The 89,713-nt window shown below is 61.3% G+C and carries 75 protein-coding genes and 2 tRNA genes; 49 read left to right on the forward strand and 28 right to left on the reverse strand.

Translation table 11 applies throughout. From position 1 onward, the window contains the following. Positions 1 to 40: 40 nt before the first annotated feature. Complete coding sequence (locus GOB82_RS04530) at positions 41 to 448, reverse strand: hypothetical protein (RefSeq protein WP_166120230.1); 408 nt, start codon at positions 446 to 448, stop codon at positions 41 to 43. 175 nt (positions 449 to 623) lie between these two features. Here GOB82_RS04530 and GOB82_RS04535 point away from each other — a divergent pair, with 175 nt between their 5' ends. Next, positions 624 to 893, forward strand: a complete 270-nt coding sequence (locus tag GOB82_RS04535) for a hypothetical protein (RefSeq protein WP_166119752.1) — start codon at positions 624 to 626, stop codon at positions 891 to 893. Between the two features lie 21 nt (positions 894 to 914). On the opposite strand, the gene GOB82_RS04540 is transcribed toward GOB82_RS04535, so the two are convergent. The 5 genes from GOB82_RS04540 to GOB82_RS04560 all read right to left on the reverse strand — a co-directional run bounded on the left by GOB82_RS04540 (position 915) and on the right by GOB82_RS04560 (position 7,297). Beyond that, a complete protein-coding gene (locus GOB82_RS04540) occupies positions 915 to 1,664 on the reverse strand; it encodes a 2OG-Fe dioxygenase family protein (RefSeq protein ID WP_166120232.1) in 750 nt (249 codons plus the stop codon). Further along, the gene (locus tag GOB82_RS04545; protein ID WP_166120234.1) at positions 1,657 to 4,242 is read right to left on the reverse strand and encodes a mechanosensitive ion channel family protein; all 2,586 of its coding nucleotides are present in this window, start codon (positions 4,240 to 4,242) and stop codon (positions 1,657 to 1,659) included. The genes GOB82_RS04540 and GOB82_RS04545 overlap by 8 nt, the downstream gene beginning before the upstream one ends. Before the next feature lie 125 nt (positions 4,243 to 4,367). Continuing rightward, positions 4,368 to 4,997 carry an RDD family protein gene (locus GOB82_RS04550; protein WP_166120235.1) on the reverse strand — a complete coding sequence of 210 codons (630 nt, stop codon included), beginning with the start codon at positions 4,995 to 4,997 and terminating at the stop codon, positions 4,368 to 4,370. Between the two features lie 51 nt (positions 4,998 to 5,048). Then, the gene (gene argJ / locus GOB82_RS04555) at positions 5,049 to 6,293 is read right to left on the reverse strand and encodes a bifunctional glutamate N-acetyltransferase/amino-acid acetyltransferase ArgJ (protein ID WP_166120237.1); all 1,245 of its coding nucleotides are present in this window, start codon (positions 6,291 to 6,293) and stop codon (positions 5,049 to 5,051) included. 68 nt (positions 6,294 to 6,361) lie between these two features. After that, complete coding sequence (locus tag GOB82_RS04560; RefSeq protein WP_166120239.1) at positions 6,362 to 7,297, reverse strand: peptidylprolyl isomerase; 936 nt, start codon at positions 7,295 to 7,297, stop codon at positions 6,362 to 6,364. A gap of 256 nt (positions 7,298 to 7,553) precedes the next feature. Here GOB82_RS04560 and secA point away from each other — a divergent pair, with 256 nt between their 5' ends. The 17 genes from secA (at position 7,554) to thiD (ending at position 26,556) form a co-directional block, all read left to right on the forward strand. Then, entirely contained in the window at positions 7,554 to 10,277 is a 2,724-nt protein-coding gene (gene secA, locus GOB82_RS04565) for a preprotein translocase subunit SecA (protein ID WP_166120241.1), read from the forward strand. Between the two features lie 35 nt (positions 10,278 to 10,312). Beyond that, complete coding sequence (locus tag GOB82_RS04570) at positions 10,313 to 11,062, forward strand: YebC/PmpR family DNA-binding transcriptional regulator (protein WP_166120242.1); 750 nt, start codon at positions 10,313 to 10,315, stop codon at positions 11,060 to 11,062. A gap of 2 nt (positions 11,063 to 11,064) precedes the next feature. Beyond that, positions 11,065 to 11,571: a crossover junction endodeoxyribonuclease RuvC gene (gene ruvC, locus GOB82_RS04575; RefSeq protein ID WP_166120244.1), complete on the forward strand. Its 507-nt coding sequence runs from the start codon at positions 11,065 to 11,067 to the stop codon at positions 11,569 to 11,571. Next, entirely contained in the window at positions 11,568 to 12,176 is a 609-nt protein-coding gene (gene ruvA, locus GOB82_RS04580) for a Holliday junction branch migration protein RuvA (RefSeq protein WP_166120246.1), read from the forward strand. The genes ruvC and ruvA overlap by 4 nt, the downstream gene beginning before the upstream one ends. 5 nt (positions 12,177 to 12,181) lie before the next feature. Then, positions 12,182 to 13,276: a Holliday junction branch migration DNA helicase RuvB gene (ruvB, locus tag GOB82_RS04585; protein ID WP_166120248.1), complete on the forward strand. Its 1,095-nt coding sequence runs from the start codon at positions 12,182 to 12,184 to the stop codon at positions 13,274 to 13,276. After that, positions 13,273 to 13,686 carry a YbgC/FadM family acyl-CoA thioesterase gene (locus GOB82_RS04590; protein ID WP_166120249.1) on the forward strand — a complete coding sequence of 138 codons (414 nt, stop codon included), beginning with the start codon at positions 13,273 to 13,275 and terminating at the stop codon, positions 13,684 to 13,686. The genes ruvB and GOB82_RS04590 overlap by 4 nt, the downstream gene beginning before the upstream one ends. Positions 13,687 to 13,802: 116 nt before the next feature. Beyond that, positions 13,803 to 14,522 carry a protein TolQ gene (tolQ, locus tag GOB82_RS04595; protein ID WP_166120251.1) on the forward strand — a complete coding sequence of 240 codons (720 nt, stop codon included), beginning with the start codon at positions 13,803 to 13,805 and terminating at the stop codon, positions 14,520 to 14,522. Between the two features lie 3 nt (positions 14,523 to 14,525). Continuing rightward, positions 14,526 to 14,957 (forward strand): protein TolR, encoded by a 432-nt coding sequence (gene tolR, locus GOB82_RS04600; protein WP_166120253.1) that lies wholly within the window; start codon positions 14,526 to 14,528, stop codon positions 14,955 to 14,957. Between the two features lie 35 nt (positions 14,958 to 14,992). Then, positions 14,993 to 15,985 (forward strand): energy transducer TonB, encoded by a 993-nt coding sequence (locus GOB82_RS04605; protein WP_166120254.1) that lies wholly within the window; start codon positions 14,993 to 14,995, stop codon positions 15,983 to 15,985. Between the two features lie 24 nt (positions 15,986 to 16,009). Beyond that, complete coding sequence (gene tolB, locus GOB82_RS04610; protein WP_166120256.1) at positions 16,010 to 17,374, forward strand: Tol-Pal system beta propeller repeat protein TolB; 1,365 nt, start codon at positions 16,010 to 16,012, stop codon at positions 17,372 to 17,374. A gap of 730 nt (positions 17,375 to 18,104) precedes the next feature. Then, positions 18,105 to 18,584 carry a peptidoglycan-associated lipoprotein Pal gene (gene pal / locus GOB82_RS04615; RefSeq protein ID WP_166120258.1) on the forward strand — a complete coding sequence of 160 codons (480 nt, stop codon included), beginning with the start codon at positions 18,105 to 18,107 and terminating at the stop codon, positions 18,582 to 18,584. A gap of 288 nt (positions 18,585 to 18,872) precedes the next feature. Continuing rightward, the gene (locus GOB82_RS04620; RefSeq protein ID WP_377792267.1) at positions 18,873 to 19,595 is read left to right on the forward strand and encodes a tol-pal system YbgF family protein; all 723 of its coding nucleotides are present in this window, start codon (positions 18,873 to 18,875) and stop codon (positions 19,593 to 19,595) included. Then, positions 19,555 to 20,970, forward strand: a complete 1,416-nt coding sequence (gene tilS / locus GOB82_RS04625; protein WP_242007190.1) for a tRNA lysidine(34) synthetase TilS — start codon at positions 19,555 to 19,557, stop codon at positions 20,968 to 20,970. Before GOB82_RS04620 ends, tilS begins: the two co-directional genes overlap by 41 nt. Positions 20,971 to 21,132: 162 nt before the next feature. Next, positions 21,133 to 23,082: an ATP-dependent zinc metalloprotease FtsH gene (gene ftsH, locus GOB82_RS04630; protein WP_166120261.1), complete on the forward strand. Its 1,950-nt coding sequence runs from the start codon at positions 21,133 to 21,135 to the stop codon at positions 23,080 to 23,082. A gap of 84 nt (positions 23,083 to 23,166) precedes the next feature. Continuing rightward, a complete protein-coding gene (gene folP / locus GOB82_RS04635; RefSeq protein ID WP_166120263.1) occupies positions 23,167 to 24,201 on the forward strand; it encodes a dihydropteroate synthase in 1,035 nt (344 codons plus the stop codon). A gap of 150 nt (positions 24,202 to 24,351) precedes the next feature. Next, positions 24,352 to 25,701: a phosphoglucosamine mutase gene (gene glmM, locus GOB82_RS04640; protein ID WP_194300361.1), complete on the forward strand. Its 1,350-nt coding sequence runs from the start codon at positions 24,352 to 24,354 to the stop codon at positions 25,699 to 25,701. A 30-nt stretch (positions 25,702 to 25,731) separates the two neighbouring features. Next, complete coding sequence (gene thiD / locus GOB82_RS04645; protein WP_166120264.1) at positions 25,732 to 26,556, forward strand: bifunctional hydroxymethylpyrimidine kinase/phosphomethylpyrimidine kinase; 825 nt, start codon at positions 25,732 to 25,734, stop codon at positions 26,554 to 26,556. A gap of 22 nt (positions 26,557 to 26,578) precedes the next feature. On the opposite strand, the gene GOB82_RS04650 is transcribed toward thiD, so the two are convergent. Next, positions 26,579 to 27,337 carry a response regulator transcription factor gene (locus tag GOB82_RS04650; protein WP_166120266.1) on the reverse strand — a complete coding sequence of 253 codons (759 nt, stop codon included), beginning with the start codon at positions 27,335 to 27,337 and terminating at the stop codon, positions 26,579 to 26,581. 771 nt (positions 27,338 to 28,108) lie between these two features. On the opposite strand from GOB82_RS04650, the gene tsaE reads away from it, so the two are divergent. From tsaE to GOB82_RS04680, 6 genes are all read left to right on the forward strand, one after another. After that, positions 28,109 to 28,579, forward strand: a complete 471-nt coding sequence (gene tsaE / locus GOB82_RS04655; protein ID WP_166120267.1) for a tRNA (adenosine(37)-N6)-threonylcarbamoyltransferase complex ATPase subunit type 1 TsaE — start codon at positions 28,109 to 28,111, stop codon at positions 28,577 to 28,579. Positions 28,580 to 28,594: 15 nt separating this feature from the next. Then, on the forward strand, positions 28,595 to 31,672 hold the full coding sequence (gene addB / locus GOB82_RS04660) for a double-strand break repair protein AddB (protein WP_166120269.1): 3,078 nt from the start codon (positions 28,595 to 28,597) through the stop codon (positions 31,670 to 31,672). Then, complete coding sequence (gene addA / locus GOB82_RS04665) at positions 31,669 to 35,250, forward strand: double-strand break repair helicase AddA (protein ID WP_166120270.1); 3,582 nt, start codon at positions 31,669 to 31,671, stop codon at positions 35,248 to 35,250. The genes addB and addA overlap by 4 nt, the downstream gene beginning before the upstream one ends. A gap of 151 nt (positions 35,251 to 35,401) precedes the next feature. After that, on the forward strand, positions 35,402 to 35,728 hold the full coding sequence (gene trxA / locus GOB82_RS04670) for a thioredoxin TrxA (protein WP_166120273.1): 327 nt from the start codon (positions 35,402 to 35,404) through the stop codon (positions 35,726 to 35,728). A 130-nt stretch (positions 35,729 to 35,858) separates the two neighbouring features. Continuing rightward, positions 35,859 to 36,779, forward strand: a complete 921-nt coding sequence (gene accD, locus GOB82_RS04675) for an acetyl-CoA carboxylase, carboxyltransferase subunit beta (protein WP_166120275.1) — start codon at positions 35,859 to 35,861, stop codon at positions 36,777 to 36,779. Positions 36,780 to 36,820: 41 nt separating this feature from the next. Then, on the forward strand, positions 36,821 to 38,155 hold the full coding sequence (locus GOB82_RS04680) for a bifunctional folylpolyglutamate synthase/dihydrofolate synthase (RefSeq protein ID WP_166120278.1): 1,335 nt from the start codon (positions 36,821 to 36,823) through the stop codon (positions 38,153 to 38,155). 65 nt (positions 38,156 to 38,220) lie between these two features. On the opposite strand, the gene GOB82_RS04685 is transcribed toward GOB82_RS04680, so the two are convergent. Next, positions 38,221 to 38,295, reverse strand: a tRNA-Thr gene (locus GOB82_RS04685). Positions 38,296 to 38,429: 134 nt separating this feature from the next. Here GOB82_RS04685 and cysS point away from each other — a divergent pair. Together cysS and GOB82_RS04695 are read left to right on the forward strand one after the other, a co-directional pair. Beyond that, a complete protein-coding gene (gene cysS, locus GOB82_RS04690) occupies positions 38,430 to 39,824 on the forward strand; it encodes a cysteine--tRNA ligase (protein WP_166120280.1) in 1,395 nt (464 codons plus the stop codon). Continuing rightward, positions 39,821 to 40,588, forward strand: a complete 768-nt coding sequence (locus tag GOB82_RS04695) for an RNA methyltransferase (RefSeq protein ID WP_166120283.1) — start codon at positions 39,821 to 39,823, stop codon at positions 40,586 to 40,588. Before cysS ends, GOB82_RS04695 begins: the two co-directional genes overlap by 4 nt. A 104-nt stretch (positions 40,589 to 40,692) precedes the next feature. Here the strand turns inward: GOB82_RS04695 and GOB82_RS04700 are convergent, their stop codons facing one another. Next, positions 40,693 to 41,358 carry an alpha/beta hydrolase gene (locus tag GOB82_RS04700; RefSeq protein WP_166120286.1) on the reverse strand — a complete coding sequence of 222 codons (666 nt, stop codon included), beginning with the start codon at positions 41,356 to 41,358 and terminating at the stop codon, positions 40,693 to 40,695. Next, entirely contained in the window at positions 41,351 to 41,491 is a 141-nt protein-coding gene (locus GOB82_RS04705; protein ID WP_166120288.1) for a hypothetical protein, read from the reverse strand. The genes GOB82_RS04700 and GOB82_RS04705 overlap by 8 nt, the downstream gene beginning before the upstream one ends. Before the next feature lie 370 nt (positions 41,492 to 41,861). On the opposite strand from GOB82_RS04705, the gene GOB82_RS04710 reads away from it, so the two are divergent. The 6 genes from GOB82_RS04710 to GOB82_RS04735 are packed head-to-tail and all read left to right on the forward strand — an operon-like array spanning position 41,862 to position 47,604. Further along, the gene (locus tag GOB82_RS04710) at positions 41,862 to 43,025 is read left to right on the forward strand and encodes a cysteine desulfurase family protein (RefSeq protein ID WP_166120446.1); all 1,164 of its coding nucleotides are present in this window, start codon (positions 41,862 to 41,864) and stop codon (positions 43,023 to 43,025) included. A 13-nt stretch (positions 43,026 to 43,038) separates the two neighbouring features. Next, the gene (locus GOB82_RS04715; protein WP_166120291.1) at positions 43,039 to 44,229 is read left to right on the forward strand and encodes a cysteine desulfurase family protein; all 1,191 of its coding nucleotides are present in this window, start codon (positions 43,039 to 43,041) and stop codon (positions 44,227 to 44,229) included. Positions 44,230 to 44,270: 41 nt separating this feature from the next. Continuing rightward, positions 44,271 to 44,585, forward strand: coding sequence for a ferredoxin family 2Fe-2S iron-sulfur cluster binding protein (locus tag GOB82_RS04720; protein WP_166120294.1), 315 nt, complete (start codon positions 44,271 to 44,273; stop codon positions 44,583 to 44,585). A gap of 40 nt (positions 44,586 to 44,625) precedes the next feature. Further along, on the forward strand, positions 44,626 to 45,708 hold the full coding sequence (gene mnmA / locus GOB82_RS04725; RefSeq protein WP_166120297.1) for a tRNA 2-thiouridine(34) synthase MnmA: 1,083 nt from the start codon (positions 44,626 to 44,628) through the stop codon (positions 45,706 to 45,708). A gap of 12 nt (positions 45,709 to 45,720) precedes the next feature. Beyond that, positions 45,721 to 46,392: a glutathione S-transferase gene (locus tag GOB82_RS04730; protein WP_166120300.1), complete on the forward strand. Its 672-nt coding sequence runs from the start codon at positions 45,721 to 45,723 to the stop codon at positions 46,390 to 46,392. Between the two features lie 33 nt (positions 46,393 to 46,425). Beyond that, positions 46,426 to 47,604, forward strand: a complete 1,179-nt coding sequence (locus GOB82_RS04735) for a glycosyltransferase family 4 protein (protein ID WP_242007191.1) — start codon at positions 46,426 to 46,428, stop codon at positions 47,602 to 47,604. A 32-nt stretch (positions 47,605 to 47,636) separates the two neighbouring features. Here GOB82_RS04735 and GOB82_RS04740 read toward each other — a convergent pair whose 3' ends face one another. The 7 genes from GOB82_RS04740 to rfbB form a co-directional block, all read right to left on the reverse strand. Next, the gene (locus tag GOB82_RS04740) at positions 47,637 to 48,308 is read right to left on the reverse strand and encodes an RluA family pseudouridine synthase (RefSeq protein ID WP_166120303.1); all 672 of its coding nucleotides are present in this window, start codon (positions 48,306 to 48,308) and stop codon (positions 47,637 to 47,639) included. After that, the gene (locus tag GOB82_RS04745; protein ID WP_166120305.1) at positions 48,305 to 50,902 is read right to left on the reverse strand and encodes an FtsK/SpoIIIE family DNA translocase; all 2,598 of its coding nucleotides are present in this window, start codon (positions 50,900 to 50,902) and stop codon (positions 48,305 to 48,307) included. The genes GOB82_RS04740 and GOB82_RS04745 overlap by 4 nt, the downstream gene beginning before the upstream one ends. Positions 50,903 to 51,080: 178 nt before the next feature. After that, the gene (locus GOB82_RS04750; RefSeq protein ID WP_265794141.1) at positions 51,081 to 52,085 is read right to left on the reverse strand and encodes a glycosyltransferase; all 1,005 of its coding nucleotides are present in this window, start codon (positions 52,083 to 52,085) and stop codon (positions 51,081 to 51,083) included. Between the two features lie 68 nt (positions 52,086 to 52,153). Beyond that, positions 52,154 to 53,059 carry a dTDP-4-dehydrorhamnose reductase gene (gene rfbD / locus GOB82_RS04755; RefSeq protein WP_166120308.1) on the reverse strand — a complete coding sequence of 302 codons (906 nt, stop codon included), beginning with the start codon at positions 53,057 to 53,059 and terminating at the stop codon, positions 52,154 to 52,156. Between the two features lie 15 nt (positions 53,060 to 53,074). Continuing rightward, positions 53,075 to 53,632: a dTDP-4-dehydrorhamnose 3,5-epimerase gene (rfbC, locus tag GOB82_RS04760; protein WP_166120311.1), complete on the reverse strand. Its 558-nt coding sequence runs from the start codon at positions 53,630 to 53,632 to the stop codon at positions 53,075 to 53,077. A gap of 49 nt (positions 53,633 to 53,681) precedes the next feature. Continuing rightward, positions 53,682 to 54,593, reverse strand: coding sequence for a glucose-1-phosphate thymidylyltransferase RfbA (gene rfbA / locus GOB82_RS04765; RefSeq protein ID WP_166120314.1), 912 nt, complete (start codon positions 54,591 to 54,593; stop codon positions 53,682 to 53,684). Beyond that, a complete protein-coding gene (gene rfbB / locus GOB82_RS04770; protein ID WP_166120318.1) occupies positions 54,590 to 55,648 on the reverse strand; it encodes a dTDP-glucose 4,6-dehydratase in 1,059 nt (352 codons plus the stop codon). The genes rfbA and rfbB overlap by 4 nt, the downstream gene beginning before the upstream one ends. 183 nt (positions 55,649 to 55,831) lie before the next feature. Here rfbB and GOB82_RS04775 point away from each other — a divergent pair, with 183 nt between their 5' ends. Both GOB82_RS04775 and GOB82_RS04780 read left to right on the forward strand, forming a co-directional pair. After that, positions 55,832 to 58,003, forward strand: a complete 2,172-nt coding sequence (locus tag GOB82_RS04775) for a hypothetical protein (RefSeq protein WP_242007192.1) — start codon at positions 55,832 to 55,834, stop codon at positions 58,001 to 58,003. Between the two features lie 16 nt (positions 58,004 to 58,019). Then, on the forward strand, positions 58,020 to 58,715 hold the full coding sequence (locus GOB82_RS04780) for a histidine phosphatase family protein (protein ID WP_166120320.1): 696 nt from the start codon (positions 58,020 to 58,022) through the stop codon (positions 58,713 to 58,715). A gap of 73 nt (positions 58,716 to 58,788) precedes the next feature. On the opposite strand, the gene treF is transcribed toward GOB82_RS04780, so the two are convergent. Further along, entirely contained in the window at positions 58,789 to 61,086 is a 2,298-nt protein-coding gene (gene treF / locus GOB82_RS04785) for an alpha,alpha-trehalase TreF (RefSeq protein ID WP_166120323.1), read from the reverse strand. 228 nt (positions 61,087 to 61,314) lie between these two features. Between treF and tldD the strand changes: the two genes are divergently transcribed. The 3 genes from tldD (at position 61,315) to GOB82_RS04800 (ending at position 64,608) form a co-directional block, all read left to right on the forward strand. Beyond that, positions 61,315 to 62,772 (forward strand): metalloprotease TldD, encoded by a 1,458-nt coding sequence (gene tldD / locus GOB82_RS04790; RefSeq protein ID WP_166120326.1) that lies wholly within the window; start codon positions 61,315 to 61,317, stop codon positions 62,770 to 62,772. A gap of 165 nt (positions 62,773 to 62,937) precedes the next feature. Continuing rightward, positions 62,938 to 64,197: a tyrosine--tRNA ligase gene (gene tyrS, locus GOB82_RS04795; RefSeq protein WP_166120329.1), complete on the forward strand. Its 1,260-nt coding sequence runs from the start codon at positions 62,938 to 62,940 to the stop codon at positions 64,195 to 64,197. A 42-nt stretch (positions 64,198 to 64,239) separates the two neighbouring features. After that, complete coding sequence (locus GOB82_RS04800; protein WP_166120331.1) at positions 64,240 to 64,608, forward strand: hypothetical protein; 369 nt, start codon at positions 64,240 to 64,242, stop codon at positions 64,606 to 64,608. Between the two features lie 565 nt (positions 64,609 to 65,173). Here GOB82_RS04800 and GOB82_RS04805 read toward each other — a convergent pair. From GOB82_RS04805 to GOB82_RS13510, 8 genes are all read right to left on the reverse strand, one after another. Continuing rightward, positions 65,174 to 65,248: transfer RNA gene (locus GOB82_RS04805), tRNA-Thr, on the reverse strand. A 65-nt stretch (positions 65,249 to 65,313) separates the two neighbouring features. Then, positions 65,314 to 65,727: an RNA polymerase-binding protein DksA gene (dksA, locus tag GOB82_RS04810; RefSeq protein WP_166120333.1), complete on the reverse strand. Its 414-nt coding sequence runs from the start codon at positions 65,725 to 65,727 to the stop codon at positions 65,314 to 65,316. A gap of 201 nt (positions 65,728 to 65,928) precedes the next feature. Further along, on the reverse strand, positions 65,929 to 67,230 hold the full coding sequence (locus tag GOB82_RS04815; RefSeq protein WP_166120336.1) for an O-antigen ligase family protein: 1,302 nt from the start codon (positions 67,228 to 67,230) through the stop codon (positions 65,929 to 65,931). Between the two features lie 81 nt (positions 67,231 to 67,311). Further along, entirely contained in the window at positions 67,312 to 67,917 is a 606-nt protein-coding gene (gene ssb, locus GOB82_RS04820; protein WP_166120339.1) for a single-stranded DNA-binding protein, read from the reverse strand. 157 nt (positions 67,918 to 68,074) lie between these two features. Next, positions 68,075 to 68,707 carry a 16S rRNA (guanine(966)-N(2))-methyltransferase RsmD gene (gene rsmD / locus GOB82_RS04825; protein WP_166120342.1) on the reverse strand — a complete coding sequence of 211 codons (633 nt, stop codon included), beginning with the start codon at positions 68,705 to 68,707 and terminating at the stop codon, positions 68,075 to 68,077. 2 nt (positions 68,708 to 68,709) lie between these two features. After that, positions 68,710 to 69,495: a pseudouridine synthase gene (locus GOB82_RS04830; RefSeq protein ID WP_166120345.1), complete on the reverse strand. Its 786-nt coding sequence runs from the start codon at positions 69,493 to 69,495 to the stop codon at positions 68,710 to 68,712. Further along, entirely contained in the window at positions 69,492 to 70,220 is a 729-nt protein-coding gene (locus GOB82_RS04835) for a gamma-glutamyl-gamma-aminobutyrate hydrolase family protein (protein WP_166120348.1), read from the reverse strand. The genes GOB82_RS04830 and GOB82_RS04835 overlap by 4 nt, the downstream gene beginning before the upstream one ends. 130 nt (positions 70,221 to 70,350) lie before the next feature. Next, positions 70,351 to 70,479, reverse strand: a complete 129-nt coding sequence (locus tag GOB82_RS13510) for a hypothetical protein (protein ID WP_265794131.1) — start codon at positions 70,477 to 70,479, stop codon at positions 70,351 to 70,353. Positions 70,480 to 70,773: 294 nt separating this feature from the next. Between GOB82_RS13510 and GOB82_RS04840 the strand changes: the two genes are divergently transcribed. The 5 genes from GOB82_RS04840 to GOB82_RS04860 all read left to right on the forward strand — a co-directional run bounded on the left by GOB82_RS04840 (position 70,774) and on the right by GOB82_RS04860 (position 79,151). Next, positions 70,774 to 71,253: a nucleoside deaminase gene (locus tag GOB82_RS04840; RefSeq protein ID WP_166120455.1), complete on the forward strand. Its 480-nt coding sequence runs from the start codon at positions 70,774 to 70,776 to the stop codon at positions 71,251 to 71,253. A 185-nt stretch (positions 71,254 to 71,438) separates the two neighbouring features. Next, on the forward strand, positions 71,439 to 73,031 hold the full coding sequence (locus tag GOB82_RS04845; RefSeq protein WP_166120350.1) for a Do family serine endopeptidase: 1,593 nt from the start codon (positions 71,439 to 71,441) through the stop codon (positions 73,029 to 73,031). A 378-nt stretch (positions 73,032 to 73,409) separates the two neighbouring features. Then, the gene (locus GOB82_RS04850) at positions 73,410 to 74,534 is read left to right on the forward strand and encodes an efflux RND transporter periplasmic adaptor subunit (protein ID WP_166120353.1); all 1,125 of its coding nucleotides are present in this window, start codon (positions 73,410 to 73,412) and stop codon (positions 74,532 to 74,534) included. Further along, positions 74,527 to 77,616, forward strand: a complete 3,090-nt coding sequence (locus GOB82_RS04855; RefSeq protein ID WP_166120356.1) for an efflux RND transporter permease subunit — start codon at positions 74,527 to 74,529, stop codon at positions 77,614 to 77,616. Before GOB82_RS04850 ends, GOB82_RS04855 begins: the two co-directional genes overlap by 8 nt. Then, on the forward strand, positions 77,613 to 79,151 hold the full coding sequence (locus GOB82_RS04860) for an efflux transporter outer membrane subunit (RefSeq protein WP_166120359.1): 1,539 nt from the start codon (positions 77,613 to 77,615) through the stop codon (positions 79,149 to 79,151). Before GOB82_RS04855 ends, GOB82_RS04860 begins: the two co-directional genes overlap by 4 nt. Here the strand turns inward: GOB82_RS04860 and GOB82_RS04865 are convergent. After that, positions 79,131 to 79,841 (reverse strand): Crp/Fnr family transcriptional regulator, encoded by a 711-nt coding sequence (locus tag GOB82_RS04865; protein ID WP_242007193.1) that lies wholly within the window; start codon positions 79,839 to 79,841, stop codon positions 79,131 to 79,133. The genes GOB82_RS04860 and GOB82_RS04865 overlap by 21 nt on opposite strands. Before the next feature lie 368 nt (positions 79,842 to 80,209). Between GOB82_RS04865 and GOB82_RS04870 the strand changes: the two genes are divergently transcribed. From GOB82_RS04870 to GOB82_RS04895, 6 genes are all read left to right on the forward strand, one after another. Further along, positions 80,210 to 81,007: an OmpW/AlkL family protein gene (locus GOB82_RS04870; RefSeq protein WP_166120365.1), complete on the forward strand. Its 798-nt coding sequence runs from the start codon at positions 80,210 to 80,212 to the stop codon at positions 81,005 to 81,007. 4 nt (positions 81,008 to 81,011) lie between these two features. Continuing rightward, the gene (gene hemN / locus GOB82_RS04875) at positions 81,012 to 82,391 is read left to right on the forward strand and encodes an oxygen-independent coproporphyrinogen III oxidase (protein WP_166120458.1); all 1,380 of its coding nucleotides are present in this window, start codon (positions 81,012 to 81,014) and stop codon (positions 82,389 to 82,391) included. A gap of 164 nt (positions 82,392 to 82,555) precedes the next feature. After that, the gene (locus GOB82_RS04880) at positions 82,556 to 83,215 is read left to right on the forward strand and encodes a 2OG-Fe(II) oxygenase (protein WP_242007194.1); all 660 of its coding nucleotides are present in this window, start codon (positions 82,556 to 82,558) and stop codon (positions 83,213 to 83,215) included. Between the two features lie 129 nt (positions 83,216 to 83,344). Continuing rightward, positions 83,345 to 84,982, forward strand: coding sequence for an electron transfer flavoprotein-ubiquinone oxidoreductase (locus GOB82_RS04885; protein ID WP_166120368.1), 1,638 nt, complete (start codon positions 83,345 to 83,347; stop codon positions 84,980 to 84,982). Between the two features lie 62 nt (positions 84,983 to 85,044). Further along, positions 85,045 to 85,794: an electron transfer flavoprotein subunit beta/FixA family protein gene (locus GOB82_RS04890; RefSeq protein WP_166120371.1), complete on the forward strand. Its 750-nt coding sequence runs from the start codon at positions 85,045 to 85,047 to the stop codon at positions 85,792 to 85,794. 2 nt (positions 85,795 to 85,796) lie between these two features. Beyond that, complete coding sequence (locus GOB82_RS04895; RefSeq protein ID WP_166120374.1) at positions 85,797 to 86,720, forward strand: FAD-binding protein; 924 nt, start codon at positions 85,797 to 85,799, stop codon at positions 86,718 to 86,720. Between the two features lie 105 nt (positions 86,721 to 86,825). Here GOB82_RS04895 and GOB82_RS04900 read toward each other — a convergent pair whose 3' ends face one another. Further along, positions 86,826 to 87,497 (reverse strand): TetR/AcrR family transcriptional regulator, encoded by a 672-nt coding sequence (locus GOB82_RS04900; protein WP_338078192.1) that lies wholly within the window; start codon positions 87,495 to 87,497, stop codon positions 86,826 to 86,828. Positions 87,498 to 87,622: 125 nt separating this feature from the next. Here GOB82_RS04900 and GOB82_RS04905 point away from each other — a divergent pair, with 125 nt between their 5' ends. Next, positions 87,623 to 89,176 carry an efflux transporter outer membrane subunit gene (locus tag GOB82_RS04905; protein WP_166120377.1) on the forward strand — a complete coding sequence of 518 codons (1,554 nt, stop codon included), beginning with the start codon at positions 87,623 to 87,625 and terminating at the stop codon, positions 89,174 to 89,176. The last annotated feature ends 537 nt before the right edge of the window (positions 89,177 to 89,713 follow it).

An 89,713-nucleotide genomic window follows, 5' to 3' on the forward strand; every position in this document is an offset into this window, starting at 1 on the left:
GAAGCGTTCCCGAGCCTGATGTCCCAGGGTTAGTTCAGGGTCAGTCGTTTCGATACAGGGGGAGGTCCAGCTTGTGTGCGCCTTCTCCCTTGATCTGAAGTCTGGCGCTGTTTTCTGAAACCAGAGAGAAGATTACAGCCAGATCAGCCTGCTTGCCGGTCCATTCCGTGCCGGAGCTGCGGGCAAGGCTGAAATGGTCCTGCCCGACAATTTTCTTCAGGGATTCCGGCAGCGTGACAAGCAGTCGCTCGGCCGGGCCGGTCGCCTTGTTCGCCACAACCGTGATCGGGTCCATGGCCATAATGGCCCACTGCCCGGCAAAAACCGGAGTGGCGTAATGGGCCGGGGCGGGGGCTGCGTGCGGGGCGGGTTTTGCCGCCTGTGCGGGCAGCGTTCCGGCAAAGGCCAGACCGAGCGGAAGAAGGGTAGCGGCAAAAAGCGGTTTCATGGCGAGCACTCCTGAAAGCAGACATCTTCCATGTGCCTGCCTGCTGGCGTGGCGTCCAGCCTGACAGGAGAATGTGATCAGGATTATTCGGGAACCTGCCTTGACGAATAGTGGGTTGAGACCCAGATGAGTAGGGGCTACAAACCTGCATTGCAAAAATGGAAGGGGTAAAGCCATGCTTGAGACAGATTCATCGCAAGATGCATCCGTAACTGCGCAGACTGGCCCCTCTGAGCCTGTTCTGTCCGCCACAGAGCAGGCCGTGGTCCGTCAGGAAACGGATGCGACCATGGCGGCCCCGGTGGTATCGGCTCCCGTGCCCGTAGACTCTTCTGCCGCAGACGCGGTCACGATCAAGGAAGTCTTCCAGATGGTCGGGGCCATGGTGTTCGTGTTCGGGTTTGCAGCCCTTGGCTTTAACGCCATGTATTACGCGGGCTACTGAAGGCCGTTTGCGCCCGCCCGCCTATTCGTGCCGCAGGGTGACAACCAGAACATCACGATAGGCTGGCCGGAGCGGGTCTACCGGCTCAACCGGTGTTACGCCATGGTACACGCGGCTGTCATTCACCAGCGCGGTATCCATGGGGTCTGTCAGGGTGAAGCCCCCCACAGGCGTGCGGTTGAGATCATGAATGGTGGTTTCACCACGGGCAATGTTTTCCCGGCGCACCATCATCACACACACCCAGTCCACGCCATCCCGATGCAGGCCTTCAGGGGTGGGGCGTCCGGCTGAGTCCGGGCTGGCTTCAATCCGGAACTGATGCACTTCCGCATGCCACGCCACAGGGCGCTGGGCCTGCGGGGTCAGATCATCCGCAACGTGCTGCGTCATGCGGAGCACGGCGCGCAGGGCGGGATGATCCCCCATGGCGGGGGTAATGGGCTTGAACCAGCGTTCAATGCCACCATTGAGGGTATTGTAATCCCGGCTCTGGTAATGGGGCTGATGCGGCTTGCGGAGACTCTGCTCGCCCGCCAGCGTGAAGGTGGCGTGGCGGCGGCGGCGATACCGCCCGCCATCTGCCATGTAGCGGTCTACCCCCAGATGGTTCCAGCTTTCCGCAAATTCCTCCCATCGCTCCATCCCGAAAAGCTCCAGAAGCTGGCGCACGGTGGCGGCCTGCTCATAGGCAAACCCGTTTTGGGCAAGCGGGGCTTCAAGCGCGTTCAGCAGCGTTGAAGGGAGCGTGTGCGGAAGTGTGTCAGGCATGGGGTGGACCTTCTCCAAAGGCGGCGTCCGGGGAGTCTTCATCTTCAGGCTTTTGCAGGCCCGTCTCGGATTTTTCCGCAAGGGCGGCATTCTTTTGCCTTCCGTGGGAAGGCTGGGAGACAGGATGCTGCATGGCAGGCGGTGTCGGGGTGTCCGTGTGCTCGTTCACAGAGAGATGCATGACGGAACCGGGGGGCGTGGTGGAATAAGATGTCGCAGTGTAGAATTTCACCTCGGCATCGGTCAGCACGGTGGTCAGGCGGCGGTAGAATTCACGCTGCACTTTCCACTTCATCATCGGCGCGGTTTTGATAGCCCCGACCAGAACGGCGCCGTTGCCGTCTGTCTTGTCCACGCCCAGATCCGCATAATCGGAGAAGATGATGTGGCGGAAGGCTTCCTCGGTGCGCATCTGTGCGACCACGCCGGCCATCAGTTTGGCGACTTTCACCGTGTCTTCAGTCAGGTCCAGCACCTGTTTGACAATAATCTGGTTAAAGCCTCTGCCCGTGTTGGCAATGGTGGAGACTGAAGAGAAGGGGATGATATTCAGGTCACCATCAATGGAGCGCACGCGCAGGGTGCGGATGGACAGATGCTCCACCGTGCCGGACACGCCGCCGGTGGTCACCCAGTCCCCAACCTGAATGGCATCTTCCGCCAGCATGAAGAAGCCGGTGATCACGTCCTTCACCAGACTTTGCGAACCGAAGGAAAGTCCCACGCCCATGATCCCGGCACCCGTCAGCAACGGTGTGACGTTGATCCCGATCTGGGAGAGTGTGGTGACGGAGACGATAATGATGATGATTGTCAGCAGTACGGTGCGGATAATGGGCAGCACCGTGCGGAGCCGCGTTGCGCGGGAGGCCTGGGAGGAAGACGTATACCGGTCGATCTGCTTGTTCAGCAGGCCATTGATGAGTTCCCACGCAAGGGCGGCAATGGTGGCCCCGATGGCCAGACTGAGGGCCGCGCCAACCAGCCGCTGCCCCAGCGCGGAGTGGAAGAAGAACTGGAAGCTGGGCAGGCCCCATATCTGGGCAATGACCACGCAGGTCGTGAACACGATGAGAAACGTCAGGGCGCGGCGTACGAACGGGTAATAATAATCGGCCCGCTGCTGCAGGCCGGGATATTCCGCTTCCATCGCGTCACTGACTCTGAACAGTCGGTCCTGCAGCCCATAGGCCAGCACGGCCAGCAGGCGGGAGAGAACCAGAATGGCAAATGTCATGCCGGTTCCGTGCAGGATCCACTGGTAGCCCCCTTTGAGGTGGGCCGCCCAGACAAACCACAGCGCGATATCCAGAAACATGACCGGAATCCACCACACACGCGCCAAGGCGCCAACAAAGGCCCAGAAGGCTTTCTTGCGCATGTTGGCGGAGGGTTGCAGCGCATTGGCCACAATATGGCGCACCCGCCAGATAAAGGCGGCAATAATCAGGTGCTGGACCAGCACCACAGCGCGCATTATGGCTTCCGTGCCGCGTGGTGCCAGATCGAATTCACTCCCCAGAGAGGACAGGCAGATAATCAGGGAGGGGGCCGCCACCAGCACGTTCCACCAGCGTGTCAGCATCCGGGCGGTGCTGTTCCGTGCAGGAGCAAGCCGGATGGCGGGGGAACGCGGGGCCAGAGCCGTTTCAACCAGCAGATACAGGCCGCGGGCAATCGCATAGGCGTTGGTCAGCGTGATGGTGACCATGCTGGCCTGCTGGGTGGTGGTCAGGAATTTCGCGCCCAGATACCCAAGCGCCAGAAAAATGGCGACAGGAATCAGCTTGAGCAGGAAATGCATCGCACTGTACGGGACCCGGATGAGATAGCGCATGATCTCATTCCGGCGGCGCTGGTCATCTGCCCGGGTTTGGGTGCTGGTTTCGCTCGGGATGGAGGATGTGGCGTCCTGCACGCTTTCAACCGCCATGGCGGCATCCTGCTTCCGCTCACGGGCTTCGGCGTGCGCCGTCACGGCGGCCAGCGGCTTTTTGAGCAGAAGGCTGGCGGCCCGTTCCAGCGCCAGCGCAACCAGCAGGATAATCAGCGCACGGCTGAACGCATCAATCAGTGTCTGGCGTGACTGCTGCGTGCTGATCTGCTGATGAAACCATGAGCCAACCGAGCGCAGATCCTTGAACAGGCCGGTAAAGTTGCGGGTATAGTCACGCAGGGAGGTGGTCAGGCTGTCCAGTTCGGAATGGACATCACTGTCAATCACGGCTGTGGGGGTGGCAGGCGCGTTCGCGGCCGGAGCCGCGGGCTGGGCAACGGGAAGCCCCTTGGCCATGAGAGAAAGGGTGTTGGTGAAGTCCTGCCGCTTCTTGGGGTCATTCAGAATGCTGAGAAGCTGTTCCGCGTCCTGACGGCTCAGGGGGGCGGCGGTGGTGGCTGCGGCGGCCGCAGGGGCCGTGGCCTGTGCGGTATCGGCCCGGGCCTGAGGGCTGAAACGGGAGGTTCCTCCCAGCACCAGAAGGCAGAAGGCGCAAAGCCCGAAGAGAAATCTGGCCAGAAAATGGGGTAGGGAAGCCGTTATGGCTCTGGTCGTGCTTCGGTGCAGGCTTTCTGCCGCCATAGCGTGCCGTATCCTTCTGAAAGTGCAAATCAGGAGCAGGGCCTGTGCGGCCCCGTTATATCGCAGAGGGTAGGGGGCAAATCTGGCGGTATCAAGGTGCCGCCCTGCGGGGCGGGGCGGAGGAATTATCTCCGCGGCGCGAAGGTTACGAGCTGGCTGCTTTCCGCACGAATGACCAGCGTTCCGGCAATCAGGTCATGCAGCCCCTGCTTTCGCTGTGTGAAGGCCACCATCAGCACCCCGATATAAAAGAAGGGGAAGGAGATAAGAGCCTTGATCACAAACCGCACGAACGCCTGCCCAATGGAAATACGGCCGCCTTGCAGGGTGGTGACTTCCAGCCTGCACAGGCGCTTGCCGGGTGTGGCGCGAAAGCGGGAGGACTCAAAGAGGATGAAATACAGCGCGGGGAGCGCGGCCAGAATCAATCCCGGCAGGTACCAGTTTCCTGCATGAATGTGCGGAATAAGAACGGAAATGGTTTGCGGGGACACACTCTGCGCGTGGTTCACCACATCCACCACATCCATGATCTGGCCGGAGGCATCAGGCACAGGGAGTTCATCCCACTGGATTTTGAAATCCGGGAGGAGGAACACGCCGAGAAGGGTATTGAGCGTGGTGAGAATAAAGCCATCCAGCACAAACGCCCACACGCGCCACCAGAACCCGGCGTAAATCCAGACAGGGCGGTCTGGCGTGCCCTGTGGCTCGGAGGGCTCCCCCCAGCCGGGGGGAAGATCGGAATAGGACATCAGGCGGTTCTTTCAAGCACAGGCTTCCGGCGTTCCGGCCGGAGAGCATGGTCAGCTCCGGTAGGATCCGTTGATATCAATATAGCCGTGGGTCAGGTCACAGCTCCAGGCGCGGGCGGTGCCGCGCCCAAGGCCGAGATCCACCGCGATGTCGATCTCATGCCCCTTCATGTGTGCCACAACCGGCGTTTCATCATACCCCGGGACCACCGTGCCTTCATGGGCAATAAGGACACCGCCGATGGAAACGGAGAGCGTATCGCGGTTTGCAGGTTCGCCACATTTCCCAACGGCCATCACAATGCGGCCCCAGTTGGCATCTTCCCCCGCCACAGCGGTTTTCACGAGGGGAGAGTTGCCGATAGCCATGGCGACACGCCAGGCGGAATCGTCAGAAACCGCGCCCGTTACCGTAATGCTCATGAGCTTGGTGGCGCCCTCCCCATCACGGATAACAAGCTGGGCCAGATCATGCAGCACACCCTGAAGGGCTTCACGGAACTCAGCCAGAGCCGGGCTGTCACTCCGCGTATCGGCGGGAAGTTCGGCATTGCCAGCGGCACCGGTGGCAAAGAGCAGGACCATGTCCGAGGTTGAGGTATCGGAATCAACTGTAATGCAGTTGAAGGTGGTTTTGACCCCGGCAGAAAGCATTGTCTGCAGGACAGAGGCGGGCAGGGCGGCGTCTGTCGCGACAAAGGCCAGCATGGTGGCCATGTCCGGTGCAACCATGCCGCTGCCTTTGGCAATTCCCTGAATGACCACATCCGTGCCGTTCAGGCGGGCGGTGCGGATAGCGGCCTTGGGGAAGGTATCCGTGGTCATGATTCCGCGGGCGGCGGCTTCCCACCCGGTGGTGGAAAGAGCCGCATGCAGGGCCGGAAGGGCCGCGGTAATCCGCTCATGCGGCAGAATTTCACCAATCACGCCGGTGGAGGCGAGATAAACGGCCTGCGCAGGGCAGCCTGCAAGCTGTGCGGCGGCTTCCGCCGTGACCTGGCAGGTTTCGCGGCCAGCGCGCCCGGTAAAGACGTTTGCGTTCCCGGCATTCACCACAAGGGCGCGTGCCGTGCCCTGCGGCAGGATATCGCGGCACCAGTCAACCGGTGCGCCGGGGCATTTGGAGCGCGTGAACACACCGGCCACCGTGGTGCCGGGTGCAAATTCGGCCAGAACCAGATCTGTCCGGCCTTTGTATCGGATGCCAGCTTCAGCCGCGCCAAGACGAACCCCGCGCACTTCTTTCAGGTCAGGCAAGGGGAGAGCAAGCGGGGAGACGGGAAGAGCGTGTGCCATAACGCGGAGTCCTTGAAGCGGCAAACCCCGCCAGAAGGCTGGCGGGGCAGGTCAGGAGGAGGAAGAAATTATTTTTTCGCAGGTGCGGCGGCAGCGGGTGCGGGTGCATCCGGCAGCGGCTTGCCTGTGGTGGGGTCAAAACGCACGATCTTCACGCCCGCCGTTGCCTTGTTAACGGCTTCACGCACGTATTTCTGGATCAGGGCCTGACGGATCTTGCCTTTGACGGAGTCCAGAGACGGGATCGGGTCGGTCCGGGTGTCGAGCACCTGAATGACATGGAAACCATACTGGCTCTTGACCGGTGTGCTGCTGATTTCGCCCTTTTTCATGGCGAAGGCGGCATCGGAGAAAGCCGGGATCATGTCGCCTTTCTTGAACCAGCCGAGATCACCGCCATTCTGCTTGGCGCTGCCCGTATCGGTGGAAACCTGAGCGGCCAGCTTGGCAAAGTCTTCGCCAGCTTTCAGCTTCTTGATAACGTCCTGCGCTTCTGCTTCCGTTTTCACCAGAATATGGCGGGCATGCACTTCCTGCTCCGCCGGCTTGCCTGCGTAGTTCTGCTGATAATAGGCCTGAATTTCGGCGTCTGTCAGGTGCGGCGTGACTTCACGGGAAAGCCAGGCGTTCTGCAGGGCATTGGCCGCAGCCGCGTCCATCATTTTCTTGACGTCGGGAGACTTCTCCAGGCCGTCCTTGTGAGCGGCGATCTGGATAGCCTTCTGGTCCGCCAGCTGGTTGATCAGCATCGGGTAGATCATGTTGGGCGGAAGCTGGCGCATCTGCTCGGGCATGTTGCCCACGGCGTCCTGCACGTCACCCACCGTGATTTTTTCACCGTTGACTGTTGCCACAACCGCATTCGGATCTGCCGGCGGGGCTGCGGGAGCCGCGGCCTTCGGGGCCGGAGCTGCAGCCGGAGCCGCAGAAGAGGGCGCGGAAACAAGGGTAGAGGCAATCAGGGCTGTGGCTGCAAGAGCTGAAGCCTTGGTGGAAAAGCGCATGGGGACAAACCTTTAACAAAGGAGAAATGCACGTTCATCTATGAAGGAGCCTATTCTGCGCCGCAAGCCCTGAGGCATTCAGGAGAGAAGAAACAAGGGCAGGACAAGAAGAAACAAGGGTGCTTGGTTGACCAGAGCGGGTCCGGGTCCTATTTTGCTGCCGAGCCACTCCATGCTGATGTTCTGCTCATGTTTTCGCCGGTCTGGTTCCGGATGCAAAGCAGGAGGGGTCACGCATTGTTCCGGAAAGGTTTTCATGCTCGCAAGCTTCGTCCGCGCCCTGTTCGGCACAGCCAATGACCGGACGCTCAAGATGTTCCAGCGCCGCGTGCCGGAAATCAACGCCCTGGAACCCCGGATGCAGGCGCTGGACGACGCTGCTCTGGCCGCCAAAACCGTAGAATTCCGGGAAAGGCTGGCCAAGGGCGCCACTCTGGATGACCTTCTGCCGGAAGCCTTTGCCGTCACGCGGGAGGCCTCCCGCCGTGTGCTGGGCATGCGCCACTTTGATGTGCAGCTTATTGGCGGCATGGTCATGCATTCCGGCCGGATTGCAGAAATGCGCACCGGTGAGGGCAAGACGCTGGTGGCCACACTGGCTGTCTATCTCAGCGCACTGGCCGGCAAGGGTGTGCATGTGGTGACGGTGAATGACTATCTTGCCGCGCGTGATGCGGCGGAGATGGGGCGGCTTTACAGTTTCCTGGGGATGACCACGGGCACAATCGTGCCCAACATGCCCGATGAGGCCCGGCGTGAAGCCTACGCTGCGGATATCACGTACGGCACCAACAACGAATTCGGCTTCGATTACCTGCGCGATAACATGAAATATCGCCTGGAAGAGATGGTCCAGCGCCCCTTCTGGCATGCCATTGTCGATGAGGTGGACTCCATCCTGATCGATGAAGCCCGCACACCGCTGATCATCTCCGGCCCGGCTGAAGACAGTTCAGACCTGTACCGCGCGGTGGATGAAGTGGTGGTGCAACTGGTGCGCGACCCGGAAGCCTTTGAAAAGGATGAGAAATTCCGCAGTGTCGTGCTGACGGATGCCGGGTCCGACAAGGTTGAGGATCTGCTGCGCAGCGCTGGCGTGCTGGATGAAGGCGGGCTGTATGACCTGCATCATGTGGCGGTGGTGCACCATGTGCAGCAGTCCCTGCGGGCGCATACGCTGTTCGCGCGGGATGTGGATTACATCGTGCGCGATGGCAAGGTGATCATCATTGATGAATTCACTGGCCGTATGATGGATGGCCGCCGGTATTCCGATGGCCTGCATCAGGCGCTGGAAGCCAAGGAGCATGTGGAGGTTCAGCAGGAGAACCAGACCCTCGCCTCCATCACCTTCCAGAACTTCTTCCGCCTTTACCCCAAGTTGTCCGGCATGACCGGCACGGCCATGACCGAGGCCGATGAGTTTGCCGAGATCTACAAGCTGGATGTGGTGGAAATTCCCACCAACCGTCCGGTGGCGCGCAAGGATGAGGATGACGAGATCTATCTGACGGAAGCCGAAAAATTCGCGGCTGTCGTCAAGCTGATCCACACGGTGCATGAACGCGGCCAGCCTATTCTGGTCGGCACGACATCCATTGAAAAAAGTGAGGCGCTCTCTGAACTGCTCAAGCAGGAAGGGATCCCCCATAATGTGCTGAACGCCCGTTTCCATGAACTGGAAGCGAAGATTGTCGCACAGGCCGGTTCCCCCGGGGCCATCACCATTGCCACCAACATGGCGGGCCGTGGGACGGACATCAAACTCGGCGGGAATGTGGATATGCTGATCAGCCAGGAGCTGGGCGGCATGGAAGAAGGGCCGGAACGCGAGGCGGCAGAGCAGGCTATTCGTGAGCGCGTTGCGCAGCATCACGAGATTGTCAAAGCGGCCGGTGGCCTGTTTGTGATCGGCACGGAGCGGCATGAAAGCCGCCGTATTGATAACCAGCTGCGTGGCCGTGCAGGCCGCCAGGGTGATCCGGGCAACTCGCACTTCTTTATCTCCCTGCAAGATGACCTGATGCGGATTTTCGGGTCTGACCGCATGGGCGGCATGTTCCAGAAAATGGGCATGAAAGAAGGGGAAGCCATTGTTCACCCCTGGCTGAGCAAGGCCCTGGAGCGTGCGCAGAAAAAGGTTGAAGCCCGCAACTTCGACATGCGCAAGAACACGCTCAAATATGATGACGTGATGAATGACCAGCGCAAGGAAGTGTACGCACAGCGCCGGGAATACATGGCGACGGAAGACGTATCCGGCATCATCAATGAAGCGCGGGAAGATGTGGTGGATGCCATGGTGGCCCGCCATATTCCCGAGAAGGCTTTTGCCGAGCAGTGGAATGTCGAAGGGCTGACCAAGGCCGTGCAGGACGTTCTGGCGCTGGATCTGCCGATTGCGGACTGGGCGAAAGAAGACGGGATGGACGCTGAGGAAGTGGCCAACCGGATCAGCCAGGCGGCCTTGCAGGCTCAGGCCGCACGCGCGGCGAACCTTGGCCCGGACCTGATGCGCTTTATTGAGAAACAGGTGCTGATGACCACGTATGACGGGGTCTGGAAAGAGCATCTGCATGCGCTTGACCAGCTCCGTCAGGGCATTGGCCTGCGGGCGTATGGGCAGAAAGACCCTCTGAACGAGTACAAGCACGAAGCCTTCCAGCTTTTCACCATCATGCTGGAGGAAATGCGCGAACGTGTTGTGTCTCTGATGGCGCGGGTGGAAGTGGCGCCGCATGAAACGGTAGACCCGTTTGCCAACACGGCTGAAATTCATGCCAACCCCGAAATTCCGGGATTTGCCTCAGAACCCGGCCCCGGCCTTTCCCCCGGAGCCGCTCCGGAAATGGCAACGCCTATCGGTGGCAGTGCCATCATGCCGGATGATCCCTCAAGCTGGGGGGAAACGCCGCGCAACGCACTGTGCCCGTGCGGCTCAGGGAAAAAATTCAAGCATTGCCACGGCCGTCTGGTTTAAAGACGCGCCGGGGCCGACGGACAGGGTAAGGAAATATGGCTGGTCATTCCCAGTTTAAGAACATCATGCACCGCAAGGGTGCGCAGGATGCCAAGCGTGCCAAGCAGTTCGCCAAGATTATCCGCGAACTGACTGTTGCGACGCGCTCCGGTCTGCCTGAGCCGGGGTCCAACCCGCGCCTGCGTTCCGCCATTACCGCGGCGCGTGAAGTGAACATGCCCAAGGACACCATTGACCGCGCCATTAAAAAAGCCTCCGGCGCGGCGGGTGGTGAAGACTATATTGAAGTCCGTTACGAGGGGTATGGCCCGGCGGGCGTTGCGGTGATTGTTGAAGGCCTGACAGATAACCGGAACCGCACGGCGTCTGACGTGCGGGCGGCGTTCTCCAAATATGGCGGGTCCATGGGGGAAGCCAATTCCGTTTCCTTCATGTTCCGGCGTCTGGGGGTTATCACCTATCCGATTTCCGTGGCGTCTGAAGACGACATGCTGGAAGCCGCGATTGAAGCCGGGGCGGACAATGTCGTGTCTTCCGGCACCACGCACGAAATCACCTGTGAGATTGAAGCCTTCTTCACGGTGCGCGATTCTCTGGAAACGCGCTTTGGTGAACCGGAAAACGCCAAGCTGGACTGGCGCCCGGAAAACACCATCAGCCTTGATGAAGACAATGCCCGCACCCTGTTCAAGCTGCTGGACGTGCTGGAAGATCATGATGACGTGCAGAACGTCTATGCCAACTTTGATCTTTCGGACGAACTTGCCGAAAAACTGTCAGCCTGACGGTGGTACGCCTGCTCGGCATTGACCCCGGCCTGCGCTTTACAGGCTGGGGCGTGATTGATGTCGAAGGGAACCGGTTGCGGCACGTTGAAAACGGCGTGATCGCAACCAACAGTGCGGACAGCGTGCCAGACCGGCTGAAAGTCCTGCATGAAAATCTGACCCTCCTGATTGACCGTCTCAACCCGGCGGAAGCCGCGGTGGAAGAGACCTATGTCAACCGGAACGGCACCGCCACGCTCAAGCTGGGCTATGCGCGTGGTGTGGCCTTGCTGGCACCGGCGATGGCCGGCCTGTATGTTGCGGAATATGGCGCGCTGGCGGTCAAGAAGGCTGTGGTCGGGACAGGCTCCGCAGATAAGGATCAGGTTGAAATGATGGTGCGCCGCCTTCTGCCGGGGGTTAAGGTGGCACGAGCCGATGCGTCTGATGCGCTGGCAATCGCTATTTGCCACGCACACCATCGGGCCAGCGCGCGCCATATTGCGGCCGGAGTACGAATGGCATGATTGCGTTTCTGAGTGGGCTGGTCATTCAGGTCGAGTTGGGGAGCTGCGTGATCGACGTGAATGGCGTTGGTTATCTGGTAGCGGCCTCAACCCGCACTCTGGCGGCCTTGCCGCATCCGCCGGAAAAAGCCCGCGTACTGGTTGAAACCGTGGTGCGGGAAGATGCGATTCTGCTGTACGGCTTTGTGGAAAGTGCGGAGCGCGAATGGTTTCGCCTGCTGACCAGCGTGCAGGGCGTGGGCGCGAAAGTCGCGCTGGGCATGCTCTCCACCCTGTCTCCGGGGGAACTGGTGGCGGCGCTGACCACATCGGACAAGGCAACCCTGACCCGCGCCCCCGGCGTTGGCGGGCGGCTGGCCGAGCGGATTCTGACAGAGCTGCGTGACCGTGCCGGGAAAATGCCCGGCGGGGGCGGAGGCATGATGGTGCCGGCCGGTGCCACGCCCGGAGGCGGTATTGAAGCGGATGCCCTGCTGGCTCTGGCGGGCCTTGGCTTCCGTCGGGCCGAGGCGGCTCCAGTGGTCATGCGCCTGCTGGAGGAGGAGGGAGCAGCGGCTTCTCTGGATACGGTGCTCCGTGAAAGCCTGAAGGCGCTGGCGCGGTGAGCGGCATGGGGAGTGGCCCGGGCTTTTCTCCTGACCGGGAGATTGACCCCTCCCGCCGGGATGAGGATGGGGGGGAGGCGTCTCTTCGCCCCCAGACACTGGCTGATTTTACCGGCCAGAAAGCCAGCCGTGAAAATCTTTCGATTTTTATCGCCGCCGCCCGGCAGCGTGGTGAGGCGCTGGACCATGTCCTGCTGCACGGCCCGCCGGGGCTGGGCAAGACCACGCTGGCCCAGATTGTCTCACGGGAACTCGGGGTGGGCTTTCGTGCAACGTCCGGGCCGGTCATCCAGCGAGCGGGCGATCTTGCCGCCATTCTCACCAATCTTCAGCCGCGGGATGTGCTGTTTATTGATGAGATCCATCGCCTTCAGCCGGCCATTGAGGAAATTCTCTATCCCGCGATGGAGGACTTCCAGCTCGATCTGATTATCGGTGAAGGTCCGGCGGCGCGCTCCGTGCGGATTGATCTCCCACCCTTTACCCTTGTGGCCGCCACCACGCGCGCCGGGCTGCTGGCAACGCCGCTGCGGGACCGGTTTGGCATTCCTCTGCGGCTGGTGTTTTACACGCCGGACGAATTGCGGGCCATTGTGGCGCGGGGTGCGGAAAAGCTTGGCTTCATCCTGACAGAGGCGGGAGCGGAAGAAATTGCCCGGCGCTCACGCGGAACACCGCGTATCGCCGGGCGGCTGCTGCGCCGCGTGCGGGACTTTGCGGTGGTGATTGCCCCCGGCGGAGCACCTGTCAGCCGGGAGGTGGCGGATGCTGCCCTCAGCCGCCTTGAAGTGGATGCGCTGGGGCTGGACGCTATGGACAGGCGCTATCTACGCCGCATTGCGGAGTATCACCACGGGGGGCCGGTCGGGGTGGAAACGCTCGCGGCGGCTCTGGCGGAAGCGCGGGATACGCTGGAAGATGTGATTGAACCCTACCTGATTCAGGAAGGGCTGGTTCTGCGTACCAGCCGGGGGCGTGTGCTGGGGGAGCGAGGCTGGCGGCACCTTGGTCTGTCCCCCCCGGCCCGACCGGATGAACCGCAGGGCGGGGCGTATTGTGCCCAGATGGATCTTTTGCCTGACGACGAGGATGGCGCATGACCACGCATTCCATTGATTTCCGCATTTATTATGAAGACACGGATGCCGGGGGTATTGTCTATCATGCCCGCTATCTGGCGTTTGCCGAGCGGGCGCGCACAGAGGCCATCCGCAGCCTTGGCATGCCGGCGGCGTCCCTCCTGAGTGACTTCGGGCTGGTGTTTGTCGTGCATGATGCCACCCTCAATTACCGCGTGCCGCTGAAGCTGGATGATGTGACAACCATCACCACGCGTTTGCTGGAACAGGGGGCGGCCAGTTGCAGGCTGGAGCAGGTTTTTACCCGTGATGGTGTTTTTTGCGCACGCGTGGATGTAAAGCTGGCCTGCGTGCGTGCTGAAGATGGCCGTCCTGCCCGATTTCCGCCGTTATGGCGTGATCTTTTGCGCGGACTTGCAGAAGAGGCCTAGCAGGCCTCTTCTGCTTTTGCACGGAAGACAGTAAATACGGCACGACCGGGACGCATTGAGCAAAGCCCGAGTCGCAGACAGGTTGCCCGTGACGGGCGCAGAGGCAGGAGGCGTTTTTGGATCGTGCGGTTGACGCGGCAAATCTCGGCGTAGCAGCGGCGGGAGACCTGTCGGTGTGGGGGCTGTTTATGAATGCCTCCCTGATGGTCAAACTGGTCATGCTCGGACTGGTGCTCTGTAGCGTGATGGTCTGGGCCATTATTTTCGATAAAATTGTCACGCTCCGGCGGATCAACAAACAGGCCTCAGCCTTTGAAGACCGTTTCTGGTCCGGCGGCAGCCTGGATGATCTGTATGAGAGCGATGGCGCGAAGCCGGTGCACCCGCTGGCGGCCGTTTTTGGCGCGGCCATGGGTGAATGGCGTCGCTCTGCCCGGATTCCGGGCGTGGATCTGGTGCGCGGAGGCGTGAAGGAACGTGTGGACCGTGCCATTGGCATTACGGTCACGCGGGAGATGGACCGCCTGCGTCGCTGGGTTGTGTTTCTGGCCACCGTTGGCCCGGTTGCGCCGTTTGTCGGGCTGTTTGGCACCGTGTGGGGTATCATGCACTCCTTCAGCGCCATTGCCGCCATGCACAACACCAACCTGAGTGTTGTGGCTCCGGGTATTTCAGAAGCCCTGTTCGCCACAGCCATCGGCCTGCTGACAGCGGTGCCGTCCTATGTGGCCTATAACGTTATCAGCAACAGTCTGGACCTGTTCCAGGACCGGCTGGAGGGCTTTGGCACCGAGTTTGCTGCCATTCTGTCCCGCCAGTCCGAAGAAAGGGCCTGAACCATGGGCATGCCGTCGGGAGGGAGCGGGCGCCGTCGCAGGCGTCCGATGGCTGAAATCAACGTGACGCCGATGGTCGACGTCATGCTGGTGCTGCTGATTATCTTCATGGTCACATCCCCCATGCTGACCAGCGGCGTTAATGTTGATCTGCCCAAGACAGACGCAAAGCCTATCAATTCCGATACCAAGCCCATCACTGTCTCCATCCGGGCGGATGGCAGCCTGTATCTTGGGGATTCCGAAGTGTCGCCCGAGCAGCTGGTTGCCCAGCTGAAGGCTGCCTCGAACAATGACCCGTCACACCGCATTTTCGTGCGGGGTGATGCCCATATTGATTATGGGCGCGTGATGCAGGTTATGGGGCAGATAACGGAAGGCGGCTTTACTCATGTGGCTCTGCTGGCGCAACAACCCGCCAGCAGCGGCCATTAATTCATTCTCTCCTGCGCAGAGAGGCGGAGAAGATCATGGTGCGGCAACGCCGTTCCGAACCGAATGTGTTGAGGCGGTGCCTGTACCTGTCCGGCGGGGCGCATATTGCGCTTCTGCTGGCCCTTCTGGTTTCCCTGCCTGCCCCTAAACCGGAGGAAGAACCTCCTCCGGTGGTGGAAATGCAGTTTGAGGCTCCTGATTCTGGCGGCTCTCCGGCCAAAGCCAGCCAGCCCTCACCCACGCCTGCTCCACCCCCGGCCCCTGTGCCCAATGATGCGCCGCCTTCGCCGGAACCCCCCAAGGATGTTCCGAACGAGGAAGCGCCTCCACCGCCTCCGCCGCCCCAGCCGGTGCCGCCTCCGCCTGCCCCGCAGGAGGACAAGCTGCCGGACACGCCGGTGCCGCCCAAAGCGGAAGAGCCTTCTCCGGATGTGGTGAAAACGCCGCCCTCTCCGCCCACACCGCCGAAGACGACGCCCAGCGTGGCGCCGCCTTCTCCGGTTACGGAGCCGACGGATACCCTGCCGGATACACCCACGCCGTCTCACATCACGCAGCCCAACAAGGCGAAGAAAACGCAGGAGGATTCGCATTCCCTGCTGGAGACGCTGGATGCCTTCCGGTCTGACACCAAGCAGACGCATGCTCCCAAGGCAAAGGCGAATCCTGTGCAGGGTGGTGCGCCCAACGGCGGCGGTTCACCCACAGGGGATATTACCCGCAGCCTTTCCGCCGGAGATCAGAAGGCCATCGGCGGGTCTGTGCGCCGCTGCTATACGGAAGATACGGCCGCCAAAAATTATGCCACGTTTGTCGCGCACCTTATTGTGACGGTGGATGCCACGGGTGAGGCTCGTATTGTGCAGTTTGCTCCGCAGACTCAGGCTCAGATGAATGCAGATCCCTCATACCGGGCACTGGCGGAGCGGGCCCGGGCGGCTGTTCTCAGCCCCACCTGTTCAAAACTGCCCATTCCCAAAAATCTTCTGGGGCAGACCCGGCAGTTGAAATTTGTGTTCAGGCCTTGATCAGGCCACCTGGAGGAAGAATTGATGCTTACGAGTACAAGACCGCTTATTTCTGATCAGGAAGCCGAGACACTGGTTGCAGCACTCGGTCGTCGCACGCTGATGGGGGCCAGTGTTGCCGCCGGTGGCCTGTTGATGACCCCTCTTCCCGGCATGGCGGCCCCTGCTGCGGCTCCGGAGGCGGAAATTACGGTTGATCAGGCCCGCACGGCCCCGATCCCGATTATCCTGCCGACATTTGGCGGCGGCCTTGGCGCACAGATTACCGAAGTGCTGACCAACGATCTGACGAACACCGGCCTGTTCAAGGTTATTCCCGGAGGGGCCAGCTCCGGCGCTCCGGATTTTGCAACGGCCAAATCCATGGGCGCGCATGCGCTGGTGACGGGAAGCGTGTCCGGCAGCGGGTCCGTCCGTGTTGAAATGCGCCTGTGGGATGTGCTGACCCAGCAGCAGATTCAGGGCACAGCCTACACCACCATCGCGGCCAACTGGCGCCGCATTGCCCATATTGTGGGCGATGTGATTTATGAGCGGATGCTGGGCGAGAAGGGGTATTTTGATACCCGTATCGCGTTTATCGCCCGTTCTGGCGTGCGTGCGCATCAGACCACGCGCCTGGCCATTATGGATCAGGACGGCGCCAACAGCCGGATGCTGACAGCAGGCAAATGGCTGACCCTGACACCGCGTTTCAGCCCGGTGAAGGATCAGGTGGCGTTCATGTCCTACGCCAACAACCGCCCGCGTGTGTATCTGTTTGATCTGGGCAGCGGGCGGCAGCAGATTCTGGGTGAATTCGCGGGCATTTCGTTTGCTCCGCGCTTCGCGCCGGATGGCCGTTCCGTGGTGCTGTCCGTTACGCGTAATGGTGGGTCGGACCTGTTTGTGGTGGATCTGGGTTCAGGGTCACGGCGGCAGATCACGTCTTCCGGCGCGATTGACACCAGCCCGTGCTTCAGCCCGGATGGGTCCCAGATTGTGTTCAACTCTGACCGTGGCGGCAGCCCGCAGCTTTACATCATGAGCGCATCTGGTGGCGGGGCGAGGCGGATCTCCTATGGTCATGGCACCTATGGATCTCCGGTCTGGTCTCCGCGCGGGGATCTGATTGCCTTTACCCGTATTGCCAATGGCAGCTTCTCCCTTGGGGTGATGGCGCCTGATGGCACGGGTGAGCGTATCATGACGGAAGGCTTCACGGTGGAAAGCCCGAGCTTCTGCCCGAACGGACGCGTGCTGGCCTATTGCCGCCAGAGCCGTGCCGGAGCAGGGGGCGCTGGCTTCAGCTCCTCTATCGGGATGGTGGATATCACCGGGTTTAATGACCGTGTTCTGCCGACACCGGGGCAGGCGTCTGACCCGGCATGGTCTCCGCTCAACGCGTAATGCGACCTTCATAAAGAAGGAGCAGGCCCCGGGAGCAATCCCGGGGCTTTTTTTTACACTTTTGAGAATACTTTGGTTTGATTTTTCACAGAATCCTCAAGGGCTTCTGTGGCGGCCAGTTGTTGTTCCGCATTCAGAGCAAATTTATTTTTGTTCTTTCAGGCTCAACGAGACGGTGCGCTTTGGAAAGATACAACCATTGGTATGCACCCGCATGCCCGGACATTCAAAAGGAGAATTTTCCCGATTCGCAAAGGGAACGGGCACCGTAAAACTGCAACAAAACGCGCCATTTGTGGCTTTTTGAGGAAACGATGTGTGAGCGGGCTTCAAAAAACAAAAACGGCCTTGCTTCGAAAAGTGCTGCGAAAGGCGTGTTTTCCGGTAAAGAAAAAGTATCGAAATAGAACAGGAACCATCTGCAAAAGGTCTTGTTAGTATTAAAAATGCACCTTGGCGGATTTTCTGCTAATATTTGGTTGAATGCCAGAGTGGGTCTGTGAACAAGGCGCTGTGTCTATTCAGCATCGGTTTTGCAAGGGCTGCTATGCGGCAATCAGATCATGCTTGACCGGAAGGAAGAGCTATGGCTTACGGCAAGGTAGTCTCCACAGTTCGTCGGCTCTTCGATGGTTTCGGAGGGGAGCGGAGGAATGCGCGGGGATATAGGCATAAATTGTTTTTTCTCTCCGAATAGTTCCGGTTGGAACTAGTTCTCAGGATCCGACACATGAGACTGAAATATATTGCTGCGCTTAGCATGGTTGCTCTTCTTTCTGCCTGTGCGCACGAGAAGGCCAACACGGGTGACTCCAGCGGTGCAGCGACGGCTATGCAGCCGAGCGGCCCCGTTCCTGGCAGCGAAGCCGATCTGGTTGCCACAGCTGGTGACCGCGTGCTCTTCGCCCTGAACAAAAGCGGCCTGACCTCTGAAGCACAGGCAACGCTGGACAAGCAGGCTGCATGGCTGGCGCAGTATCCGCAGGTCAACGTTGAAATCGCCGGTAACTGCGATGACCGTGGCACGGAAGAATACAACATTGCTCTGGGCCAGCGCCGCGCTAACGCAGCACGTGACTATCTGGTTGCCAAGGGTGTTGCCTCTTCCCGCATCTCCACCATCTCCTACGGTAAGGACCGTCCGACCCAGGAAGGTGATGATGAAAGCGCATGGGCCCAGAACCGTAACGCGATCACTGCCGTTCACTAAGGTCTGGCGCGTTTCGCGAGCGAGTCTACAGGGCAGGCCGGGTGAATCTCACCCGGCCTGTTTTTGTATTTCCTGTCTTGTTTTTCGGGAAGGAATGATGAAATCCTTGCCCGCTTTTAATGGAAGGGTGAGGTCTTGATGAAACGCGGGTTGATGACGTCTGTTTCCGCATCGTGGCGTGCTCTGGCCGTGTGTCTGCCTGTTGCAACCGTTCTGGTCGCCGCGGCACCAGTGGCGCATGCACAGGATGTGACCAGCCGGGAAGGGTTGGCTCTTCAAAACCAGATTATGGCGCTCCGGGATGCCGTGAGCCAGCTTCAGGCTTCGGGTGGTGGCGCCATGCCTCCGCCTTCCGCAACCGCAGCACCTGCAACGGCTTCCGCAAATGGAGATCTGACGGCCCAGCTGCTCGACCGCGTGAATACGCTGGAACAGCAGCAGCGCGACATGCGCGGGGAAATTGATCAGCTGACCAATGACCTGCAGCAGAAGACAGCCGCGCTCTCCAAACAGATTGCGGATAATCAGTTTGCAGCCCAGAACGGTGGCGGTGGTGCCGCCGCTGCGGCTCCTGCTGCCGCAGACGCTGCTGGTGCAGCGGCAGAGGCCGCGCCGCGTGCTGCCCCCACCACACCGGATGCCCTTCTGGCCAGCGGAAAAGCCGCCCTGCAGAAGAAGGATTACGCCACTGCGCATCAGAACGCAGAGGCTGCTCTTCAGAATGCAAAAGGCAGCTTCAAGGTTGATGCACAGTTTCTGCTGGCTCAGTCTCTGGCGGGGGAAAAGCAGTACCGCCAGTCTGCCGTGGCGTATTACGATGCCTATCGTCAGTCGCCCAAAAGCGCGCGCGCGCCGGATGCCCTGCTCGGTGTGAGTGCCTCCCTGCTGGCGCTGGGGGACAAGAAGGCCGCCTGTCAGGCTCTTGGCAAACTGAAAGCTGAATTCCCGTCTCCGACCCAGCGCGTGTCTCATGCGGCAGAAATTTATGCCGGACGAGGCGGCTGCCAGTAACGGCTGCCAGGAGCGGTTGCCCTTAAACCCGGTGCAGGGTTCCGGCAGGGGGAGCAGGAGTGGCGGTCTACTTCTGGCCGCCCTGTCGGACGCACCTTTTTCTGAAGCTCCGGTGTCACCGGAGTTTTTCGTGGCCCGGATGCAGGCACTGGGGCCATGGCTGCCGGATGACCCGGCCTTGCCGCCCGTGGCTCTGGCCGTCTCCGGCGGGGGTGATAGCCTGTGCCTCGCCTGGCTGGCACGGCATTGGCGTAAAAATCTTCTGGCTTTTGTGGTGGACCACGGGTTGCGGGCTGAGTCCGCACAGGAAGCACGGCTGACTGTGCAGCGGCTGGCCGATATGGGTGTGCCCGCCCGCCTTCTTACGCTCACAACCCTGACCAAAGGCCCGGGCGTGGCCGAGCGGGCGCGGCAGGCGCGCTATGCTGTTCTGGCACAGGCATGCCGGGAGGCCGGGTGCCTTGATCTCCTGCTTGGCCATCAGGCGGATGATCAGGCAGAAACACTCCAGATGCGCCATCAGGCGGGCAGCGGGCCGGAGGGTCTGGCCGGGATGGCGTGGATGAGCGCCCTGCCGGATGTGCGGGTCGTAAGGCCTCTGCTGGATGTCTCGCGTCAGGCTTTGCGGAACACGCTGCGGGGTGCCGGGCTGGCTTGGGTGGATGACCCTTCCAATCAGGATATGCAGGCCGGGCGTGTCCGCGTGCGGCACAGCCTGCGGGAGCAGGATGAGCGTGAGGCGCTGTGGCGTGCAGGTCTTCAGGCCGGTGCGGCACGGATGCGGCGGGATGACTCTCGGACCATGTCCTTTGCCAGACAGGGCACATTCAGGCCGGAAGGCTGGGTGTGCCTCGGGCCGGTTCTTCCGGAGCCAGAGGATCTTTCCGTGCTGATCCGGTGTGTGGGGGGCCAGATTTATCCTCCCGCTCCGGCAGCGGTGCGGCGGCTACAGGCCGCAGGGCAGGAGGCCACGCTGGCGGGTGTGCAACTGGTGCGCTGGCGGTCTGGCTGGGTTCTGGTGCGCGAAGCCGCAGCTATGGACGCGTATGGTCCGGCATATGCCGGTGCGCGGTGGGATGGCCGATTTGAACTCTTTCTGCCGTCATCCGTTTCACGGGAGAGTTTGCAGGTTGGCCCGGCGGGGTTCGGGCTTGACCGGACGGTGCGGGGAGGGTGGCCAGCCCGGTTCTGCGCCACGCTGCCAGCCTTATGGCGGCATGGGCAGCGCGTTGGCATCCCGCATCTGGGGTGGTGGGCGGAAGAGGCACTTCAGGGGGCCGGTTTTCTGTTCCAGCCCCCGGTTCCTGCAACAGGCGGCGGCGTGTATGGCTGGCCGGAGGCACGGGGCGCATGGTTTGCAGCGCATCACATATGATCATAAATCATAAGAATGAGTGATAATAAATGTCATGTGCGGGGTGGGAATATCGGCCCAGCATCCCATTTATGATGGGAGAGGTTGCATTTTCGGGCGTCTGCCGCTCAGATTGGGGTTCTCCGGCGCTCCGGCACGACTAGGTATGGAAACACAGGCAAGATGAACAATTTAGGCCGCAATTTGGCGCTTTGGGTCAGCATCATCGTGCTGCTGCTGTTGCTTGTAGATGTTTTCCAGCCGGGGAACACACAGCATGCTGCGCAGCAACTGGCGTATTCTGATTTCATTACAGACGTTGATACCGGGCATGTCCGGTCCGTTGTGATGCAGAACCAGAATATTTCCGGCACGCTGACTGATGGCACGGCTTTTGAAACATTTGCGCCGCAGGACCCGTCCCTTGTTTCCCGCCTGACGGGTAAGGGCGTTGAGGTTGTGGCCAAGCCGCTTGATCAGGAAGGTAGCCCGCTGCTGCGTTATTTCCTGAATGCCCTGCCCATTATCCTGATGGTTGGTGTCTGGGTGTTCATGATGCGCCAGATGCAGGGTGGAGGTGGCCGGGCCATGGGCTTTGGCAAGTCCCGCGCCAAGATGCTGACAGAAAAGCAGGGGCGCGTGACCTTTGATGATGTCGCGGGGATTGATGAAGCCAAGGGCGAGCTTCAGGAAATTGTCGACTTCCTGAAAGACCCGCAGAAATTTACCCGTCTGGGTGGCAAGATCCCCAAGGGCGTGCTGCTGGTTGGCCCGCCGGGCACAGGGAAAACCCTGCTGGCACGCGCCATTGCAGGGGAAGCCAATGTCCCGTTCTTCACCATTTCCGGCTCTGATTTTGTGGAAATGTTCGTGGGTGTAGGTGCATCCCGCGTGCGTGACATGTTCGAGCAGGGGAAGAAGGCTGCCCCGTGCATTATCTTTATTGATGAAATTGATGCCGTGGGCCGCCATCGTGGCGCGGGCCTTGGTGGCGGGAATGATGAGCGTGAGCAGACCCTGAACCAGATGCTGGTCGAGATGGACGGGTTTGAAAGCAATGAGGGTGTGATCCTGATTGCCGCCACCAACCGCCCCGATGTGCTGGACCCCGCCCTGCTGCGCCCCGGCCGGTTTGACCGGCAGGTTGTGGTGTCGAACCCGGATGTGGCGGGCCGTGAGAAAATCCTGCGCGTGCATATGCGCAAGGTGCCGCTGGCGTCTGATGTGGACCCGCGCATTATTGCCCGCGGCACGCCGGGCTTCTCGGGCGCGGACCTTGCCAATCTGGTGAACGAGGCCGCTCTGGCCGCGGCCCGTCTGGGCAAGCGCACCGTGTCCATGCGTGAGTTTGAAGATGCGAAGGACAAGGTTCTGATGGGGGCCGAGCGCCGGTCTCTTGTCATGAATGATGAGGAAAAGAAGCGCACGGCGTATCACGAAGCCGGTCACGCCATTACGGCGGTGCTGGTGCCGGAGAGTGAGCCCATCCATAAGGCCACCATCATCCCCCGTGGCCGGGCGCTGGGCATGGTCATGCGTCTGCCTGAGGGTGACCGCCTGTCCATGAGCAAGAAGAACTGCATTGCTCATCTGGTGGTTGCCATGGGCGGCCGCGTGGCGGAGGAAGTTGTCTACGGGAAAGACAATATCTGCAATGGCGCCATGGGCGACATCCAGATGGCAACCCGCGTGGCCCGCAGCATGGTGACTGAATGGGGTATGAGCGAAAAGGTTGGCATGATTGCCTACGCCAATGATGATCAGGGCGGTGGCGGCATGTTCTTCGGCGGTGCTGCGAAGAATTTCTCCGAGCACACGGCCAAGGAAATTGATTCTGAAATCAAGCGTCTGATTGATGAGGCGTATGATCAGGCCCGCACCTATCTGCATGACCATGTGGATGAACTGCACCGTCTGGCGGAAGCCCTGCTGGAATATGAGACTCTGAGCGGGGAAGATATTCGCCAGATCATGCGTGGCCAGCCGATTGAGCGGGTTGAAACGGATGAGAGCACGCCGGTCAACCGCCGTTCATCCGTGCCGCAGGTTTCCGGTCCGGAAATCGGCCAGCAGGGTGACAAACCCGAGGGTGGTGAAGGCAGCGGGATGAACCCGGTCCCGCAGCTGGGCTGAGGCCCACGCCAACAGGACGAGCGGAAAGAAACAGGAGGGGCGGCAGCAATGCCGCCTCTTTTGCATTGCGGGAGAGAGGCAGGAATGGATTTTTGGCGTCTCGCAGAGCCTGCGGGCCTGCTGTATGGCCGTGCGGCGGAGGATGCTGTCAGGCGCGGCCATGCTCTCCCGCTGGCGGGCGGCCCTGCGGCCTTTACCTGTGTGGACCTGATAGAGGGCGCGACCCATACCGGCTTCATGCCTGTCTCGGCGGTTCCGGCGGACTGGCAGGAGTGTCTGGCGCGTCTTGTCCGGAAACCGCCTTCCGCCGGAATGCCGGAAGGCGCGCAGGTGATGGGAATTCTGAACGTTACCCCGGACAGCTTCAGTGATGGCGGGCTGCATCTGGACACCGCACGGGCCGTGCAAGCGGGGCTTGATCTGCATGCCGCCGGTGCGGGCATTCTGGATATTGGCGGTGAGAGCACACGCCCCGGTGCTGCGGTTGTCACGCCGGAGGAGGAGTGGGCGCGTATCGGGCCGGTGGTGCGGGCGCTGAAACAGGTAGCGCCGGGCGCAACCCTTTCCATTGATACCCGGAACAGTGCTGTTATGGCGCAGGCTCTGGCGGCCGGTGCCGATGTGATTAACGATGTCTCCGCCCTGACGCATGATCCGCAGGCGCTGCCCCTTCTGGCCCGGGAGCACTGCGGTGTTGTGCTGATGCACATGCGTGGCACGCCTGCCACCATGATGGACCATGCTGTTTATGACGATGTAGCGTGCGAGGTGGTGCGCGAGCTGGGAGTCCGGCTGAATGCGGCCATACAGGCGGGCATTGCGCCAGAGCGCCTGAGTGTGGACCCCGGGATCGGGTTTGCAAAAAATACGGCCCAGAATACGGCTCTGCTCAGCCGTTTGCCGTTGCTGGCCAATCTGGGGTGCCGGGTGGTGCTGGGGCTTTCCCGCAAGCGGATGATTGGCGAGATAACAGGCATTACGGACCCCGCCGGGCGGGATGCGGGCACACAGGCGGCCTCTCTTGAGGCCATGGCTCTTGGCCAGAGCGTGTTGCGTGTGCATGCGGTGGAGGGAATGGTGCAGGCTCTGCGGGTCTGGCAGCACGTTCATGCGGCCTGAAAAAAGCGCCTGAGACCGAACCTTACGGTTCCTTCAGGTGGGAAACCGTTTTAGTGAAGAGAAAACAGACATGCGTCAGCACTGCGGGCTCTGGGGAGCAGAAGGGCGGAGAGGGCGCAGACGTCACAAAACAAGATTGGAATAGGCAGGATGAGACGTCTTTTCGGGACAGATGGAATTCGCGGAACCGCAAACATCGCGCCTATGACAGTCGATATCGCCCTGAAACTGGGGCAGGCCGCAGGGCTGCATTTTACACGCGGAGCGCACCGGCACCGTGTTCTGCTCGGGAAGGACACACGCCTTTCCGGCTATATGATCGAGAGTGCTCTGGTGGCGGGGTTTCTGTCCGCCGGGATGGATGTCACGCTTGTGGGGCCTCTGCCCACCCCCGCCATTGCCATGCTGACACGCTCCCTGCGGGCGGATCTGGGCGTGATGATTTCAGCTTCGCACAATCCGTTTGGTGATAACGGGATCAAGCTGTTTGGTCCGGACGGGTTCAAGCTGTCTGACCAGAATGAAATTGATATCGAAACCCTGATGGACATGGACCTGACGGACCGTCTGGCGAAACCCCGCCAGATTGGCCGGGCCTCGCGCCTGAATGATGCCGCCGGGCGCTATGTGGAAAGTGCAAAGGCGTCTTTCCCGCGCAAGCTGCGTCTGGACGGCATGAAAATCGTGCTCGACTGTGCCAATGGCTCGGCATACCGCGTTGCCCCCACGGCTCTGTGGGAACTGGGCGCGGAGGTGATCCGCATTGGCTGTGAGCCTGATGGTGTCAACATCAATGAAAAATGTGGGTCCACGCACCCTGAAGCCCTGTGTCAGGCAGTTGTGCAGCATGGCGCGCATCTGGGGATTGCGCTGGATGGTGATGCGGACCGCGTCCTGATTGCGGATGAAACCGGAAATCTGATTGATGGAGACCAGATTCTCGCTCTTATCGCCCACTCCTGGGCGCGTGACGGGCGTCTGGTGGGGCAATCTGTTGTGGCAACGGTGATGTCCAACATGGGGCTGGAGCGTTTTTTGAATACGCTCGATGTGGGTCTGGAGCGGACCGCGGTGGGGGACCGCTACGTGGTGGAGCGGATGCGCGAGCTGGGCTGCAATGTCGGGGGTGAGCAGTCCGGCCATATGGTGCTGACAGATTTTGCCACAACGGGGGATGGCCTGATTGCCGCCCTGCAGATTCTGGCCGTGCTGGTGGAAGATGGCCGCCCGGCCAGCGAAGTCTGCCGCCTGTTCACGCCGTTCCCGCAGAAACTGCAGAATGTACGCTTCAGCGGTGTCTCTCCGCTGGAAGCGGAAAGCGTGCAGGCCCGGCAGAGAGAGGTGGAGCAGATGCTTGCCGGCCGCGGGCGCCTGCTGCTGCGTAAAAGTGGTACGGAACCGCTGGTGCGGGTGATGGCGGAAGCGGAAGATGCTGCTCTGGTGGATGAAGCCGTCAGGCAGATGTGTGAGGCGCTTCAGGCCGTTAACGTTCCGGCCTGAAGCACTGAGGGGTACCGCCAGAAAATGGACATGAAACAGGAAAAACCCGCGCGTGTTCTGTCCATTGCGGGAAGCGACTCGGGCGGCGGGGCGGGCATTCAGGCCGATATCAAGACCATCACGGCGCTGGGTGGCTATGCCATGACAGCCATCACGGCGCTGACCGCGCAGAACACGCAAGGGGTGCGGGATATCCTACCTGTGCCAACCGCCTTCCTGCGCGAGCAGATACGCTGTGTGCTGGAGGATCTGGGGGCGGATGCCATCAAGACCGGAATGCTGGGCGGGGGTGATGAAATCCAGTGTGTTTGTGAAGAAATTTCCCGCTACCGCACTATGTATGGTGCGTGCCCTGTTGTTGTAGATCCGGTAATGGTTGCAAAGGGGGGCGCCAGTCTTCTGGCCGAAGCCGCGTTGTCCGGCCTGAAAACCCGGCTTTTTCCTCTGGCAACAGTGCTGACTCCCAATCTGCCGGAAGCGGAAAAACTGACAGGTATGACAGTCACATCTGTTGAACACATGCGCCTTGCCGCGCAGACGCTGCGTGCGGAAAGTGGTGCTGCCGTTCTGGTTAAAGGCGGACATCTTGCCGGGGAAACGCTGGTGGATGTTTTGCTGGATGATTGTGGCTTCAAAGAGTTTTACGACACGCGTATCGCCACGCGCCACACGCATGGTACAGGGTGCACGCTGGCCAGTGCACTGGCCACCGGGCTGGCGCAAAAACTCCCGCTGCGCCGGGCGGTCGAGCAGGCCCGTCTTTATGTGCGGCAGGCAATTCTGGCTGCGCCCGGACTCGGGGGGGGAGCCGGGCCATTATGGCATGCGCACAGATGGTATGAAAAACCTGTTTAAATCAGAGTATTTTTCTAAAAAATCAGTCTCCTACAGCCTGAAACTGCTGGTGTTCAATCATGGCGGGCATCGGGATTATCTGTCCTGCTGGAAGAGACGCCTTTCTGGCTTTTGGGTCATGCAGGATATAGCCTCGGCCCCATACGGTTGAAATCAGGTTATCAGCGCCAGCAGCCTGAAGTTTTTTCCGAAGCTTGCAGATGAAAACATCAATGATCTTGATGTCCGGTTCATCGCGCCCTCCGTACAGATGGTTGAGGAATGTTTCCTTGGTCTGCGCGACACCTTTGCGCAGAACCAGCAGCTCAAGGATGGAAAATTCCTTGCCTGTCAGATGTACGGGCTGGTCGTGCACGGTTACGGTATGGCTGTTCAGGTCCAGCCGGAGGTCTCCCACCTGGGTAACGGGGTGCGCAAAGCCGCTGGAACGGCGCAGAATGGCCTGAATCCGGGCAACAAGTTCGGCTGGGTCAAACGGTTTGATCAGATAATCATCCGCCCCCATGGAAAAAGCCCGGATTTTTGCATCCGGCTGGTCCAATGCCGAAAGGATGATGATAGGCGTTGAAATTTTCAGTAAACGCAGAGAACTGATGACTTGATAGCCATCCATATCCGGCAGATTCAGATCAATAACGGCAAGGCCGTAATCATAGTTCCGCAGCATTTCGATGGCGTTTCTGCCAGAACGCGCCAAATCAGCAGAAAGTCCGGCTTTTTTCAGTGTTGGCAAAAGCAGGCGAGCAGACGCTGCTTTGTCTTCAGCAAACAGGATACGCATCGGGTTCCCTCCCCCTTGGGAAGCGCGTGACACCTTATAGTTGTATCCGCGCATAGAAATCTATTTTTACGTGCCTTCTTGGAAAGATAAACAGAAATTAACCATTTTTTAACCCCAAAGATGATTGGCGTCTGGTGATTACGTTTTCTGGTTGTGTGCTCAGAAAAAAGCAATCACTGGTTGAAAATAATAACGGCTGATTTTCATTTTGCTATCGGGAATGAATAAATTTTTTATGAAAATGAGACAAAAAAGTGGTGTATTTATAAAAATAACATAATTATTTCCCAATCATTAAAATAATATCATCAATGCAAATTCTAGAAGAGTTTCAATATAAAATAGTAATGTAATGCGTATTAGGTTCATAAAGAAAATAGGAAATAAAATTCTTCTATAAATTACAAGAATTTAACAAACTTAAACCTTAACAAATTTTGGTGACATCAAGGCTATTATGCATATTACTGAATTATAATTTCTCTTTTGTGCTGCCGTGCATGTGTAATTATGCAGATCATAAATATTTTTTCATACTGAAATCCTTACGGATATCAGTTTTATTTCAAAATCTGCGTGACCTAAAAAAGCATATGTCTATTACTATAAAATATAAATATGGGTTATAAATTCATTATTATCATAAATGGAAAAATAATTCTCGTTCTTCGCTGCTCAGGATGTAGTGTTCCGGTGTGTCTGGTCATCGCCTCCTGTTTCCAACTGCAGTAATATGTGAAGAAGGAAGCAGGGGTTCTTGCAGGAGGCTGGATGACACACATCACACGGGTTCTGGAGAGTGAAGAAGGAACCGTGCAACTGGCGCGTGTGCTGGCGGTGCTGGCACGGTCGGGCGATGCCCTGTTGCTTTCCGGCCCGTTGGGAGCGGGAAAAAGTGTTTTTGCACGCGCTTTTCTGCGCTGCTTTTGCGGGAACGATGCGCTGGAAGTGCCCAGCCCGACCTATACACTTGTACAAACCTATGAAGCACCTGCCTATACTGTGTCACATTTTGACCTCTGGCGGCTGGGCGGCCCGGAGGAACTGGAAGAACTGGGATGGGATGACGCGCGGGAAGGTATTGTGCTGGTGGAATGGCCGGAGCGGCTGGATGACCTGACACCGCCTGATGCCTTACATCTGGTGCTGAGTGTGGATGCGCAGGGCGTGCGCACGGTTCGCCTGCAGGGCTGGGCGGACAGGCTGGATGAGCAGAGTCTGTCCCCCCGCTTTCCGGCCTGAAGGACATCGTGTGACATGACCATCGCGACGATTCCCGCACATCTGCCGTTTCTGGATCAGCTTGCGGCCCGCTGGCTGGCTGCTGCCGGGCATGACCCGGAGCGTATTGGAGAGGGGACAATCATTCTGCCCGGGCGGCGGGCCGCACGAGGGCTGACGGAAGCGTTCCTGCGGCAGATGGAAGGCCGTGCGATGCTGCTGCCTCGCATTTTGCCCGTCAGCGCGCTGGATGAGGCTGAACTGGGCCTCTCTTCGGACATGGGCGGGGCAGCGGGATTTGATAGTCCTCCCGCCGTTGCCGGCATGACGCGCCTTGCGGTGCTCACACGCCTTGTCCTGCAGGCGGAAGGAGCCTTTGGCACCCGGCCGACGCTGGATCAGGCGTGGCCATTGGCGAAGGCGCTGGCTGACCTGATGGATGAAGCCGAATGGGCGGATGTGGATCTGGCGGCGCGCCTGCCCGAGGCCGTGCAGGAGAATTTTGCGGAACATTGGCAGGTTATCCTGAAATTTCTGGAAATCGTGACCCGTGCCTGGCCGAAGTGGCTTGCAGACCAGCAGGTGATGAACCCTGTTGCGCGTCAGGTCCTGCTGCTGCGGGCGCAAGCAGCCCTGTGGCGCAGGCAGGCGGAGCAGGGTGATGAAAAACCTTTATGGGCAGCAGGGTTTACCAACATCATGCCGGCCACGGCGGAAGCCCTTCGGGCGGTGATGGCCTGCCCGGGCGGATGCGTTGTTCTGCCGGGTCTGGATCTGGAGATGCCGGAAGAGACATTCGGGTACCTGCCTGACAGTCACCCTCAGGCGGGATTGAGCCATCTCCTCGCGGCACTGGATGTTGTGCGGGCGGATGTGAAACTCTGGGATAGCGCTGGAGGATTTCCGGAGCGCGCACAGGTGCTTTCTCGCGCTCTTCTTCCGGCGTCTGCTCTGGAAAACTGGGCTGTGCAGGGAGCGGTTGATCTGCCCTATGTGACCCGACTGGACGCGGCGGACCAGCAGGAAGAAGCCGTGGCGATTGCCATGATTTTGCGGAATGGCGTGGAGGTGCCGGGCAGGCGGGTGGCGCTTGTCACACCGGACCGCGCCCTGGCGGCGCGTGTGGCGACAGAACTGGCCCGGTGGGGCGTTCTGGCGGATGACAGTGCCGGTGCCTCCCTGCTCGACACACCCGGTGCCGTGTTGCTGCGACTTGTGGCGCAGATGATCGAGTCCCGGTTTTCTCCGGTCTCGGTCTTGTCTGTCCTGAAACATCCTCTGGTGGCCTGCGGGCTTTCCATGGGCGTATGTCGCGCCTCGGCGCGCCTTCTGGAGCGGACTGTGCTGCGTGGTCCGGCTCCGCCGCCCGGGTTTGAAGCCCTGAGGGCAGCGGTTGCGGCGGTTCTGGCCGATCAGGCGCAGGATGAGCGTGCCTCGGCCCGTGCGGAAGGCGGGGCGGAAGCTGATCGACCCTATGGGCCCGAGCCTCTGGACGCCTTCATGGCGCGGCTGGCGGTGTGTCTGGAGCCGGTCCTGCATTGGGATGCCGCAGCGTCCGGCGGTGGAGAGCAGGGAGCCCCCGGCGAGCCGGTGCCGGATCTGCTGGCGGCCCTGATTCAGGCCGTGGAACGTCTTGTGAAAACTGAAGATGAGGACGCGGCAAAGCGCCTCTGGAGCGGTGAGGACGGGAATCTTCTGGCCAGCCGCCTGACAGATCTGATGATGGCGGCGGATATTCTGCCCCCCCAGCCCCCCGCCGTGCTGGATGGCTTGCTGACAGCGGTTCTGGCTGAAGAACGGGTGGCGGCGCGGCGCGGCGCGGAGCATGTGGCGCTGCACCCGCGGGTGCTGATCTGGGGCTTGTTCGAGGCCCGCTTGCAGACGGCGGATACGGTTGTTCTGGGCGGGCTTGCGGAAAATATCTGGCCTCCCGCAGCCGATGCCGGACCGTGGATGAGCCGCCCCATGCGGCAGCGGGTGGGCCTGCCCTCACCGGAACAGGCGGTGGGGCAGGCGGCCCATGATTTTTATGCCTGCGCGGCGGCAGCGGGTGAGGTCGTGCTGTCCTGCCCCCGGCGGCGGGATGGTGCCCCGGTGGTGCCTGCGCGCTGGATTTCCCGGCTGGATGCGTTTTTGTCCGGGCGGGGCATGGCTGTGCCGCCTCATCCGGCTCTGGGCTGGTTGCAGGTGCTGGACCGGCCCGATGGCCCGGCGCGCCCCGTGGCGCCCCCCCGACCGATGCCGCCGGTGGGCCTCCGTCCGCGCCGGTTGAGCGTGACGGAAATCGAGACATGGATGCGTGACCCGTATGCCATTTATGCCCGCCATATTCTGCGGCTTCAGCCCCTGCCGGAGCTGGAGGAGGCCGCTGATGCCTCGGATTACGGGATGATTGTGCATGAGGCGCTGGAGGACTGGTTCCAGACACACGGCACGGCATGGCCACCGCAGGCTGAAGCGGGATTACAGGCGGCGTTCCGCAAGGCGCTGGGTGCCCGCACCCTCCGCCCGGCCCTGCGGGCCTGGTGGGAGCCGCGCCTGATGCGGATTGCCTCCTGGGTGGCGCAGGCGGAAGAGGCCCTGCGTGCGGAGGCAGCCACCCCTGCGGCCATCCGCACGGAATCGCGCGGGCGGGTGGATATTCCAGATGCGCCTCAGGGCCTGTTCCGGCTGGTGGGGCGTGCGGACCGGATTGATTATGATGCCGAAGGCCGCGTGATTGTGCGGGACTATAAAACCGGCACATTGCCCTCTGTGCGGGATGTTCGCTCAGGCTGGAGCCCACAGCTTCCGCTGGAAGCCGCAATGCTTCTGCGGGGTGGCTTTTCCGGCCTGACAGGCACAACGGACATTGCCGGTCTGGTGTACTGGCGGCTGACAGGGGGAGCGGAGCCGGGTGAGGAAGTTGCGGTGAAACCGGAGGAGGAGGCCTCCCTCACAGCGCTGGCGGAACAGACATGGGAGCGCCTGCGCGAGCGGATCTGCGCGTATGATAATCCGGATCAGCCCTACCTGTCTCACCCGCATCCCGGGCAGGAGCCACGCTTTGCGGATTACGCGCGTCTGGCGCGGGTGCCGGAGTGGAATACGGCGCGCGTGGAGGATGATGCATGAGCACCCCCCGGACTATCCCACCCGCCCCGGCGTTTTCCGAGGCCATTGAGCAGGCCAACCGGCAGCAGGCGCTGGCGTCTGACCCGGCGGCGTCCGTCTTTGTTTCGGCCTCGGCGGGGAGTGGCAAAACCAAACTGCTGATTGACCGCCTGCTGCGCCTGATGCTGCCCCGGCATGCTCCGGCAGGGCAGGATGCGTTTATTCCGGGCAGCCCGCCCGCGCGGATTTTATGTCTGACCTTCACCAAGGCCGCCGCTGCGGAAATGGCGATTCGCCTGCAAACGCGGCTTGGCCGCTGGGTGACGCTGCCGGACGCCAGACTGGATGCCGAGCTTCAGGCCCTCTCCGTGCCCTGCACACCGGAAACGCGCCGCCGTGCGCGGGCGCTGTTTGCAGAGGTGCTGGATCTGCCGGGCGGGATGCGTATTGGCACCATTCATGCCTTTTGCCAGTCCCTCCTGCGGCGCTTTCCGCTGGAAGCGGCCATGAACCCGCATTTCACCGTCATGGAGGAAACCGACGCCGCGCTGGCCCTGCTCGGCTGTGTGGAAACGGTGCTGGGGGAACGCCCCGAAGGCAGCATCGCGCCGCTGGCCGGGCAGATTGCTTTAGGGGATTTTGTCACTCTGGCCGGGGCGCTGCGGCGCAATGCCCGGGCGGAAGCCATCCTGGAGCGGGCGCTTGAAACACCTGCCGTGGTGCCCACGGTCCTGTGCCGCGTGCTCGGGCTGCCGCAGGATGCCCTCAGCAGGAGTGATGCCGCAGAGCGGGAAGCCGCCTGCACGGCGTTTCCGGGGGAGGAGGACCTGCGCGCACGTCTCCCCATTCTGGTGTCAAAAGGCACCCCGGCTATCAAAGCAACGGCGTATCGCCTGCTGGACTGGCTGGCGCTGGCGCCGGCGGAGCGGGCGGCACAGTGGGATGTCTGGCGGAATGGGCTGCTGACAAAAAGCGGAACACTCCGCAAAACAGGTTTGATCAGCACCAAACTTGCGCAGGACCACCCTGAGCTGGTCACGGCGCTGGAGCGGGAGGCCGCGCGCATTGCGGAGGTGGAGGAGGGCTTGCGGGCCAGGCGTCTGGCGCGGCTTGGCCTGGCCCTGCTGAAAACAGCGGCCCCGGTGGCGGCCCTCTATGCCACGCGCAAAAACCAGCGCGGGCTGGTGGAGTATGATGATCTGATCCGGCGCACTCTGGGGCTTTTGCAGCAGCCGGGTGCGGCATGGGTGCTCTACAAGCTGGATGGCGGGATTGATCACCTCCTGCTGGATGAAGTGCAGGATACCTCACGCGAGCAGTGGCGCATTGCGGAAGATCTGACAGCGGAATTCTTCGTGGGGGAAGGAACACACACGCAGGAACAGGGGCCGCGCACCGTGTTTGCCGTGGGGGATTATAAACAGTCCATCTACGGCTTTCAGGGGGCGGACCCGGAGGCGTTCCGCACATCGCGGCGGGAGTTCAAGCAGCGCGCGGCGTTCGCGGGGCTCCCGTGGCAGGAGCCGGACCTGACAGTTTCCTTCCGCTCCACCGCGCCGGTTCTGGCGCTGGTGGATGCCGTGTTCTCCCATCCGGATGCGGCACGCGGCGTTGCGGAGGAAGATGGGCGGCCCATGCGCCATCTGACAGCCAGACCGGGCGAGGGCGGGCGCGTGGAGCTTTGGCCTCTGGCCGAAACACAGGCAGAGGAGCAGGACGCCCCCAGCCCGTGGGAGCCGCCAACCGCCAACACCACCCGCCAGACTCCGCAGCAGAAGCTGGCGGATACTCTGGCGCGCTTTATTGCCCGCCATCTGAAAGCCCCGCCGGAAGAGGGCGCGGCCCCGCTGACACCGGGGGATGTGCTCGTGCTGGTGCCGCGCCGCTCCGCGTTTGTCACGGCGCTGGTTCGTGCGCTGAAAACAGAAAACATACCTGTCGCGACACTGGTGCGCACGGGGCTTGCGGACCAGCTTGCCGTGCAGGATCTGATGGCCCTGTGTGGCGCATTGCTGCTGCCGCAGGATGATCTGACACTTGCCTGCGTGCTGACATCCCCTCTGGGTGGATTGTCGGATGACAGCCTGATGGCGCTGGCCACCGGGCGCGGCAAGGCGGAGCCGCTGTGGTCCGCCTTGCGGGAGCAGCATGCCCGGCAGCCCGACTGGGCGCAGGCCTGGCGGATGCTGGATGGTCTGTTCCGGCGCGTGGATTACCTGACACCGCATGAACTGCTCTCCGAGGCGCTGGGGCGCTGGGGCGGGCGGGCGCGGCTGCTGGCGCGGCTGGGGCCGGAGGCGGCCGAATCGATAGATGAACTGCTCTCGGCCGCCTTGCGCTATCAGGACATGCATCCGCCTTCCCTGCAGGGCTTCCTGCACTGGCTGCGCAATTCGGAAGAAAGTGTGAAGCGCGAGGCTGAAGCCGGGGGGGATGCCGTGCGTGTCATGACCGCGCACGGGGCCAAGGGATTGCAGGCGCGGCTGGTCATTCTGCCCGATACGGTCGGGACACCCCGGTTTGAGGATCGTCTGTTCTGGGTGAAGGACACGCCAACCGGGCTGGATGTACCGCTGTATGTCCCGCGCGGCGCGCTGGCGGTGACTGTAACGCAGAAGCTGCGTGCCGCGATGCAGGCCAGTGCGTTTGAGGAATATAACCGGCTGCTCTATGTGGCGCTCACACGGGCGGCGGAGCATCTGGTGATATGCGGCTGGAAGCCGGGGCGCATTGTGCCGGAGGAAAGCTGGTACGAACGGTGCCGCAAGGGGTTTGAAGCCGTTGGGGCTGTGCCGCAGCCGTGGGAGGCTGGCGGCTGGACGGGTGAGATGCTGGTGCTGGAAGAAAAACCCGCGCCGCGTGTGCCGCCAAAAAACCCGCCGCCGGCTCAGTCCGCGCATACAGACAGGGCTCCGGCAGAGGCGCTCCCCGCGTGGCTGGGGCGCGCGCCGGCATGGCAGGGGGTGCCGCCGGTGCCGGATGCTCCGCTGGCCCGGCCACTGGCCCCCAGCCGCCCGGATGACGCCATGCTGGGGCCGCTTCCGCCCGTGCGCTCCCCTCTGGATGTGGCCACAATAACACCCGCCGCCGCGCGGGAAGCAGCATTCCGGCGCGGCACGCTGGTGCATGCCCTTTTGCAATATCTGCCTGCCTGCCCGCCGGAGCAGTGGGCGGAAAGGGCTCATGGCTGGCTGGCCCGGCCCGCCAGCGGCCTGAAGCCGGAAGAAGCGAAGACTCTGGCAGAGCAGGTGCTGGCTGTGCTGGCATTGCCTGATCTGGCTCCACTGTTTTCCCCGCACGCCCGTGCCGAGCAGCGTCTGGCCGGGGTGGCGGGCGGACAGGTGATTGTGGGGCAGGTGGACCGCCTGCGCGTGCTGCCGGACACGGTGCTGGTGTGTGATTTCAAAACCGGGCGGCACACGCCGCGCACCGTTGCGGGCACACCTGTGCTGTACCTGCGCCAGATGGCGGCCTACCGGGCTTTGTTGCAGGGGCTGTATCCGGGCAGGCCGGTGCGCTGCGTGCTGGTGTGGACAGAAGCTCCGCGTGCGGATGTGCTGCCTGATACCCTGCTCGATGCCCATGCGCCAGGCGGGTAAGCAGACAGTGCATCTTGACCGGATGCGCGGGCCCCTTAAGTGTAGAGAGACACGCTTGCAGATGGGCAACCGTTTGCAGGCAAACCGTTCAAGGCCTTATCAGGCGCGTTGCCTCACGGCGTCCGCCCGTTAAATCAGGAAGAGAAAATCCATGAGTGAACATACGCGTGCTGTTACAGATTCCAGCTTTGAAGCCGATGTGCTCAAGGCCTCCGGTCTGGTTCTGGTTGATTTCTGGGCGGAATGGTGCGGCCCGTGCAAAATGATCGGCCCGGCTCTGGAAGAGCTTGGCAAGGATTTTGCAGGCAAGCTGACAGTCGCCAAGATCAATATTGATGATAACCCGGTTTCCCCCAACACCTACGGCGTGCGCAGCATCCCCACCCTGATGCTGGTGCGTGATGGCCAGGTGCTGGACACCAAGGTGGGCGCACTGCCCAAAAGCCAGCTTAAAGCCTGGGTTGAAGGCGCTCTGTAACGGGTGCTGTCTGCCCTGGGCCGCCGTTCTGCCGGGCCATAATGCTTGGCAGGACGGCGCAAGCAGCGTAAGGCACGCGCAACAGGGTTCTGTTTCCCTTTTTTGATTTATCGCAGTTGCAGGGTTCAAGATGAGCTGGATCACCGAATACGTCCGTCCCAAAATTCGCGGCCTTCTGCGTCGTGATGTGCCGGATAATCTGTGGACCAACTGTGAGTCCTGCGGTCAGATGATTCTGACCAAGGAACTGCGCCGCGCCATGAATGTCTGCCCGCATTGCGGGCACCACATGAAGGCTCTGGTGCCGGACCGTCTGGCCTGGACGTTTGATAACGGGGAATGCACCCGTATCGAACTGCCCCCCGCCCCGGTGGACCCGCTGGGCTTCCGTGACCAGAAAAAATATACCGATCGCCTGAAAGACGCCCGGGCCAAGAGCCATCTGGATGAATCCCTGATTGTGGCGCACGGCACCATTGGCGGATACCCGGCCGTGGTGGGTGTGATGGCGATTGAATTCATGACAGGCACCATGGGCGCTGCCTTTGGGGAACGGTTTGTGGCGGCGGCCCGTCTGGCCGTGCTGCAGAAATCCCCTCTGGTGGTTTTCACGGCATCCGGCGGTGCCCGTATGCAGGAAGGCGTGATCAGCCTGATGCAGATGCCGCGCACCACCATTGGTGTGCAGATGCTCAAGGAAGCAGGCCTGCCCTATATTGTGGTGCTGACCAACCCCACCACAGGCGGTGTCACGGCCTCCTTCGCCATGCTGGGGGATGTGCAGATTGCCGAACCCAATGCCCTGATCGGCTTTGCAGGCCCGCGCGTGATTGAAGACACCGTGCGTGAAAAACTGCCGGAAGGCTTCCAGCGGTCTGAATATCTGCTGGATCACGGCATGCTGGATATGGTGGTGGACCGTAAGAACATGCGCGAAACGCTGGCCCGCGTGATCGGCCTGCTGATGCGCGCGCCAGCTAAGCCGGAGGGTGAAAAAGCGACTCAGTCCGTGGCTGAGTCCGGCGCTGCCCAGACTTCCCCTGCCGCCTGAGCGCTCCGGGCGTGACGTCTTTTTCGCACGGCGCTTCGCCGATGGCTGAGTTTTCCGGTCGCACCGGAGAAGTGCTGGAACGGCTGAACAGGCTTTATCCAGCGCTGATCGACCTTTCTCTGGGGCGGCTGGAAGCCTTGCTGGCCAAGCTGGGTCACCCGGAAGAAAAACTGCCGCCCGTCATTCATGTTGCGGGCACCAACGGCAAGGGCAGCACCTGCGCCACATTGCGCGCCATTGGTGAGGCCGCGGGCTGGCGCGTGCATGTCATGACCTCTCCGCATCTGGTGGATGTCACGGAGCGGTTCCGCATTGCGGGTACGCTGGTGAGCGAGGCCGAACTGGTCTCGACTCTCGAGGAAATTGAACGGGTTAACGCAGGCGCGCCCATCACCGTGTTCGAGGTGCTGACAGCGGCTGGCTTCCTGCTGTTCTCCCGCCATCCGGCCGAGCTGGCCATTATCGAGGTCGGTCTGGGTGGCCGCTGTGATGCCACCAATGTGCTCAGGCACCCTGCGGCCTGTATCGTCACCTCTGTTTCCATGGATCATGAAGCGTTTCTGGGGAACACGCTGGAGGCGATTGCCGCGGAGAAAGCCGGGATTTTCAAACCCGGCGTGCCAGCGGTCACCGGGGCTCAGCCGGACGCCGTGCGGCGTGTGCTGGAAGCGGAGGCCCGCAAGGCAGGCGCGCCGCTCGCCTGCCGGGGGGATGCCTGGCAGGTTGCGCCCGCAGCACCAGAAGCCTTGGCAGGAGCTGATTCGGCTGCACCGGAAGGCGGGCTGATTTTTACCGATTCACAGGGCACACTCACGCTGCCTGCTCCAGCACTTGTTGGCCCGTGGCAGATGGAAAACGCGGGGCTGGCTGTGGCTGCCCTGCGGGTGTCTGGTCTTGATGTGCCGGAGGCGGGCTGGCAGGGCGTGGGGCGTGTGTCCTGGCCTGCACGGATGCAGCGCCTGCACGGGCATCTGGCCGCACGCCTGCCTGCGGGGTGGGAACTGTGGCTGGATGGCGGGCACAACCCCGGCGCGGGCCATGCGCTGGCACAGGAATTGCAGAAATGGGGGGATGAACCCCTGCACCTGCTGGTAGGCATGAAGCAGACCAAGGATGCCACGGGTTTTCTGAGCCCGGTCCTGCCCTGCGCCACAACGCTCTGGGCAATCAGTGAACCCACGCAGCATCTGGCCCTGCCGGTGGACGCGATTGTGGAGGCCTCGGCAGGCAAGGCGCAGGTTGGCCCCACGCTGGTCCGGGCGCTGGACGCTCTTGCCGCACAGTCAGACGGCCGGCCGGCCCGTGTGTTGATTTGCGGGAGCCTGTATCTGGCAGGCGTGGCGCTCACGCAGGATGGCTGGACGCCGGGGGCGTAAACAGAGCCGCTCCCGCCCGTTCAGGACAGGCGAGGGAGTCTTTAAAATTTAAAGAAGAGAAAGAATGGTGCCCCCATTCAGATTTGAACTGAAGACCTACCGCTTACAAGGCGGTTGCTCTACCACTGAGCTATAAGGGCACAGCACGCTGAGTGCAGGGCCGGATTAAAACTGTAAAACGCGCGGCGCGTCAAGGTCCGGTTTTCAATCCCGGTGCAGTTTTTTGGTTGGGCGGATATTGCATCGAACCACACGCTGGCGCATCTAGTCGCTTATGTCGCACTCTGCCTCAGCCCCACCGTCAGCCTCTTTGCAAACGCCTGTCGCAGCGCTCTCTCTGCACGATAGCCAGCGCCGCATGACCGTGCCATTCACACCGCTCGATCCGGAGCATGTGAAGGTCTATTATTGTGGACCCACGGTCTATGATCTGGCCCATATTGGTAACCTGCGGGCCATGCTGACAGCGGATGTGCTGGTGCGGTTCCTGCGCCATGCCTATCCGCGCGTGACCTTTGTGCGCAACATTACGGATGTGGATGACAAGATCACCGCGCGGGCGCGTGAAAACGGGGAAGATATTGCCTCCCTGACGCAGCGGACAACGGAGGAATTCCATCAGGATCTGGCTGCCATGAACGTGCTGCCGCCGGATATTGAACCGCGCGCCACCCATAATATTGGCGAGATGCAGGCCCTGATCGCACGGCTGATTGAAAACGGTCACGCATATGAGGCCGCGGGCCATGTGCTGTTCTCGGTTGCGTCTTTTCCGTCCTACGGCGCGCTTTCGGGCCGGGACCCGGAAGATCTGGTGGCCGGTGCCCGTGTGGACGTGGCGACCTACAAGAAAGACCCCGGTGATTTTGTGCTCTGGAAGCCCTCCGATGCGGAGCAGCCGGGCTGGGAAAGCCCCTGGGGCCGGGGGCGGCCGGGCTGGCATATTGAATGCTCCGCCATGTCGCACCGCTATCTGGGGGAGAGTTTTGATATTCATGGGGGCGGGTCGGACCTTCTGTTCCCGCACCATGAAAATGAGCGCGCCCAGAGCCTGTGCTGCTTCCCGCAGGGCAAGTTTGCCAATTACTGGGTGCATAACGCCATGCTTCTCGTTGAAGGCGAGAAGATGTCGAAATCACTCGGCAACTTCCTGACGATTCGGGATGTGCTGAAACAGGCCCCGGCTGAGGCCCTGCGCCTGCTGCTGCTGGGGGCGCATTATCGCTCTACGCTGAACTATACGCAGGCAGGCCTGCAGGATGCCCGGAAAGTGCTGGACCGGTTCTACAGGGCACTGGCCGCAGGCCCCGTGCCGGAGGTGGCACCGCCGGAGGCTGTGGTGATGGCGCTGGCGGAAGATCTGAACACGCCAAAGGCGCTGGCGGAACTGCATGTTCTGGCCGGGCAGGCCCTCGCAGGGGATAGAGAGGCCGCCGGTGCCCTGAAAGCCGGGGCGGGCATGCTCGGGCTTTTGCAGGATGACCCGGAAAAATGGTTCAAGGGTGATGCCTCGGAGGAGGATGCGGCCATTGATGCCCTGATTGCCGAGCGTGCGGCCGCCAAGAAGGCGCGTGATTTTGCACGGGCCGATGCCCTGCGTGACCAGCTTCAGGGGCAGGGTATTGTGCTTGAAGATACAAAAGACGGCACCATCTGGAGGCGCGCATGACCGGGCGTGACGGCGGCGCACCGCTGGAACCTGTTGGCAACACGCCGGTTGTTATTCTGGTGCGCCCGCAGCTTGCGGAAAATGTTGGCACCACGGCACGGGCCATGGCCAATGGCGGCCTGTTTCACCTCCGGCTTGTCAGCCCTCGGGATGGCTGGCCGCAGGAACGGGCCTGGCGTGCGGCCTCCGGGGCGGACCGGATTCTGGATGCCGCCACGGTGCATGAGAGCGTGGATGATGCCATTGCCGACCTGCACCATGTGTACGCCACCTGCCCGCGCCCGCGCCATATTGTCAAAACCGTGATGACGGCGCGTGGCGGGGCAGCGGAATTACGGGCAGCCACCAGCCGTGGGCTGAAGGTTGGCCTGCTGTTCGGCCCGGAACGCGCCGGGCTGGATAATGAGGATATGGCGCGGGCGGATGCGCTGATCCGCTACCCGCTGAACCCGGCCTTCATGTCGCTCAATCTGGCGCAGGCCGTCATGATTATGGCCTATGAATGGTGGGTGGCGGCGGACCAGACAGAACCGCGCACGCTCATGACCAATGAAACCCATGTGGCAACCAAGGGTGAGTTGGAAAACTTCATGGGGCATCTTACCCGTGAGCTGGATGCGTGCGGTTTTCTGCATAATGAGCAGAAACGCCCCGGCATGGTCCGCAACCTGCGGCATTTTTTCAATCGTGGGGAAGTGACGGAGCAGGAACTGCGCACGCTGCATGGCGTGGTGCGGGAACTGGCGCACCCGCGCAGAAAATAGCGGATATCCGGATAATCACCTGAGAGCCGCGGCCCGTCTGCCCTGTGCGGGCCGGTATGCAGGGGCAGACCTGCGGAGTGCCTGCCCCTCGCATAAAAAAGAAGTCAGTCAGCCGCCAGTGGCATATGGCGCTGGGCCATGGCGGTTGTCACATGGTCTTCCAGAGCGGCGGTCACCTTATCGGCCTGCTTGGCAAAAATATGGTCTGCATCCGCGAAGACGCGGTAGTCCACTGTAACGCCCTTCTGGGTGTTCAGCTTGTCCACCAGTTTATGGATGGCGGGTTCCGGTGCCATGTCATCCTTGCCGCCTGCAATCATCAGGCCGCCGCAGGGGCAGGGAGCCAGAAAGCCGAAATCATAATAGGTGGCCGGAGGTGCCACGCTGATCCAGCCGGTAATTTCCGGACGGCGCATCAGCAACTGCATGCCCACAAAAGCCCCGAAGGAATATCCGGCAATCCACAGACCGCTGGCGTTCGGGTTGACCATCTGCATCCAGTCCAGCGCGGCGGCGGCATCGGAAATTTCACCAATCCCACCGTCATACCGGCCCTGAGAGCGCCCGACACCACGGGAGTTGTAGCGCATGACCGAAAAGCCCATTTTTTCAAAGGAGCGGTACATGGCGTAGGTAATGCGGTTGTTCATTGTGCCGCCGTGCAGCGGGTGCGGGTGCAACACAAGAGCAAGGGGCGCATTCGGCTGGTTGGAGTGGTGGTAACGTCCTTCAAGACGCCCGTCCGGGCCGGCAAACATAACCTCAGGCATTCGGGTTCCGCATGGTTTTGAAATGCGCCCGTGGGCATGGCGCATCCCGGTTTGGCAGATGCTCCGGCAGGGGGCGATGCCACGCTACAAGCCGGTGCACGCGGGTCAGGCGGCCCGCAAAACAGACAGACAACAGGCCATTCACTGCCGTGTGCTGGAGCGGGGCGGCAGGAAAGCTCTGTCTATGGACATGGTATCATGCAGGAGGCAGGAAAAGGGGGAGGACGCAAAATCCGAGATTGACCTTGCCGCTGGCAGAGGCATACTGCCCCTGTGCTGTTCTGTGGCCACCAGAGACACCGGGAAACAGAAAGCCCATGCTGGCCCCACCTTGCTGCACTGTATGGTTTTGACCATGAGCCCCTCTATAAGGGGTGTACGGTCATAATTTCCACATAAATCGTTCTGATGGCTGTTTTGTGCCCCGTGCAGGGGAAGATGCGCGCATTCGGGATAAAAAACAGAGACGAACAGTAAACAGGAGCGGGACTGAGGTGCGGCGCATGATCTATCTGGATGCCAACGCGACAGAACCCCTGCGGCCCGAGGCGCGGGAAGCCATGCTTGCTGCGGCGGACCTCGTGGGTAACCCTTCATCCGTGCATCAGGCCGGGCGCATGGCGCGGGCCATGCTGGAAGAGGCGCGGGATCAGGTTGCAAAAACCCTTGGTGTAGCCCCGCTGAATTGTATTTTCACATCCGGTGGCACGGAGGCCAATGTGCTGGCCATGCATGGGCTGGGGCAGGGGCGGCGCTTTCTGGTCGGGCAGACGGAGCATGATGCCGTGCGCAGGGGCGCGCCCGCAGGAGCCCCGCTCACATGGCTGCCGGTGGAAAGAAACGGGCAGGTGCGGCTGGATGTGCTGGAAGCCGAACTGGCGCGGGATGGGCTGCCCGCGTTTGTCTGCCTGATGCTGGCCAATAACGAGACCGGTGTTCTGCACCCCATGGCGGATATTGTGCGGCTTTGCCGGAAATACGGGGCGCATCTGCATGTGGATGCCGTGCAGGTGGCGGGCCGCATGGCGCTGAATGTTGAAGAGATGGGCATGGAGAGTCTGGCGCTTTCCGGCCACAAGATGGGCGGGCTGAAAGGGGCCGGTGCCCTGCTGCTGCGCGGCCCGGCGCCTGCGCGGCTGGCGCCGATGTTTGAAGGGGGCGGGCAGGAACAGGGCCGCCGGGGGGGGACTCCGCCGCTGCCCGCGCTGGCAGGCCTAGCCGCGGCTTTGCAGGCCTCTCTGGCGCACCCGACGCAGTCCGTGGCCACCCTGCGGGACAGGCTGGAACAGGCCGCTGTTGCGGCAGGAGCAGTTGTGAATGGGGGGGATGCCCCCCGGCTGGCCAACACAACGAGTCTGGCCCTGCCGGGGCGGCGTGCGCAGGGGCAGTTGATGCGGCTTGATCTGGCGGGGGTTTGTGTTTCAGCAGGGTCCGCCTGTTCTTCCGGCAAGGTGGCGTCGTCCCATGTTCTGGAGGCCATGGGGCTTGGAGATCTGGCTGGCGAGTCCCTTCGTGTCTCGCTGCCCTGGACGGTGACGGAAGAGGACGTAACCCTGTTTATCGCGGCCTACAGCGCCATGGCGCAAGGTGGTGCCCCGGCTGGTGTTGCCTCAATCGGTGCATCTGGTAGAGCGCCCATTGGCACCCCGACGACCGGCGAGGCCTGACCGGAGGAGCGAGATGATGGACGAACTCTATTTCGATCATGCCGCCACCACCCCGTGTGACCCGCGCGTGCGCGCCGTGATGCTGGCCGCGCTGGAGGGGGAGGACGGGAACCCGCACAGCACCACACATGCCGCGGGCCGCAAGGCGGCGCAGGCGGTGGAGCAGGCGCGGGCGGAGGTTGCCGCCCTGATCGGGGCGGACCCGCGTGAGATTATTTTCACATCCGGTGCGACTGAAGCCAATAACCTTGCCATCAAGGGGGCCGCGCGGCATCTGGCCGCGCTTGGCAGCCCGCGCCGCCGGGTGATTACCTGCGCCACGGAACATAAATGCGTTCTGGAAAGTGTGCGGGATCTGGCTCAGGAGGGATTCGAGCCGGTTATTCTGCCCGTGAATGCCGATGGGCGGGTGAACCCCGACTCCCTGCGTGCGGCGCTGGAGGTGCCAACCGCTCTGGTCTCCCTCATGGCGGCCAATAACGAAACCGGCGTTTTGCAGGATCTGGCAACGCTTGCGCCATTGGTGGAACAGGCCGGTGCCCTGCTGCATTCCGACCTTGCACAGGCGGCTGGCAAGATACCGGTTGATGTCAGGCGGATGGGGCTGGCTCTGGGCTCACTCTCTTCACACAAGCTCTATGGCCCGAAAGGGGCCGGGGCGCTGTTTGTGCGGCGTCGGCCACGGGTGCGGTTAAGCCCGCTGTTTTCGGGAGGCGGGCAGGAGCGCGGTCTGCGGTCCGGCACGCTGCCGGGCTTTCTGCTGGCCGGATTCGGGGCCGCCTGCCGCATTGCGCGGGAGGAAGGGCCGAAGGATGCCGCGCATCTTGCGCACCTGCGGGATATCTTTCTGGCGCGGATACGGCTGGGGCTGCCGGGGGCTGTGGTCAATGCCGAGGCCGCCCCGCATCTGCCCGGCCTGTTCAGCCTGCGCCTGCCGGAAGGCCTTGGGGCGCAAGATGTGATTGCGGCCATGCCGGGGCTTGCCGTCTCTCTGGGTTCAGCCTGTTCCTCGGCGGAGATTGCGCCGTCTTACGTGCTGGAAGCCATGGGGCTGGGGCGTGATGAGGCCGGAAGAAGCTTGCGTCTCTCCCCCGGACGTTTTACCTCAGCCGCCGAGGCGGAGCGCGCGGCGGATATGCTGGTGCAGGCCGCCGCAGAGGTGCGAGGGCATGCCCGCGCACCGGAAACCGTAGCAGGCGGGTGAAAACCCGTGATAAAAGACAGCCTTGGCAGGATAAAAAACGAATGCCCCAGATGACGTTTGTTGAACAGGATGGAACCGAACGTACGGTCGATGCGCCGCTCGGTCTTTCCGTGCTTGAAATTGCCCACAAGCATGGCATTGATCTTGAAGGAGCCTGTGAAGGTTCTCTGGCATGCGCAACCTGCCATGTGGTGGTAGACCCCTCCTGGGCACCCAAGCTGGAAGCCGCCACGGATGATGAAGAAGATATGCTGGACCTGGCGTTCGGGCTGGAAAAAACGTCTCGTCTGGGGTGCCAGATCGTGATGACGGAAGCGCTGGATGGTCTGGTTGTGCGGCTGCCGCACACAGCCTGAACCGGGCTTATAACCTTAAAGATATAAAGGGGACGCGCCGATGCGCATTCTTGTGGCCATGTCCGGGGGGGTGGACAGTTCCGTGGTTGCCGCCCGCCTTCAGGCAGAAGGGCACGAGGTCATCGGGGCGACCCTTCAGCTTTATGATGCCCGTGGCGCCGCCAAAAAAGGTGCGTGCTGTGCCGGGCAGGATATTCGGGATGCCCGCGCCGTGGCGGACCGCCTCGGGTTTCCGCATTACGTGATTGATGCGGAACGGCGGTTCAAGGACAGCGTGATCGAACGGTTTGCTGATGCCTACGCGGCGGGCGAAACCCCGGTGCCCTGTGTGGCCTGTAATCAGGGCGTGAAATTTACCGATCTTCTGGGGCTGGCAAAGGAAATCGGGGCGGACGCCATGGCAACCGGCCACTATGTGCGCCGTGTGGAAGGCCCGACCGGTGCGGAACTGCATCGCCCTGTTGATCAGGCGCGGGACCAGTCATGGTTCCTGTTCGCCACCACGCGGGAGCAGCTTGAGTTCCTGCGCTTCCCGCTGGGGGATATGCCGGACAAGGCCGCTGTGCGGGCGGAAGCGGAGCGATTCGGGCTGATTGTGGCGGGCAAGCCGGATAGTCAGGACCTCTGTTTTGTCAGCGATGGATCGTATGTCGATCTCGTGGAAAAAATGCACCCCGAAATGGCTGGCCCCGGCGAGATTGTGGACAGCACCGGGCGTGTTGTGGGCCAGCATGAAGGCGTGATGCGCTTTACCGTGGGGCAGAGCAAACGGCTGGGCAATGCGGCCCGGCTGGATGGCGAGCGCCAGATGGTGGTGGGTGTGGAGCCGGGCCTCAAACGCGTGGTGATCGGCCCGCGTGAGCGCTCTTTTGTCAGCACCCTCTCTGTCCGGGATGTCAACTGGCTGGTGGATGCCCCGCCGGAAGGGCTGGCCTGCCGTGTGCAGATGCGCGCGCGTGAAGAACCTCGCCCGGCCCGTGTGGTGCCAACTGCGGAGGGGGCCTCCGTTCTGCTGGAAGAACCAGCCATGCCCGCCCCCGGTCAGGCCTGTGTGTTTTATGAAGGTAGCCGTATTCTGGGCGGTGGCTTTATTCGCCGGGCGGAGGCAACTCCGGCGGCCTGAAGGAGAGAGCGTATGGCAGACGGACGGCTTGTTATTGGAACGCAGCGCTATTCTTCATGGTCTCTGCGGGGCTGGCTTTCTGTCCGGCTGGCCGGGCTGGATGTCGCGATTGAGGTTGTGCCGCTGGCGGGTGGCGGCAAAACAACCGCGCTGAAATCTCTCTCTCCCAATGGATGTGTGCCCTATCTGGAGCATCACGGTGCCGTGGTGTGGGATTCGCTCGCCATTGCCGAATATTGCGCCGAGCAGGACCCGGACCTCTGGCCCGCCGAGCGCTGCGCCCGTGCCGTGGCCCGGTCCATTTCTGCTGAAATGCATTCCGGTTTCCGGGCGGTGCGCTCTGCCCTGCCCATGAATCTGGGCCGTGACAAACGCCCGCCCGCCACGGGGTTTGATGAGGATGTGCGCCGCGACATCACCCGGATTGATGCCCTGTGGGCGGATGCCCGCACGCGCTACGGGCAGGGTGGCCCGTTTCTGTTCGGGGCCGGGTTTGGCAATGCGGATGCAATGTATGCTCCGATTGTGGCGCGGTTTCTGTCCTATGATGTGCCGGGTCTTTCCGACGTATCCCGCCAGTATATGGAAGCTGTGCGCCAGCATCCGCTGGTGCGGGAGTGGTATGATCAGGCCGCGCTGGAGCCAGAGGGCTGGCATCTGGACGTTTATGAAACTCTGGCCTGACCGGGGCTGCCTTTCCATGTTGGCCAGATGGGCATGATGCGCGCACAGGGCCGGAGCGGGCAGGGTGGCGCGTCTGCCAGCCCCGTCGGGCGCTCTGTAGGGAGCCTTGGGGCGCCCTTGCGTGTCTTGACGGTGCTTCCCCCAAGGGAACGGTTTGCCGCAGGGGAAGCCGGAGCCATTGCGCTGCTGGTGCGGCGTATGGCGGGCGATGCCGAAACCGTGGTGGGGCTTCCCCCGGCCGGCGCGCCGTTTGCCGATGTGCGCTTTGCGCCTGTGGCGCCGGTTTTCCGGCCGTTCAGCCGGATTCAGCGTTATGTAGCGGGTGTGAGGCGTCTTGCTCTTTCCATCCGGCCCGATCTTGTTGAAGTGCATAACCGGCCGGATGTTGCGCTGGCCCTGCGCAAAGCCTGCCCCGGTGTGCCGATTGTGCTCGTGCTGCATAATGACCCGTGCGGGATGCGCCGCGCCCGCACGGCGTCCGAGCGTGAGCAATTGGGGCAGGCGGTGGCTGTGGTGGCCGTGTCCGAATGGGTGCGGGCGCGCTTTATCAGTCAGGGTGTGACAGCCTGCGTGCGGGTGCTGCCCAACAGTCTGGATCTTGCCGCCTTGCCGCCTGCTGAGGTGGAGCGTGAGCCCCTGCTGCTCTTTGCCGGGCGCATTGTGGCGGACAAGGGGGCAGATGCCTTTGTGGCGGCCTGCGCCCAAGTGTTGTCGCGCCATGCGGGCTGGCGCGCGGAGATGATCGGTGCGGATCGCTTTGGTCCCGACTCTCCTGAAACACCGTTTCTCGCGGCCTTGCGCCCACAGGCCGAGCAGGCAGGCGTGACCCTGCGGGGGTATCTGCCTCATGAGGCTGTGGTTCAGGCCATGAGCCGGGCTGCTGTGGTGGTGGTGCCCAGCCGCTGGCCGGAGCCATTTGGCATGGCGGCGCTGGAGGCCATGGGGTGTGGCGCGGCTGTGGTGGCCTCACATCGTGGTGGCCTGCCCGATGTAGTGGGAGAGGTCGGTTTGTATGCGGACCCGGATGATCTGGAAGATCTTGTCGCCACCCTGGAGCGCCTTGTGACAACGCCGTCCCTGCGGGCAGAAATCGGGCAGGCGGGCCATATGCGGGCCAGACTGTTTGATGCCTCCGCCGTGCGCGAAAAACGTAGCCTGCTGCATGAAGATGTTGTGCGGGAATGGCGCTGGAAAGGGCTTTTCCGGGCGTAATGACCTGAGCGGGGTGGCTCAGGGGTCCGGTGTCAGGACTCCTGCCACCCACAGGCCCGGAGTGCGGCTTTCATGCCTGTGCGTGGTGGTGCCGTGGCGGACACAGGGGGTGCCAGCGGCAGGGTCAGGCTGCGGGCCAGAAGATGAAGCCCGTCCGGATGCGGGTGGCCGTAGAGCGTGTCCCCCAGAATCGGCCAGCCCATGGCGGCGCAATGCACGCGGGCCTGATGCGTGCGGCCAGTGTGTAATGTCAGCTCCAGCCAGCACAGGCCTTCCGCACGGCCCAGCACGCGCCAGTCCGTGCGCGCCGGAACACCCTCTGGTGCCGGGATCATGCGCCAGCCGGAGGGAGCCGTTTTTTTTGTGAGCGGCAGGACAATTTCACCCCGTTCTGCCTCCGGCCCGCCTTCAACTACAGCCCAGTAGGTTTTACGGGCTGTCTTGTCGGCAAAGGCGTTCTGCATGGCCAGAAGGGGCTGCTTGCGCAGGGCTATGGCCAGACAGCCGGAGGTTTCCGCATCCAGCCGGTGGGCCAGCCATGGGCCGTCTTTCCGGCGGGAGAGCAGGGGGAAGCAGTCTTCCACACTGGGTCCGCCCCGTGGGCCGGGGTGGACCGGCACCCCGGCGGGTTTATCCAGAATCACCACATGCTGGTCCTGATACAGCAGGGTGAGCGGGAAGGGGCAGGGTGGCCGGTCGCTCATTCCTCGCGGTTGGGCCCTGTCAGCACCTTGCGGCGGCCGACATGGTCCGCCCGGCTGATAATGCCTTCCCGTTCCATCTGTTCAATCAGCTTTGCCGCGCGGTTGTAGCCAATGGAGAGGTGCCGCTGCACGAAGGAGGTCGAAGCCTTGCCTTCCCGCGTTACAATGGCCACCGCTTCATCATACATATCGGCTTCGCCGCTTTCGGCTCCGTTCCCGCCTGATTTTCCGCCACTGGCCGGGGCATCTTCCAGAGCTTCGGCCAGAACATCATCATCATAAATCGGTTCGCCCTGCTCCTTGAGGAAGTTGACGACCTGTTCAACCTCATTATCCGCCACAAAGGGGCCGTGGACGCGGGTAATGCGGCCTCCCCCCTGCATGAACAGCATGTCCCCCTGCCCGAGAAGCTGCTCGGCCCCCTGCTCACCCAGAATGGTGCGGCTGTCGAACTTGCTGATCACCTGAAAGGAGATACGGGTCGGGAAGTTGGCCTTGATGGTGCCGGTAATCACGTCCACGGAGGGGCGCTGCGTGGCCATGATGACGTGAATCCCCGCCGCACGGGCCTTCTGGGCCAGACGCTGCACGCAGGCGTCAATTTCCTTGCCGGCTGTCATCATCAGGTCCGCCATTTCATCGATAATCACGACGATATAGGGCATCGGGTCGAGCGTGACGGACTGTTCCTCAAACACCGGATTCCCGGTTTCGGGGTCAAACCCGGTCTGCACGCGGCGCACGACCACCTCACCATCCGCACGGGCTTCCGCCGCGCGGGCGTTGTACCCGGCAATGTTGCGCACCTGAAGATGCGCCATGGTGCGGTAGCGGCGGTCCATTTCCCGCACAACCCATTTCAGGGCGTTCACGGCCTTGGGCGGTTCGGTCACAACCGGGGTGAGCAGGTGCGGGATGCCATCATAAATGGAGAGTTCCAGCACTTTCGGATCGATCATGATCAGACGGCACTCATCCGGGGAAAGCCGGTAGAGCAGCGAGAGAATCATGGCGTTCACACCAACCGACTTACCGGAGCCGGTGGTGCCTGCAACCAGCAGATGCGGCATGCGCGCCAGATCACTGAAGACCGGTTCCCCGGCGATATCCTTGCCCAGCGCCAGGGAAAGATGCGCCGGGTCATTCTGCCAGTCCGGCTGGTTGAGCAGTTCAGAGAGGTAAACGGTCTCCCGCTTCCTGTTCGGCACTTCAATACCGATCACATTCCGGCCCGGAACGGTGGCAATACGCACGCTCAACACGGAGAGGGAGCGGGCGATATCATCCGCCAGACCAATCACGCGGGCGGAGCGGATGCCTGCTGCGGGTTCCAGCTCATACAGTGTGACAACCGGCCCGGCACTCATGCCGACAATGCTGCCCTGTACGCCGTAATCAGACAGAACCTGTTCCAGCAGACGGGCTGTTTTGGCCAGATCTTCTTCTGAAAGGCCGGTCTGTGTGTTGGCCGGAGCGGGTTTGAGCAGGCTGAGCGGCGGGAGATCCCACCCGCCTTTGCGGGCGGGAGATGCAGCTTTTGCGGCTTTGGTTGCCGTGCCGGGAGCCGGGGCGTCCTTGCCGGTAAACAGGCGGCCAAGAAGGCCGTTACGCCCCTGCGGCGCCGAAGCGGAGGGAGCGGGCTCCAGCTTCAGGCCGGACCCGGATGCCGTGGCAGCCTCTTCCCTGATGTGGGATGTAGCCGGGGCCGAGGCAGACTCTCGTGCTTCAGGCGCATGGAGGGGGGCGCCAGATCTGGCCGGGCTCAGGGTGTCGTAATCCTCGTCGTCCTCATCATCCTGAAACAGGCTGTGGGCAGAGCCGGTGCCGGAACCGTAGAGCGTGGTCTCATCCCCTGTGGCGTATCCGCCCAGAGGGCCGGTGGCTTCTGCTGTCTGGGGCTTGCGGCTTGCATAATAGCGCACAAACTTCAGGCCGAGGCGTCCGGGCAGGCGAATGAGCACCGTCAGACCACGCCAGAGAGTCAGCCATTCCTCCCGGCGCAGGCCGGTGCACAGGGCTGTGAGCAGGGCCGCCAGCAGAATACCCAGAATCCAGACCACCATACCCCCGGCTGGCCCGATAGCGGCTGTGCCGGCGGAGAGAGATGTCTGGGCAATGGAGAAGCCTATGCCGCCGCCAAGGCCAGCCTGCGTGGGCCAGTGGACGGGGGGCAGGGCGGTAAACAGAAGCGGGATAGCCGCCAGCAGCGCCCCGGCCACGGGCAGCAGGCAGATCAGCGCCACAGCACGCAGGGCGAACACCATGGGGGCTTCATGCCCGAGCAGGCGGTGGCTCAGGAAGCGCCAGCCCCATGCCATCAGAATCAGGGAGGGCAGGATAGCGGCCAGCCCGATACCTTGCAGAAGCGTGTCGGACAGCACGGCCCCGGTCATGCCCAGAAGGTTGGTCGGGGGCTGGCCGGTTGCCGTGTTGAAAGAAGGATCGTTGGAATTGTACGTCACCAGTGCGGCCAGCAGGGCGCAGGCAAGCAGACACAGCAGAATCCCCCCACCTTCTTCAAGACGCAGACGGAATGCGCTTTTGTAAGGGGAGAGAGCGTAATCGGAAGATCGTGAATGGCTTGCGCGCGCCAAGGGTCTGGATCCTGACTCCAAAAGGCCATCAGCTTTCTCCCCCGGAAGAGGGAAAAGACCGGTGACGGGTCGTTAGTGATACGTGTTTCAGTATGAAACGCTCTGTGAGCCTAGCGTGAACTCGTGTCCTAAAGAAGGTTTGACGGGCACTCTTTCCGCAAAACACGGGAACAAATGTCTATCCCAGTAGAAACCACACACGGAAAACCAGCTGTTCGAGCATTTTGTGGCGTCTGAGCTGCGGGAGTTTGCGCAAGGCTGAGAATCGGGAGAGGTGGCCGCGCCATCCCGGCTGCTGTGCGGCCTGCAGAACACGCAGGCTGCGGATGGTGTCTGGTGTCAGCAGCGGCTGGCGCTCAAGCAGGTAGAGGACACTGGAGCGGAAGATTGTCATGAAAACAGAGGGTCCCCGCTTCAGGGCTGCCAGGGCACGGTGGAGAAACAGCGTGGGGGCTCCCACGGCATTCTGCCCGTGCTGGCGGTAAAACAGGGCGGGCTGGTTATCTGTCAGGACACGGCCGCCTGCACCGGTGACCATAAGATACGCCCACCAGTCATGCAGCAGGAAGGTGGGGGCAGGCATGGCCTGAAGCAGGAGGGCACGGGCCGCAGGGGACAGCATGAGTGTGCAGCCTGTTGCAATATTCTGCGTCATGGCGGCCAGAAAACAGGATTTCTCCGGCAGGCGGGGGGAGAGCCCTTTGGGCTTTAACGTCCCGTTTGTCAGGGTCTGCCGTGCGCAATACAGGGCCGGGATGTGCCCGGGCACGGAGGCCAGCGCGCTCAGCCCGCGCGCCAGCTTGTCTGGAAACCAGACATCATCCTGATCACAAAAGGCAATGGCTGAGCCGGGCGGCGTGTGGGCGAGCAATGCGGCGTAGGACGCCGTCACCCCCATATGCTCGCCATTATGAGCGGCAAGCTCCACGCAACGCTTCTCCCCCACCTGTTCGGTAAACTGGCGCATGAGGGCGATGCTGGCATCCGTAGAGCCATCATCCCGCCAGTAAAGGGTCCAGTCTGCCCGGGTCTGCTGCAAGAGCGAAGCAAGCTGCTGCTGCAGGTAAGGCGCGCCATTATAGAGGGAAAGAAGGATGGCAACGGAAGAGCGAGCATCCATGGACGCATCCTGACTGCCGGGAGTCAGGCTGTGTGCGTCTTTGCTCTGGCTGGTCTCCTGCACCTGCTAGGCTCTTCCTTCGCCGTGTATAAAAAATGAGATCGCGTGGATCTGGTCGCGTCTATGCAGTTTTACGGCGTGTGTGCAAAGATCTGATGAACAGTTTTTTTCACACTGTCCCGCCACGCAGGCATCGTAACGCCGAAAACGCGCTTCAGCTTGCTGTTATCCATGCGGGAATCGGCAGGCCGTTTGGCGGGAGTGGGCCAATCTTCCGTGCGGATGGCGGTGACATCCGGCATGGTCTGGCCATGTGTCGCAGCGTCCTGCAGGGTGGCTACAGCCAGCCCGTGCCAGGTTGTCTCTCCTGTGCCGCAGGCGTGGTAAATGCCTGCAAACTCTTCTTTCCAGCCGTCTTTTTCAAGAATGGCCAGAATGGAGAGAATGGCCTCGGCCAGATCATCCGAACTGGTCGGGTTGCCTTGCTGGTCTCCCACCACTTTCAGGGCCGGGTTTTTGGCCCCGGCATTGAGCATGGTGCGCACAAAGTTCTTCCCGTGAGCGGAATAGACCCATGAGGTCCGCAGCACGATGGTGCGGGGGTTGGCGGCCAGAGCCCGGCTTTCCCCATCGGCCTTGGTGCGGCCATAGACAGTTTCAGGGGAGACAGGGTCTGTCTCCACATAGGGTGCCCCTTTATCTCCCGCGAACACATAGTCCGTGGAAATATGGATCAGCGGGATGCCGCGCTGCGCGCACAGGCGGGCCAGCTCTTCCGGACCGGTTGCGTTTGCACGGGCAGCGCCTTCCAGCTCACTTTCCGCCAGATCAACCGCTGTCCATGCCGCGGCATTCACCACGGCCACAGGCTTGATTGCCTCCAGTGTGGCGGCGAGTGTTTCCGGCTTGTCAAAATCAAAATCAGGCCGACCAACACAGTGAATGCGCGGCCCACCCAGATTGACCAGAGAGGTGGCAAGCTGGCCTTTACCGCCTGTGACCAGAACCGGGCCACCGGCCTGTGCGAGAATGCTCATGGGGTACCCTCCAGATTACAGGTGAAACCAGCCTTTTGCGGCGGAAAACTCCGGTGCTTCCAGATCTTTTTCAGAAAGAACGGCGTCTTCGGCTTTAATGGGCCAGTCAATGGCCAGATCTTTGCTGTTCCAGATAACAGCCCGCTCAGAGGCTTTGTTATACAGGCCGGTGCATTTGTACTGCACTTCCGCATCTTCTGTCAGGGTGCAGAACCCATGCAGGAACCCCGGCGGAATCCAGAGCTGGGACCAGTTTTCTTCAGAAAGTTCAGCCGCAACCCACTTTCCATAGGTCGGGGAGCCTGTACGGGCATCCACGGCCACATCCCAGATGGCTCCCTTGGTGCATCGCACCAGCTTGCCCTGTGCGTAGGGCGCAAGCTGGCAATGCAGGCCACGGATCACGCCCTTCTGGCGGGACAGACTCTGATTGTCCTGCACGAACGGCTCGGTAAGGCCTGCGTCCCGCATCCGGTCAACATTGTAGGTTTCAGAGAAAAATCCGCGATTATCCTGAAACCGGGGGGGCGTGAGCAGAATCACGTCCTGAATGGCAAGGCGTTCGACTTTCATGAACGGGAAACTCCTTCTGCAAAACGGTGGAGAAAAGAAAAAGGGAGGTTCAGCGTGCGGGCTGAACCGTATTGGCAACCTGCATCAGGAGGCGCCCCAGTTCTGTTTTCCCCATGCGTGAGGCATGTGCGCGGAGCTGGTCCGCATCAATAAAGCCCAGCCGGAACGCCACTTCTGCCGGAGAGCCCACCAGCATGCCCTGACGCGCCTGAATGGTGTGCACGAACTGGGCAGCTTCCATCAGACTGTCGGGGATTCCTGCATCCAGCCAGGCGCAGCCACGGCCCAGACGGTCAACCTGCAGGGAGCCTTCTTCCAGATAGAAGCGATTGAGGTCGGTAATTTCCAGCTCACCACGGGCGGAGGGTTTGACCTGCTTTGCAAAGTCGAGAACGCGATTGTCATAAAAATACAAACCCGTAACGGCCCAGTTTGAAACGGGTTCGGTCGGCTTCTCGACAATACTCAGGGCACGACCGGTTTCGTCAAAAGAGACAACGCCATACCGCTCAGGGTCACGGACCTGATACGCGAAAACAGTAGCTCCCGTCGGGCGCTGGGCGGCGGATTGCAGGGCGGTGCTGAGATGGTCTGCAAAAATCAGGTTATCACCCAGCGCCAGCGCGCAGGGGGCGTTGCCCAGCCAGTCTTCAGCAATCAGGAATGCCTGCGGAATACCATCCGGCGCAGGCTGAACGCGATATTCGAACCGGACGCCATACTGGGACCCATCTCCGAGCAGGCGTTTGAACTGGGGCAGATCCGCCGGCGTGCTGATGATCATGATGTCCCGGATTCCCGCCAGCATCAGCGTGGAGAGCGGATAATAGATCATCGGCTTGTCATACACGGGCAGAAGCTGCTTGCTGGCCGCCAGTGTCATGGGGTACAGGCGCGTGCCTGAGCCGCCAGCCAGCAGAATGCCCTTCATTTCTGTATGAACTGCAGGTTTTTGAGTCATTCTACTGTGCTTCCCAGTCGTTTGCCTGTGTAGCGGCGGGCGCGAATACCTTCCCACCATTCCCGGTTATCAAGATACCATTGAACAGTGCGGCGAATGCCGGTTTCAAATGTGTGCTTTGCTTTCCAGTCCAGCGCTTTTTCAGCGTGGGACGGATCAATTTCATAGCGGAAATCGTGGCCGGGGCGGTCTGTCACAAACCGGATCAGGCGTGTGCGCGGGCCAGCCGGGTCGGGTATCAGCTCATCCAGAACCGTGCAGATGGCTTCCACAACCTCAAGATTGGTGCGGGGCTGGCGGGCGCCGATGGCGTAGGTTTCTCCGGGCACGCCCTTTTCAACAGCCTTGACCAGTGCTTCGGCGTGGTCTTCCACAAACAGCCAGTCGCGGACATTTTTGCCATCACCATAAACCGGCAGATCCTTGCCTTCGATGGCGTTGATGGTGATCAGCGGGATCAGTTTTTCCGGGAAGTGCCAGATGCCGTAATTGTTCGTGGTATTGGTCACGAACGTGGGCAGGCCATAGGTGTGGTGCCAGGCCCGGACCAGATGATCAGAAGAGGCCTTGCTGGCGGAATACGGGCTGCGGGGGTCGTAAGGGGTGGTCTCGGTAAAGGGTGGATCGTTGGGTTCCAGCGCACCGAAGACTTCATCTGTGGAAATATGGTGGAAGCGGAAGGTTTCGCGCTCAGCCTTGTCCAGTGTCAGCCAGTATTTGCGTGCGGCTTCCAACAGGGAATAGGTGCCCACCACATTGGTCTGGATAAACACGCCGGGGCCGTCAATGGAGCGATCGACGTGGCTTTCTGCCGCCAGATGCATGACGGCCTGCGGGCGGAACGTTTCAAACAGGCGGCTCAACTCGGTCCCATTGACAATATTCGCCCGGGCGAATTCATAACGCCCGCTTTCAGCGGCATTTTCCACGGTTTCTTCCGAAGCCGCATAGGTCATGCAATCAACGTTCAGGACAGAATGGGTCGTGTCCCGAATAATATGGCGAATCACAGCAGATCCAATAAATCCGCACCCGCCTGTTAATAAGATACGCATTGATATCCCGTTCTTCTGGGTCAAAACAAACGATCAAAATCTCCAGTCTTCGGGCATAGCCCAGAAGAGCACTCTTCACCAGCAATCTTGACAAATTTGCGGTTTTCTTGAGGTCGGTTGTATGAAAAGCGGAGAGTATAGGCAGGTTGCAACGGTGGGTGTCAGGACGTTGAAAGTGGAAAAATGTTTGCCAGAAACCTGACGGAAACCCTGCTGCACGTGCTGGACCGCCCGGAACTGCGCCTGCTGGCGGCTGAATGCCGGATTGTGCTGGACCCCTCCGTGGCCCATCCGTTTCATGTCAGGGGGGGCGGGCAGATCGTGCTGGGTGCGCCCTGTCTGGGGGAGCGGCGGGTTGTGGCGTTCCACCTGCGCCATGCACTGGAACTGGCCGTCCTGTCCGGCCACGAAACACCGGATCTGGCGCAGGCGGTTAAAATTTCTTTCTCTGCGGCCAGAACAGCCGCCCGGTTCTGGATGCTGGATGCACCGGCAGGCCTCCCTGCTCCGGAGGCATGGGTCCGGGCATGCGCCAGCCGCACGCCACCAGCGAGAGAGGATCTGCCCCAGCTTTTTGCGGTGCTGCGGCCCTTGCTCACTGTTCTGGATGGCCGTGCTGATGAGGCACTATGGGCTGATGTACATATGTGGCTTGTTCAGGCATGGCCCCTTATTGGCCCGGTTGAGGCCTTGATGGCCGAAGGGGGTGATGCCCGGCTGACGATTGATGCGCGGACTGGCCTGAATCATTACGGGTGTTCGCACCGCCCGCGCCCCTGGGCGGTAACGTTTGCGTCCTCAACCGCGTCGTCCCTGTCTGAGCGGGGTTTTGGGGGGGGCGAGATGGCGCGTATTGCGCTGGCCCGGGCTGTGGTGGAGGGGCGCGCACCGCAGATGTTGCAGGATCTGGCCCTTGAAGTTCGGGGTTTTCTGGCCAGCTGGTATGGGCTGCTGGGGCCGGACCATGTGGTGCTTGCGTCCTCCGGGACAGATTGCGCACTGGGGGTGCTGGCCCTCTCCATCCTTCAGGGGCAACCGGTGACAACGGTGCTGACAGCCCCGGAAGAAACCGGCAGTGGTGTTCCGCTGGCGTCTCATGGTCGGCATTTTGCTCAGGAAACAGCCCTTGGCGCGTCAGTCTGCAAGGGGGATCTGGTGGCAGGATTCCCCGATGATACGCGCTGCCTGACTCTCCCCTTGCGGGACGAGCATGGCCGCCTGTTGCCAGATGCCGAGGTGATGGCCGCCTGCGCGGAATACATCAGGACAGAGCTGGCGCAGGGGCGGCGTGTTCTGCTGCATGTGCTGGATCTGTCCAAAACCGGTTTGCTGGCACCTGATCTGGATGCTCTTGCCACATTATGTGCTGCGTATCCCGGGCAGGTGGATGTGGTGGTGGATGCCTGTCAGGCGCGGGTCATGCCAGAACGGGTTCAGGCTTATCTGGCCCACGGCTGGGCCGTGATGGTGACAGGCTCCAAGTTTTTCACGGGGCCTCCGTTCTGCGGGGCGCTGCTGCTGCCGGAATGCTGGAAAAAGCGGCTGGATCAGGGCGCATTGCCGGAGGGGCTTGCTGCCTATGCCAATCAGTGTGAATGGCCTGCCAGTCTGGCGTGCCGGGGGCTTGCCGCAGGGTTTAATCATGGTCTTCTGCTGCGCTGGCGGGCGGCGCAGGCGGAAATGGCGGCCCTTGGCGCAATTCCCCCGAGACTCGTCGCAGAACGGCTGAACCGCTTTCTGGCGGCTGTCACGCAGGGGATTGAGGAGAATGCTGACCTTCAGTTTCTCCCGCAGCCTGCTCCGCAGCGTGTGGTGCTTCCGGAGGATTGGGACCGCCAGCAGACCATTCTTTCTTTTCTGGTGCGCGCTCCGGAAGGGCGTGCGGGCATGGTGCCGCTGGATCTGGCGCGATGTCGAAAGCTCTATCAGTGGCTGAATGCGGATGTTTCGCCCTATGTCCCACAGAACAGGAAAGCTCTTGCCGCACTGCTTTGCCATATCGGCCAGCCCGTTTCCGTTCCCTGCCGGGAGGCCGCCGGAGGGGTGGCGGGTGCGCTCAGAATCTCTGCCGGAGCACGGCTTGTCTCAGGGGAACCGTCTCATGAAGGGCTGGATGCCACGGCCCGCATGTCGCGCGAAATTCAGGATGCTCTCAGGGTTCTGGAGAAGATCAGCCTGATTCTGGCTCATTGGGACGCTATCGCTCAGGCTGACCCGCTGCCGTCTTATGCTCCGTGTGGGGCCTTTGAAGAGGGCGGGGACGAGTCTCTCTGGTCACAGGGGTCGGGTCCGGAGCCGAAAAGGCCAGATGTGGTCAGGCGTGCCATTTCCGCTCTTGCGTTGGGCGGTTCCTGACAGCACAAAATAGCCCATGACGATTACCTTCTCATCCCCCGCCGTCCAGCACGCAAATCAGGGTAATTTTCTTGATACCCCACAGTTGGCGCCCGGTATTACGCGGTTCTGGCTGATCCGCCACGCGCTGGTGGAACAGAATGCGCGCCTGCGCCTGTATGGGGCGCTGGATGTGCCGCTTTGCCCGGATAGCCTGATTGCCCAGCGCCCGATGTATGAAGCGCTTGCGGCACGCCTGCCCAAGCAGGCCCGGTGGCTTGTCAGCCCGCTTTCCCGCACGCGGCGCACGGCACAGGCCATTCAGGACGCAGGCTACGGGCCTGTGAGCATGGATGTGGAACCAGCCCTGATCGAACAGAATCTGGGGGACTGGCATAACCTGCCGCATCGTGACCTGTCGCAGCATCTGCGTCTGGCCCCGCATCCGTTCTGGTCTGTCTCGGCAACGGAATGCCCCCCCGGTGGGGAGAGTATGCTGGATGTGTGCGGGCGTGTTGGTGTGGCGCTGGACCGCCTTGCGGAGGCGTATGCGGGGCAGGATATTGTGGCTGTCAGCCATGGCGGAGCCATCCGGGCGGCTTTGGCGCATGCCCTGCGGGTTCACCCGGAAACTGCCCTGCATTTCTCCATCCAGAACCTGTCTCTCACTATTCTGGAACGGCTGGATGTGGGCTGGCGCGTTGTCACGGTGAACGAGCTTCCCGGCATCTGAGGCACCAGCTTTCAGACTCCGGAGAGCAGCGCCTCCGGAGTGACCGGGGCCGCAATCTCTCCCCCTACAGGCTTTACATCTCCGGCGCGGTTGCCTTCGAGTTCGGTGTCGGTGTCGGTGTCGGTGTCGGTGTCGGTGTCGGTGTCGGTGTCGGTGTCGGTGTCTGCGGTGCGGGGCTGGGCGTCACGGACGGCTCATCCGTGGCGGGAGAGGCTGGTGCGGGCCTGTGCTCCGGTTGTCGGGCCGGAGAGAGGGGCTTCGTCTGTTCGCCCGGTTTTTCGGGACTGTTCTGAGGCGCTCGGCCTGCGGAATCTGGAGCCGCCGATGAGCCCGCGTGCGTGGCGTGCGGCGCGGGAGCAGGAGGCTCTGGCGTGTCGTGCAGTGCTGGCTGGTCGGGCTTGAGAGAGGAAACCGGCACACCTTTCAGCGGCGAGTGCTCCGTAACAGGAATGTCCGGACCTTTGGCGCCCCATGCGTTCACAGGCGGCAGGGGCTGTTGGGAAGCCTGATCTGCCAGAGGGTTGTTGTTCAGCACCGCGCGGCTGTTCTGCGGGTAGCGGTTCATCAGCCCAAGCAATGTGCCGTTGGTCCAGCCAAAGCCAACCTGCATGGGGTATTCCCCGCCGCCCTTGCCCCCGGTCGGGCTGAGGGTAGGGGCTACGACATCATATTTCTCAAGCAGCACCCCGCTTTTTTCGTAGGTGCCAATCACGCGGGCCATCCAGCGGCGGCCAATTTCGGCGGCCAGATCCTCATGCCCGTACTGTTCCAGCCCCTTGATGGCCATCCATTCTTCGGGGGCCCAGCCATTGGGGAAATCCCACTGCTGGCCGGTGTTGCGGTCTGTCACGGTCAGGCCGCCCGCATGGAGCAGGCGGGCTTTGACAGTCCGGGCAACAGCATCGGCCTTGTCCTGTGGCGCAACATGCAGGAACAGCGGCACGACTGTGGCGGTTGAAAGCACATCTCTCAGATGCCCGGTGCGCCAGTTATAATCGAAATACGCTCCTTCCTTTTCATTCCACAGAACGCGGTTGATGGCGTTCTGAAGCTGGGAGGCCTGCCGGGCATAGAGGGCGGCTTTGTCTTTTTCACCGTTCAGGGCGTAGGCGTGAGAAAGCGTCTGCTCCAGATGCACCATCAGGCAGTTATATTCGACCGTGATCAGAGAGGTGGTGATGATGCTGTCCAGCGTCCTGCCGTCCGCCAACCAGCGGGAAGAATAGTCCCACCCTGTTTCTGCTCCGGCGCGGAGATCCCGCCAGAGTTCAGAGGCGGGGCGCCGGGAGCGTTTCGCTGTTGCCAGATCCTGCGGAAAGCTTTCGTCACGCGGGGTATCCATATCGTCCCACGGCCGGAACATCAGGGTGCCGTCCGGCAGGCGCACCACATGCTGCCATGCGGCACCGGGGCTGAGTGTTTCTGCCCCGTGTGTCCAGTAGTCATATTCACGCTGGAGCTCTGGCAGGAAGGTTGTGTACACCACCTGCCCATCGTGGCTGGCAAGCAGATCCAGCATCACGGAGAAAAAGGGCGGCTGAGAGCGGCTGAGGTAATATGTCCGGTTGCCGTTGGGCATGTGGCCGTACCGGTCGATCAGGGAGGCGATGTCCCGCACCATGTTGCGCAGCAGGTCGATGCGGCCGTCTTCATAGAGGCCGATCATGGTAAAGTAGCTGTCCCAGTAATAAAACTCTGAGAACCGCCCGCCAGGGACAACATATTTTTCAGGAAGCGGCAGCAGGGAAGACCAGGGCACGGCGGGATCCGCGTCCCGTGTCAGCACGTCCCACATACCGGAGATGTAATCACGCACACTTTCGCCCGGCGTGCGGCTGTACGCAGCGGAGCGCAGCACGGGAATGGTGAAATGCTGTGAGACAAAAGCCTTCAGGTTGAAGCCGGGTTGCGTTTTTTCCCGCCGCCACTCCGCCACCAGATCAGTCGGGGCCTGATCGGGAATGGCATCCGCCACAGCCTTGGCATCTGTAAACAGTCCGGCTGCGTGGATGGCGGTAAACAGATCGCCCAGAGCAATGGAGGGCGGGCGCAGGTCCTGCGGTACAGAGGTCGGCGCACCGCGCCCCCCGGTGCTGGTGGCGGCAGAGGGCGCGGAGTTTTTCTCGCCAGAAGGCGCATCCGGTGTGGCGGCCCCTCCGGAGACAGGTTTTTTTTCAGGAGCAGGAGCAGGAGCAGGAGCAGGAGCAGGAGCAGGTACCTGTGCCAGCGCAGGGGCCGGCAGTGCTGCCAGAGCACAGAGCAGCGTCAGACGAAGCGTCAGGCCGTGATGTTTGTTCACGCCGCAGGCGGCAGGCTGGGGCTGTCTGGGGTGGGGTGTTCCGGTATGTGTCCTGTCCTGATATTCACGCATAACTGTCTTTCGTCTGGCTGCGGCGGAGTGCGGGGCGCGCCGGGGAGAAAGGCCGAGGCATCCAGCCTGTCACAGGCGCTGAACAGGCTCAGGCCCCGTCTCCCGTCATCAAACAGAAACGATGAAACCTCTTGCGGGTTTTGTGGCAACACTTAACTGTTTATGCTCTGTCCGCTCTGCCGGGAGAACCCGCTACCCGGAGCCGTAGTCCTGTCAGGAGTTTTGTCCATGTCATCCATTCCTTCAAGCCCTGGCGCTCTGGCGGTCACAGACCAGATGTTTTTTGAAAGACCCGGTGCCCTGCTGGATCGCGCGGATGCGGAAGCCCTGACCCGCAAGGCGCTGGACGGCATGGATGATGGTGAACTGTTTCTGGAATACCGGGAGAGCGAAGGGATTGCGCTGGATGATGGTGTGATCCGCTCCGCCTCCTTTGACACCACCAGCGGGTTCGGCCTGCGGGCGGTGCTGGGGGAAGAAACCGGGTTTGCCCATTCGGATGATCTGAGCCGCTCTGCTCTGGCGCGGGCGGGAGATGCGGTCAGTGCTGTGCGCGGCGGGCGGTCCGGCACGATGGCGGAGGCTCCCCGCTCCACCAACCTGCGGCTGTATACGGATGCCAACCCGCTGGGGGAGACAGATTTTGCCGCTCGCTCCGGCCTGTTGACCCGGATTGACGCGTTTGCCCGTGGGCAGGACCGCCGTGTGGTGCAGGTCATGGCGTCTCTTTCCGGTGAATGGCAGGCCGTGCAGATTATCCGTGCCGATGGCGCGCGGGTGGCGGACCTGCGCCCGCTGGTGCGACTGAATGTGTCTGTTGTGGTGGAGCAGGACGGCCGGCGGGAAAGCGGGAGCTACGGGCTTGGGGGGCGGTATGAGATCAACCGCCTGCTGGAAGAGGAAACCTGGCAGGGTGCGGTGAAGGAAGCCCTGCGGCAGGCTCTGGTGGCGCTGGAAGCCCGGCCTGCTCCGGCGGGGGAGATGGAAGTCGTGCTGGGGGCGGGCTGGCCCGGTATTCTGCTGCATGAAGCGGTGGGGCATGGGCTGGAAGGGGATTTCAACCGTAAGGGAACATCTGTTTTTGCCGGACGGATGGGCACGCGCGTTGCGGCCCCCGGTGTGACGGTGATTGATGATGGCTCTCTGCCCGACCGCCGTGGCAGCCTGACCATTGATGATGAAGGCACCCCCACAGGCCGCACCACGCTGATTGAGGATGGAATCCTGAAAGGCTACCTGCAGGACCGCCTGAACGCCCGCCTGATGGGCGTGGCCCCAACGGGCAATGGCCGCCGCCAGTCCTATGCGCATATGCCGCTCCCGCGCATGACCAATACGCTCATGCTGCCCGGTGAGGCCTCCACGGAGGAGATGATCAGCTCCATGAAGCGTGGCCTGTATGCCGTGCATTTTGGCGGCGGGCAGGTGGATATCACCTCCGGCAAGTTCGTGTTCTCCGCCTCCGAAGCCTATTTGGTGGAAGACGGCAGGATTACAGCACCCGTTAAAGGAGCCACGTTGATTGGCAATGGGGCGGAGGCCATGCAGCACGTTTCCATGATCGGGAAGGATATGGAGCTTGATCCGGGGATTGGCACCTGCGGCAAGGCGGGGCAGGGCGTGCCCGTTGGGGTGGGGCAGCCCACCCTGAAAATGACAGGCCTGACGGTGGGCGGCACGGCCTGACACCGTCAGGGTCGCCACGGTAGCGGGCACAGCTCCAGAGCAAGTTCATATCAGGTGCCAGCACAGGGGCGGGCAGAGGTTCTGCCGGGCCTGCGCTCATGCTAGAGCGTGGGCCGGGCAGCCTTTTCCAGCGGCAGGCAGAGGCGTAAACAGGAATTAAAGAGAATGGTCGAAAACGGGTTTCAGAGTTCCTTCATGCAGGAAGCCGCCGCGCGTGGCTTCATTTTCCAGTGCACGGACCCCGTTGCACTGGATGAGGCAATGGCGAAGGGTTCTGTAGCGGCCTATATCGGGTTTGACCCCACGGCAGACAGCCTGCATGTGGGCAGCCTGATCCAGATCATGATGCTGCGGCTGCTGCAGAAGCACGGGCACCGGCCTGTGGCTCTGGTGGGCGGTGGCACAGCCAGAATTGGGGATCCGTCTTTCCGTGAGGAAGCCCGGCGGCTGATGACGGAAGAGACCATCCGCACCAATCTGGCCGGTATTGAAGGATGCCTGCGCCAGTTCCTGACCTTTGGTGAGGGCACATCAGAAGCCATTCTTGTCAACAATGCCGACTGGCTGGACAAGCTGGCCTATATTGATCTGCTGCGGGATGTGGGGGTGCATTTTTCCATCAACCGCATGCTTTCCTTTGAGTCCGTCAAGAACCGTCTGGACCGTGAGCAGGGTCTGACTTTTCTGGAGTTCAATTACTCCATTCTTCAGTCCTATGACTTCCGGGAGTTGAACCGCCGCCACGGGGTGACACTTCAGCTTGGCGGGTCTGACCAGTGGGGCAATATCGTCTCCGGTGTGGATCTGGTGCGCCGCACGGAGCAGAAAAGCGTGATGGGCCTGACCACGCCGCTGCTCACCACGTCTTCCGGCGCCAAGATGGGCAAGACCGCCAATGGCGCTGTCTGGCTTTCTGAAGCGCGGCTGCCGGTGTTTGATTACTGGCAGTTCTGGCGGAACACGGAAGATGCCGATGTCGGCCGCTTTCTGCGCCTGTTTACAGACCTCTCTCTGGAAGAATGCGCCCGGCTGGAAGCCTTGCAGGGGGCTGAGATCAACGAAGCCAAGAAAATTCTGGCAACGGAAGCCACAGCGCTGTGCCACGGTCGGGATCTGGCTCAGGCGGCGGCGGAAGCGGCCCGCCAGACGTTTGAGGAAGGCCGGGTTGCCGCGGCGGATCTGCCTGTGCACATCGTGCCGCAGGCCCTGCTGGCGGAGGGTGTGCCGGTGTTCCGCCTGTTTGTGGAAGCCGGTCTGGTCAAAACCAACGGAGAGGCCCGTCGGCTGGTGCGCGGGGGCGGTGCCCGTGTGAACAATGCCGTGGTGCAGGATGAAAACTGCGTGATTTCTGAAAAAGACATGGTGGAAGGGGCCATTCGCCTCTCTTCTGGCAAAAAGCACCATGTTCTGGTCAAAATCGGGTAGTTTCCTTACCAAAATCAATCAAGGGAGACAGGAGTGAGCCTCATGAAACGTGCCTCTCTGATTACAGGCTGTATTGGGCTCATACTTGTCGGCACGCTGTCTGGTTGTGCGGGCCGGGTTTATAGCCGTGGCTATAACTATTATGGCTATACCCCGGCTTATAGCGGGTATGACGAGTATTACGGCTATGGTTCCGGCCCCCGCTGGGGCTACTATGCCGCGCGTCCGGTCCGTCCGTATCCTGTCTATCGGCCCGGCATCGGGCATCGTCCGGGTGGTTGGCACGGTCGCCCCCCCGGTCGTCCCGGTGGGTGGCGCCCTGGTGGTGGGGGCCGCCCCGGTGGCGGACCCGGTGGTGGTGGACACGGGCCCGGAGGTGGGCACGGCGGAGGTGGCCGACCGGGCCACTGATCAGAAGTCAGAATTCTGTTTGAAAGAGGGGGCTGTGATGCAGCTCCCTTTTTTATGCCCGGTTTTTACGTCCGGTTCGGGAGGGGCGCGGGTATCTGAGGCCATCCACGCCTGTGCCAATACCCCGCGCCCATGCGTCAGCCAGATGGCATGGGTGGGCCTGAAGGGCGCTGCGCTACGAGAGTCCTGTAAATATAAAGAAATCCAGTGAATTATCCACAGGGGTTGGAGTCGCTTTTCAGGGGTTTTCTGAGTCGTGCACCGAGGTTGCGCCCGTTATCCACAGATTTACCCACGAATCCGGAAACGGCCTGACTGGAACGCCCCTGCCGGGCAGGCTTGCGGGTCTCACAGGAGCGGAAAGCCCCTCAGAGTAGCCGCAGGGGAGGGCATGGAGCCGTGATGTGGCGGGATGTTCTGAAAACTGGAGCGCCATCCATGTGGCCCGGCTGCGATGCTGCGCGTGTGTTCCGCTCGGCATAGGCGCACGGGCATGGCAGATCCGCTTTCCACACCCTTCATACAGGCGATGGATGAAGCGGGATTATATATAAGGAGAAAAGCGTGGTGCTGCTGGACAGGATTGAACTGTCGACCTCTCCCTTACCAAGGGAGTGCTCTACCACTGAGCTACAGCAGCCCGCTGGCGGCGTTCTAGCTGTTCGTGCCAAACGCCGCAAGTCTGTTTCCGCCTAAAAAGCGGAATTAATCGTCGCGGTGGGTTTTTTCCATCCGTTCATGCTGTTCCTGTGCCTCAATGGACAGGGTGGCAATCGGGCGGGCTTCCAGCCGACGCAGGGTGATGGGCTCACCCGTGTCTTCACAATAGCCGTAGGAGCCGTTCTCAATGCGCTGAAGAGCAAGGTTGATCTTGCCGATCAGCTTGCGGGCGCGGTCCCGTGTGCGGAGTTCCAGAGCGCGGTCTGTTTCCACACTGGCGCGGTCTGTAATATCGGCTTCATGAATGCCGCCCTCAGACAGACTGGCAAGCGTATCTCCGGCCTCTTTGAGGAGTTCAGCGCGCCATTTCAGAAGTTTCTGTCTGAAATACTCAGTCTGAAGAGGGTTCATGAACTCTTCATCTTCTGACGGGCGATAATCTGGCGGTAGCGTAATCATGTCAGTTGTCAGCCTTTGCAATGACAGGACACCTGCCTTGAAAGAATGACGGGGCTTATAGCGGGGTGAACACAGAACGCCAAGAACATTATGGGATTTCAGGGGAAGAAAAAGGACAGCATAGGCATGCAGCCAGCGTGATATGGTCAAGAAATCACGTGTTACGCCGAGATGAATAACGGGAAATATTTCAGATTTCTTTCAAGCCGCCCCGGTGCGTTTCCCGGCAGGCGGATTTGCTGCAGCAGAGGCCGCCAGCATCCATCCGGCAAACAGGGAAACCCACCCTGCCGTGGGGAAAGAGAACAGGGCGCTGGTGGAGGTAATCGGCCACCACAGCACACAGCACATGACAAACAGCATGGCCTGCTGCGGGTTTTGCACAGGGGCCAGAGCCCGCAAGCCGGTGCGAAACCAGCACGCCACCATCAGCCCGAACGCCACCAGCCCAGGCAGACCGGCGGTTGTGGCCACCTGTAGATAGTAATTATGCGGGTGAATATTGCAGCCCTTGCCGGTGTCACTGTCCAGGGGGGGCAGGCCGAGGCCTTTCAGGGCATCGGTGTGGAATGGGGTGTGGCAGAAATGCCTGAATCCATCCATGCCCAGCCCTACCCAAGGGTGTGAGACAATCATGGTCAGGGCTGTGCGGTAAAGCCTGCCGTAATCGCTCTGGGCAAAGTGATGGAGCTGGCTGGAAAACTTCAGGACCAGCTTGGCGTATGTACGGGGGGAGATGACCGGCAGGCTGGCCACCAGCCCCGCCATACCCACCAGCATCACCACAAAGGGCAGGCGGAAGCGGGGGACCATCAGCGCTGTCAGCGTCAGGCCGAACAGCATCAGTACGGTGCTCATCCGCTGCCCGATCAGCACCATGGTCGCCACGGCCAGAGCTAGCAGGAGGCCGCCTCCCATCCATGCGGAAAGGTGCCTGGTGTAAAGGGCGCGCAGGACAAGCGGCATCAGGGCGGGGAAGATGAGCATGAGCAGTGTGAAACCTGCCCGCGGCTTCATGAACGGGCCTGTCAGCGCGCCATCATCCGCCGGGGAGAAGCCCATCAGGTTGGTGCCGGTCAGATACTGTTCCCAGCACTGGCAGATCAGCCAGAGAGCCAGCGCGCACAGAATGGCCGCCAGCGCCCGCCTGTGGGTGGCGGGCACAAGAATCCAGCTCTCCAGTGCCGCTGTAAAGAGGATAAGCCGGGGCAGGCAGAGTGCCTGCACCCATGCGGCCTGCAAGCCGATATGGAAGGAGGAGAGCAGGCACAGCAGGCAGAACACCACTGCCGGGCGCAGCCATACGTGCCGCGTCCATTGCCAGTCTCTTCGCAGGGCCGAGTGAAGCAGGAACAGGCAGGCCACCAGTGTGGCCGCCACATCACTCAGGGCCCGGCTGTAGAACAGCAGGAGGGGGAGAAGGAGGGTGCTGCCCGTTCCGCACAGAGTGAGCGCTGTGGCGATGCGCTCGGAAAGGCAGGGGGCAGAAGGGGAGTTGACCATCTACGGGAAAAGCGTGCCGAGAAAGCCGTCAGCCCCCCGGCGTAGAACCGGGGGAGGGGCTATTCAGCGCACGCAACCTGTTCAGAACGGAATTTCGTCGTCAAGATCGCTGTTGCCCGGAGCATCCCAGCCGCCATTGCCGCCACCAGCATTGCCGCTGTTCGAGCCACGGGCCGGAGCATTCTGGCGCGGTGCGGAGGAACGACCGAAATCTCCCCCCATGTTGCCGCCGCCATAGCCGCCACTGCTCCCGCCTTCGTAGCCGCCGCCCGCGTTTCCGCCGCCGTAGCTGCTCCCGCCACCATAACCGCCGGACTCTTCGCCATCACCACCGCTGCGGCTGTCGAGCAGAACCAGTTCCCCACGGAAGCGCTCAACAATCACTTCAGTCGTATAGCGTTCCTGGCCGGACTGGTCGGTCCATTTCCGGGTTTGCAGAGCGCCTTCAAGGTAGACCTTGCGCCCCTTGCGCAGGAAGCGTTCCGCCACATCGGCCAGACGTTCATTGAACACCACCACGCGGTGCCATTCCGTGCGCTCCCGGCGTTCACCGGAGGCGCGATCGTTCCATGTGTCACTGGTGGCGATGGAAAAAGAGACAATTTTCATGCCGTTCTGGCTGGTGCGGACTTCCGGGTCCTTGCCCAGATTGCCGACCAGAATAACCTTGTTGACGCTGCCAGCCATCAGTGACCCCGTTTTCTAGAACAATAAAAAGAGTGTCTCGCCCGTGTAGCGCACTCTTGCGCCCCCCGCCAGTTCCCTGTGTGTTCCATGCGGAAAATGATGCAACAGGAAAGGGTAAGCCGGGCGGCGCAAGTTCCGGGGAGGTTTGGTCTGGCTCTTACAGCTTCCAGACTGAAAGCCGCGCCGCGCCGTGGCGGCGTTCCGCCAGCAGAAGGCCTGCATAGGCGGGGGGAGGCGGCGTGTCCTCATCGCTTTCCGGCGCGATGTCGGGGGGGAGTTCCGTGCCATCAGGCGCTTTCTGCCGGAGTGGCAGCGGTTCCTGCGCTGCGGTTTCAATCACCGCAATGGCGCCGGGGGCAATCCACCCCTGTGCGTTCAGGGCCGCCAGGGTACGGGCGGGCAGATCCTGCCGGTAGGGCGGGTCCAGAAACAGCAGGGAACACGGCGCGTGGGCGTGGATGGGCTTTGTCACATCCCGGGGGATCACCTTGCAGCGGTCCCCCCAGTTGCACCCGGCAATATTGGTGCGCAGGGCGGCAAGAGCCGCGCGGTCTGTTTCAAAAAACGTGGCGTGCTCTGCCCCGCGTGAGAGAGCCTCAAGTGCGAGCGCCCCGGTGCCGGCAAAGGCATCCAGCACGCGGGCGTTTGTCAGCAGGTCCGGCCCTCCCCATGGAGCATGGAGAAGGATGTCAAACATGGCCTGCCGCACCCGGTCCGCCGTAGGCCGTGTTGTTGTGCCCGTGGGGGCGGCCAGCATGCGGCCTTTGCGTGCGCCTGCGATAATCCGCATGGTTAGCGGGTCCGTCTGGCAGCCGTGCCGGAGGCCGGTTTGCGCGGAGCGGTCTTGTCTGTGGCTTTGGGCATCTGTTCGCGCAGGATCTTGCCCGGCACTTCCTCCAGCTCACCCCGTTGCAGGGTGCCAAGCTGGAAGGGGCCGTAACTGGTGCGGATCAGGCGGCTGACATGCAGGTTCAGGCCCATCATCACCTTGCGGATCTCACGGTTCTTGCCTTCGCGCAGCGCCACGGTCAGCCAGGCATTATCTCCCTTGCGAGAGTCGAGGCCCGCTTCAATCGGCCCGTACCGAACGCCATCAAACACGCTGCCATGGGCGAGGGAGGCCAGACGGGCTTCATCCACCACGCCAAAAACGCGCACACGGTAGCGGCGCAGCCAGCCATTGGTCGGCAGTTCCAGCCTGCGGGCCAGTTCGCCATCATTGGTCAGCAGCAGCAGCCCTTCACTGTTCAGGTCCAGCCGACCAACGCTGATCACGCGGGGCATGCCTTCGGGGAGGGAGGCAAAAACGGTCGGGCGGCCTTCCGGGTCCTTGTGTGTGGTCACCAGCCCGTCCGGCTTGTGGTAGCGCCACAGGCGGGTGCGCTGCGGCTGGTCCACAACGGTGCCATCCACCTGCACCACATCCTGCGCGGTGATGAACGTGGCGGGATGCGTAACGGGCTGGCCGTTCAGCTTCACGCGCCCGTCTTCAATCATCCGTTCTGCATCACGGCGGCTGGCCACACCAGTCCGGCCCAGCCATTTGGCGATGCGTTCCCCACGCGTATCCTGCGTCACACTGTTTCTCCTGCTGCCTGTACAAAGGCGCTTAAAATGCTCCGGTCACCCGGGTCTATGCCAAATTCCGGATGCCATTGCACCCCAAGGCAGAAAGGAAGAGAGGGGTCTTCCACCCCTTCAATCACCCCATCTTCCGCCACGGCGTTCACAACACCCCGCCCCGCAGTGCGGACAGCCTGATGATGGGAGGAGTTCACGGCCATGCGCGGCCGCCCCACACAGCGGGCCAGCAGGGTGTCCGGCTCAAGGAGCACGGCATGGCTGGCTTCATCTCTGGGGTTGGGCTGTTCGTGCGGAAGGGCGTCGGGGCGGGCATCCGGGATATGCTGGATCAACGTGCCGCCAAGGGCCACGGCCAGAAGCTGCATACCCCCGCAAATGCCCAGAACCGGCATCCTGCGTTGCATGGCGGCGGCCAGATAAGCCTGCTCGGCTGCCGTGCGCACCGGGCGCAGGGTCACGCTGCTGTGGCGCTCGGTCTCGCCATACAGGGCGGGGTCAATATCAAACGCGCCGCCGGTAATCAGCAGCCCGTCAATCCGCTCCATGAAATCGGGGGCAAGCTGCGGGAAGAGGGGAAGGGCCATGGGCAGGCCACCAGCCGTGGCAATGGCCGACATGTAGTTTTCCCGCAAGGCATACCAGGGGAAGCGGGAATAGCGGTCTGGTCCGCCCGCCTCGTGGTCAAGCGTAATGCCGATAACAGGGCGGCGTGCGGTCATAAACTCGGGTGTCTTTTTCAGAAAAATGTAAGGTCTGTGTCAGGTGCCACACCCTGTGCCGGTTTGCACGAGGATTATACAGACCTCACCCCGGCAAACCGCCCTGCCTGTCTGTGCCGAAAAGTAGGCTTCAGCCCGGCAGCAGGGATACAGGACGGTGGTGGGATGTCGCCGGTGCCGGTTCGTTCACCGTCCGGTCTGCAACGGCAAGCCCAAGGCCGATTGCCGCCGCAGCGAGGATAAGAGACAGACTATGCATTGTACCAATCCCTTCCGCTCTCCGGGTCAGGCGAGGCGCCTGACACTGTGGTCCCAACCAGATGTCTGTTACAGAACAGATCATGGCATCTATAAGGCATGATGACAGAGAAGAGCGCGCATTTGCAAGAAAAAACGCTCTTCTCAATTAAGGCAGGCTGCCTGATTTTCCTGAACAGCGTGTGAGGTGTGAAATAATGCGTGATTTCGGGTTTCAGACCAGTGGCACAGGCCGGATTTCGATAGGGTCATGCCGGGCGGCAGGGGAAAAACAGGGGTGAAGAAAGACACACCAATGGCAAGCGGGATGGAACTGGCGCTCATGGAAGCGCGGTACGCGGCGGAACGGGGGGAAGTGCCGGTTGGTGCCGTGGTACTGGGGCCGGATGGGGCGGTGCTGGCGCAGGCGGGAAACCGGGTGGAAGAGCTGAATGACCCGTCCGCCCATGCGGAAATGCTGGTGATGCGCGCGGCCCTTCAGGCGCGCGGTGGCCAGCGGCTGGCAGACTGCACGCTGGTTGTCACGCTCGAGCCGTGCCCCATGTGTGCGGCGGCGCTGGCGCATTTCCGGGTGGGGCGGGTGCTTTTCGGGGCGTATGACCCTAAAGGCGGCGGTGTTGAGCATGGTGCGCGGCTGCCTTTCCGGGCCGAGGCCCTGCACAGGCCCGAAATTATTGGCGGCGTGCGGGAGCGCGAGTCCGCTGCGCTGCTGAAGAGCTTTTTCCAGAACTTGAGGCAGCCGGGAGCCGGAGAGGAAAGCGGGAGGGGCGGGTAAATTCTGGCTTTCCCGCACAGGGCTCTTTTGTTTTTGTCAGCAGGGAACCATGTTAGTCACAGAAGCGTATGATACCCGGCAGAGGGTCCGGCTTTGCAAGAAAGCCGGGGCACAGGCCAGAGTGGTACGCCCCGGCAGGGATAGCCCTTGTCGGCAAGAGTTTTTAGGGAACAGTCGGAATCGTGATGTCGGAAAAATCTGTATCCAAGTTTTTCGGGCGGACTAGCCGCAAGACACTTCTGGCCCTTCTGGCTGGTGCAGCCGTTGTCGGGGCTTCAGGCGGAGGGCCGGTAGGCTTTTCTTCCGCCAGAGCGGAAGATGTCGGGGCGATCAAACCCAGCAGCCCGGTCCAGACGCTTCCAAATTTTGTTAATCTGGTCAAACAGGTCAAACCAGCCGTTGTGTCCATCACCTCCATGATCAAGGCGGATGCCGTTGAGGGTGAAGGCGGCGGAAACATGGGGGGTGGTGGCATGGGTGGAATGGGCGGCATGCCCTTTCCGTTCCCGTTTCCGTTCCAGATGGCACCGCAGCAGTCCCGGCAACTGATTGAAGCGCGCGGGTCGGGCTTCCTGATTTCTTCCGATGGCTACGTGGTGACAAACAACCACGTCGTCAAAGGGGCGACCAAGGTCACAGTCACGCTGGATGATGGCACGGCACTGCCTGCCAAGATCATCGGGCGTGATGGCAAGACGGATCTGGCGCTGCTGAAAGTGACATCACCCCAGAAGCTGCCCTTTATCGAGCTGGGTGAGTCTGATGATGTGCAGCCCGGTGAATGGGTGATTGCCGTTGGCAATCCGTATGGTCTGGGTGGCACGGTCACCGCCGGGATTGTTTCCGCCCGCGGGCGTGACATCAATGAAGGTCCGTACGACAACTTCATTCAGATTGATGCCCCCATCAACCGTGGGAACTCGGGCGGCCCGCTCTTCACGCAGGATGGCAAGGTGGTGGGGGTCAATACGGCCATCCTCTCTCCGTCCGGCGGGGGGTCTATTGGTATCGGCTTTGCCATTCCGTCTGACACGGTCCGTAGCGTGATCAGCCAGCTCCGCAAAACCGGCCATGTGGTGCGTGGTTATCTGGGTGTGAACGCGCAGGTGATTTCTCCCGCCATGGCCAAGGCGCTGAACATGCCGGTTCCGGTTCCGGGGGCACCGCCCGCCGGGGCTCTGGTGGCCAGTGTCAGCCCGGACAGCCCGGCCGAGAAGGCTGGCCTGAAGGCGGAAGATATCATCACGGACTTCAACGGCCAGAAAGTGACCTCTCCGCATGATCTGGCGGTGCGTGTTGCCTCTGTTGCACCCGGTTCAGACGTCAAGATCGGTTATCTGCGTGCAGGTGCCGCACAGAGCCTCACGGTCAAGATCGGCAATCTGGGCAAAGCGTCCAATGATGGCGGACTTGGCGGAAGTGCTGCATCCGGCCAGCATCTTGGTGTGTCTCTCACACCGTTGAGTGCGGACCTCCGCCGCCAGCTCGGGCTGGGGAGCGATGTGCATGGTGTGGTGGTGAATGATGTGCAGCCCGGCTCCGCCGCGGATCAGGCCGGTATTCGCCCTGGCGATGTGATCCAGTCTGTTGGCAATCAGGCGGTTGAGTCTCCGCGTGCGGCTGTGACAGCCGTCCGGAGCGCCCTTGCGGCCAAAAAGCCGGTTCTGCTCCGTATCCTGCGGGATGGGCAGTCCCTGTTTATTGCCATCTCTCCGGATGGTTCGGGTGATTCCTCGGGTTCCACCCCCGATACCGGCGAGGATGGTGACGACCAGTAAGGCTGGTTTCACCGCCCGTAACCGGGGGAAACCCCGGACAGACAAGACGCCGACTCTGAAAAGAGCCGGCGTTTTTTCTTGCTCGGGTCTCAGCCTTTGTTTGCCAAAACTGAGGAAAACAGCCGCTGAGGGAAAGGGTTGCTTCGAACGATTATAAAATTTTGATTAAATTCCTTTTTTTGCAGATGAATTTTCCCATGCGATCGGTTTAATGCTTCCAGCGCAACAAAGCCGGACTGATTTCTAATTGTCATTACAGCGTTTTTCTGGCGATGTTCGCCGTTCTTTCAGGTGTGGTGTGCAGCGGCTTTTCAGCGTGTTGACACCAGACCCGAGCGGGTATCTCCTGCGCGGTCAAAAAGGGGGGTGCATCGCCCGATGAGAGTGAGTCTTTTTCCCGGTTGGGGCCGTTTTTCCGGTTGGGGCATGCCCGGCCTCCTGTGCACGGCCCTGTGTCTGGCCAGTGCGCCAGCGTGGGGCAAGACCTCCGTTGTCGTGGGGAAAGATGGCAGCCTGAATGTCCCTGAAGGCTCTCCGTTGCGCACTCGGCTGGAAGTACAGCCCGTTCAGGTTGTGGTCCCCAAGGATACGCTCTCTGTCCCCGGTGCGATTGTCGCGGAACCCGCGCGGCATGTTTCGATTTTTGCGCCGGTGGTCGGCCGTATCATGACATTGAGCGTCGTGCCCGGGCAGCATGTCAGGCAGGGGGATACCCTGGCGATGCTGTCTACAGGGGATACCGCTCAGGCATCCACGGATGAAGAAAAGGCTCACGCCGGTCTGGTGCTGGCGCAGAAGGCTCTGGCGCGTGCCCAGCAGGTCCGGCAGGCGGGCGGTGCCGCCACGCGTGATGTTGAGGTTGCACAGGCCGCTCTGGCGCAGGCGCAGGCGGAAGAACGCCGTGCGCAGGCCCGTCTGGCGGCGCTGGATGATTCCGTGGGCGAGGGCGGAAAACTGGTGCTGCGCTCCCCGGTGAATGGCGTGGTTTCTGCCGTTAACATGGCTCCGGGCCAGAATGTGACAGATGTAACGGCCCCCCTGCTGAGTGTGGAAGATCTCTCGGAAGTCTGGGTTGTGGCGGATGTGGCGGAAGCCGGCGCGGACCAGATTCATGTTGGTCAGGCGGTGTCTCTCACCCTGCCCGCGCGGGATGGTGTGGTGCTGTATGGAGAAATTGCAGCGGTTGAACCGGACCTGAGGCCCGATACGCGCCGCGTGCGCGCCATGATCCCGCTGCCCAACCCGGATGAAAACCTGCGCCCCAACATGTTCGCAACTGTCAATGTGCAGCTCAAGCAGCCGCCGGGGCTGATGGTGCCGCAGTCGGCCCTGCTGATGAACAATGACAACGTGACCGTTTTTGTTGAGACCGCCCCCTGGACGTTCATGCGGCGCAAGGTGGGCATTTCTTATGACGAAGGCGAAGATACACGGGTTTTGAGCGGCCTGAGTGCCGGAGACCGCATCGTGACACGCGGTGGGGTTCTGCTGAACGATGATTGAACGGATTATTGCGGCCTGCCTGCGGGAGCGCCGGATTGTTTTTGTCGCCATGGCGGTACTGGCCCTGTGGGGCGGGTGGGCATGGAAGGATATGCCCGTTGAGGCGTATCCCGACCTCGGGGCCGTGTCCGTTCAGATCACAACGCAAAGCTCCGGCCTTGCCGCGGAGGAGGTGGAGCAGCAGATCACCATTCCGCTGGAGCGCCAGCTTGCCGCCACGCCCGGGCTGGCGAACAGCCGGTCCAGCAGCACGTTCGGCCTGTCCCTCATCACCCTGATCTTCCGGGATGGGGTGAATGTTTATGCTGCCCGCCAGCGGGTAACGGAACAGTTGGCGCAGGTTACGCTGCCGCCGGGGGTTACGGCCAGCCTCGGGCCGGTGACCAGCCCTTCAGGTGAAATTTACCGCTACACGCTGGAATCAGACAGCCTGAACCTGATGCAGCTTTCCGAAATCCAGCGCTGGATTGTGATTCCGGCCCTCACCAAGGTGCAGGGCGTGGCGGCTATCAACAATTTTGGTGGCTTCACGCGGGAATACCAGCTTCTGCTGGACCCGGCGGCTCTCTACCGTTTCCATGTGGGTGTGAATGACATTCTGGCGGCTATTACCAGCAGCAGTGTCAATTCCGGCGGGGGTCGCGTAGCGCGAGGCGAGCAATCCTATATCGTGCGCGGCGTGGGGATGATCCATTCTCTGAAGGAAATGGGCGATATCCCGGTCAGCCAGCATGATGGTGTGCCGGTTTTCCTGCGGGAACTCGGGCAGATGCAGCTTGGGCATCAGGTGCGCGAAGGGATTCTGGGGAAAGACGGAAACCCGGATACCATTGAAGGCATTGTCAGCATGGTCACGGGGGAAAACGCCTCGAACGTGCTGAACCTGCTGCATGCCCGTGTGGAACAGTTGCAAAAGCAGCTCGCACCACAGGGGGTGCGGATTGTACCTTATATTGACCGCGACAATCTGGTGAACGCCACCACGGACAAGGTGACGCATACGGTGCTGGAAGGCGTGGGGCTGGTATTTGTCATCCTCATCCTGTTCCTTGGCAGCCCGCGCAGTGCGCTGGTGGCGGCGGTAACAATTCCGCTGGCGCTGGCCACGGTTTTTCTTCTCATGAGCCTGCTCGGCATGCCCGCCAACCTGTTCTCCCTCGGTGCGATTGATTTCGGGGTGATTGTGGATGGCGCGATTGTGGTGACGGAATCCATCCTGCGCCTGCGGGAGGAAGAGCCCGGCCACACCATGACTCTGGATGATGTGCGGGGCCTGACGCAGCATGTCGGGCGCGCCATCGTGTTTGCCACACTGGTGATCATTGTGGCCTACAGCCCGCTCTTTGCGTTTGAAGGGGCGGAGGGGCGGCTGTTCCGGCCTATGGCCTTTACGGTCAGCTTTGCTTTGCTGGGGGCGCTGCTCAGCGCCATTGTGCTCACGCCGTCTCTGGCCTTTCTGGCCATGCGCAACCCGCACAAGATTTTCCATAACAAGCCGCTGGAAAAGCTGCACCACCTGTATCATGACGGTCTGGCGCATGTCATGCGCAGGCCGCTGCTGGCCTATATCGGGGCGATTGTGGCCTTTGTGCTGGTGGTGGTGCTGGGCATGAGGACCGGGCGGGAGTTCCTGCCGGAAATGGATGAGGGCGCCCTGTGGCTTCAGGTCCAGCTGCCTTCCGGCCTTTCTCTGGAAAAAGCCGGGGCCATGGCGGATGAAGTGCGCCATGCGATCTATACGTTCCCCGAAACCTCTTACGCCGTGACCCAGCTTGGCCGGAACGATTCCGGCACGGACCCCTGGACCCCCTCACATATTGAAGTGCCGGTGGGCCTCAAGCCCTACAGCTCCTGGCCGCATGGCGAGACAAAAGCCCAGTTTGTCACCAAGCTGCATGAGCGTCTGGCTAAAATTCCCGGCATTAGCTTCGGCATCAGCCAGCCGATTGCCGATGGGATGAATGATCTGGTCGGCGGGGCGCATTCCGCGCTCGTGCTGCGCGTTTACGGGAATGATCCGCGTGAGATCCGGCGGATTGGCACGCAGATTGTGAATATTCTGAGAACCGTGAAGGGCACAACCGAAGCCTCCATCTTTCAGGAGCCGGAAATTCCCGAACTCAATATCGTGGCGGACCGCCCCGCTGCGGCGCGCTACGGGATTTCCGTTGCGGATATCATGGCTGTGGTGGGGAATGCTGTTGGTGATGGCCCCATTTCCCAGATCTATATCGCGGACCGCACATATAATATGACGGTGCGCGTGCCGCCTGCCACGGCGAGCAATCTGCGCTCACTGGCGCATCTGCCGCTGACAGCCGCCAATGGTGCGCAAATTCCTCTGGAGCGGGTCGCGCAGATCAGCCTGAAAACCGGTGAGGGCACGATCTCGCATGAAATGACGGAACGGCAGATCACCCTGCGGGTGGATAACGGCAAACGGCCTTTGTCCGAATATATGGCGGAAGCCCAGAAGAAAATTGCCGATCAGGTGCATTTCAACCCCAGCCTGTATCGTTTGCAGTGGGCCGGTGCGTTTGAGCAGCAGCAGCGTGCCCAGGCGCGCCTGACGGTTGCTCTGGGCATCATGCTGGTGGTCATGCTGGTTCTGCTGTTTGCGGAATTCCGCGTGATGCGGCAGGCCGTGCTGATTCTGGCCGTGGTGCCACTTGCCCTTCTGGGTGGGCTGGTTGCGCTGCAGGTCAGGGGAGACACCCTGAACGTGGCAACGGCCGTGGGCTTTATCGCGCTGTTCGGGGTGGCGGTGCAGAACGGGATTATCATGATCTCCAACATCAACCGGCACCGGGCGCAGGGTGTGTGGCTGTATGATGCTGTTCTGGAAGGGGCTGGCGAGCGTTTCCGCCCGGTGCTGATGACAGCCACAGTTGCCAGCATGGGCATGCTGCCCGCAGCACTGGCCACCGGTATCGGGACCGACGTGCAGCGTGGGCTGGCCACTGTGGTGGTTGGCGGTCTGGGGATTGCGACGTTGCTGACGCTGTTTATCCTGCCGACGTTTTATTATGAGATGGAAGCCTGGTGCGAGCGCCGCGCTGCCGCGAAGGAGCCTGCACCATGATGCGGAGAAAATCGGCGCTCTGGGCGGCAACGACACTGGTCCTGAGCGGCTGCGCCGTGGGGCCGAATTTCAGGAAGCCAGCCCCCCCGGCCCCTACGGATTATGGGCAGGCGGGAAAAGGTCAGGCCACGCAGGCTGTGTCCGGTGCGGCTGAACGGGCCGCCGGTGGGCCGCAGAGTGTCGTGCAGGTGTTTCATCCGGGGCAGGATATCCCCGCACAATGGTGGGCGCTCTTCCACTCCCCGGAGCTGGACAAATTGGTGCGCCGCGCGCTGGACCAGAATCCTTCGCTCGAATCCGCGCGGGATGCGCTGGCGGCGGCCAACGAAAACCGTCTGGCCCAGCAGAGTGCGCTGTATCCGTCTATTTCGGGCAGCTACAACCCAACCCGTAACAAGACATCCCGCACCTATTCTGCCGTGCCGAACAGCAACGCATGGCTCTACACCGTGCATACGGCCCAGTTGAATATCTCGTATGTGCCGGATCTGTGGGGCGGGGTGCGCCGTGGCGTGGAAGCCGCGAAGGCCATGCGTGATGCCCAGCGCGACCAGCTTGAGGCGGTTTACCTCACCCTCACATCCTCCGTGGTGCAGGCGGCTATTGATTATGCGGCTCTGAATGCGCAGCTCGAGGCCACAAATTCACTGGTTGCCGTGCAGCGCGCGGTGCTGGCTTCGGCTGAGCGGCAGGAGCAGGTGGGGCAGTTCTCTCGGAACAATGTGGCCATGCAGCGCGCCTCTCTGGCGCAGAATGAGGCCAGTCTGGCTCCGCTGCAAAAGCAGCTTGAGCAGCAGCGGCACCTGATTGCAGCCCTTGTGGGGGATGCGCCGGATGCGCCGGAACCGACATTCACGCTGGAGAGCCTGACACTCCCGGTTGATTTGCCACTCACTCTGCCTGCCCGGCTGGTTGAGCAGCGCCCGGATGTTCGTACCGCGCAGGATAACTGGCATGCAGCCTGTGCACGGGTGGGTGTGGCCGTTGCGAATCGTCTGCCCAATGTGCAGCTTGGCGCAACGCCGGGGTTTGCCGCGGCCTCCATCGCGCAGATGGCAACACCGGGTTTCGGGCAGTGGGAAATTGCCGCCATGGTCACGCAGCCGCTGTTTGACGCCGGTTTGCTGCGGCATCAGGAAAACGCGGCGCGTGCGGCGTATGATCAGGCCACGGCGGATTACCGCACCGCGCTTATCAGCGCCCTGCAGGATGTGGCGGATACCCTGACAGCCATCCGGTCAGATGCTGTGGCGCTGGGGGCCAATGCCTCCGCCGCAACGGCCGCGGCGGAAAGCTGGCATATTGCTCAGGCGCAGTATCGACTTGGGGATGTGAGCGAAGTCACCATGCTGCAGGCCCAGCAGACCCAGCTTCAGGCCCAGCTTGCTCTGGCGCAGGCCAGAGCGGGCAGACTGTCAGATACAGTCGCCCTGTTTCAGGCTCTGGGTGGCGGCTGGTGGAACCGGAAAGAGTCAGTGGCTCCTCACGCGCCGTCCTGGCACCCGGATAAAGGCCTAGCGGTTATCCTGCCCTGAGGCGAGGTCTTCCAGACGGGAGACCGCGAGCACGCGAATCCCGTGATTATCCGTGCCGGTAATGATTTTTTCGCGGCGCAATGCGCTGAGGGTACGGCTGACGGTTTCAATGGTCAGGCCAAGATAATCGGCAATATCAACCCGTGTCATGGGCAGGGACACCATCTGCCCTTCCACGGCGGAGTCGGCATGGGGGGAGGGGGGCATCATGCGGGCCAGCAGGAAGCTGGCAATGCGCTCCCGTGCGGTCTTGCGGCCCAGAAGCAGCATCTGTTCCTGCGCTTCCGCCAGTTCTCCGGTGATTTCTGTCAGAAGCCTGCGCTCGAAAAGCGGGTAGTCCGTCAGCAGGGTTTCAAGCTGAGGGCGAAGAAACCGGCAGACCTGCACGGTATCAACAGTTTCCGCCCCGAAGGAATAGGTTCTGGCGTTGGTCAGCCCGAGAAAGTGGCCCACATCCGCAAAGCCGGTTATCTGGCGGCGGCCATCGGGAAGGGATTTGAAGAGCTTGACCGTGCCTTTGGTGACATTGAAGAAAGCAATGGCAGGAGAGCCTTCTTCAATCAGGGTTGTTGCCGGCGGAAAAGTCAGGCGGCTGGAGGCCTGCGCCAGAATTTCCAGTTCCTTGTCATTGATGGCGTTGCAAATGCTTTGCCCGCGAATGCCACAGACAGTGCAGCGCTGAAGCTCCATACCTGTGTCTTGTAAGAACCTGCGCCTGAGCGGGAGGGGCGCTGTCCGTGGATGATCTGTAAGGGACATAGAGGTACGGATCCGGTAAAGCCGACTCTTGCGGAGTATGGAACTGTCCGGAAAAGCCTGAGGCAGGAAAATCTGCCGTAAATATTAGGTCATTGTTGATATAAATCAACGACAAGTCTTAAAATTCCAATCCTGCAGGGGTATTTTAAGAGAATGTCAGCATTGTGCAGTACGCTGTGGTGTAAATGGCACACCCTTCTGCCGATCGTAGTTTGTGTTTGATCTAAATCATGGTGGCTGGTCTCTGCGCGTGATTTTTGCGTCTCATGAATTACAGCGCAGTTGGAAGAGTAACAGGTATGGTCAAGCTTCGTTCCTTATTTGCAGCCCTTGCGGCAGGTGTGGCAGCCGTGTCCGGTGCCACTGCGGCTCAGGCTCAGGTTGCGGCTCCGGCATCTTCGAATGCGGCCTATGTCAATGCTCCGGTTGTCAGCCAGATTCCGGCGGCTCCCCGTCAAGGCGGCGGGCATTGCGGCCTGTTTGAAACCTGCGCCAGCACCAAGATCGGTCTGGGGAAAGGTGACTTCCTCATCCGTCTCTCCGCTCTGGGCGTCATGCCTGAAGATCGGGACAGCAAGCTCTGGCTGAACGGCAATGTCCTTCCGGGCCGCGTGAAGACCACACGCCAGGTGATGCCGGAACTGACGTTTGAATATTTCTTCACGGATAACGTGTCTATTGACCTGATTGCTGCCAGCACCCGTCATGAAGTGGCGGCTGAAGGCACGCCGCTGGGCAAGATTGACGTTGGCAGCGCATGGGTTCTTCCGCCGACGGTCACGCTCGCATGGCACTTCCGTCCGCATAAACGCTTCAACCCGTATCTGGGCGTGGGTGGCACGCTGGCATGGTTCCATAACGTGTCCCCCGCTGGTGGCGTTGTGCAGAAGCTGAACGTGGGTGTTACGGGTGGTCCGTCTGTCAACGCAGGTTTTGATTATCAGCTCGTCGGCAACTGGTTCTTCAACTTTGATGTGAAGCAGATGTTCATGAGAATGCACGCCTGGGCGAACGATCGTGACTCCAAGGCCTTCATCAAGGCGCATGATTCTCTCGACCCGACCGTGGTCGGCGCTGGTATCGAATACCGGTTCTAATGGCATGAGCGCGGCGTCTTTATCGGATCTGGTTCTTCGTTACGGCGGGAACCTGCCGCGCTACACCAGCTACCCGACCGCTGCCAGCTTTACGGAGGCGGTCGGGCCTGCGCAGGCCGAACAGTGGCTGCGCGCCCTCCCGGCGGATGAGCCGGTTTCTCTGTATTTCCATGTCCCGTTCTGTGATGAGCTGTGCCGCTTCTGCGGGTGCAACACATCAGTCATGCGCCATGAAGACGGGCGTATGGCGTATGGGGATCTGCTGCGGGAAGAACTGCGCCGGATTGTGGCGCTGGTGGGAAGCGGGCGGCGTGTCAGGCACCTTCAGTTCGGGGGCGGCACGCCCTCCACTCTGCCGGCGGCCTCTCTCCGGCAGGTTCTGCGCAGTGTGCGCCAGTTTTTCCGCATAGACCCGGATGCCGAGCTGGCCATGGAGCTGGACCCCCGGCATGTGCCTTCCGGATATCCGGAACTGCTGGGGGCGCTTGGTTTCACGCGTATCAGCATTGGTGTGCAGGATCTGGAAGAAAAGGTGCAGGAGGCTTGTGGCCGGCATCAGTCTTTTGCCCAGACGGAAGCCTGCCTCACCGCAGTGCGCAATGCCGGTGTTTCCGGCGTGAATGTCGATCTGATTTATGGCCTGCCCTACCAGACAGAAGAGAGTGTGGCGGCCACGGCGCGCAAGATTGCGTCCCTCCGGCCCAGCCGTCTGGCGGTGTTTGGCTATGCGCATGTGCCCTGGAAGCAGAAGCGTCAGCGCCTGATCCCCGAGGAAGCCTTGCCGCTCCCGGTTGAGCGCCTGCGCCAGCGCGCCCGTATGGAAGAGGTCCTGTGCGAGGAAGGCTATCTGCCCATCGGGCTGGATCATTACGCCCTGCCGGATGACCCGCTGGTGAAAGCCGCACAGGCAGGCACGCTTCGCCGCAATTTTCAGGGCTATACAACCGATTCGTCGGCTGTGTTGCTGGGCATGGGGGCTTCCGCCATTTCCATGCTGCCGGGCGGGTATACGCAGAATATCACGGCGGTTGCGCCCTATGCCCGCGCCTTGGCAGATCAGCCGGGCCTGCCGGTTGCCCGTGGCGTGGCCCGCACAGCGGATGATACGCTGCGGGGCCGTCTGATTGAGGAACTGATGTGCACCATGCAGCTCGACCTTGAGGCCGGGCCAGCAAAAGGGCACGATTTTTCTGCTGAATATGCAGCCCTCAAGCCACTTGTGCAGGATGGGTTTGTGGTGCTGGACGGTGGTTCCGTAAGGGTCACGCCGGAAGGGCGGCCTTTCCTGCGTCATGTGGCGGCGGTGTTTGATACACGGCGCAACGCCCTGCCTGTGGCAGACTCCGGCGCTACGCCTCAACCCCGGTTTGCAACGGCACTTTAGAACCTCGGCTGGCCGCCACCGTGCAAGCATAAGTTGCAAGCATCAGTTGATTGCGGGGTGATTTTGGCGCATGGAGAGAAAGCTTTCCATGCCCGGATGCCATGAAAAAGAACGGCATTCCTGTTAAGGGCAGGAACCCGCATCACAGCTGAAGGACAGGACAGATGCGTTCTGACGCCCCCGCTTTGACAGAAAAGCTGGCCACCATGCAGCCGTCACAGGTTCCGTTTACGCATTGGATGCTCGAGTCCGTGCTTGAACCGGATGCCTGCGATGCCCTGTTGGAATGGGAGCCGGGAGAAGAGGCGCGTGCCGGAGATGTCGGCGGTCGCCGTGAGACCCGGAACAAGTCCCGCGTGTTTGTCGATGCCGCAACCCGTGCGCGGGATGCACGGCTGGACCGTATGGCCCGTCAGTTTGACAGTGAACACGCCCGCAAGGTGTTCAAGGACGTGTGCGGAGCCAAGCTGGAAGATTCCGCCCTCCGGCTGGAGTTGTGTCTGGATACGGATGGATTCTGGCTTGAGCCGCATACGGATATCGGTGCGAAAAGGCTGACCCTGCTCATCTCCCTCTCCACCAATGATAAAAACGGAACCTGGGGCACGGATCTGATGACGCCGGACGGTGAGTCCGCCGTGCGGGCATCCGGTGCGTTCAATTCCGGGGTGCTGTTCATCCCCTCAGACAAAACCTGGCATGGTTTTGTAAAGCGGCCCATTGAAGGCACTCGCCGCACACTTATCGTCAATTTTGTCGATCCCGCATGGCGGGCCGTGCATGAGCTGGCTTTTGGTCCGAGAGCTGCCAGCCCTTCAGCCTGACGCCGCCCGAGGGGTTTGCGCCCGGTTTTTCGGGCCGGGCCGGGGACAGCTCAGGCTGTTTTTTTGCAATTCCGCGTTAAATCGGCTTTAGGAAGGCCTCGCCGAGATCTCAACGGGGGCTGAACGGGAATGAGTGAATCTGTGCGTGAGTCGATGGAGTTTGATGTCGTCATAGTTGGCGGCGGGCCAGCCGGGTTGGCTGCGGCTATCCGCCTGCGCCAGCTCTCACCGGACACAACGGTCTGCCTTATTGAAAAAGGCAGCGAAATTGGGGCGCATATCGTCTCCGGCGCGGTGATCGAGCCGCGGGCGCTGGCGGAACTTCTGCCGGACTGGCAGGAGCGTGGCGCTCCGCTGAACACACCGGTGGCGGCAGAGGAGATGCTCTATCTCACGGAGACCGGCAGCCTGCGTGTGCCCATGCTGGACCGGCTGATGCCGCACATGGCCAATCACGGCAATTATATTGTCAGCCTCGGGGAAGTCTGCCGCTGGCTGGCGGCACAGGCGGAAGAGCTGGGAGTGGAAATCTACCCCGGCTTTGCAGGGGCTGAAGTCCTGATTGAAGATGGCCGTGTGGTTGGTGTGGCCACCGGAGATATGGGTATTACCAAAGACGGCGCTGAAGGCCCCAATTACCAGCCGGGCATGGAACTGCGCGGGCGGTACACGCTGTTTGCGGAAGGCTGCCGTGGGTCACTGACCAAACAGGTCATGGCGCGGTATGACCTGCGCAAGGGTGTGGACCCGCAGACCTATGGCCTGGGTATCAAGGAAGTGTGGGAAATCCCGGCGGAAAACCATCGCCCCGGTCTGGTTCAGCACAGCTTTGGCTGGCCGCTGGATGATCACACCTATGGGGGCGCCTGGCTTTATCATTTCGGCGAAAATCTGGTGTCTTACGGCTTCGTGCTCGGGCTGGATTACGCCAACACATGGCTTTCCCCGTTTGAGGAAATGCAGCGCGTCAAGCTGCATCCGGCGTTTCGCAAGCATCTGGAAGGCGGCCGGCGTGTCAGCTACGGCGCGCGGGCGCTCTCCGAAGGGGGGCTTCAGTCTCTCCCGCGTTTGACCTTTCCCGGCGGCGCACTCATCGGGGATTCCGCAGGCTTTCTGAACGTGCCCAAAATCAAGGGCACGCATACCGCCATGAAGTCCGGCATGCTGGCGGCGGAAGCCGTGGTTGAGGCCATGCAGACCGACAGCGTTGAACCCACGTCTTTCACAGACCGTGTGAAGGCATCCTGGCTGTGGGAGGAACTGCATGCGGCCCGCAATATCCGCCCGGCGTTCGCCCGGTTCGGGATGAAGGGTGGTGCGCTCTATGCCGCGCTGGATGCAATGCTTCTGCGTGGCCGTGCGCCCTGGACACTGCATTTCAAGCATCAGGACAATGAAACCCTGAAGCCCGCAGCCCAGTGCCGGAAACCGGCTTATCCCAAAGCGGATGGCACGCTCACGTTTGACCGGCTTTCCTCCGTATTCCTGTCCGCCACCAATCATGAGGAAGATCAGCCGGTGCACCTGCGCCTGCGCGATCCTTCTCTGTGGAAAACGGTGAACTGGGATGTCTTTAAGGCGCCCGAAGCCCGTTATTGCCCGGCGGGCGTGTATGAAGTGGTGGATGAAGCCACGGCACCCGCCCTGCGGATTAACGCGCAGAACTGCGTGCATTGCAAAACCTGTGACATCAAGGATCCCCGGCAGAATATCGACTGGACTGTGCCGGAAGGGGGCGGTGGCCCAAATTATCCTGCCGGTATGTGAATTCGTTGCAAAATACTGTAAGCAACGCTGGAAAGATCCTGCATCTGCAAGCGAAAGAAGCCATGAAGATTGTAGTACCTGTCAAGCGGGTCGTTGATTATAACATCAAACCGCGTGTTAAGGCGGATGGCAGCGGTGTTGAAACCACTGGCGTCAAGATGTCCATGAACCCCTTTGATGAGATTGCCGTGGAAGAAGCGGTGCGTCTCAAGGAGAAGGGCGTTGCCTCTGAAGTTGTTGTTGTCTCCATTGGGGTGCAGCAGGCGCAGGACACCCTGCGGACAGCCATGGCCATGGGGGCGGACCGCGCCATTCTCGTGCTTTCGGAAGAAAGCCCGGAACCGCTGGCAGTCGCCAAGGTGCTGAAGGCCATCAACGAGAAAGAACAGCCCGGCCTGTTCATTCTTGGCAAGCAGGCCATTGATGATGACATGAACGCCACCGGCCAGATGCTGGCTGGCCTGCTTGGCTGGGGCCAGGCGACGTTCGCCGGCAAGGTTGAGGTGGCGGATGGCCGTGTGAAGGTCAGCCGTGAAATTGATGGCGGCACGGAAGATGTGTCTCTGTCCCTTCCCGCGGTTGTCACGGCAGACCTGCGGCTGAACGAGCCGCGTTATGCCTCCCTGCCCAACATCATGAAGGCACGGAAAAAGCCTCTGGAAACCCTGAATGCGGAAGACCTCGGGGTGGATATGGCCCGCCGTCTGACCGTGGTGTCCGTGGCCGAGCCCGCAGAGCGTCAGGCTGGCGTGAAGGTTGGTTCCGTGGCTGAACTGGTTGAAAAACTGCGTAACGAAGCAAAGGTGATCTGATCATGACCGCTCTTGTTCTTCTTGATCATGAAGAGGGCCGGATCAGAAAATCTGCCCTTTCCGCTGTCACGGCGGCCTCCCGGTTTGGGGATGTGCATGTGCTGGTAACGGGTGATGCCGCTGTGGCGCAGGCCGCCGCCGCGATTCCCGGTGTTGCGAAAGTGCTGCATGCGGCCGATGCGCAGTATGCGCATGAACTGGCCGAACCGCTGGCCGCGCTGATTGTCTCTCTGGCCGGTGGTTATGAGCAGATCGTTGCCGCGGCTGGTGCCGTGGGCAAAAACGTCCTGCCCCGCGCCGCTGCTCTGCTGGATGTGCAGCCCATTCCGGAAGTTATCCGCATTGTGGATGCTGAAACGTTCGTGCGCCCGATTTACGCAGGGAATGCGCTGGCCACCGTCCGGTCTTCCGATGCCAAAAAGGTTCTGACCGTGCGTGGCTCCGCGTTTGATGCCGCTCCGGCAGAAGGCGGCTCAGCCCCCATTGAAGTGGTTGCTCCGGCAGTAAACCCGAATGTTTCTGAATTCGTGGCCGTTCATCTGTCCGATTCCGAACGTCCGGAACTGGAATCCGCCCGCGTGGTGGTGTCCGGTGGTCGTGGCCTTCAGAGCGAAGAGAAGTTCCATATTCTGGAACCGCTGGCAGATAAGCTGGGTGCGGCCATCGGGGCATCCCGCGCGGCTGTGGATTCAGGGTTTGTGCCCAACGAACTTCAGGTCGGGCAGACCGGCAAGATTGTGGCACCGGAGCTTTATCTGGCGTTCGGTATTTCCGGCGCGATCCAGCATCTGGCAGGCATGAAAGACAGCCGCGTGATTGTGGCCGTGAACAAGGACCCGGAAGCCCCGATCTTCCAGGTAGCTGATTACGGGATCGTGGGGGATCTGTTCGAGATCGTACCGGCGCTCACTACTGCGCTGAACTAAGAATACCCTTCTTGCGGCCCCGCTTTCTGGGGTCGTTCAAGCTGGAAGCCTGTGCGGTCTCACGGAACGCACAGGCTTTTTTATGGCAGAAGGCTCGCGTGCGGTTCAGGGCTTGGCGGTCGAATCGGGCGTGTTCGCGCCATAGGCGGCCAGAAACACCCGTACCGCAGAATGAATCACTTTCTCGGCTTCGGCGGCCTCATTCTCAAAGGGCATGTAGAGGCGTTTGCGGTGCGCAATGCGTGTCTTGCAAAGAGCGAAGAACTGTTCTGCCGCAAAAGTCGGGTCGTCCACCGTGAGGGTGCCCAGAGAAACCTGATTTTCAATCCAGTCCCGCAGCATTTCCGTCGCTATTTTGGGACCGTGCTCCCAGAAGATCACCCCCAGATGCGGGAAATGTGGCGCTTCGGAAACAATAATCCGGTAGAGCATCAGGCTCTCAGGGGAGGTGATCAGTTTCACCATTTCACGGGCGACAGTCGTCAGCGTTTCTTCCGGTGGCCGGTTCATCTGTATCGGAGCCAGAATCTGGGGAAGTTTTTCACAGCATCGTTTTTGTACAAACGCACCGAACAGGTCAGACTTGTTGGTAAAATAATTGTAAAGCGTCCCTTTGGAGACCCCTGCCTCACGCGCAATGGCAGACATACTGGCGCCTTCAAAGCCATGCGCAGCAAAAACGGCCATGGCTCCATTCAGGATTTGTTGGCGTTTTGCTTCGGAGTCCCCGGTGCAGACATGAGGCATTGCAGTGGAGGTAGGGGGGGAGGCAGGCATAATGTTATTTTATTCCAAGGTGTGATGATTGACGCAACATTGAAAAGCGATAGGTTGGCATGCTGACCGAACCGGTCGGTCAGTGCAAGGGCCGGACAGTCAGAAGACTGAATTTCGTAGGAGCAATGCAGGTGGCGAAACGGTATGTATCGGGGGCAGGCACCGTAGTTCTGGCATTGGCGCTGGGTGGGTGCATGGTGGGCCCGGATTACAAAAAGCCAGCCACATGGACCCCGGCAGAATGGCACCATGCCAAACTGGAAGGGTCATCACGTGTTCTGAGTGTGCCCAGCACTCAGGCGCCGGACCCGGAATGGTGGTCTGTTTTTCAGGACCCGGAACTGACATCTCTTGAAAAACGGCTTGCAGCAGAAAACCTTGATGTCCTGCAGGCAACAGAACAGTTGGCTGTCAGCCGTGGGCAGTTATTGATCGCCGGGGCGGAACGCTTCCCGGATCTCGCGGCAAGCGGTTCCTACAAGCGTGCGCAGTACAGCTCCAAGCAGGTGAGCCGCATTCTCGACCGTATCAGCCAGAATGCTCCGGAAGGGGCAGGAGCCCTGCTCTCCTCAGAGGCATCCAATGTTACGATTCCGCTGCTCAACCAATGGCAGGATGGCCTTCAGGCGAGCTGGGAAGTGGACCTGTGGGGCCGCGTGCGGCGGCAGTATGAGGCCGCCAAAGCCTATCTTACAGCCTCCATGGAAGAGCGGCGCGGTATCCTGATTGCCCGTCAGGCGGAACTGGCGCGGGATTATATGGAACTGCGCGGGCTTCAGGAGCAGTTGCGCATCACCATTGCCAACCGTGATGCCGCAACCCGGATGCTTACCCTCAGCAGTGCCCGGTATAAAAGTGGCCTGGTGAGCGAACTGGATGTGGAAAGTGCGCGGTCTCAGGTTGAAAGCACCAGTGCTGCCATTCCGCAGTATGAACAGCGGATTGCCATGCAGGTGAACGCCATCAATCTGCTCATGGGAGCTCCCCCCGGTGCCCTGAATGCGGAACTGACACGGGCAGCCTCGATTCCCCTGGTGCCGGCGGCTGTTCCTGTTGGCCTGCCGTCTGAACTGGCGCGCCGTCGCCCCGATATTCGGGAAGCAGAAGCAGAGCTGCACGCCGCCACGGCTGAAGTCGGGCAGGCTGAAGCGGATTTCTATCCCAAAGTCACGATTGATGCCGGGTTTGGTTTCCAGTCCTTGTCATTCCGGGATCTCGGATTCTGGAGTTCGCGCGCCTGGAATGTCGGGCCGTCCATCTCCCTGCCCATTTTCCAGGGTGGGCGTCTGGTTGGCCAGCTTGCAATGAAGAAGGCCTCCCAGAAAACTGCGGCCCTGCGGTATCGTAAAACCGTGCTCACGGCGTGGAGCGAGGTAGATAATGCACTCACCGCGTATGAGGCCGAGCAGAAGCGGAATCTGAGCCTGAAGACGCAGGTCGCGGCAGATCAGCGGTCCTGGCAGCTGGCGCAGGACCAGTACCGTCATGGGCTGCAAAGCTTCCTGCAGGTGCTGGATACAGAGCGCCGTCTGCTCGCATCCCAGACTCAACTGGCGGACAGCACCGCCGTGATCTCGGATAACCTTGTGCGCCTCTATAATGCGCTGGGCGGTGGTTGGGAGACGACATATCCCGAGCAGACCGGCAAAAAGCCGCCTCAAGGCACACAGCACAGCTAGACGCCTGTTCCTTACAGGATGGCATGAAAACCCCCGGTGTCTTTGGCACCGGGGGTTTTTGCGTTTTCAGTGATAGCAGAAGGAGGCGCTTTGTCCCGCTGGGCCTGTGCGAAGGCGGGATGGTGTCGTGCGCCATCAGGCTTTGTTGTCCTGTGGAGCGTCCTCAAAACGGGTCTGTGTGGGGCTGAAAGGGAGTCGGGGGAAGGCAGGGGGCGTGCTAACGCTTTGAAAACTGGCGGGAAACTGGGTTTTTTGTTTAGGGGATAGGTAAGGGGTGCATTTTTTTGAAGTTTTTATGATGAGGGGTGTTGACGGGGTGTGGTTGATCGCTTAGAAACCGCTTCACCGACGCGGTGGTGTTTAACGGTTGACGGAGCTGAGAGGCTCTGCTAAGTTACTTGGCCCGGTTGGGGGGTGGTCTTTGACAAGAGAATAAGAAGAGAGGGATATGCTGACGGCGTATCTTTTTGATCTAGCGGCCTTTTGGTTGTTAGGTTGAGGGGATCTGACTGAATTTCTGATTTGGTCATGACGTTT

The organism is Acetobacter farinalis, from assembly GCF_011516935.1.
Lineage (GTDB): Bacteria > Pseudomonadota > Alphaproteobacteria > Acetobacterales > Acetobacteraceae > Acetobacter > Acetobacter farinalis.

Coding starts and splice junctions, on each gene's coding strand:
- ruvA (WP_166120246.1), top strand. CDS start 11,568: ATGATTGCGTTTCTGAGTGGGCTGGTCATTCAGGTCGAGTTGGGGAGC.
- GOB82_RS04715 (WP_166120291.1), top strand. CDS start 43,039: ATGATGGACGAACTCTATTTCGATCATGCCGCCACCACCCCGTGTGAC.
- GOB82_RS04680 (WP_166120278.1), top strand. CDS start 36,821: ATGGCTGAGTTTTCCGGTCGCACCGGAGAAGTGCTGGAACGGCTGAAC.
- GOB82_RS04530 (WP_166120230.1), bottom strand. CDS start 448: ATGAAACCGCTTTTTGCCGCTACCCTTCTTCCGCTCGGTCTGGCCTTT.
- GOB82_RS04835 (WP_166120348.1), bottom strand. CDS start 70,220: ATGACCGCACGCCGCCCTGTTATCGGCATTACGCTTGACCACGAGGCG.
- tolB (WP_166120256.1), top strand. CDS start 16,010: ATGCTTACGAGTACAAGACCGCTTATTTCTGATCAGGAAGCCGAGACA.
- GOB82_RS04560 (WP_166120239.1), bottom strand. CDS start 7,297: ATGCGCTTTTCCACCAAGGCTTCAGCTCTTGCAGCCACAGCCCTGATT.
- GOB82_RS04855 (WP_166120356.1), top strand. CDS start 74,527: ATGATTGAACGGATTATTGCGGCCTGCCTGCGGGAGCGCCGGATTGTT.
- GOB82_RS04905 (WP_166120377.1), top strand. CDS start 87,623: ATGCAGGTGGCGAAACGGTATGTATCGGGGGCAGGCACCGTAGTTCTG.
- tyrS (WP_166120329.1), top strand. CDS start 62,938: ATGGTCGAAAACGGGTTTCAGAGTTCCTTCATGCAGGAAGCCGCCGCG.
- dksA (WP_166120333.1), bottom strand. CDS start 65,727: ATGATTACGCTACCGCCAGATTATCGCCCGTCAGAAGATGAAGAGTTC.
- ssb (WP_166120339.1), bottom strand. CDS start 67,917: ATGGCTGGCAGCGTCAACAAGGTTATTCTGGTCGGCAATCTGGGCAAG.
- GOB82_RS04865 (WP_242007193.1), bottom strand. CDS start 79,841: ATGGAGCTTCAGCGCTGCACTGTCTGTGGCATTCGCGGGCAAAGCATT.
- addB (WP_166120269.1), top strand. CDS start 28,595: ATGACCATCGCGACGATTCCCGCACATCTGCCGTTTCTGGATCAGCTT.
- GOB82_RS04870 (WP_166120365.1), top strand. CDS start 80,210: ATGGTCAAGCTTCGTTCCTTATTTGCAGCCCTTGCGGCAGGTGTGGCA.
- rfbD (WP_166120308.1), bottom strand. CDS start 53,059: ATGAGCATTCTCGCACAGGCCGGTGGCCCGGTTCTGGTCACAGGCGGT.
- pal (WP_166120258.1), top strand. CDS start 18,105: ATGAGACTGAAATATATTGCTGCGCTTAGCATGGTTGCTCTTCTTTCT.
- GOB82_RS04840 (WP_166120455.1), top strand. CDS start 70,774: ATGGCAAGCGGGATGGAACTGGCGCTCATGGAAGCGCGGTACGCGGCG.
- thiD (WP_166120264.1), top strand. CDS start 25,732: ATGAAACAGGAAAAACCCGCGCGTGTTCTGTCCATTGCGGGAAGCGAC.
- glmM (WP_194300361.1), top strand. CDS start 24,352: ATGAGACGTCTTTTCGGGACAGATGGAATTCGCGGAACCGCAAACATC.
- GOB82_RS04700 (WP_166120286.1), bottom strand. CDS start 41,358: ATGCCTGAGGTTATGTTTGCCGGCCCGGACGGGCGTCTTGAAGGACGT.
- GOB82_RS04860 (WP_166120359.1), top strand. CDS start 77,613: ATGATGCGGAGAAAATCGGCGCTCTGGGCGGCAACGACACTGGTCCTG.
- GOB82_RS04695 (WP_166120283.1), top strand. CDS start 39,821: ATGACCGGGCGTGACGGCGGCGCACCGCTGGAACCTGTTGGCAACACG.
- rfbC (WP_166120311.1), bottom strand. CDS start 53,632: ATGAAAGTCGAACGCCTTGCCATTCAGGACGTGATTCTGCTCACGCCC.
- GOB82_RS04895 (WP_166120374.1), top strand. CDS start 85,797: ATGACCGCTCTTGTTCTTCTTGATCATGAAGAGGGCCGGATCAGAAAA.
- GOB82_RS04845 (WP_166120350.1), top strand. CDS start 71,439: ATGTCGGAAAAATCTGTATCCAAGTTTTTCGGGCGGACTAGCCGCAAG.
- GOB82_RS04800 (WP_166120331.1), top strand. CDS start 64,240: ATGAAACGTGCCTCTCTGATTACAGGCTGTATTGGGCTCATACTTGTC.
- rsmD (WP_166120342.1), bottom strand. CDS start 68,707: ATGCGGATTATCGCAGGCGCACGCAAAGGCCGCATGCTGGCCGCCCCC.
- GOB82_RS04710 (WP_166120446.1), top strand. CDS start 41,862: ATGATCTATCTGGATGCCAACGCGACAGAACCCCTGCGGCCCGAGGCG.
- GOB82_RS04605 (WP_166120254.1), top strand. CDS start 14,993: ATGGTGCGGCAACGCCGTTCCGAACCGAATGTGTTGAGGCGGTGCCTG.
- tilS (WP_242007190.1), top strand. CDS start 19,555: ATGCGGCAGAAATTTATGCCGGACGAGGCGGCTGCCAGTAACGGCTGC.
- ftsH (WP_166120261.1), top strand. CDS start 21,133: ATGAACAATTTAGGCCGCAATTTGGCGCTTTGGGTCAGCATCATCGTG.
- GOB82_RS13510 (WP_265794131.1), bottom strand. CDS start 70,479: ATGCATAGTCTGTCTCTTATCCTCGCTGCGGCGGCAATCGGCCTTGGG.
- trxA (WP_166120273.1), top strand. CDS start 35,402: ATGAGTGAACATACGCGTGCTGTTACAGATTCCAGCTTTGAAGCCGAT.
- GOB82_RS04880 (WP_242007194.1), top strand. CDS start 82,556: ATGCGTTCTGACGCCCCCGCTTTGACAGAAAAGCTGGCCACCATGCAG.
- accD (WP_166120275.1), top strand. CDS start 35,859: ATGAGCTGGATCACCGAATACGTCCGTCCCAAAATTCGCGGCCTTCTG.
- GOB82_RS04590 (WP_166120249.1), top strand. CDS start 13,273: ATGACCACGCATTCCATTGATTTCCGCATTTATTATGAAGACACGGAT.
- GOB82_RS04720 (WP_166120294.1), top strand. CDS start 44,271: ATGCCCCAGATGACGTTTGTTGAACAGGATGGAACCGAACGTACGGTC.
- hemN (WP_166120458.1), top strand. CDS start 81,012: ATGAGCGCGGCGTCTTTATCGGATCTGGTTCTTCGTTACGGCGGGAAC.
- secA (WP_166120241.1), top strand. CDS start 7,554: ATGCTCGCAAGCTTCGTCCGCGCCCTGTTCGGCACAGCCAATGACCGG.
- GOB82_RS04850 (WP_166120353.1), top strand. CDS start 73,410: ATGAGAGTGAGTCTTTTTCCCGGTTGGGGCCGTTTTTCCGGTTGGGGC.
- ruvB (WP_166120248.1), top strand. CDS start 12,182: ATGGGGAGTGGCCCGGGCTTTTCTCCTGACCGGGAGATTGACCCCTCC.
- folP (WP_166120263.1), top strand. CDS start 23,167: ATGGATTTTTGGCGTCTCGCAGAGCCTGCGGGCCTGCTGTATGGCCGT.
- GOB82_RS04620 (WP_377792267.1), top strand. CDS start 18,873: ATGGCGCTCCGGGATGCCGTGAGCCAGCTTCAGGCTTCGGGTGGTGGC.
- GOB82_RS04540 (WP_166120232.1), bottom strand. CDS start 1,664: ATGCCTGACACACTTCCGCACACGCTCCCTTCAACGCTGCTGAACGCG.
- treF (WP_166120323.1), bottom strand. CDS start 61,086: ATGCGTGAATATCAGGACAGGACACATACCGGAACACCCCACCCCAGA.
- GOB82_RS04650 (WP_166120266.1), bottom strand. CDS start 27,337: ATGCGTATCCTGTTTGCTGAAGACAAAGCAGCGTCTGCTCGCCTGCTT.
- GOB82_RS04735 (WP_242007191.1), top strand. CDS start 46,426: ATGATGCGCGCACAGGGCCGGAGCGGGCAGGGTGGCGCGTCTGCCAGC.
- argJ (WP_166120237.1), bottom strand. CDS start 6,293: ATGGCACACGCTCTTCCCGTCTCCCCGCTTGCTCTCCCCTTGCCTGAC.
- mnmA (WP_166120297.1), top strand. CDS start 44,626: ATGCGCATTCTTGTGGCCATGTCCGGGGGGGTGGACAGTTCCGTGGTT.
- GOB82_RS04775 (WP_242007192.1), top strand. CDS start 55,832: ATGTTTGCCAGAAACCTGACGGAAACCCTGCTGCACGTGCTGGACCGC.
- tolR (WP_166120253.1), top strand. CDS start 14,526: ATGGGCATGCCGTCGGGAGGGAGCGGGCGCCGTCGCAGGCGTCCGATG.
- GOB82_RS04885 (WP_166120368.1), top strand. CDS start 83,345: ATGAGTGAATCTGTGCGTGAGTCGATGGAGTTTGATGTCGTCATAGTT.
- tldD (WP_166120326.1), top strand. CDS start 61,315: ATGTCATCCATTCCTTCAAGCCCTGGCGCTCTGGCGGTCACAGACCAG.
- GOB82_RS04570 (WP_166120242.1), top strand. CDS start 10,313: ATGGCTGGTCATTCCCAGTTTAAGAACATCATGCACCGCAAGGGTGCG.
- GOB82_RS04545 (WP_166120234.1), bottom strand. CDS start 4,242: ATGGCGGCAGAAAGCCTGCACCGAAGCACGACCAGAGCCATAACGGCT.
- GOB82_RS04535 (WP_166119752.1), top strand. CDS start 624: ATGCTTGAGACAGATTCATCGCAAGATGCATCCGTAACTGCGCAGACT.
- rfbA (WP_166120314.1), bottom strand. CDS start 54,593: ATGACTCAAAAACCTGCAGTTCATACAGAAATGAAGGGCATTCTGCTG.
- tsaE (WP_166120267.1), top strand. CDS start 28,109: ATGACACACATCACACGGGTTCTGGAGAGTGAAGAAGGAACCGTGCAA.
- GOB82_RS04730 (WP_166120300.1), top strand. CDS start 45,721: ATGGCAGACGGACGGCTTGTTATTGGAACGCAGCGCTATTCTTCATGG.
- GOB82_RS04890 (WP_166120371.1), top strand. CDS start 85,045: ATGAAGATTGTAGTACCTGTCAAGCGGGTCGTTGATTATAACATCAAA.
- GOB82_RS04900 (WP_338078192.1), bottom strand. CDS start 87,497: ATGCCTGCCTCCCCCCCTACCTCCACTGCAATGCCTCATGTCTGCACC.
- addA (WP_166120270.1), top strand. CDS start 31,669: ATGAGCACCCCCCGGACTATCCCACCCGCCCCGGCGTTTTCCGAGGCC.
- GOB82_RS04740 (WP_166120303.1), bottom strand. CDS start 48,308: ATGAGCGACCGGCCACCCTGCCCCTTCCCGCTCACCCTGCTGTATCAG.
- GOB82_RS04780 (WP_166120320.1), top strand. CDS start 58,020: ATGACGATTACCTTCTCATCCCCCGCCGTCCAGCACGCAAATCAGGGT.
- rfbB (WP_166120318.1), bottom strand. CDS start 55,648: ATGCGTATCTTATTAACAGGCGGGTGCGGATTTATTGGATCTGCTGTG.
- GOB82_RS04815 (WP_166120336.1), bottom strand. CDS start 67,230: ATGGTCAACTCCCCTTCTGCCCCCTGCCTTTCCGAGCGCATCGCCACA.
- GOB82_RS04550 (WP_166120235.1), bottom strand. CDS start 4,997: ATGTCCTATTCCGATCTTCCCCCCGGCTGGGGGGAGCCCTCCGAGCCA.
- cysS (WP_166120280.1), top strand. CDS start 38,430: ATGTCGCACTCTGCCTCAGCCCCACCGTCAGCCTCTTTGCAAACGCCT.